The organism is Marinobacterium sedimentorum (assembly GCF_024267675.1).
In the GTDB taxonomy this organism is placed as follows: domain Bacteria; phylum Pseudomonadota; class Gammaproteobacteria; order Pseudomonadales; family Balneatricaceae; genus Marinobacterium_A; species Marinobacterium_A sedimentorum.
The window spans coordinates 1-115,343 of record NZ_JALDYX010000005.1 but is presented as its reverse complement, the minus strand read 5'-3'; the positions used below and the strand labels follow the sequence as shown (position 1 = coordinate 115,343).

At 56.9% G+C, this 115,343-nt stretch carries 100 protein-coding genes, 1 tRNA gene and 2 pseudogenes (1 of these 103 running past the window's edge); 71 read left to right on the top strand and 32 right to left on the bottom strand.

The features are described from left to right. The 5 genes from MRS74_RS07030 to MRS74_RS07010 form a co-directional block, all read left to right on the top strand. Nucleotides 1-1,024 carry the 3' portion of an ISAs1 family transposase gene (locus tag MRS74_RS07030; protein WP_254579564.1) on the top strand. Its footprint begins 104 nt before the window's first position, so only the last 1,024 of its 1,128 coding nucleotides appear in the window; its start codon lies off the left edge, out of view; the stop codon is at nt 1,022-1,024. Nucleotides 1,025-1,248: 224 nt separating this feature from the next. Continuing rightward, entirely contained in the window at nt 1,249-2,376 is a 1,128-nt protein-coding gene (locus tag MRS74_RS07025; protein WP_254579563.1) for an adenylate cyclase, read from the top strand. After that, a complete protein-coding gene (locus MRS74_RS07020) occupies nt 2,373-2,837 on the top strand; it encodes a three component ABC system middle component (protein WP_254579562.1) in 465 nt (154 codons plus the stop codon). Before MRS74_RS07025 ends, MRS74_RS07020 begins: the two co-directional genes overlap by 4 nt. After that, nucleotides 2,834-4,849: a DUF3732 domain-containing protein gene (locus MRS74_RS07015; protein WP_254579561.1), complete on the top strand. Its 2,016-nt coding sequence runs from the start codon at nt 2,834-2,836 to the stop codon at nt 4,847-4,849. Before MRS74_RS07020 ends, MRS74_RS07015 begins: the two co-directional genes overlap by 4 nt. A 192-nt stretch (nt 4,850-5,041) precedes the next feature. Beyond that, on the top strand, nt 5,042-5,896 hold the full coding sequence (locus MRS74_RS07010; RefSeq protein ID WP_254579560.1) for a TIR domain-containing protein: 855 nt from the start codon (nt 5,042-5,044) through the stop codon (nt 5,894-5,896). A 485-nt stretch (nt 5,897-6,381) separates the two neighbouring features. Here MRS74_RS07010 and MRS74_RS07005 read toward each other — a convergent pair. After that, a pseudogene (locus MRS74_RS07005) lies at nt 6,382-7,423 on the bottom strand (IS110 family RNA-guided transposase). A gap of 998 nt (nt 7,424-8,421) precedes the next feature. Here MRS74_RS07005 and MRS74_RS07000 point away from each other — a divergent pair. From MRS74_RS07000 to MRS74_RS06960, 9 genes are all read left to right on the top strand, one after another. Next, nucleotides 8,422-9,150, top strand: coding sequence for a hypothetical protein (locus tag MRS74_RS07000; protein WP_254579559.1), 729 nt, complete (start codon nt 8,422-8,424; stop codon nt 9,148-9,150). A 422-nt stretch (nt 9,151-9,572) separates the two neighbouring features. After that, the gene (locus MRS74_RS06995) at nt 9,573-10,142 is read left to right on the top strand and encodes a RebB family R body protein (RefSeq protein WP_254579558.1); all 570 of its coding nucleotides are present in this window, start codon (nt 9,573-9,575) and stop codon (nt 10,140-10,142) included. Between the two features lie 332 nt (nt 10,143-10,474). Beyond that, nucleotides 10,475-11,356 carry an alpha/beta fold hydrolase gene (locus MRS74_RS06990; RefSeq protein ID WP_254579621.1) on the top strand — a complete coding sequence of 294 codons (882 nt, stop codon included), beginning with the start codon at nt 10,475-10,477 and terminating at the stop codon, nt 11,354-11,356. Between the two features lie 439 nt (nt 11,357-11,795). Then, nucleotides 11,796-12,347 (top strand): YdeI/OmpD-associated family protein, encoded by a 552-nt coding sequence (locus MRS74_RS06985; protein WP_254579557.1) that lies wholly within the window; start codon nt 11,796-11,798, stop codon nt 12,345-12,347. A 69-nt stretch (nt 12,348-12,416) separates the two neighbouring features. Continuing rightward, nucleotides 12,417-12,611: a DUF6429 family protein gene (locus MRS74_RS06980; protein ID WP_254579556.1), complete on the top strand. Its 195-nt coding sequence runs from the start codon at nt 12,417-12,419 to the stop codon at nt 12,609-12,611. 112 nt (nt 12,612-12,723) lie between these two features. After that, nucleotides 12,724-13,254 (top strand): NADPH-dependent FMN reductase, encoded by a 531-nt coding sequence (locus MRS74_RS06975; RefSeq protein WP_254579555.1) that lies wholly within the window; start codon nt 12,724-12,726, stop codon nt 13,252-13,254. A gap of 66 nt (nt 13,255-13,320) precedes the next feature. Continuing rightward, entirely contained in the window at nt 13,321-13,767 is a 447-nt protein-coding gene (locus MRS74_RS06970) for a GNAT family N-acetyltransferase (protein ID WP_254579554.1), read from the top strand. 455 nt (nt 13,768-14,222) lie between these two features. Further along, on the top strand, nt 14,223-14,480 hold the full coding sequence (locus tag MRS74_RS23990) for an excalibur calcium-binding domain-containing protein (protein ID WP_256557833.1): 258 nt from the start codon (nt 14,223-14,225) through the stop codon (nt 14,478-14,480). Between the two features lie 711 nt (nt 14,481-15,191). After that, nucleotides 15,192-17,366 carry a glutamine synthetase III family protein gene (locus tag MRS74_RS06960; protein ID WP_254579553.1) on the top strand — a complete coding sequence of 725 codons (2,175 nt, stop codon included), beginning with the start codon at nt 15,192-15,194 and terminating at the stop codon, nt 17,364-17,366. Nucleotides 17,367-17,528: 162 nt separating this feature from the next. On the opposite strand, the gene MRS74_RS06955 is transcribed toward MRS74_RS06960, so the two are convergent. After that, entirely contained in the window at nt 17,529-18,209 is a 681-nt protein-coding gene (locus tag MRS74_RS06955) for a type 1 glutamine amidotransferase domain-containing protein (protein ID WP_254579552.1), read from the bottom strand. Between the two features lie 485 nt (nt 18,210-18,694). On the opposite strand from MRS74_RS06955, the gene MRS74_RS06950 reads away from it, so the two are divergent. From MRS74_RS06950 to nhaA, 5 genes are all read left to right on the top strand, one after another. Continuing rightward, a complete protein-coding gene (locus tag MRS74_RS06950; protein ID WP_254579551.1) occupies nt 18,695-19,693 on the top strand; it encodes an ABC transporter substrate-binding protein in 999 nt (332 codons plus the stop codon). Nucleotides 19,694-19,771: 78 nt separating this feature from the next. Then, nucleotides 19,772-20,671 carry an ABC transporter permease gene (locus MRS74_RS06945; protein ID WP_254579550.1) on the top strand — a complete coding sequence of 300 codons (900 nt, stop codon included), beginning with the start codon at nt 19,772-19,774 and terminating at the stop codon, nt 20,669-20,671. After that, nucleotides 20,664-21,842, top strand: a complete 1,179-nt coding sequence (locus tag MRS74_RS06940) for a quaternary amine ABC transporter ATP-binding protein (protein WP_254579549.1) — start codon at nt 20,664-20,666, stop codon at nt 21,840-21,842. Before MRS74_RS06945 ends, MRS74_RS06940 begins: the two co-directional genes overlap by 8 nt. A gap of 236 nt (nt 21,843-22,078) precedes the next feature. Beyond that, the gene (locus MRS74_RS06935; RefSeq protein ID WP_254579548.1) at nt 22,079-22,573 is read left to right on the top strand and encodes a heme-degrading domain-containing protein; all 495 of its coding nucleotides are present in this window, start codon (nt 22,079-22,081) and stop codon (nt 22,571-22,573) included. A gap of 189 nt (nt 22,574-22,762) precedes the next feature. Further along, the gene (gene nhaA / locus MRS74_RS06930; RefSeq protein ID WP_254579547.1) at nt 22,763-24,100 is read left to right on the top strand and encodes a Na+/H+ antiporter NhaA; all 1,338 of its coding nucleotides are present in this window, start codon (nt 22,763-22,765) and stop codon (nt 24,098-24,100) included. A gap of 290 nt (nt 24,101-24,390) precedes the next feature. Here the strand turns inward: nhaA and MRS74_RS06925 are convergent, their stop codons facing one another. Next, nucleotides 24,391-25,554, bottom strand: a complete 1,164-nt coding sequence (locus MRS74_RS06925; RefSeq protein ID WP_254579546.1) for a mechanosensitive ion channel family protein — start codon at nt 25,552-25,554, stop codon at nt 24,391-24,393. A gap of 592 nt (nt 25,555-26,146) precedes the next feature. Between MRS74_RS06925 and katG the strand changes: the two genes are divergently transcribed. After that, nucleotides 26,147-28,381: a catalase/peroxidase HPI gene (gene katG / locus MRS74_RS06920; RefSeq protein ID WP_256557832.1), complete on the top strand. Its 2,235-nt coding sequence runs from the start codon at nt 26,147-26,149 to the stop codon at nt 28,379-28,381. Between the two features lie 511 nt (nt 28,382-28,892). Here the strand turns inward: katG and MRS74_RS06915 are convergent. After that, on the bottom strand, nt 28,893-30,488 hold the full coding sequence (locus MRS74_RS06915) for an isocitrate lyase (RefSeq protein ID WP_254579545.1): 1,596 nt from the start codon (nt 30,486-30,488) through the stop codon (nt 28,893-28,895). 178 nt (nt 30,489-30,666) lie between these two features. On the opposite strand from MRS74_RS06915, the gene MRS74_RS06910 reads away from it, so the two are divergent. Together MRS74_RS06910 and MRS74_RS06905 are read left to right on the top strand one after the other, a co-directional pair. Then, nucleotides 30,667-31,608 carry a LysR family transcriptional regulator gene (locus MRS74_RS06910; protein ID WP_254579544.1) on the top strand — a complete coding sequence of 314 codons (942 nt, stop codon included), beginning with the start codon at nt 30,667-30,669 and terminating at the stop codon, nt 31,606-31,608. 63 nt (nt 31,609-31,671) lie between these two features. Next, on the top strand, nt 31,672-33,285 hold the full coding sequence (locus MRS74_RS06905; protein ID WP_254579543.1) for an MFS transporter: 1,614 nt from the start codon (nt 31,672-31,674) through the stop codon (nt 33,283-33,285). Nucleotides 33,286-33,622: 337 nt separating this feature from the next. On the opposite strand, the gene tpx is transcribed toward MRS74_RS06905, so the two are convergent. Together tpx and MRS74_RS06895 are read right to left on the bottom strand one after the other, a co-directional pair. Next, nucleotides 33,623-34,114 carry a thiol peroxidase gene (gene tpx / locus MRS74_RS06900; protein ID WP_254579542.1) on the bottom strand — a complete coding sequence of 164 codons (492 nt, stop codon included), beginning with the start codon at nt 34,112-34,114 and terminating at the stop codon, nt 33,623-33,625. Between the two features lie 194 nt (nt 34,115-34,308). Next, a complete protein-coding gene (locus tag MRS74_RS06895; protein ID WP_254579541.1) occupies nt 34,309-34,908 on the bottom strand; it encodes a 2-hydroxychromene-2-carboxylate isomerase in 600 nt (199 codons plus the stop codon). 94 nt (nt 34,909-35,002) lie between these two features. Between MRS74_RS06895 and MRS74_RS06890 the strand changes: the two genes are divergently transcribed. From MRS74_RS06890 to MRS74_RS06875, 4 genes are all read left to right on the top strand, one after another. After that, nucleotides 35,003-35,770, top strand: coding sequence for a helix-turn-helix transcriptional regulator (locus MRS74_RS06890; protein ID WP_254579540.1), 768 nt, complete (start codon nt 35,003-35,005; stop codon nt 35,768-35,770). 625 nt (nt 35,771-36,395) lie between these two features. Continuing rightward, nucleotides 36,396-37,424 carry a thymidylate synthase gene (locus MRS74_RS06885; protein WP_254579539.1) on the top strand — a complete coding sequence of 343 codons (1,029 nt, stop codon included), beginning with the start codon at nt 36,396-36,398 and terminating at the stop codon, nt 37,422-37,424. Continuing rightward, complete coding sequence (locus tag MRS74_RS06880; protein ID WP_254579538.1) at nt 37,417-38,220, top strand: hypothetical protein; 804 nt, start codon at nt 37,417-37,419, stop codon at nt 38,218-38,220. The genes MRS74_RS06885 and MRS74_RS06880 overlap by 8 nt, the downstream gene beginning before the upstream one ends. A 70-nt stretch (nt 38,221-38,290) precedes the next feature. Next, nucleotides 38,291-39,145, top strand: coding sequence for an alpha-glutamyl/putrescinyl thymine pyrophosphorylase clade 3 protein (locus tag MRS74_RS06875; RefSeq protein ID WP_256557831.1), 855 nt, complete (start codon nt 38,291-38,293; stop codon nt 39,143-39,145). A gap of 5 nt (nt 39,146-39,150) precedes the next feature. Here the strand turns inward: MRS74_RS06875 and MRS74_RS06870 are convergent, their stop codons facing one another. Both MRS74_RS06870 and MRS74_RS06865 read right to left on the bottom strand, forming a co-directional pair. Beyond that, nucleotides 39,151-40,263, bottom strand: coding sequence for an ImmA/IrrE family metallo-endopeptidase (locus MRS74_RS06870; protein WP_254579536.1), 1,113 nt, complete (start codon nt 40,261-40,263; stop codon nt 39,151-39,153). Continuing rightward, nucleotides 40,256-40,603 carry a hypothetical protein gene (locus MRS74_RS06865; RefSeq protein ID WP_254579535.1) on the bottom strand — a complete coding sequence of 116 codons (348 nt, stop codon included), beginning with the start codon at nt 40,601-40,603 and terminating at the stop codon, nt 40,256-40,258. Before MRS74_RS06865 ends, MRS74_RS06870 begins: the two co-directional genes overlap by 8 nt. A gap of 424 nt (nt 40,604-41,027) precedes the next feature. Here MRS74_RS06865 and MRS74_RS06860 point away from each other — a divergent pair, with 424 nt between their 5' ends. From MRS74_RS06860 to MRS74_RS06850, 3 genes are all read left to right on the top strand, one after another. Continuing rightward, nucleotides 41,028-41,447: a MarR family winged helix-turn-helix transcriptional regulator gene (locus MRS74_RS06860; protein ID WP_254579534.1), complete on the top strand. Its 420-nt coding sequence runs from the start codon at nt 41,028-41,030 to the stop codon at nt 41,445-41,447. A gap of 592 nt (nt 41,448-42,039) precedes the next feature. Then, on the top strand, nt 42,040-42,492 hold the full coding sequence (locus MRS74_RS06855) for a DoxX family protein (protein WP_254579533.1): 453 nt from the start codon (nt 42,040-42,042) through the stop codon (nt 42,490-42,492). Continuing rightward, entirely contained in the window at nt 42,489-43,181 is a 693-nt protein-coding gene (locus MRS74_RS06850; protein WP_254579532.1) for a pirin family protein, read from the top strand. Before MRS74_RS06855 ends, MRS74_RS06850 begins: the two co-directional genes overlap by 4 nt. Before the next feature lie 132 nt (nt 43,182-43,313). Here MRS74_RS06850 and MRS74_RS06845 read toward each other — a convergent pair whose 3' ends face one another. Further along, entirely contained in the window at nt 43,314-43,793 is a 480-nt protein-coding gene (locus MRS74_RS06845) for a CreA family protein (protein ID WP_254579531.1), read from the bottom strand. A 252-nt stretch (nt 43,794-44,045) separates the two neighbouring features. Between MRS74_RS06845 and MRS74_RS06840 the strand changes: the two genes are divergently transcribed. Beyond that, nucleotides 44,046-44,477 carry a hypothetical protein gene (locus MRS74_RS06840; RefSeq protein WP_254579530.1) on the top strand — a complete coding sequence of 144 codons (432 nt, stop codon included), beginning with the start codon at nt 44,046-44,048 and terminating at the stop codon, nt 44,475-44,477. Here MRS74_RS06840 and ccoG read toward each other — a convergent pair. Next, nucleotides 44,474-45,832 carry a cytochrome c oxidase accessory protein CcoG gene (gene ccoG / locus MRS74_RS06835; protein ID WP_254579529.1) on the bottom strand — a complete coding sequence of 453 codons (1,359 nt, stop codon included), beginning with the start codon at nt 45,830-45,832 and terminating at the stop codon, nt 44,474-44,476. The genes MRS74_RS06840 and ccoG overlap by 4 nt on opposite strands. Nucleotides 45,833-46,000: 168 nt before the next feature. On the opposite strand from ccoG, the gene MRS74_RS06830 reads away from it, so the two are divergent. The 3 genes from MRS74_RS06830 to MRS74_RS06820 all read left to right on the top strand — a co-directional run bounded on the left by MRS74_RS06830 (nt 46,001) and on the right by MRS74_RS06820 (nt 49,826). Next, on the top strand, nt 46,001-47,425 hold the full coding sequence (locus tag MRS74_RS06830; protein ID WP_254579528.1) for an aminotransferase-like domain-containing protein: 1,425 nt from the start codon (nt 46,001-46,003) through the stop codon (nt 47,423-47,425). Nucleotides 47,426-47,529: 104 nt separating this feature from the next. Beyond that, complete coding sequence (locus tag MRS74_RS06825; protein ID WP_254579527.1) at nt 47,530-49,260, top strand: nitrite/sulfite reductase; 1,731 nt, start codon at nt 47,530-47,532, stop codon at nt 49,258-49,260. Further along, a complete protein-coding gene (locus MRS74_RS06820) occupies nt 49,257-49,826 on the top strand; it encodes a DUF934 domain-containing protein (protein ID WP_254579526.1) in 570 nt (189 codons plus the stop codon). Before MRS74_RS06825 ends, MRS74_RS06820 begins: the two co-directional genes overlap by 4 nt. Before the next feature lie 53 nt (nt 49,827-49,879). Here MRS74_RS06820 and trpA read toward each other — a convergent pair whose 3' ends face one another. Both trpA and trpB read right to left on the bottom strand, forming a co-directional pair. Next, a complete protein-coding gene (gene trpA, locus MRS74_RS06815; protein WP_254579525.1) occupies nt 49,880-50,680 on the bottom strand; it encodes a tryptophan synthase subunit alpha in 801 nt (266 codons plus the stop codon). Next, complete coding sequence (trpB, locus tag MRS74_RS06810; protein ID WP_254579524.1) at nt 50,677-51,912, bottom strand: tryptophan synthase subunit beta; 1,236 nt, start codon at nt 51,910-51,912, stop codon at nt 50,677-50,679. Before trpB ends, trpA begins: the two co-directional genes overlap by 4 nt. 85 nt (nt 51,913-51,997) lie before the next feature. Here trpB and MRS74_RS06805 point away from each other — a divergent pair, with 85 nt between their 5' ends. After that, nucleotides 51,998-52,555: a TetR/AcrR family transcriptional regulator gene (locus tag MRS74_RS06805; RefSeq protein WP_254579523.1), complete on the top strand. Its 558-nt coding sequence runs from the start codon at nt 51,998-52,000 to the stop codon at nt 52,553-52,555. A 155-nt stretch (nt 52,556-52,710) separates the two neighbouring features. Next, a complete protein-coding gene (locus MRS74_RS06800) occupies nt 52,711-54,984 on the top strand; it encodes a CehA/McbA family metallohydrolase (RefSeq protein WP_254579522.1) in 2,274 nt (757 codons plus the stop codon). A gap of 261 nt (nt 54,985-55,245) precedes the next feature. Here the strand turns inward: MRS74_RS06800 and MRS74_RS06795 are convergent, their stop codons facing one another. The 4 genes from MRS74_RS06795 to pspA all read right to left on the bottom strand — a co-directional run bounded on the left by MRS74_RS06795 (nt 55,246) and on the right by pspA (nt 57,276). Continuing rightward, a complete protein-coding gene (locus tag MRS74_RS06795; RefSeq protein ID WP_254579521.1) occupies nt 55,246-55,857 on the bottom strand; it encodes an antibiotic biosynthesis monooxygenase in 612 nt (203 codons plus the stop codon). Nucleotides 55,858-55,922: 65 nt separating this feature from the next. Next, nucleotides 55,923-56,312: an envelope stress response membrane protein PspC gene (gene pspC / locus MRS74_RS06790; RefSeq protein ID WP_254579520.1), complete on the bottom strand. Its 390-nt coding sequence runs from the start codon at nt 56,310-56,312 to the stop codon at nt 55,923-55,925. 29 nt (nt 56,313-56,341) lie between these two features. Next, on the bottom strand, nt 56,342-56,599 hold the full coding sequence (gene pspB / locus MRS74_RS06785) for an envelope stress response membrane protein PspB (RefSeq protein ID WP_254579519.1): 258 nt from the start codon (nt 56,597-56,599) through the stop codon (nt 56,342-56,344). Next, nucleotides 56,599-57,276: a phage shock protein PspA gene (gene pspA / locus MRS74_RS06780; RefSeq protein ID WP_254579518.1), complete on the bottom strand. Its 678-nt coding sequence runs from the start codon at nt 57,274-57,276 to the stop codon at nt 56,599-56,601. Before pspA ends, pspB begins: the two co-directional genes overlap by 1 nt. Nucleotides 57,277-57,457: 181 nt before the next feature. Between pspA and pspF the strand changes: the two genes are divergently transcribed. Further along, a complete protein-coding gene (gene pspF / locus MRS74_RS06775; RefSeq protein WP_254579517.1) occupies nt 57,458-58,477 on the top strand; it encodes a phage shock protein operon transcriptional activator in 1,020 nt (339 codons plus the stop codon). Nucleotides 58,478-58,554: 77 nt separating this feature from the next. Here the strand turns inward: pspF and hemN are convergent, their stop codons facing one another. From hemN to MRS74_RS06750, 5 genes are all read right to left on the bottom strand, one after another. Further along, entirely contained in the window at nt 58,555-59,943 is a 1,389-nt protein-coding gene (hemN, locus tag MRS74_RS06770) for an oxygen-independent coproporphyrinogen III oxidase (RefSeq protein ID WP_254579516.1), read from the bottom strand. Nucleotides 59,944-60,290: 347 nt separating this feature from the next. Then, nucleotides 60,291-62,705 (bottom strand): patatin-like phospholipase domain-containing protein, encoded by a 2,415-nt coding sequence (locus tag MRS74_RS06765; protein WP_254579515.1) that lies wholly within the window; start codon nt 62,703-62,705, stop codon nt 60,291-60,293. A 21-nt stretch (nt 62,706-62,726) separates the two neighbouring features. After that, the gene (locus MRS74_RS06760) at nt 62,727-64,592 is read right to left on the bottom strand and encodes a GMC family oxidoreductase (protein WP_254579514.1); all 1,866 of its coding nucleotides are present in this window, start codon (nt 64,590-64,592) and stop codon (nt 62,727-62,729) included. 17 nt (nt 64,593-64,609) lie between these two features. Beyond that, nucleotides 64,610-67,114: a hypothetical protein gene (locus MRS74_RS06755; protein ID WP_254579513.1), complete on the bottom strand. Its 2,505-nt coding sequence runs from the start codon at nt 67,112-67,114 to the stop codon at nt 64,610-64,612. A gap of 915 nt (nt 67,115-68,029) precedes the next feature. Then, a complete protein-coding gene (locus MRS74_RS06750; RefSeq protein WP_254579512.1) occupies nt 68,030-68,344 on the bottom strand; it encodes a hypothetical protein in 315 nt (104 codons plus the stop codon). Between the two features lie 187 nt (nt 68,345-68,531). On the opposite strand from MRS74_RS06750, the gene MRS74_RS06745 reads away from it, so the two are divergent. The 3 genes from MRS74_RS06745 (at nt 68,532) to MRS74_RS06735 (ending at nt 70,630) form a co-directional block, all read left to right on the top strand. Further along, nucleotides 68,532-68,714 (top strand): hypothetical protein, encoded by a 183-nt coding sequence (locus MRS74_RS06745; protein ID WP_254579511.1) that lies wholly within the window; start codon nt 68,532-68,534, stop codon nt 68,712-68,714. A gap of 70 nt (nt 68,715-68,784) precedes the next feature. Continuing rightward, nucleotides 68,785-69,834, top strand: a complete 1,050-nt coding sequence (locus tag MRS74_RS06740) for an alkene reductase (protein WP_254579510.1) — start codon at nt 68,785-68,787, stop codon at nt 69,832-69,834. 241 nt (nt 69,835-70,075) lie between these two features. Further along, nucleotides 70,076-70,630 (top strand): NnrU family protein, encoded by a 555-nt coding sequence (locus MRS74_RS06735; protein ID WP_254579509.1) that lies wholly within the window; start codon nt 70,076-70,078, stop codon nt 70,628-70,630. Between the two features lie 48 nt (nt 70,631-70,678). On the opposite strand, the gene MRS74_RS06730 is transcribed toward MRS74_RS06735, so the two are convergent. The 3 genes from MRS74_RS06730 to MRS74_RS06720 all read right to left on the bottom strand — a co-directional run bounded on the left by MRS74_RS06730 (nt 70,679) and on the right by MRS74_RS06720 (nt 74,005). Beyond that, nucleotides 70,679-71,458, bottom strand: a complete 780-nt coding sequence (locus tag MRS74_RS06730; RefSeq protein ID WP_254579508.1) for an SDR family oxidoreductase — start codon at nt 71,456-71,458, stop codon at nt 70,679-70,681. Nucleotides 71,459-71,571: 113 nt separating this feature from the next. Beyond that, nucleotides 71,572-72,786 carry a CaiB/BaiF CoA transferase family protein gene (locus MRS74_RS06725; RefSeq protein ID WP_254579507.1) on the bottom strand — a complete coding sequence of 405 codons (1,215 nt, stop codon included), beginning with the start codon at nt 72,784-72,786 and terminating at the stop codon, nt 71,572-71,574. A gap of 31 nt (nt 72,787-72,817) precedes the next feature. After that, nucleotides 72,818-74,005 (bottom strand): acyl-CoA dehydrogenase, encoded by a 1,188-nt coding sequence (locus MRS74_RS06720; protein ID WP_254579506.1) that lies wholly within the window; start codon nt 74,003-74,005, stop codon nt 72,818-72,820. A 149-nt stretch (nt 74,006-74,154) separates the two neighbouring features. Here MRS74_RS06720 and MRS74_RS06715 point away from each other — a divergent pair, with 149 nt between their 5' ends. Further along, nucleotides 74,155-74,922, top strand: coding sequence for a FadR/GntR family transcriptional regulator (locus MRS74_RS06715; protein ID WP_254579505.1), 768 nt, complete (start codon nt 74,155-74,157; stop codon nt 74,920-74,922). A 95-nt stretch (nt 74,923-75,017) separates the two neighbouring features. On the opposite strand, the gene dauA is transcribed toward MRS74_RS06715, so the two are convergent. Next, nucleotides 75,018-76,742: a C4-dicarboxylic acid transporter DauA gene (dauA, locus tag MRS74_RS06710; RefSeq protein ID WP_254579504.1), complete on the bottom strand. Its 1,725-nt coding sequence runs from the start codon at nt 76,740-76,742 to the stop codon at nt 75,018-75,020. A gap of 250 nt (nt 76,743-76,992) precedes the next feature. On the opposite strand from dauA, the pseudogene MRS74_RS06705 reads away from it, so the two are divergent. Together MRS74_RS06705 and MRS74_RS06700 are read left to right on the top strand one after the other, a co-directional pair. Continuing rightward, nucleotides 76,993-77,095, top strand: a pseudogene (locus tag MRS74_RS06705) (transposase); the annotation flags it as partial. Between the two features lie 184 nt (nt 77,096-77,279). Further along, nucleotides 77,280-77,888, top strand: coding sequence for a hypothetical protein (locus MRS74_RS06700; protein WP_254579625.1), 609 nt, complete (start codon nt 77,280-77,282; stop codon nt 77,886-77,888). A gap of 74 nt (nt 77,889-77,962) precedes the next feature. Here the strand turns inward: MRS74_RS06700 and MRS74_RS06695 are convergent, their stop codons facing one another. Continuing rightward, entirely contained in the window at nt 77,963-79,171 is a 1,209-nt protein-coding gene (locus tag MRS74_RS06695) for an EAL domain-containing protein (protein WP_254579503.1), read from the bottom strand. A gap of 316 nt (nt 79,172-79,487) precedes the next feature. Between MRS74_RS06695 and MRS74_RS06690 the strand changes: the two genes are divergently transcribed. The 13 genes from MRS74_RS06690 (at nt 79,488) to gspD (ending at nt 92,449) form a co-directional block, all read left to right on the top strand. Beyond that, nucleotides 79,488-80,672, top strand: coding sequence for a GAK system CofD-like protein (locus MRS74_RS06690; RefSeq protein ID WP_254579502.1), 1,185 nt, complete (start codon nt 79,488-79,490; stop codon nt 80,670-80,672). 300 nt (nt 80,673-80,972) lie between these two features. Beyond that, nucleotides 80,973-82,697, top strand: coding sequence for a type II secretion system ATPase GspE (gene gspE / locus MRS74_RS06685; RefSeq protein ID WP_254579501.1), 1,725 nt, complete (start codon nt 80,973-80,975; stop codon nt 82,695-82,697). 3 nt (nt 82,698-82,700) lie between these two features. Then, entirely contained in the window at nt 82,701-83,921 is a 1,221-nt protein-coding gene (locus MRS74_RS06680; protein WP_254579500.1) for a type II secretion system F family protein, read from the top strand. A 39-nt stretch (nt 83,922-83,960) separates the two neighbouring features. Continuing rightward, nucleotides 83,961-84,419 carry a type II secretion system major pseudopilin GspG gene (gene gspG / locus MRS74_RS06675; RefSeq protein WP_254579618.1) on the top strand — a complete coding sequence of 153 codons (459 nt, stop codon included), beginning with the start codon at nt 83,961-83,963 and terminating at the stop codon, nt 84,417-84,419. A 15-nt stretch (nt 84,420-84,434) separates the two neighbouring features. After that, the gene (locus MRS74_RS06670; protein ID WP_254579499.1) at nt 84,435-84,947 is read left to right on the top strand and encodes a GspH/FimT family protein; all 513 of its coding nucleotides are present in this window, start codon (nt 84,435-84,437) and stop codon (nt 84,945-84,947) included. Further along, nucleotides 84,940-85,359 carry a type IV pilus modification PilV family protein gene (locus MRS74_RS06665; RefSeq protein WP_254579498.1) on the top strand — a complete coding sequence of 140 codons (420 nt, stop codon included), beginning with the start codon at nt 84,940-84,942 and terminating at the stop codon, nt 85,357-85,359. The genes MRS74_RS06670 and MRS74_RS06665 overlap by 8 nt, the downstream gene beginning before the upstream one ends. Beyond that, nucleotides 85,356-86,087, top strand: a complete 732-nt coding sequence (locus tag MRS74_RS06660; protein WP_254579497.1) for a prepilin-type N-terminal cleavage/methylation domain-containing protein — start codon at nt 85,356-85,358, stop codon at nt 86,085-86,087. The genes MRS74_RS06665 and MRS74_RS06660 overlap by 4 nt, the downstream gene beginning before the upstream one ends. Further along, nucleotides 86,065-87,006: a type II secretion system minor pseudopilin gene (locus tag MRS74_RS06655; protein ID WP_254579496.1), complete on the top strand. Its 942-nt coding sequence runs from the start codon at nt 86,065-86,067 to the stop codon at nt 87,004-87,006. The genes MRS74_RS06660 and MRS74_RS06655 overlap by 23 nt, the downstream gene beginning before the upstream one ends. A 152-nt stretch (nt 87,007-87,158) precedes the next feature. Beyond that, entirely contained in the window at nt 87,159-87,788 is a 630-nt protein-coding gene (locus tag MRS74_RS06650) for an REP-associated tyrosine transposase (protein WP_254579495.1), read from the top strand. Nucleotides 87,789-87,868: 80 nt separating this feature from the next. After that, nucleotides 87,869-89,014 (top strand): PilN domain-containing protein, encoded by a 1,146-nt coding sequence (locus tag MRS74_RS06645; RefSeq protein ID WP_254579494.1) that lies wholly within the window; start codon nt 87,869-87,871, stop codon nt 89,012-89,014. Further along, entirely contained in the window at nt 89,011-89,613 is a 603-nt protein-coding gene (gene gspM / locus MRS74_RS06640; protein WP_254579493.1) for a type II secretion system protein GspM, read from the top strand. The genes MRS74_RS06645 and gspM overlap by 4 nt, the downstream gene beginning before the upstream one ends. Beyond that, entirely contained in the window at nt 89,610-90,293 is a 684-nt protein-coding gene (locus tag MRS74_RS06635) for a hypothetical protein (RefSeq protein WP_254579492.1), read from the top strand. Before gspM ends, MRS74_RS06635 begins: the two co-directional genes overlap by 4 nt. Next, the gene (gspD, locus tag MRS74_RS06630) at nt 90,290-92,449 is read left to right on the top strand and encodes a type II secretion system secretin GspD (protein WP_254579491.1); all 2,160 of its coding nucleotides are present in this window, start codon (nt 90,290-90,292) and stop codon (nt 92,447-92,449) included. The genes MRS74_RS06635 and gspD overlap by 4 nt, the downstream gene beginning before the upstream one ends. Before the next feature lie 110 nt (nt 92,450-92,559). Here gspD and MRS74_RS06625 read toward each other — a convergent pair whose 3' ends face one another. Beyond that, nucleotides 92,560-92,784, bottom strand: a complete 225-nt coding sequence (locus MRS74_RS06625) for a hypothetical protein (RefSeq protein WP_254579490.1) — start codon at nt 92,782-92,784, stop codon at nt 92,560-92,562. A gap of 415 nt (nt 92,785-93,199) precedes the next feature. Then, a complete protein-coding gene (locus MRS74_RS06620; RefSeq protein WP_254579489.1) occupies nt 93,200-94,594 on the bottom strand; it encodes a sigma-54 dependent transcriptional regulator in 1,395 nt (464 codons plus the stop codon). A 266-nt stretch (nt 94,595-94,860) separates the two neighbouring features. Here MRS74_RS06620 and MRS74_RS06615 point away from each other — a divergent pair, with 266 nt between their 5' ends. From MRS74_RS06615 to MRS74_RS06605, 3 genes are all read left to right on the top strand, one after another. After that, nucleotides 94,861-96,771 (top strand): AAA family ATPase, encoded by a 1,911-nt coding sequence (locus MRS74_RS06615; RefSeq protein WP_254579488.1) that lies wholly within the window; start codon nt 94,861-94,863, stop codon nt 96,769-96,771. 268 nt (nt 96,772-97,039) lie between these two features. Then, nucleotides 97,040-97,786, top strand: coding sequence for a general secretion pathway protein GspB (locus MRS74_RS06610; protein ID WP_254579487.1), 747 nt, complete (start codon nt 97,040-97,042; stop codon nt 97,784-97,786). 48 nt (nt 97,787-97,834) lie between these two features. Continuing rightward, nucleotides 97,835-97,910 (top strand) — tRNA-Thr (locus MRS74_RS06605). A 55-nt stretch (nt 97,911-97,965) separates the two neighbouring features. On the opposite strand, the gene MRS74_RS06600 is transcribed toward MRS74_RS06605, so the two are convergent. Continuing rightward, complete coding sequence (locus MRS74_RS06600) at nt 97,966-98,850, bottom strand: LysR family transcriptional regulator (RefSeq protein WP_254579486.1); 885 nt, start codon at nt 98,848-98,850, stop codon at nt 97,966-97,968. A 151-nt stretch (nt 98,851-99,001) separates the two neighbouring features. Here MRS74_RS06600 and MRS74_RS06595 point away from each other — a divergent pair, with 151 nt between their 5' ends. The 3 genes from MRS74_RS06595 to MRS74_RS06585 all read left to right on the top strand — a co-directional run bounded on the left by MRS74_RS06595 (nt 99,002) and on the right by MRS74_RS06585 (nt 100,903). Then, a complete protein-coding gene (locus tag MRS74_RS06595; RefSeq protein ID WP_254579485.1) occupies nt 99,002-99,703 on the top strand; it encodes a CoA transferase subunit A in 702 nt (233 codons plus the stop codon). A 79-nt stretch (nt 99,704-99,782) separates the two neighbouring features. Further along, on the top strand, nt 99,783-100,439 hold the full coding sequence (locus tag MRS74_RS06590) for a CoA transferase subunit B (RefSeq protein WP_254579484.1): 657 nt from the start codon (nt 99,783-99,785) through the stop codon (nt 100,437-100,439). Nucleotides 100,440-100,648: 209 nt separating this feature from the next. Next, complete coding sequence (locus MRS74_RS06585) at nt 100,649-100,903, top strand: DUF1456 family protein (protein WP_254579483.1); 255 nt, start codon at nt 100,649-100,651, stop codon at nt 100,901-100,903. 92 nt (nt 100,904-100,995) lie between these two features. Here MRS74_RS06585 and MRS74_RS06580 read toward each other — a convergent pair whose 3' ends face one another. From MRS74_RS06580 to MRS74_RS06570, 3 genes are all read right to left on the bottom strand, one after another. Next, nucleotides 100,996-101,316, bottom strand: a complete 321-nt coding sequence (locus tag MRS74_RS06580) for a hypothetical protein (protein WP_368671254.1) — start codon at nt 101,314-101,316, stop codon at nt 100,996-100,998. A 110-nt stretch (nt 101,317-101,426) separates the two neighbouring features. Continuing rightward, nucleotides 101,427-102,140 (bottom strand): response regulator transcription factor, encoded by a 714-nt coding sequence (locus MRS74_RS06575; protein ID WP_254579481.1) that lies wholly within the window; start codon nt 102,138-102,140, stop codon nt 101,427-101,429. Between the two features lie 35 nt (nt 102,141-102,175). Next, nucleotides 102,176-105,067 carry a cache domain-containing protein gene (locus tag MRS74_RS06570; protein WP_254579480.1) on the bottom strand — a complete coding sequence of 964 codons (2,892 nt, stop codon included), beginning with the start codon at nt 105,065-105,067 and terminating at the stop codon, nt 102,176-102,178. A 233-nt stretch (nt 105,068-105,300) separates the two neighbouring features. Between MRS74_RS06570 and MRS74_RS06565 the strand changes: the two genes are divergently transcribed. The 10 genes from MRS74_RS06565 (at nt 105,301) to MRS74_RS06520 (ending at nt 115,140) form a co-directional block, all read left to right on the top strand. Beyond that, nucleotides 105,301-106,119, top strand: coding sequence for an ABC transporter ATP-binding protein (locus MRS74_RS06565; protein ID WP_254579479.1), 819 nt, complete (start codon nt 105,301-105,303; stop codon nt 106,117-106,119). After that, nucleotides 106,116-106,829, top strand: a complete 714-nt coding sequence (locus tag MRS74_RS06560; RefSeq protein WP_254579478.1) for an ABC transporter ATP-binding protein — start codon at nt 106,116-106,118, stop codon at nt 106,827-106,829. The genes MRS74_RS06565 and MRS74_RS06560 overlap by 4 nt, the downstream gene beginning before the upstream one ends. Before the next feature lie 270 nt (nt 106,830-107,099). Further along, nucleotides 107,100-108,314, top strand: coding sequence for an ABC transporter substrate-binding protein (locus MRS74_RS06555; protein ID WP_254579477.1), 1,215 nt, complete (start codon nt 107,100-107,102; stop codon nt 108,312-108,314). Between the two features lie 57 nt (nt 108,315-108,371). Then, nucleotides 108,372-109,259, top strand: a complete 888-nt coding sequence (locus MRS74_RS06550; RefSeq protein WP_254579476.1) for a branched-chain amino acid ABC transporter permease — start codon at nt 108,372-108,374, stop codon at nt 109,257-109,259. Nucleotides 109,260-109,283: 24 nt separating this feature from the next. Beyond that, nucleotides 109,284-110,222: a branched-chain amino acid ABC transporter permease gene (locus tag MRS74_RS06545; protein ID WP_067384384.1), complete on the top strand. Its 939-nt coding sequence runs from the start codon at nt 109,284-109,286 to the stop codon at nt 110,220-110,222. A 53-nt stretch (nt 110,223-110,275) separates the two neighbouring features. Continuing rightward, complete coding sequence (locus tag MRS74_RS06540; RefSeq protein ID WP_254579475.1) at nt 110,276-111,910, top strand: acyl-CoA synthetase; 1,635 nt, start codon at nt 110,276-110,278, stop codon at nt 111,908-111,910. A 191-nt stretch (nt 111,911-112,101) separates the two neighbouring features. Continuing rightward, entirely contained in the window at nt 112,102-112,836 is a 735-nt protein-coding gene (locus tag MRS74_RS06535; protein ID WP_254579474.1) for a 5-oxoprolinase subunit PxpA, read from the top strand. Further along, nucleotides 112,836-113,522, top strand: a complete 687-nt coding sequence (locus MRS74_RS06530) for a 5-oxoprolinase subunit B family protein (protein WP_254579473.1) — start codon at nt 112,836-112,838, stop codon at nt 113,520-113,522. Before MRS74_RS06535 ends, MRS74_RS06530 begins: the two co-directional genes overlap by 1 nt. Then, a complete protein-coding gene (locus MRS74_RS06525; protein WP_254579472.1) occupies nt 113,522-114,457 on the top strand; it encodes a 5-oxoprolinase subunit C family protein in 936 nt (311 codons plus the stop codon). Before MRS74_RS06530 ends, MRS74_RS06525 begins: the two co-directional genes overlap by 1 nt. 125 nt (nt 114,458-114,582) lie before the next feature. After that, the gene (locus MRS74_RS06520; RefSeq protein WP_254579471.1) at nt 114,583-115,140 is read left to right on the top strand and encodes an acyl-CoA thioesterase; all 558 of its coding nucleotides are present in this window, start codon (nt 114,583-114,585) and stop codon (nt 115,138-115,140) included. Nucleotides 115,141-115,343: the final 203 nt, after the last annotated feature.

The following is a 115,343-nucleotide window of genomic DNA, read 5'->3' as shown; positions in this document are numbered from 1 at the left end:
AACATGCGGGTTGCTCTGTGGAGCCGACGACTGGAACGCCATCGCACTCTTCGCTGAAGTACGCGAGGAATGGTTCAGGCAGTACCTGAAACTGCCGGGTGGCATACCCTCACATGATACCTTCAACCGCCTGTTCTCACTGCTTGATCCCGCTCAGTTCCGAGAGCTGTTCACCCGTTGGGTGCAGGATGTCCTTATCGACACGCCTCTCTCGGGCGTGGTTGCCATCGACGGTAAATCCGTGCGCGGATCCCGGTCGGGCAACCAGGGTGCGATCCATATGGTCAACGCTTGGTCGACGGAGCTGGGTGTCTCGCTCGGGCAATACAAGGTTGATCAAAAGTCCAATGAAATCAAAGCTATTCCCGAGTTGCTGGATATTCTGATGCTGCGCGGTTGCCTGGTGACGTTGGATGCAATGGGATGCCAGAAGAAGATTGCCAACAAAATTCTCTCGGCTGAAGCGGACTACCTGCTGGCGATCAAGCGCAATCAACGCAAGCTCCATGCTGAGGTGGATACCTGGTTCGATCGTTACTGGTCTGAGCACCCGGATGATGTGCCCGGTCTCTCGTTTGCAGAGGTTCACAGTAACACGCATGGGCGTCAGGAGCTGCGGCGCTGCTGGGTGCTACATGATCTGGAGAGCTGCCCGGTTGCCACATCCTGGAACGCCCGCACGATCGCAGCCGTCCAGCTGGATCGTAGCAGTGCCGGAACATCGACCAGCCTAGTGCGCTATTTTGTCTCCAGTAGGACCATGGATGCCAATGATGTACTTCAGGCAACGCGTCAGCACTGGCAAGTGGAGAATGGCCTTCACTGGGTGCTGGACGTGGCCTTCGGCGAGGATCAATCGCGTGCGCGACAGGGCTATGCCGCTGAGAATCTGGCCACGTTACGACAGATTGCGCTGAATCTGCTGAAGCAGGACACCACTGTCAAAGTCGGGATCAAGAACAAGCGCAAGGGGTGCGGCTGGAGTGACCGTTACCTGTTTCACATTCTCGGGCTGATCAAATAGTGTTCATGCGTTTGCCCTGCCTGAACAGCTCATGCTACCTGGCTTTGCGCCCGTTTTTGACGAAAACTCATGAGGAAATACTGGCCTCAGGCAAAATGGCCTCAGGGGCTACGATACAAATGTTATACGTCGAAGAGATCGTTCTACGCATTTGAATCGAAGCGAATATTAATTACTTTATTACCCCAATATTTTTCAAGAATGGATAAAAGGAACTGAGAGGCATGAGCGGAGGCCAAACAAAAAATGCAGCGTTAACAACTGCCTTAGCCTTTCACTACCAGATGCTGATTGGCTTAGACAAGTGCTTTTCGCTTGAAGAAGGTCAGTCGGTTTGGTTTGAAAAAGATGGTGATGTCAGTCTGATTTCGCCAGATGCATTGGCATCCACTCAAACTGAAGTAAAAGACTATGCAGCACCACTCACTGACCACCACGAAAACCTTTGGAAAACGCTCAAAAATTGGCTGGATCCTGAGTTTAACCATACGAAATACGGCGTTCTAGTGCTGCACACCACTCAAGTATTTGGCACGACAACACGCCTAAAGGGCTGGAATACAATAAGTTCCGAGCAACGATTGGAAGCTCTTAAAGCTATTTTTTCAGAACGTACTGATGAGCAGATTAATGCTAATAAACCATCTGACGTTATTAAACTCCAGAAAGCAGTAATGGCCTCTGACGAATTATTACTTAAAAGTGTACTTGGTAAGGTCACCTTATTTACACAAGCAGATAACGCGCAAGATCTGGAAAAACAGATTCATTCTAAACCAGTAGGTATTCCAAGAAACAACCTAAAAAGTTACCTTCATGGGCTTGTTGGTTTTGTATACGCAGAGGCAACGCAGCAATCTTGGAGCATTAAGCACCATGAGTTTGTAGCGAAATGCGAAGAATTAACAGCGCTTCTTTGCAAAAAAGAGTTCACATTTCCGGTTTTTTCAGGTCATGAGGCGTCTGAGCTTGAAGTTGAGTCGCACCAAGACAGACCGTTTGTACAAAAAATAGCTGAGATTGAGCATCACGAAATGATACCTGATGCTGTGGGTAATTGGCTTGAGTTTCAAAACTCACTGATGGAAGAGCTTCACGAATCTGCGCTCTATAAAGATAAAACGATTACTTATCAGAACCAATTGGTTAGAAAATATAAGCTTTCTCATTCAAGTGCTCAACTTGAAGCAACAGATGTAATTAAAAGTTCAAAATTGCTTTATAACAAAATCATAGGCGAACAACCTTTGAATATGGGTAACGATATACCGCCTATTGAATACAAAAATGGCCTGATACACGACGCAATGGATGATGAAGAACGTGATTTGATATGGAAGGTTGAGCCATGAGCAGTATTGTCGATGCCCTGTACGAATTAAAGTACCATCCGTTTGAGTATGGGTCCTACCTAGCTTCATTTTACACGGCTATAGATGAGTCAGAAAATAACCTTTTATTAGCCCCTTTGGTCATCCCGCTATGCAGCCATCCCATTTTCGGTAAAAAGATATTGGGTGCTGTATTTGGGGATAAAAAACAAAGCTCTATTTGGTCTATTTTCGATGATCGAACAAAACTCTATGATCTGCAAGAGCGAGTAGACGCATTTCAAACATTAACCGAACAATGCATTCAATTTTGTTTAATCAATGACTGGTTATCTGTAAGTGAACAAAATTTGTCCCTTCGCGTATGCGACGGTTCTGATTCAAACTTTACCAGTCAAAAAACTTCAGAAAAGTTAGGTCGATTATTTAGTGGTCACTCAGTGGTCGAGATTTATGCGTTTTTAGGAGTGAAACCGCGATGAAAACATTAATCCATGAAATTGGCGTTATTGACAAACAAGGAAACAGGCACCCGGTTAATTTTATAAAGGGCCTGAATGTTGTTACCGGCAAGTCATCGACGGGAAAAAGTGCGTTAATTGAAATTTTTGACTATTGCTTTGGCAGTGGCGAAAACACCATTCCCAAAGGCGTTATTACCAAAAGTGCCGCAATTTATTATGTTGCATTTGCAGTTAACGAACAAGATATGGTTGTTGCGCGGGATCCTGAGATTACGTCGAAAGCTTTTTTTCGTCGTGTCGAGACATTCAGTTCCGCCGATATCGTCCGTGATTATTTTAGTAGTACTTATTTCCGCCCATTAGTCGAGTTTAAGAAGCATCTAAGAGAATTTTTCTTAGATATAGATGATGTGGATGAATCTTTAGCTGCTCGAGCTAATCGGCGGTTTAATCAAAAAGCGGCAACACCATCTATACGCAGCTTTTCATCGTTTATGCTTCAGCATCAAAACCTTGTTGCTAATAAACATGCGTTGTTTTACCGATTCGATGAAAAGGAAAAGCGAGATCAGGCAATTGAACATACTAAGATCTTTTTAGGTCTCGTCGATCAAAAATTCTTTCACCTATCACAAGAGAAAGAACGATTAACCGCAGACATTAGGCGTTTGGAGCGCCAGAAAGAAACGAACAGGCGCACCTCTGAAAGCTATAAACAAAAGGTGGGCCCGGTTTTGAGTCAGTTGTATGCGTTGATGGGGTTTCAGGATGAACCGTTATCATTGGAAAAGGTACTTCGCCACCCACAAGATGCTAAAGACCAACTCGACGGCATTATAGTACCCGAGAAAATTAACTATAATTCCGATGCTATTACCGAACGATACAATCAGTTGAAACTGGCTCGTAACCAAAAAGCAACTGAATTAAGAAAGTTGCAGCGCCAAGCTTCGTCAATTAATAAACATATTCAAGAAGAAGAACGGTTTGTTGATAACATCAAACAGTTTAGCGCACCTAAGCATGTTCATATATCTGCTTCTATCTGTCCGTTTTGTCATACTGAAAAAGACACCTTGCGAGAAAGTGCAGAAAAACTTCAGCAAGCCATCACTAAGGTATCGGGTAACCTTGCACAAGCTCGACCGATGAAAGCAAAATTTGAATCATCATTGATCGATGTGCAACGCAATATTGAGGTCGTCAGTAGGGCATTGACAGAGTTAAACCAACAAATAACGGAAATTGAAAAAACAGAAAAGCAGTTGGCAGAACAAAAGAGCCTGTATGAAAGTGTTTTGATGCAGAAAGCTAAGCTTTTTGCACTTCTCGATACCCTTAATATGGCCGACGATGTGGATCTTGAGAAGCAAATCAAAGATCTAAGCAAACAGATAAAAGACATCAATAAAGACCTTAAAAAATACGATGTACAAAAAGGGTTAGAAAATGCTTCAGCTAAGGTAAACGGATTTATGGCCGATATTGGTGGTCACTTCGAATTTGAAGCTAGCTACAAGCCCATCAATCTTCGCTTCTCGTTTGAAACGTTCGATCTATATCATGTGACTCCTGAAAACGAAAAAATCTATTTACGGTCAATGGGTAGCGGCGCAAACTGGCTGTACTGCCACGTTACGTTATTTTTGGCTTTGCATAAATACTTTGCTGAACTGGGTGATAAATGCGCCATCCCTTCAATACTATTTTTAGATCAGCCGACACAAGTGTATTTTCCTAACTTTAACCGTGATACATCTGGGAGCTTCGAAGAGCAAAAGAGCCAAGAAGCGGAGCAGAGAACGAAAAAAGAAAGACCTGTTGATGAAGACATCAAAGCCGTTGAAAACTTATTTAGCCGACTTTCGATTTACTGCAATGAACTTGAGTTGAATGAAGGCTTTAGTCCACAAATTATCGTGACAGACCACGCGGATAATTTGACATTGTCTAATGGGGTATTATTCGAGTCTTTGGTTCATGGTAACAGGTGGCGAATGCACGGCTTGATTAATCCTATTCAAGAATAATTAGACACTATGACTAGTATGGGCCAGTTACGAGAGATGAATCAGATTGATGCAATGTCTTATCATGGCTGATTGAGATAGAAGAGTGTTGCGTATAACAAGGTGCTGCTACGGAAAATTTACTCGCTGGTGCTCCTAAATTTCCGCAGAGCACGGCGTTAGCTGTAAAACATACTGAGAGATCGAAACTATATGAAAGTGTTTATAAGCTGGTCAGGCGATACTAGCAAAAAGGTTGCAGAGGCCATCCGAGAATGGCTGCCAACCGTTTTACAAACAGTGAAGCCATATTTTACTCCCAGTGATATAGAAAAGGGGACGCGATGGTCATCTGATATTGCACAAGAGCTAGATGATTCAATGGCAGGAATTTTTTGCGTTACTAGCCAAAATCTAAGCAGTCAATGGCTCATGTTTGAGGCCGGAGCAATATCTAAGAAAGTAGATCAATCGTTAGTATGTCCAATTTTAATTGGCTTAGACAATTCGGATATTAACGGTCCTTTGACCCAGTTTCAGACAACATTGTTTGAGAAATCAGATTTTCGTAGGCTTGTATCAGACCTTAACAAAGCTAACACTTCTAACACCTTAGAAGAAAGTGTACTCCATACAGTCTTCGAAAAATTTTGGCCGGAATTAGAATCAAAAGTCCAATTTATCATAGAGTCAACTCAAACTGGAGACAGTAAATCAGCCGATTTGCGTTCAGATAGAGAAATACTAGAAGAAGTTCTTGAATTATCTAGAGCATTAGCGATTCAAAAATCCGGCGGCTTTAAGGCACATAAAGAGCTATATCAGTTAATTTCAGAATTTTTATCGGCTTACGAAGTGATTTTCGATCTCGATTGGGAGCATACCAAATCGTGCTTAGAGGATAGCAAATATTTCATTTCCTCAAATGGAACATTTATCCACCCCAGGGTTAAAGACGAAGAAAATAACTGGGGTAATAGGCCAATGCTTCTAAATTCGTATCGGAGGCTGGTTGAGTACATTGAAAAAAACAATATTGACATCAATACTAGCCTTCACAACAGCTAACACCTATGGGCCGTCCCCACGTCAATAGGCATTAAAATATTCTAGGCTTTTCGCCCATTCTTGCTCTTTAACAATTTGATCTGCTTGCTTCGTATTTCCGGTCCGTTGACCGCCGATGAATGCGGCAACAAACACCTATTGAGGGTCTCTTATGCACCTGAGGTGCTGCCACGATCGGGCGTCCTGCCACGCCTGTGGGCCACTAGAAATAACTCGGTAACCCCGATCCTCCCATTCAAGAGGGTTGGATCATCCAGGATGTACCCGTTAGTCGGCGGGTTTGACCGGGGCGCACGCATACAAATCGTTAATCTCGGAAGCGGTCCGGCAGCCCATCTAATCAAGTCGCTCGGGTTATCCGGTGGCAACGATCAGGAGGGTTTAGAGGTCTGGCCTCAATGGCGTACCCATTTTTGGGTTCCCCCGTCATTATCGCTGGCACCGATCGATCCCCGTTAGGCGTGGAGCTTGGATTGCTGGTCCGCTTAACTTAGAAACTGTGCTTCATCAAACATTCGACCTCGTTTCAGCATGAAGTAGACTGCCCGGCCCAGCTTGTGTGCCAGGGCGGATAAGGCTTTGGCTTTGCTCATCCGTTTCTGCAGGTGCTTCAGGTACTGCTGTCCCTTGGCGTTGTTCCGCAGGTACAGCACAGCCGCCTCGGAAAAGGCCCACTTCAGATGGGCGTTACCGATTTTGGCGCCGGAGGTGCCATAGGTTTTACCGGCAGATTCAGCCTTGCACTTCACCAGGCGGGCGTATGAGGCAAACTGCTGAACCCGGTTAAAGCGATGGATATCGCCGATTTGGTACAGTATGGAGAGGGCCAGAATCTGACCGATGCCGGGTACCGAGCGCAAGATGACATACGCCTGGTACTCGTGTTGTCTGGCATGCTTGTCGATAAAGCCCTCCACTGAATTCAGTTCGCGGTCGTAGAAATCGATCAGGTGCAGATCCATGTCGACACTGCGCTGTACGCTGGGATCCTCGAAGCGGCCCTGCATCAGGGCGCGGTTTTGCACGTAACGCAGGTTCAGGTCGATGGGTTCCAGGTTGTACTGACTGTTGGTGTTCTTGATATGGGTCAGCAACTCAGCCCGCTTGCGCATCAGGTGCATCCGGCGACGCAGCAGATCGCGGGTAGCGCGCATGGGTTCCGGGTAGGTATAGGCCAGGGGAAACAGGCCGCTTTTGAGGAGCTTGGCGATTTTCAGCGAGTCGATCTTGTCGTTTTTGGCCTTGCCGCCATGGATTGCCCGCATATAGAGGGCATGCCCGAACAAACGGCAGGTTGAATTGTTGGCAGAGATCGGACACCCAGTACCAGCAATGCATGCATTCGACCCCGATGACGATGTCTTCGTGAATGTAGTGCGCCAGCAGGTCGATCAGGTCCATGCTGGTCGCGGGTATATTCCTGTGCACGCGTATCTGATCTTCGGTATCGAGGATGCAGACATAGAGAACCCGGGCATGCAGATCGATACCACAGTAATACCGATGATTTTTCGTATAGAATCTCATTAGCCTTCTCCGGTTTCGGTTTTGTCACCTCCAGCATAGGCCGCGGTCTATGCTGGGCGGAGAAGGCTCAATCAGTATCATGTAAATGCAGCCGACCGCTAAAGCGTCGGCTGATTTAGGCGTTTGTGCGTCAAGCGAAGCTTGATGCATCTTGCAGGGTGAAAGTCCCTGTCGGGTAAGGTTTAACCAGCCACCCGTATCGAGTGTTGCGCCTGTGGCGGAGCAGTTTTTTTTTGAGGCTGCGAACAAGACAGGTGAAGCGTACACAGAGAATCATGTAGGCCATAGGGGATTCCGTGTCCCTGAAGTGCTGGCGTCACTCCGATAATAAATAAAGTGCTGATTGACGAGGCTTGTAACACAGTCGAAGTCCATGGGTGACCCCGTTCTTGTTCATATACTGAAAAACGGATAGCCCTTTGATCTCGCACGAGAATTTCCATAATAACGATTTGGTTGAGGCAATGAGCACGTAGAGGGATGTTTATAAAACCATCAGACCATATTGCGCCGTAGCCTCAACCACCACATGAAACCGGCTTGTGTACATAATGTAGCTGATTTTCCTCTGACCTGAGCCAACAAAGGGTTCGGGAGACGACTTAGGCCAGTGTCTCCCATGCCTTGAACTATATGGGTGACTGGTGCGAATCGTTTTGATATCGCAACTAACCAAGAGAAAATCCGGGAGCAAGTGAGTCATCGTGTAAACGAAACAGATCAAATCGAGAGCATGTCAAAACATGTCGGGGGAGGTTTGGTGCTTGACCACCGTTGGCTAATGGGTGACCCCGTTCTTCAGTTCAAATTGAACCACCACTGGTCAGCAAACGTTTGATCTTATTGGATTGGTACTAGGGCGCGTGCTTTACGCGGGCGAATATATAACTGAGGAGCCGGATGCGGTAGTTCCGCACGTCCGGATCTGTGTGTGGGCGGCTCAGGTAACTGGCCGTTCTACCACGACCGTTTCCGAGGCAAAAATCAAAGTGAGTAGTATGAACAAGGAACTAAAAAATTTATATCTTTCTAAGTGGAAGCAATTGCTAGATGAAGCCAGTCGGTTAACAGTGAAAGCAGCTTACCCACTTTTGATAAAAGTGGATCAAGCGTATGTTGAAGCTGATATTAAAGTTATGATTGTCGGTCAAGAAACCGATGGCTGGCATGGTCAGTTAAATAGTGGTGAGCTTTCAGTTGAAAAATTGATGGACGGTTATTCAGACTACTTCAACCAACGTACAAAAAATGGAAAAAATAGAGGTAAGCGAGCCTTTTGGAATAGAAAGAACTATAAATACTTCGAGGAAGAACTAACCAACTATTATCCTAATAATAGTATTTCGTTTATTTGGAATAATATTTCGAAGATTGGTAATGATGGAAGAGGAAAGCCAAAACCATTGATAAGAAGCCTAGAGCGCAATAGTTTCAATATTTTCTCAAGCGAATTTAAAATTTTGAAACCAAATATTGTAATTTTTACTACTGGTAGCAGTAGAGACTCTTATATCAAGCATCATTTCGGAAATGACGTAAAATTTAACCCTAAACTGAGTCTTAGTGACGGTGTGCTCGCGGAAGAAACGTTAAATCTAATCGCAGAAATTAAACTACCACAATTACCATCAGTAAAAGCGGTTAGGATTGAACATCCAAATAGACGAACTTTAAGTAATTCTCTCACTTTAAAAGTACTTACGGGATTGCTGGAAAGTGAAAGATAACAAAGCAGGTCCGGGGTCAAAAGCAGGTCCGGGCTCAGGTCTTGTCTTTTGCTCCGGCTTCTTATCTGAGGGCAAACAGCAAGACCTGATCAATCATCTAGCCGACTCCCCCGCACCAGTCGTATCGTTGATACGTAACCATCGACGAACAGCCTGGAGAGAGGGCCGACTAATGAAACTTTATGCCGGTATCGATTTGCATTCAAACAACAGCGTCGTAAGTATTCTCGATAAAGCGGACCACATCGGCTTTTAGAGGCGCCTCGATAACGATCTGGAGCGTATCAAGTGCGAATTGGGAATTCCGGGGACAGTATACCTAGCTCGACGAGCTGTTACTGTCATCCGGTTTTATTCGCAAGTGAACCGCCACTAACAGGGTCATCCATCCTCTCATTCACCCTCCCAGCAAGGAGCACATTATGGCCTCTCAAACCCCGGTCAACGAGCAGATCACCGACGCCGTCACCCAGACCAACACCAAGGACATTGCCGAAGCCCCGGCAATGGCGATGGGCTCGATTTACCAGGCCCTGGCCCAGGCGACCGGTATCCTGTTCGAGAACGCTGTTTCCGCCCAGCAGCAGCAGAACGTCCTGATGCAGGCCGCGGCGAACCAGGGCGTGATACAGATCTACTCGGCGGACACGCAGGCGGGCGGCGGTGCCGAACAGCTGCAGGACCAGCTCCTGCAGAGTAAGGCCGAGCTCCACGCCGCGAGTGTGGGCGGCGTCAATTCGCAGGTTGTCGACTCGGTGAAGCTGAGCCTTCGTAGCGTGCTCGACAGTGCAGGGGACTTCTCCTTCTCGGTACGCAGCGCCGCCGAGGCGATGCAGGCCATGCTCGACGGCATCAGCACTGCCAGTCATCACGATGGTATGCGCACGCTGCAACTGGCTGCGACCGCGGCCTGCCTGCGTGCGATGATTGCCGACCCCGGCCAGGCCGATGCCTATATCAAAGTGTTGAACGAGATCCGCCGTCTGACCTGAGCGCAGAGCCGGCACGCCGACATCGAGCGCGTCCCGGGGCCGTCCGTTGGGGCCCCCGGCCAGGCTGGTGGAGCCCAGCCGCTGCACCTGACCCCCTGTATACCATGACCCCATGAATACCAGTACGCCGATGGCCTGGGCATAGCGCCGAATACGGGTTGGATTGATGACTACAATGGGTAGATCAGCTTGCTTGCAGGCGAACACAACGGCATGTTCATAGCGGCCAGCAGCTTCGGTAACGCTGCGTTTGATGTTGTGTATTTTGAGCACCTGGATGATCTTGTGGATGTACTCCCTATCGTTCGGGATCTGGAAATGGAGTGAATCAAATGTTTTTCGGAAGTGACTTCGACAAAACTCAAATAAAGACCAGCAACGCCGAAATTAATTTCGTGCACGGTGGTACAGGTAGTCCTCTATTGCTGTTGCACGGATATCCGCAGACCCACGTCATTTGGCACGAGGTTGCCCCCCGCCTTGCTCGTAATTTTCATGTTATTTGTCCTGACCTGCGCGGCTATGGAGACAGCTCAAAGCCACCTAGCACGCCAGATCACTACCCCTATTCCAAGCGTGCGATGGCTCAGGATATGGTCGAAGTGATGGGGGCTCTTGGATACAGTGAGTTTTCTGTGGCGGGTCACGATCGTGGGGCCAGAGTGACACATCGGATGGCCCTTGATTATCCTGAAAAAATCAAGAAAGCCTGTGTGATGGATATAGTACCGACCTACCACATGTTTAAGACGACTGACCAACATTTTGCCACAGGCTATTACCATTGGTTTTTCCTAATCCAGCCAGACGGGTTACCTGAACGCATGATCGGCGCTGACCCCGCATATTATTTTTCTGAAAAAATTAAGCGCTGGAGCGCGCCTGGTGCGGTGTTCGCAGATGCCGCAATGTCTGAGTACATTCGCTGTTTCAGTCAACCGGACGCTATTCACGCATCCTGCGAAGATTATCGTGCTGCAGCCAGCATAGATCTAAAGCATGATGAGGAGGATATGAACAAAAAGGTTGAATGCCCGCTGTTAGTCTTGTGGGGTGCAAGAGGATTTGTGAACTCTACCTACGATGTCCTGGGTGTTTGGAGCGAGCATGCCAAAAACGTGGAAGGCAGGGCCTTGGATTGCGGACATTTTCTACCAGAAGAAGCGCCTGGGGTTGTATTCAATGATTTACTGCGTTTTTTTGGTAGCGAGTAATGCCAGATGGCATACGCGAATTTTGACGGCGGCTTGCGAAATTTTCACTGGTACAGCTACCTGGAGTGGGACAATATCAAGCATATTAACCGCCCGATTAGTTTCTTAATTACACGCGAGGGAAAATGGCGATAACAAACATTCCAAATGCCATAATTGGGGTTGAAAAATACTTAGAAAATAAAACAGTCCCTGAACCGGACATCAGGGGGGGCGGGTCAGGTCTTGTTTTTTGCTCAGGCTTCTTATCTGGGGGGGAAAAAGAAAGACCTGGCCCGATGTATAAATGACCCATGTATAAAAAGTAACCCCGTGTATATTGGTTGTGAAAAACGTAGCGCAAGGTGTAACGGATAGATGATATGAAAAACATGGATGACTCGAAACGGCTAGCGCTCATTTCTGAAGCCTGAGTCACTTTCGAACGGAGGACGAAAACATGACGCAACAAGCCACAAAATCAGAGTTTTACGCGCGACTGCTTCGCCCCAAGGAATCGGGTGGCGGCAGCGCATGGGCTTTCGTCGTTCTGCCCCACGAAGCAAGTGCAAAGCTCCCGAGGCGGGGGCGTACAAGCGTATCGGGGGCGATTAATGGGCAAGCTTTTAAGGCCTTGCTCGAGCCGGATGGTCAAAAGGGTCACTGGCTACGTATCGGTGCAGATCTGCTGCAATCTTCAGGTGCAAGAATTGGTGACGATGTTCACTTCGAGATCATGGCAGTTGAACAGGAGCCTGAACCAAAGGTCCCTGATGATCTGTCCCAGGCTTTGGATGCCGCTCCGCAGTCCCGGGCTACGTGGGATGCAACAACAACAATAGCCCGCCTCGACTGGATTCACTGGATCACTTCGGCCAAACAGGCAAAGACACGCGCGAAGCGCATCAACGATGCATGTGACATGCTCGCCGCCGGGAAGAAGAGAGTTTGTTGTTTTGATCCATCTGGGTTCTACAGCAAGGCTTTCAGTGCACCGCAGCATGATGATTAGGCGAGCCCGTTCAGGGTGTAAGATGCGCGTACTGGCGGCGTTATGGCTTTCGAATCCTGAGCATGTTGTATGACATTAGCATTGCTTGGTGTTTTTGAGTTTGAGAATGGGCGAGTATGGAAACGAATTGACTTTAGCGTCATGGATAGTCTTTTTGAAAAAGGATATATCACTGACCCTAAGGGCAAAACCGAGTCTGTTTACTTAACAGAAGAAGGTATGCGGCTTGCCAAAGAGTTAGCAGCCAAACACTTTTCATCCTAGCAAGTAAATCGCTAACGATGCCCTCAAATTGTTCGCTTCGCTCACTATAACTGGCTAAAGTCAGCCCCTTGGCTTAAACGTCCAGTTTCACCCGCAGGATATTTTGTATTATATGGAGAAATTTAAAATTCTGGCGCTGTCGGGTAGTCTCCGAAAAGCGTCGTACAATTCAGCAGCAATAAATGCGATGAAGGTATTGGCTCCCAGCAATGTTGAGATAGTGATTGGAGAAATTGGTTGCTTACCTTTATTCAATCCAGATCGTGAGAGTGAGAATATTCCATCTCTGGAAAAATTAAGGGCATCTTTAAATGAATCATCTGGTTTAATATTGGCAAGCCCCGAATACGCACACGGAATTAGTGGGCCTTTAAAAAACGCTCTTGACTGGCTCGTAAGTGGAATAGAGTTCCCGTATAAGCCAATAATGCTTATAAATACATCTCCACGCGCAACTTATGCGCAAGAACATTTAAGGGAGGTTCTGGGAACTATGTCAGGTAACATCATTGAAAGCGCCTATGTTTCTATTCCATTACTGAGCAGTGGTTTGGGCTGTGATGGAATTATCGAAGACAGAGGTATCGCTGGCGCTTTACTGGCAGGTCTTAGTCAATTTTGTAGTGAAATCGAAGATCAATAAATTTACAATCGCGTCAATTAGGACGCTAACGCCTATTATTCAGGCGATAAGTTCTTGGAGTCATCGGTGAATATTAGGGAAATTGACGAGAAAGATCTTGAAGATGTTAGCGCAATCTGCATAGCTTCGTTTTCAGTATCAGTTGCAGGTACTTTGTCTGACGAAGGCGTTTCAGCCTTTTTAAAAATTGCGGCAAGCGACGCCTTCCTCAACAGAATGAAAGAAGATAATGTGATGCTTGTTGCAGAGTGTGATGGAAGGATCGAGGGTGTAATCGAACTGAAGGAAGGCCGTCACGTTGCCATGCTTTTTGTTGATCATGAGCATCAAAAGAAGGGTATTGGAAGGATGCTACTCTCATCAGCGCTGCATTATGTGAGGGCTGATACTGTAACCGTAAGAGCTTCTCTACCTTCTGTTCCAGCGTATAGGAAATATGGTTTCGAGTGTAAGGGGGATATAGCCGAATCAGCAGGCTTGGTGTATCAGCCTATGGAAATAAAACTTAAATGATTATGGATATAGAACCGACTTTTCGATTCGCAGGTTGAAACTTGTTATCGCAAAGGCACTTGCCCCAGGCAGTCAAGGTTAGAGAAAATCGGGTAGATGGAAATAGATACCCCGTCCCTTTCAGTTCATATATTGAACAAGGGTGAGTCGTTTGAGAAAACTAAGGAACCTATGAACAAGTCCCAGTTGTCCTCTGCGGGTCCTGAAGCGTGCAGCTGCTAGGCGCAGTGTGCAGGCAATACCCTAAAGGGCACCTTGGCCTTAGTCCTTGTCAAGCGCTGCAACAACGCAGATGCATGCTTCAGGGCCCGCCCTACGGGGCTTTCAGCGCGACCCGGACTCTTTGTTGCAGCTTCTCGACAGGCCCCGGCATGCTATCGAAACTGCGCCTCGATTCCGGATCGCGCTGAAAGCCAGAAACTCATTGGGACTTATTCATAGGTTCCCTACTGGCCTTGGTCGCTTTTGCCGGATGGACGTTTTATCAGAAGCCAACGGGTATTGCGGGTTCGGCCAGTTCCACCTCATTCGGGAACCCGCCGGCGGAAGAGTATCGTTTTGAAGCCGAGTCGCGTTTTTCCTGCGATGGTCGCCAGCACTGCAGTCAGATGACGTCACGCGAGGAGGCCGTATTTTTCATCAACAATTGCCCTAATACAAAGATGGACGGCGACAATGACGGGGTGCCCTGTGAAAATGATTCGCGCTTTTAGCTCGTGAACTCGTCAACCGTATTTCCACCTTCCATCACGGGAATCATATCAATGCTCCTGAGCCTCAAACGCGCGGCTATGGTTATCGCCATTTTTGTCAGTAGTGCTGTGGCGGTGGCGGGGCTGCCCGGTGTCGCAACCTTGCAGATGGATGTGCCGGAATGCGTGCAGCCATTGAGCGTGACAATCTGGTATCCGGCGAGGCAGGGCACGGAGGAAGGAATTCCGACACGCCGAGCCTGAGCAATTTTTGGCGTTGAGGTGAACTTCCGCCGGTGGCGGCGCGATACCTTAGGCCCCTCTGCTCGATCAGAAGCGTGACCCAATAGCGTGCGCGGACAGGCGTATCATTCATCCTGATACGAAAAACGCACCGCTATGGTGCTTTGTATTTCTGTTTATGATCTATTTTGGTGCGTTTTGGGAAAGTTTGTGCGCTTATTTGATGCGCCGCTCCGGATGTTTCCTGTTTTAGTACTTAATGTTAAAAATTAATTACATTAATTTCAAAGACTTATAATAATTTATTGTTTCATGCGCGAACTTTGGATCGCATTTTGCTTATTAGAAAGTAATTGGGTTTCTGCGTCTTGATGGCACCGGGTTGAACCCGGTCCTATGCACCAAAAAGAGGCCCCAGGACAACAACACAGGCAGAGCCCCCGAGCGGGACGCCTGTCCACACACTTTCACGGCATAAAGGGTATAAGCATGAGTGGCAATGCATCCAGACTCGCGGCAATCAACGCAATCACTAATGGCAAGGCCGTCAGTGTTGAGATGCCGGAACCGCTGAGTAAAATCTGGGCCTGCGATGTTTTCAGTCTCTCGAAGATGGAAGAGTCGCTGTCCAAGAATGCCTTCAAGGCGATGAAAAACACCGTACAGACCGGCGCACCGCTGGATCCTGCCACCGCCGACGTTGTTGCCGCGGCGATGAAGGACTGGGCGCTGGGCAAGGGTGCCAAGTTTTTCTCCCACATCTTCTACCCGATGACCAACGCCACGGCGGAAAAGCACGACGGCTTTATCGTGCCTAACGCCGAGGGCAATGCCATTACTGAATTCACCGGCAGCCTGCTGATCAAGGGCGAGCCGGATGGCTCTTCCTTCCCCAACGGCAGCCTGCGCATGACCAACGCTGCCCGCGGTTATACCGCCTGGGATCCGACCAGCCCCTGCTACATCATGCACACGGCGAACGGCCCCACCCTGATGATCCCCAGTGTCTTCATGTCCTGGACCGGGGAAGCGCTGGACAAGAAGATTCCGTTGCTGCGCTCCAACTCGGCCATGAACAAGGCGGCGCACAAAGTGCTGTCCCTCATGGGTGAAACCAATATTGCAACCCTGAGCGCAAGCTGTGGTGCCGAACAGGAATACTTCCTGGTTGATGAGCATTTTTCCGCTGCCCGGCCTGACCTGCGTCTGGCAGGCCGCACACTCTTTGGTGCGCCGCCGGCCAAGGGTCAGCAGTTTGATGACCATTACTTTGGTGCCATCCCCGAGCGCGTGCAGGTCTTCATGCAGGATTTCGAAGACCGCCTGTATCGGCTGGGCATCCCTGCCAAAACACATCACAACGAAGTGGCGCCGGGGCAGTTTGAGATTGCACCTTACTTTGAGTCGGCCAATATCGCGGCGGACCATCAGCAGCTGCTGATGACCGTGCTGAAAAATACCGCCAAGAAGCATGGCCTGCATGCGCTGTTGCACGAAAAGCCCTTCGCCGGCGTCAACGGCTCTGGCAAGCACGTCAACTGGTCCGTCGGCAACTCGACCCAGGGCAACCTGCTGGACCCAGGCAGCACGCCTGAGAAGAACCTGAACTTCCTGCTGTTCTGTGGCGCCGTGATCCGTGGTGTGCACCTGCATGGTCCCTTGCTGCGGGCCGTGATTGCTTCTGCATCAAATGATCACCGTCTGGGTGCCAATGAAGCGCCTCCGGCCATTCTGTCGGTCTATCTGGGCGATCAGCTGGAGAAGGTATTCACGGATATCCAGCAGGGCAACCTGGTGCCGAGCGAATGTGGCGGCGTGATGGACCTGGGTCTGGCGGAAATTCTCACCTTTACCCGTGATCCGGGCGATCGCAACCGTACTTCGCCGTTCGCCTTTACCGGCAACCGTTTCGAGTTCCGCGCCGTTGGCTCGTCGCAGTCGGTCTCCGGGCCGCTGGTGGCGATGAACGCCATGATGGCCGATTCCCTCAACTGGATTGCCGGCAAGCTTGAAGCTGCGCTTAATTCCGGCCTGGATCAGGGTTCGGCCGTTATTGCCGTGCTCAAGGAACTGATGGATGAGCATGGCAATGTGCTGTTCGGTGGTGATGGCTATTCGTCTGAATGGCACAAGAAGGCGGTTGAAGAGCGTGGTTTGAAAAACAACCCGACGTCCGCCGAAGCCCTGCCTGCCTTGCTGGAACAGTCTGTACAGGACCTGTTCAAGAACACGGGTGTGCTGTCGCCCGTTGAGCTGCAAAGCCGCTACGAGGTGTATTCCGAGCAATACCTCCTGTCGATCGAGCTGGAAGCCAAGTTGACGATGGATATAGCGACCACCTCCATCTATCCTGCAGCGATGACCTACCTGTCTGAACTGTGCGCCTCGATTTCCGGTGCTGCCGCCATGGGTATTGGTCTGGATAAGGGTGTTGCGAAAAAAGTGGCCGCCGAAGCGGATGCCATGATGCAGACCGTCGCTGCGCTGGCCGCCGCCACGGAAAAGCACGACTTCGCATCAATCGAGGCCCATATGCAGTACTGTGCCCACGAGATTCGCCCGCTGATGGACAAGGTCCGCAGCCACGGCGATAGCCTCGAAATGACCGTATCCGATGCGGCCTGGCCGTTGCCCAAGTACTCCGAGATGCTGTTTATCAGGTAAACCAGGCTAGAAAAAGAGGGAGGCTGCGAGCGGGGTGCCGTTAAGGTACGGGCTGCAAGCCGCTGAACAAACAAAAAGGCCCCGGGCGACCTTTGCATAAAGGGCGTGCCGGGGCTTTTTTGCGTCTGGCAGGCGAACTCTCACATGCGCTGCCCAGGCGGGCTATTTGCCCAGTGCGTCGAGCAGTGCCTGAGCCGTTGCTTCGGATGAGCCCGGGTTTTGCCCGGTGATCAGCAGGCCGTCGGTTTCGACGTGGGAATGCCAGTCGTCGGCTTTGGTGTACAGGCCGCCGTTGGCACTGAGCATGTCTTCCACCAGGAAAGGTACGATCTTGGTGAGGCCGACGGCGTCTTCTTCGCTGTTGCTAAAACCGGTCACTTTTTTGCCGGCAACCAGGGGTTTGCCATCCGTGCCCCGGGGGTGGCGCAGCACCGCCGGGGCGTGGCAAACGGCGGCGATGGGTTTGGCGGCGCGGTTGAGTGCTTCTATCAGGGCGATGGAGTCCTTGTCTTCCGCCAGATCCCACAGCGGACCATGGCCGCCGGGGTAAAACACGGCGTCATAGTCGGCGGGGTTGATGGTGCCGAGCTTGAGGGTGGTGGCCAGTTGCGCCTGGGCGCCGGGGTCCTGTTCAAAGCGGCGGGTGGCGTCGGTCTGGAAGTCCGGCACATCGCTCTTGGGGTCCAGCGGTGGCTGGCCGCCGGCGGGGGAGGCCAGGGTCAGGGTCGCGCCGGCATCCTTGAGAAGATAATAGGGGGCGGCGAACTCCTCGAGCCAGAAGCCGGTTTTCTCGCCGCTGTCGCCCAGGCGATCGTGGGAGGTCAATACCATCAGTATGTTCATATCCTGATTACTCCTGAAGAAGGTGGGTGGAGGCCCGTGTTTTTACGGGTTTAGGTGTCGGAAGACCGGTGGGGTATTCATTGTCGGTGCACTGCGCCATCTCGCTGCATCTGGGACAGGATCCCCGCTGTTCAGTAAGGGTAGTGCCGCATTGCACGATATGCCTTAGAGGCGGCCATAATAATGGTGATGCGTCGGGATGGCCGGTTCCGGTAGTCGCAGTCAGGCAGGAGAGGGCCGCTGTCTGGGATCTTGGTGGCTGTATGTGTTTTGTTGCCAAATGATAGGGCGTCTGGATGCGCAGGCACCCACAGGTTGTGGTCTTCGTGGTTGTTGTCTATGGTAAGTTATTGTAATTGAATGATTTATATTAATAAAAACAGCGTATGACAATAAAGTCATGCGATGCCTTGTTGCTAACAATGTCATTGCGATGTTCAGGGCCGCCCAGCGCTGAATGCTCTTTGATGAAACAGGAGTCCGCCATGAAGAAGTCTCTCGCAGCAGCCGTTTTTATTGTGGCTGCGTCCTCGGGTTATGCCGCTGCAGACTGCGGCAAGGTCACGATCGCAGACATGAACTGGAGTTCGGCGACGCTGATTGCCAATGTTGACCGTTTCATACTTGAACATGGCTTCGGCTGTGCCGCAGAACTGGTGCCCGGCGATACCATGCCCACCGCCACCTCCATGATGGAGAAGCAAGAGCCGGATATAGCCCCGGAGCTCTGGACCAACTCATTCCAGGCCGCGCTGGACAAGGCCGTGGCCGAGGGGCAGCTGAAGGTGGCTGGCAAGGTGCTATCCGAGGGGGGCGAAGAAGCGCTCTGGGTGCCCCGATACATGGTCGACAAGGACCCGAGCCTGGCCACCATTGAAGGCGTAAAAGCCAACGTCAAGCTGTTTACCCACCCCGAAGATCCGGAGCGTTCTGCCCTGATTGGCTGTCCGGCGGGTTGGGGTTGTCAGATGGTGGTGAATAACCTGTATCGTGCCCTCAAGCTGGAAGACGCGGGTTTCGAACTGATTGATCCGGGCTCGGCGGCCGGGCTCGATGGCTCCATTGCCCGAGCGTATGAACGCCAGGAGGCCTGGCTGGGCTACTACTGGGCGCCAACGGCCATTCTCGGCAAATACGACATGGTAAAGGTTGATTTTGGCAGTGGCGTCGACAAGGAGCACTTCCTGAGCTGCACCACCAAGGAAGACTGTCTTGAACCCAAGGTGACCATGTGGCCTGAATCACCGGTGTACAGTTACACCACTTCGGAATTCGCCAAAAGCCACCCCAAGGAGTTTGAATATCTGGCCACCCGGTCTTTCAGCAACAGCGATCTGAACAAGCTGCTGGCCTGGATGGAAGACAATCAGGCCGATGGCGAGATCGCCATGGCGCACTTCCTTACAGAACGCGAAAGCACCTGGTCCGCCTGGCTGGAGCCCGAGGTCGCTGCCAGGGTCAAGGATGCGCTGGGCAAGCTGTAAAGCACTTGACCGCTAAATACCGCAGGCGCAGGGAGACAGCCTGCGGTGTGGCCTGATCCACAGCACAGGATACCCTTTATGGCCGGTGAATCTTGGCTAACCGAATTTCCCCAAATGAGCCGCGAAGGCCTGCTTGCTATCCGCAAGTCCCTCGACGCCACCTACCGTGATTTTTCCCGCGAGTACGGTGACACGATCGAGTCACTCTTTGACCCGCTGCTCAGCTTTCTTATCTGGTTTGAAAAGCTTCTGCTGAATACCCCCTGGCCGCTGATTATCATTGCGATCACGGCGCTGGCCTATGTTGCATCCCGTTCCTGGAAACTGTCCCTGGGGGTTGTGGTGTCCTTTCTGCTGATCGGCTATTTTGGCATGTGGGAAGACACCATGCGTACCCTCAGCATTATTACCGTCTGCACCTTGCTGTCGATTGCGCTGGGTATTCCGGTGGGCATTATGATGGCGCGCTCCGATCGGGTGCAGTCCACGGTCACGCCCTTGCTGGATATCATGCAGACCATGCCGGCCTTTGTGTACCTTATACCGGTGGTCATGCTGCTGGGTATCGGCCGGATTCCGGGCGTGATTGCCGTGGTGATCTATGCCATACCGCCGGTTATCCGACTCACCAACCTGGGGATTCGGCTGGTGGATCGCGAAGTGCTGGAGGCGGCGACATCCTACGGTGCCAGCCCCACTCAGCGCCTGATGGGTGTGCAGCTGCCACTGGCCATGCCGACCATCATGGCGGGTATTAACCAGACCATCATGATGTCTCTGGCCATGGTGGTTATCGCCTCCATGATCGGCGTCAAGGGGCTGGGGCAGCCGGTGCTCAAGTCCATCACCAATCAGTACTTTACCCTGGGTCTGTTTAACGGCCTGGCGATCGTTGCGCTGGCGATTATCTTCGACCGTGTTTCCCAGGCCTATGCCAGGCGCACCCAGAAGCACATGGAGGGCTCGGACCATGGCTGAGACACTGGTAAAAATTGAAAACCTGTACAAGGTGTTCGGCGCCAATCCGGCGTCGGTCATTCCGCTGGTGGAGGCCGGCCAGAGCAAGGATGAAATCCTCGCCGCCACCGGTCATACCCTGGGGCTGCAGAACATCAATCTGGATATCGGCAAGGGTGAGATCTTTGTCATCATGGGGCTGTCGGGTTCCGGCAAGTCGACGCTGATCCGGCATTTCAATCGTCTGATTGACCCCACCCAGGGCCACATTTTCGTGGATGGCGTGAATGTGATGAAATTATCGGCCCGGGAGCTGCAGGACTTCCGGCGTCACAAGATGTCCATGGTGTTTCAGCGCTTTGGTCTGCTGCCGCATCACAGCGTGCTGGAGAACGTCGGCTATGGCCTGAGCATCCAGGGTCTTGGCAAGGACAAGGTGCGGGAGAAGGCCATGCACTGGCTCGAAGCCGTGGGCCTTGGCGGTTATGAGGATCAGTATCCGTCGCAGCTCTCCGGCGGTCAGCAGCAGCGGGTGGGCCTGGCCCGGGCACTCTGTACCAATGCCGAAATCCTGCTGATGGACGAGGCCTTCTCGGCGCTGGACCCGCTGATCCGGCGCGAGATGCAGGATCAGCTGATCAGCCTGCAACATAAGCTGCACAAGACCATTATCTTCATTACCCATGATCTGGATGAAGCGCTGCGCCTGGGGGACAAGATTGCCATCCTGCGCGACGGCAAGCTGATTCAGGTGGGCAATCCCGAGGATATACTGCTGCATCCTGCGGACGACTACGTTGAGGCCTTCGTGCATGACGTGAACCGAACCAAGGTGCTGACGGCCGCCCATGTGGTGAACAAGACGCTGCTGACCCTGACCGGGCGCACTTCGCCGCAGCAGGCACTGGATAAAATCCGCGAACGCCATGGCGATTATGCCTGTGTACTCGATGGCAAGAGCCTCAAGGGCATCATCACCCTGCGGGAAGCCGGGCGGGCCCTGAACGAAGGCGCCGGCAATATTGCCGATTACGTCAGCAATGTGAGCTGTGTGCCCGACAGCGCAGAACTTGAAGCCCTGCTGCCGCGCCTGCTGGTGGGGAAAGATGACCAGCCTATAGGCGTGACCAACGCGGAAGGCGAGTTCACCGGCATGGTAAGCCGGCGCCGGATGGCGGAGTTTGTCTCTTAAAAGGAAGGTAAAAGGTAAAAGGGGCAAGGCATACGAAGCAGTGTTACAACCTGAACACAACGCTGACAGGGTGGTGCAAACGCCATGCTGTCGGCGTTTTTGTTTAGGGGCCCAAGGCTCTATTTTTACTGCAATCCAATGGCGTACACTGCGGCTGGGCGAGAGGCGAAAGCAGGAGCGCGGGAAAGCGTCGCTCAATTCCACCGTATTCAATGGACTTAAAAAAAGAGGTGAACGTGACTAATTTGATCAGCGCGCTTGAGCAGCAGGAACAGGCTCTGGTATTTGGCGGTTTCGATGAAGATACGGCCTTTGCAGTCGGTAATGCGCTGCGGGAAAAGGCGGCGGCGAGCCAGGCACCGGTGGTGATTGATATCCGTACAGCCAACCGCCGGCTGTACTTCGCGGCCCTGCCGGGCTCAGCGCCGGACAACGACGAGTGGGCGCGTCGCAAGGCTAATATGGCGCTGCGCAAGCAGTGCTCGTCCCTGCTGTGCGGCGAGCGCCTGAAGTCCTCTGGTGAGAGTGTGGGGCAGGATATGGGGCTGGATCCGCTGGACTATGCCGCCCACGGCGGCAGCTTCCCGGTGCGGGTAACGGGCGTCGGCGTTGTTGCGGTAATCACCGTATCGGGCCTGCCGTCCCGCGATGATCACGAACTGATTGTCCGTGTGCTCGCCAGGCACCTGGATGTGGACAGCATCAGTCTGGATGCGCTGATGGGGGCTTAAGCCTGGGCCTGTTCTTTGGGTGCAGCTCTGCACTATTAACCTGGCGAAAAATAGCGAGGGAACCTATTTGTCGCTCAGGTTAAGATAAAGTTTCTTGTGGCGAATATTACATGGACGTTTAGAGTCTCATTGTGATTGACATATAAGCTATTATGTATGTGGCTTAATGATAAAAATTGGTTAACTGAAATGACTGATGACACAAATAATTTATTGCAGCGTGGTCTGAATAATATTCAGCCCCCTTTTTCAAATTTTATCCGTGCTCAGACAACATCCAGTATTTTTCTTCTGGTCGCCACTATCGCAGCCCTGTGGTGGGCAAATTCAGACTATTCTTCTGTCTATCAGAACCTGACACATATAGAACTTGGTTTTTTTCTGGGCGATTTCGAACTGAAATCTTCGCTTAAACACATTATTAATGATGGCTTGATGGTCATATTTTTCTTCCTTATCGGGCTTGAAATCAAACGTGAAGTACTCGCCGGTCATCTTGCTTTGTCAGAAAAAAGACGCATGTTGATTCTTTGTGCTGTCGGTGGAATGATTTGTCCTGCTGTAATTTACGCCCTGTTCAACTGGTCACTTGATTCACAGACTGGATGGGGCATCCCGATGGCGACAGATACGGCATTTGCGTTAGGTGTACTCACCTTGGTTAGAAAACACATTCCTACTAGCCTAGTAGCGTTTATCGTGGGTCTTGCCATTGTCGACGATGTCGGCGCTATACTGGTCATTGCATTATTCTATACACAGAACATATCTGTACTATTTTTATTCATCTCATTTGCTCTGATCGCGTTCTTGGCCGTGGCTAATTATGCAGGTGTCCGCTGGCCGATTTTTTATATCTTCGTAGGAGTTGCGGCCTGGTGGATGATGCTTAAATCCGGTGTTCATCCCACTTTTGCAGGCGTCGCGATTGCTTTGACAATACCGGCGCGGCCAATGTTGGCACCTGGTGATTTACTCGATAAGGCGAAAACAAAAATTAACTCAATGCAAAAACATGAAGATGAAGTCGATGTTCTCGGTAGTCGTCAAGATCATGAGCAAGTGCTGGAAATACGTGATTTTGCGGAACGCGCCAGCACACCCCTGCGCCGTTGGGAAGATGCGCTGGATGTCCCCGTTGCATTGTTTGTCTTGCCACTCTTTGCTCTGGCCAATGCCGGCGTGGAGTTTAGCTTAAGCTCATTTATCGAAAGCCTTCAACACCCGATTGGATTGGGTATTGTAACTGGACTGGTAATCGGAAAATTTGTTGGAATTTCAGGTGCATGCTGGCTTGGCCTGCGATACAAGATTGGGTGTTTGCCGGATGGCATTAATATTCAACACGTAATAGGTGTTTCACTTATCGCCGGTATAGGCTTTACCATGTCCACATTTATAGCGACGCTGGGCTTTGATACGCAACCAGAACATCTCCATAATGCTAAAACATCGATTTTGTTCGCCTCGGTTCTCGCTGCAATTCTTGGTGTGCTATATATCCGGTTCGTTTCTACAAGAAAATAAATAATACTTGATTCGATACTAGAAACATCATGAATAAGTTGAAATGTATTTTCTAATGGCAAGGATGTAGCAGTTGATGAAGATAAATATGTATCTATAGGATTATTTTGTCACTGTGGCTATTAACCCAGGCGGACAAACAGGTTCCCTGCCTGTTTGCCCGTTATGTACACTAAGTACGGTCTCTTACTTTTTCTCCTGCAAACTAATAATGTCAGCCATCCCTGGCGGTCATGTCACTGGCGCTTTAACCCACGAGAATGGGCGCAGGTACCCGGACAGGCTGGGCTCTATGTATTGACCTGCCGGGTTAAATTGTCCTGCTCGGGCCATTGCTTGATATACAGGTCCTGCTTGGCGTAGGGGATTTCTACCGCGTGTTGATTGAACAGTTTGTAAATCGCGACATTGAGATCATGGGATATGCGGCCCCTGTCCTGGGGGTGTCGAATCCAGCACATCAGATTGAAATCAAGACTGGAGGCGCCAAAGCCGCGCAGGCGCACTCTGGGTTCCGGCGAGGTGCAGACTTCAGGGTGTTCCATGCCGGCCTGCATCAGCAGTTCGCCCACCTGATCAACATCGGAACCATAGGCGACGCCGATCACAATGCGAATACGGACATTCAAAGGCCCGCCGCTTTCATTGATGATCTTTGCGTTGGCAATTACGCCGTTGGGGATGGTGATTTCCACATCATCGCGGGTCAGCAGGCGGGTGCTGCGCAGGCCGATGGCGCAGACCTTGCCGCGCTCGCCGGTATCCAGGTTGATGTAGTCGCCGATCTTGTATGGCGCGTCGGCGACAATGAAAAAGCCGGAGAACAGGTTGGCCAGCGTATCCTTGGCGGCAAAGCCCACGGCGATACCGACTATACCGGCTGAGGCAAGCCATCCAGCCGGGTTGATACCCCATATCATCAGCAGTATGTAGCTGCCGATCATGATGATGACCAGCTTGCTCGTGAGGTCGAACAGGGGCACGGTTTTGCTATCGACGAGCTTGAAGCGGTTTTCCCCGCTCAGGGTATCGAGCAGCAGGGTGGAGATGCGGAACGCCGCAGTCATCCAGCTGATGGTGATCAGCGAAAACAGCAGATTGACGGCTACATTGCCCAGCGGCATGTTGATGACGCTGACGGCGAGTGACAAGCCAAAAAAGAAGACGGTCACAAACACCGGTTTGCGCAAATATTGCAGCGCGGTGTTGTCCACCGGTGACTTGTTCAAGCCGATGACCCGCCCGATGACATTGGTCAGCAGGGAACGAAAGCAAACCCCCAGCACATAAAACACCAGCGCGATCAGAAGCGATCCCAGTACGGGGTTTTGTGAAACCAGTTCCCAGGCTGGCAGCGCTGAATCCGGCAGGAAGTCCGTAATTTCCAGCAACAGCTCGCTGAGTGAAATTTCAGGCGCACTCGCTTGGGTTTCTGCCGCAACGTCTTCTGGCATGATCGGGTCTCTGTCTGGCGAAAATATGTATTTTTATAAAAAGATTTTTTACCGCTTTGCCGGGCTGCTTCTCTGCCGACGGCGCTGCGGATTCCATCGACTGGATTCTACAGTAGTCCTGATGCCATAAGGAGCTAACCTGAGCCATGATGACCATGAGGAATAGCCAGGTGAACCGGGTTGTCTGCCAGGCTAAGCGCGCATCACAATGCTGCAAGACGGGTCATGCAGAAAAACTATCGCATTGATCAGGATAAACAATTTAAACCAAGGGCACTGAGTTGGTATACCTTGTTAACACGCAGTGGCGATGAGTCAGTGTTACCAATGCAGCTAGCAGCCTGTCGGACTTAACACTGATCTACTGCGCAAAAGCCGCTTCTCTTGTACTAAGAGGGGGCATTTTAGGTGCTCTTTAGAGAACCACCCTGCACTAGCTACTTCGCTGTAGGGTGCCCGGTGGGCAGCTAGCGCTGTGTAAATCGGCAATCCTGCCGCCTTCTTGCGTTAAAAGAGCTCAAAGCTGCCTCAAAACGGACTTCGCCTCGCTACCATCGGTCAAGATGACAGGCTGCTAGAACAGGAGTTAGACATGAGCGCAAATAACAACGATACCGGTGCCACAGGCAAGTGCCCGGTCATGCATGGATCTCGCACCAGCTTGGGTGACAGGGGCACCGCAAACCTCCACTGGTGGCCAAACCAACTGAATCTCAGGATTCTGCACCAGAACACGTCTGACATGAGCCCGATGGGCGAGGACTTCAGTTACGCGGCCGAATTCAGGACGCTCGACCTGCAGGCGGTGAAAAAGGATCTTCATGCGCTGATGACGGACTCCCAGGACTGGTGGCCAGCCGACTACGGTCACTACGGGCCCTTCTTTATCCGGATGGCGTGGCACAGCGCGGGAACCTACCGTATCGGTGACGGCCGTGGTGGTGCAGGCTCAGGCGCACAGCGTTTCGCACCGCTCAACAGCTGGCCGGACAACGCCAACCTCGACAAGGCGCGTCGCCTGCTCTGGCCGATCAAGCAAAAGTACGGCAACGGGCTTTCATGGGCCGACCTGATAATTCTGGCGGGTAACGTTGCCCTGGAGTCCATGGGATTCAAGACCTTCGGCTTCGGCGGCGGCCGCACCGACATCTGGGAGCCGGAAGAAGATATCTACTGGGGGGCTGAGGAGGAATGGCTGGCCACGAGTGACAAGCCCAACAGTCGTTACTCCGGTGAACGCGAGCTGGAAACCCCACTCGCTGCCGTTCAGATGGGCCTGATTTACGTCAATCCGGAAGGCCCGGATGGCAACCCGGATCCGCTTGCGTCAGCCCTCGATATCCGTGAGACCTTTGCCCGGATGGCCATGAACGACTACGAGACCGTCGCACTGACGGCCGGTGGTCACACCTTCGGTAAAACCCACGGCGCGGGCGATCCGGAGGTCCACGTGGGCGCTGAGCCAGAGGCCGCTCCCATGGAAGAGATGGGTCTGGGCTGGAAAAACAGCCTGGGCACCGGCAAGGGTGAATATGCCATCACCAGTGGCCTGGAGGGCGCCTGGACCCCGACCCCGACGCAGTGGGACATGAGCTACTTCGACACCCTGTTCGGCTACGAATGGGAACTGACCCGTAGCCCGGCCGGTGCTCAGCAGTGGACCCCCACGGATGAGTCCGCAAAAGATACGGTGCCGGATGCCCACAATCCGAGCAGGCGTCATGCGCCCATGATGTCGACCGCGGACATGGCCATGCGGGAGGACCCTGAGTACCGCAGGATCTCCTTGCACTTCCAGGCGAACCCGGACGAGTTCGCAGACGCTTTTGCGCGGGCCTGGTACAAGCTGACGCACCGCGATATGGGCCCCATTGCGCGTTACCTCGGCCCGGAAGTACCGGCAGAAGTGTTGATCTGGCAAGACCCGGTTCCGGTGCCAGAGCATGATCTGATCAGCACGCAGGACATTGCTGAACTCAAGGGCAAGGTTCTGGCGTCCGGTCTGTCCGTATCGGAGCTGGTTGCAACCGCCTGGGCATCGGCGTCCACCTTCCGTGGCTCTGACAAGCGTGGCGGTGCAAACGGTGCGCGCATTCGCCTGGCGCCGCAGAAAGACTGGGACCTGAACCAGCCTGCGCAGTTGGCGAAAGTGCTTCAGACCCTGGAGGCTGTCCAGAAAGCTTTCAATGATGCCCAGTCTGGCAACACACGGGTGTCGATGGCAGACCTGATCGTGCTGGGGGGCTGCGCCGCCATAGAGAAGGCGGCAAAAGACGCAGGGCACAACCTTGAGGTTCCGTTTACCCCGGGACGTACCGACGCCTCGCAGGAGCAAACCGATGTGGAGTCCTTTGAGCCGCTCAAGCCGGATGCTGATGGTTTTCGTAACTTTCGCCGGACCAAATTCACCGTATCGGATGAGGCGATGCTGGTGGACAAGGCGCAGCTGCTGCAACTGAGTGCACCTGAAATGGCCGTTCTCGTGGGGGGTATGCGGGTGCTGGATGCCAACTATGGCAAGGCACAGGAGGGGGTGTTTACCAAGCGTGCCGAGACTCTGAGCAACGACTTCTTCGTCAACCTGCTTGATATGAATACCGAGTGGACGCCGGCCGAAGGCGATGAAGATGTGTTTGAGGGGCGTGATCGCAAGACGGGCAATGTGAAGTGGACGGCTACGCGTGTCGACCTCGTCTTCGGTTCCAACTCCCAGTTGCGGGCTCTGGCCGAAGTCTATGCACAGGACGGCGCGCAAGAGCAGTTTGGGCGTGATTTCGTCGCGGCCTGGAACAAGGTGATGAACGCGGATCGTTTCGATCTGACCTGACCCAGGCCGTTAGCAGCCTGTCGGACTTGACCGATCGTAGCGAGGGAAAGTCCGTTTTGAGGCAGTTTTTGAGCTCTTTTGAGACGAATAGTGGTTCTATTTAACACTTGGAACGCAGTGAAAAGAACCGCTTTAGCGGGGTCGCAGACCGAGGAGCGCCAGGGATGGCTTGAATGCAGTTTTTGCAGGAGCAAAAAACTGCCCCTTGTGCCCGCGGTATGACCGCCATGGATGGCGGAAATCCTGAAAACGCAGGAGCAGTTTTCAGGGGACCGCCATGGATGGCGGAAATCCTGAAAACGCAGGAGCAGTTTTCAGGGGACCACCAGGGATGGTGGGAATATTGTTATTGCAGGAGCAAATAACAATGAAGTACATCCATGTACACGCCGTTCCTGCGCATCCATGCGCCCACGGCATACCGTTCATCCTGAACATAAAAAAGGGGGCGAACTTGCGTTCGCCCCCAGGGGTTAATGTGCACTCAGGAGGTGCGGTTGGAACTCTGTGCTTAGCCGAACTGGTTCATGGTGTTGTCTTTACCACCGGCCTTGAGCGCGGCTTCACCGGCGAAGTATTCCTTGTGGTTGTCACCGATGTCGGAGCCGGCCATGTTCTGGTGCTTGACGCAGGCGATGCCCTGACGCAGTTCCTGACGCTGAACACCCTTGACGTACGCCAGCATGCCTTCGGCACCGAAGTAGCCCTTGGCCAGGTTGTCGGTAGACAGCGCGGCTGTGTGATAGGTCGGCAGCGTGATCAGGTGGTGGAAGATACCGGCTTCAGCTGCGGCGTCGCGCTGGAAGGTACGGATCTTCTCGTCGGCCACCTGGGCCAGTTCGGTTTCGTCGTACTCTACGCTCATCAGGTTGGCGCGGTCGTAGGCGCTCATGTCCTGGCCGGTTTCAGCCATGGTATCGAATACCTGCTGGCGGAAGTTCAGCGTCCAGTTGAAGGACGGGCTGTTGTTGTACACCAGCTTGGCGTTAGGCACGACTTCGCGGATACGGTTTACCATGGCTGCGATCTGGCCAACGTGGGGCTTCTCGGTTTCGATCCACAGCAGGTCGGCGCCGTTCTGCAAGGACGTGATGCAGTCCAGTACGCAGCGGTCTTCGCCAGTGCCTTTCTTGAACTGGAACAGGTTGCTCGGCAGACGCTTGGGACGCAGCAGCTTGCCGTCGCGGTTCAGTACTAGATCGCCGTTTTTCATGTCGGCAGTAGACACTTCTTCGCAATCCAGGAAAGAGTTGTACAGGTCACCCAGGTCGCCCGGCTCATTGGTTACGGCGATCTGCTTGGTCAGGCCGGCACCCAGGGAGTCGGTACGGGCAACGATAACACCGTCGTCGATACCCAGCTCAAGGAAGGCGTAGCGAACGGCGTTGATCTTGGCCAGGAAGTCGGCGTGGGGCACTGTGACCTTGCCATCCTGGTGACCGCACTGCTTCTCGTCGGAGACCTGGTTTTCCAGCTGGATGCAGCAGGCACCGGCTTCGATCATTTTCTTGGCCAGCAGGTAAGTCGCTTCCGGGTTACCGAAGCCAGCGTCTATGTCGGCGATGATAGGCACTACGTGCGTTTCGTGGTTGTCGATCTTGGCCTGTACTTCGGCTGCCAGGGCGCTGTCGCCAGCGGCGCGGGCGTCGTCCAGTGCAACGAAGAGCTGATCCAGTTCGCGGGAGTCAGCCTGGCGCAGGAAGGTGTAGAGCTCTTCGATCAGTGCGGCAACCGAGGTTTTCTCGTGCATGGACTGGTCAGGCAGCGGGCCGAACTCGGAGCGCAGAGCAGCAACCATCCAGCCAGACAGGTAAAGGTAACGCTTGCTGGTGGTGCCGTGGTGTTTCTTGATCGCAATCATTTTCTGCTGGCCGATAAAGCCATGCCAGCAACCCAGGGACTGAGTGTAAGAAGCGCTGTCGGCATCGTAGTCAGCCATGTCCTGACGCATGATGGCAGCGGTGTACTTGGCAATGTCCAGACCGGTCTTGAAGCGGTTCTGCGCTTTCATGCGGGCAGCAGATTCAGGGTTGATAGCATTCCATGTGTTGCCCTGGGCGGCACGAAGGTTGGCGATAGCGTCGATGTCTTTGTTGTAATCTGACATTTTTTATCCCTTGAAGTCCTGACAGCCCGGTTGCAAGGCTGTATGTGTTTGCTTTCGTAATCAATACTATGCGTATTGATTTTATAATTGAAATAAATGGGTTCTATTTGTAACATTCATTCAATGAATGTTCGTCCGAAACACCCATAGTTGCTGACTTTGCGCAGGTTAACTTGCCATGAACCTTGAAAGGCTCGACCTTAATCTTCTCGTTTATTTCGATGTTTTGCTGCGTGAGCGCAACGTCACCCGCGCCGCCAGCCTGCTGGGTATCACCCAGCCTGCCTTGAGCAATGGCCTGCGGCGCCTGCGCGATACCTTCAGTGATCCGCTGCTGGTGCGTACCAGCGAAGGCATGCTGCCCACCGAGCGGGCGCTGACGCTGCAGCCCATGATACGCCAGGCACTGGCCACGATAGAACGGGCAGTTGAGCCCAACGTGCAATTTGATGCCGCCAGCAGCGACCGGGTGTTTCGCATTATGACGAGCGATTATGGCGAATCGACGCTTATTCCGTTACTGCTTGAGCGTTTAAGCCAGGAAGCGCCCGGCGTGGTGCTGGATATCCTGACCCCCAGTGACATGAGTTTTCTGGATGTGGAGCAGGGCCATGTGGATCTGGTGATCAACCGCTTCGACAGCATGCCCCAGGCCTTTCACCAGGTGACCCTGTGGCGAGACAGCTTTTCCTGCCTCTTCAGTGCCGACAACCCGATCGCCGCCGACTTTACGCTGCAGACCTACCTGGAGGCCAACCATGTCTGGGTCAGCAAAACCGGCATGGGCGCCAGCCTTGGCATTACCCCGCAGGATACCAAGCGCCTGGGCTGGGTTGATGAAGCGCTTAAACGCATCGGTCATCAGCGCCATATCTCCGTCTTTACGCGCCATTACCAGTCGGCGGTGCATATGGCGCAGCAGAAGAACCTGGTGGTGACCATTCCGGCGCGCGCTGCGTTATCCAAACGCCGGGATGCGCGTCTGATCATGCGTCCGCCGCCGTTCGATATACCGATGTTCGAGTTGAAAATGGCCTGGAGCCCGCTGCTGCAGCACAACAGTGCCCACGAGTGGATACGCCGGCTGGTGGTGGATGTCGCCCAGGGCAGCAGCGCCTGATATTTTGGCTTATGAGTAAATTGTTGCCCCACGGGGGAGTCTGGTCGGGGGAGGTCTGCCGTAGTGTCTGCCAACAGCAAGAAGATAAAAGCCGATACGGGGTCGGCCTGGGCGCCACTGCGCCATCCGGTGTATCGCATGCTCTGGTGCGCCTGGCTGACGGCCAACCTGTGCATGTGGATGAACGATGTCGCCGCCGCCTGGCTGATGCTGTCGTTAACCGACAAGCCGGTGATGGTGGCGCTGGTGCAGGCGGCGGCCACCCTGCCGGTATTTCTGCTCGGTGCGCCCAGTGGAGCCCTGGCCGATATTCTTGATCGGCGCCGATACTTCATTGCCACCCAGCTATGGGTAGCCGGTGTCGCGGCGGTACTCTGCCTTGTGGCCCTGCTGGGCCTGCTGACACCCATGCTGTTGCTGCTGCTGACCTTTGCCAACGGTATTGGTCTGGCCATGCGCTGGCCGGTGTTTTCCGCCTTGCTGCCGGAGCTGGTGCCGCGGGAGGAGCTGGGCCGGGCGATGGCACTGAACGGTGTATCGATGAACGGGGCGCGGGTCATCGGGCCCATGATTGCCGGTGCCGTGATTGCCTGGGGCGGCAGCGCCTGGGTGTTTTTGCTCAATGCCGCGCTCTCGGTACTTGTGGCGCTGGCCTTGCTGCGCTGGCGGCGGGAGCGCAAGGCCAGTACCTTGCCGGCGGAGCGCTTTTTTGGCGCCATGCGGGTAGGATTCCAGTATGTGCGCCAGTCACCGGAAATGCATGCGGTGCTGTTGCGTGCCTCGACCTTCTTTATGTTCTCCATCGCCTCCATTGCGCTGCTGCCGGTGGTGGCCACACAGCTGCCGGGCGGCGATGCCGGCACCTATACCCTGTTGCTGGCGACGGTGGGTGTGGGGGCAATACTGTCGGCCTTTCTGTTGCCACGGCTGCGACAGCGTATCGGGCGCAGTGAAATGGTGAATTACGCTACCCTGGCCAATGCCCTGGCAACCCTGGCGCTGGCCTTCGCCCCCAATCTCTGGGTCGCCATGGCGGCGCTGCTGCTGTCCGGCGCCTCCTGGCTGGCCACGGCCAATTCCCTGTCGGTCAGTGTGCAGCTGGTATTGCCCGACTGGGTGCGGGCCCGGGGCATGTCGGTGTATCAGATGGCGGTAATGGGCGGCACGGCGCTGGGGGCCGCGCTCTGGGGGCAGGTGGCAACAGTTGCCGATACCCGTATCAGCCTGGCGGCGGCGGCGCTCTGTGCCATGCTGGCGCTGGTGGTGCTGGCGCGCGTGCGGGTTGAGGCGGCGGGGGCGCGGGATCTGACACCGCTGCCGTTCTGGAGCGAACCCGAACTGGCCGTGCCGCTGTTGCCCCGGCAGGGGCCGATCATGACGCAGCTGGAATACCAGATTGATGTGGCCCGGGTGGACGAGTTCATGCAGCTGATGCAGGAAAGCCGGCGCATGCGCCTGCGCAACGGGGCTCTGTCGTGGGAGCTGTTTCAGGATGCCGCCGATCTGGGGCACTTTATCGAGTACTTCGTGGATGGCTCCTGGGTGGAGCACCTGCGACAGCACGAACGGGTGACGGCTCACGACCAGGCACTCTGGGAACAAAAGCGCAGCTTTCACCTGGGGGACCATGCTCCCAAGGTCTCGCATTACGTGGCCCGGCGGGTAAAGCGCGCCTGAACTGAGAGGCGCGTGCCAGGCCTGGGTTAGATGCGCAGCACTGCAACCCTGGCCGCAAGCTTTGCGCCTGCCCCCGAATACTGGCCAGCCGTGTTTCGATAACACGGCGGATTTTTCAGCGTTCAGCGCGTCGGGGGGGCCGGTGCGAAGCTGTTGGAAGCATTGTTGAAGTAATGGCGGGAAGCCGCCAGTTGAATGCCTTGCGACTAAAAAAGGCCCTTGGCTTAACGCTAAGGGCCTTTTTTCTAGCAGCCTTTCGGGCTTTGCCGCAGTAGAGCAGTGTTAAGTCCGACAGACTGCCATGCCAGAAAGCTCCCGGGGAGCTTTGGCGCCGAAATCAGAGCGCTTTCAGGGCTGCGTCGTAGTCCGGCTCATCGGCGATTTCAGCCACCTGTTCGGTGTGCAGAACCTTGCCGTTTTCATCAATCACAACCACGGAACGGGCCAGGATACCCGCCAGCGGGCCTGTGGTGATGGTCTGGCCGTAGGCTGTGCCAAAATCCGAACGAAAGCAGGAGCCGGTGGCAACCTTGTCGATACCCTCAGCACCACAGAAGCGGGCAGCGGCGAAGGGCAGGTCGGCGGAGACGCACAGGACATTGATACCGTTGTCGGCGGCGCGCTTGTTAAAGGTACGTACAGAGGTGGCGCAGGTCGGGGTATCCACCGACGGGAAGATGTTGAGTACCAGCTTGCTGCCCCGATAGTCGGCCAGGGTGGCTTCGCTGAGATCGGTTTTCACCAGGGTAAAGTCCGGTGCCTGGCTGCCAACAGCCGGCAGGTTGCCGCTGGTTTCAACCGGATCGCCTTTAAGAGTAATGGTGGCCATGTGATACGTCCTGTGTTTTGCGTGAGGGTTCTGAAAACCCACAGAGGATACCACCTGCAGCGCAAATTAGAACAGCTGGCGCCACGATTGCCGTGGCGGCCGACTGCGTCTTTGCAGGCTGTGGCTCTTAGCCTTGATGTAGCGCCTGATGCTCTGTCTGACAGAGCGCCTGAATAGGGCGGCGGGGCAGCTCGTCAGGCCGAGGCGAGTGTCTCGGCCAGCAGCTCCAGCCGGTCCTGGCCCCAGAACTGCTCACCGTTCAATACATAGGAGGGCGCGCCCAGGATACCCAGTGCAACGGCCTGCCCGGTGTTCTGATCGTAGGTGGCAGAGGTTGCGTCGGCTTCGGCGGCGGCGAGAATGGCGTCGGCATCAAAACCGCAGGCCTCAAGGGCTTCGCGAATTACGCTGCGGTCGGCAATGTTCTTGTCGTCCACCCAGCAGGCGGCCATGACGCGACCGGCGAATTCGGCCGGATTCTGCCTGGCAGCCAGCAGCGCAATCACGCAGCAGTTGGCCAGGGCCGAGCTGGCGGGGAAAAATTTGGGTTGCAGATTCAGCGCCAGGCCGCGCTTCTTGGCCCAGCGCTTGAGTTCCACCAGACGGTAATCGCGGCGGGCCTGTGGCCGTTCGCCCAGCGGCTTGGCGCCGGAGTTTGCAAACACCGGCCCCAGCTGGATCGGCAGGAAAGTAATCTGGGCGCCGGCGGCCGCAGCGGTTTTGAGCAGCAGGTCATGGCCCAGAAAGGTAAAGGGCGATAAACAATCGAAGTAGTAATCAATTCGTGCCGTCATGGGAGCCTCGGTTTGTGCATTGATGGGTGTATGATGCGCATAGTAAAAGACTTAATAGCAAACTTATTCCGGTAATCATGATTAAAAGTCCGAAATGATAGATTTCGCTCAAAAGCCCGACCGCCTGTCGGCACTGCTAAGCCGGTTTGAACTGCAGGCCTCTGCACTGACCGATGTCACAGACCCCGCCGCCAATCTGTTGCTGCTGGCAGGGGATGATGGCCTGCAGATTAGCGAAGTGCAGTTCTGGCCTGTCGCTGCGCCCTCTGTGCGGAATATGCAGCAGCGGGTACTGCTTGCGGCCTCGGTGTCGCTGGGCGGCGGGGTTAACCCCATGGCTCGGGCACTGCCTGCACAGCTGTGCATGGCGGTGGAGCCCGGTGGCCTGGTGCATGATCTGGCGCAGCTGATTGCGCGTGAAGCCGCCGCTGCCCGTTGCGGCGGCTATTCCACCTTGCAGCGGCTGCTGGAAGTTCTGGTGATCATGCTGTTGCGCCATGCGCTGCAACAGGGTGCCAGTCAACCCGGCCTGATTGCTGGCCTGGCTGATGCCCGCATCAGCCGTGCGCTGGTGGCCATTCACGAAGCGCCGCAACAGCGCTGGCGCAGCGAAGACTTGGCGGCACTGGCGGGCCTGTCCCGCAGCCAGTTTATGGCCTGTTTTGCATCCCTGGTGGGCCAAACGCCCTTTAGCTACCTGCGCCAGTGGCGCCTGACCCTGGTGCGCCAGGATCTCGCCGCCGGCGCCCGGGTCAAGACCGTTGCCGCCCGCTATGGCTATGGTAGCCAGGAAGCGCTGAGCCATGCCTACCGTCAGCACTTCGGTCAGAGTCCAACGCAATCCCGGCAAAAATACTATTAGCCCGCCAGATTAAGGGTAGTCACGGCGGTTCTGTCCTGGTTGGTTCTGGTTTGGTAGAGGAACGCAGGGGAAGGCCGGGCGTGATTGCGCTGAATGATCGGGCAGGGTGAATGACTGCTTTAGCTGTGCTGTGGTGAATGTCCGGTAAGTGCCCAAAGCGGACATTGCTTTCTCTCGACCGAAAGCAGTCAACAGCTCTACCATCATCTATGTGGCTTCGCCTTGAGCATTGGGATCTTGACAGCGTTACTGGAAAGGTAAAATAAACTGTACGCCGCACGAGGTGGGAAGCTGGAGAGTGTATTGACAAGAAAATTCTGTGACTGTGATGTTACGGAAAACCATATCCTGTAGGGCTACGTGACCTCCAGGAATGGCGGAAATCCTGACACCGCAGCGCCTAGCGCCATTTTCTGCCAGGCATGCTAGGTCTGTTGAAAATTTCCTTCGACGAGAATCCTTTGCCCCTCCGTCTTGGGCGACTTACTTTTATTTACTCGCACAAAGAAAAACATGATAGCTGCCATCGAACAATAAAGTGCTTACAAAACTTTGAAAGCAATATACACTGTTCCAATAGGGTCAAATATATAGCATTAGGCATAGATTTCAGGGAATAGGGCTAATGTTCATACGCCAGAAAACATTGGATGACTTGCTTTTTGATGTTTTTTCAAAATTATTGAAGAGCAAAAATCCTGTAAAGGCAACTCGCGGTTCAACCTTTGAATTGTTTGGCGTTATTCTAGAATTATCCAACCCAAGAGCAAGACTTAGTCGAACAGAAACGAAAGGAACAATTTTTAGCTGTCTAGGCGAACTCCTGTGGTATATTTCTGGCTCAAATGATTTATCATTTATTAAGCACTACATAAAAAGATATGAAGATGACTCAGAGGATGGAAAAACAATATATGGCGCATATGGCCCCAGACTTCTTAAACAAGACGGCCACATAAATCAAATAAAAAACGTAATAGAAATTCTTTCATTAAAAGAAACTTCCCGAAGAGCTGTTATTCAGATATTCGATTCATCCGATATTGATAGCTATCATAAAGAGATTCCTTGCACATGTAACTTACAATTTATAGTACGCAAGGGAAAACTAAACATGCTTACACATATGCGATCAAACGATGCTTTTTTTGGATTACCACACGATATTTTTTCTTTTACAATGCTTCAAGAAATAATAGCAAGATCTTTAAATATTGAAGTTGGTATATATAAGCATAGTGTCGGTAGCCTTCATATCTATGAAAACTATGTAGAGAAAGCTAAACAATTTATTGACGAAGGTTTTCAGTCTAGTAAACCAATGCCAAGTATGCCCATAGGGGACCCCAAGAAGTCAATAGAAAAACTTTTAAAAGTTGAACAAAACATTCGATCAAAAAATATTTGTTATGATGGAAGTGAAGAATTAGAACCTTACTGGACGGACCTAGCTTTACTACTAAGTATTTTTAACATATCAAAACAAATAGATAATGATCACTCAACCGAGATCGAACGACTTAAGAATTTGATTTCGTCAGACACATATAAAATTTATATAGAAAAAAGACAACAATCATTTACTAAAGCTAAAATTCCAGTACAACTACCTCTCGACAATAGAAAAAATAATTCCAAGTGTTCACATGAATGATATTTACTCAATTCTATTGATGCGTTTAAGTAAGACAATTACTTCACATAACAGGATTATTCCTTGGGCCACTCCCGTGCCTGTTTTTGGAGATTCAGTAAGATCCAAAGTTGCAACTTTAGGACTTAATCCAAGTAATAGAGAATTTGTTGACACGAAGGGTAATGAATTACAAGGGGAATACCGAAGGTTTCATACCCTGAATTCTCTCATGTTAGATGACTGGTCGAAAGTAAATAAATCTCATCTGAATTTGATTGAAAAATCATGTGAAGAATACTTCTACAACAACCCGTATGACAATTGGTTTGCTGCTTTAAACAAACTTATTTCCGGAACTGGGTGCTCATATTACAATAGCCTTTTCGGAAAGGCATGCCATTTAGACCTCGTACCATATGCAACATCCGTTAAATGGTCATCATTAACGTCAACACAGAAAAAGAACCTATTAGAGCTTTCGTCTGACGCTTTGGTGGAGTTACTCAATAACTCATCTATTAAGCTACTAATATTAAATGGCTCTACAGTAGTGAAATCGTTTCAGGATATATTTAATATAGAGTTAAATATCAAAAAAGAAGATGAGTGGACTCTACCAAGAGACAAAGGGAAAGGTGTAACAGGATTTTCTTTTTATGGGAAAATCGATCACCTTTCAAACATTAATCTAAATCGCGAAATTGTTGTTATCGGATTTAACCACAATATTCAAAGTAGTTTTGGTGTTACAAATAATATAAAACTATCAATCCAAAACTGGATTACTGGCATATCTAATGGAATAGAACTATGAAAAAACTGATAAGAGAGAACTTGTTACAATAATTGATGACGAACTAGATCTTGCATCACAAAAACTTCTTTTGCCTGGCATTGAAAACTCGAACAAAAGAAGTACCTTAGCCAGACAAATTGTTGATAGTATTCGACGTGTGGAGTTTATCTATACAATTGCAGATAGGCCGGTCAGCCAAGAATATTCTAATCCATATAGCGACATCTTCGATCCCTTAAAAGCTGCTATCTTTCACAGAAACAGCCAAAATATAAATGAGGCTTTTTGGCTCACGTTCCTAGCGATTCATTTCGGAAAAAATTTAAAAAAAGGATGGAAGCTCGTTAGAGAATTTTATGGCTCCCTAGGAAATGATAATAATATTTGGACATGGGATAGAATCACAAAAAACCAAGATTATTTTAATAATTGGATTAACATAAACTATATTTCATTTTCCGGTTCATATGGAAATCATAGAAAATATGAAACTCTGAAACCTGAAAAAAAACGAAGCCCATCAAATGTTATTTCGACGTACATCGAATGGGCTGGAAACAATCACGAAAGATTGATACAAGATACTAGAAATAACGAAATAAATCCTAGAGTAGCATTTGAGGCTCTCTATAAATCAATGAGCAATGTAGCATCCTTTGGTAGAACAGCTAAATTCGACTATTTAACGATGATTGCGAAATTAGAACTCACCAATATAGAGCCTGGGAAAACTTTTATGACCGGAGCAACAGGACCCGTTAAAGGAGCTAGACTACTCTTTGGTAATAGTGCAAAGGCAAATATAAGTTGTGCTATTCTTGAGCATCAACTTTCCATATTAGAACAGCAGCTATCCTTAGGTAAAATGGGTATGCAAGTTTTAGAAGACTCTCTTTGCAATTGGCAGAAAAGCCCTAGCGCTTATAAACACTTTCGCGGATAAATATTTTATACAATTGTATTTTTTTCATCATTAGCCCATTTGTATCGAACCTTGAATCGATTTAGTTGAGAGTGTCCAACAATACCAAGATGCTGTAACTGCCCAACAACTATACCTGGCGCTATACCAATTTTCTTTGCAAACCTTGGTATCTGGCGCCAGTTCTTTAAACTAAGCTCTCTAAGTTCTTTTTGGTAGGATTTAGGCACTAGTAAATCTCCAGAAAAACTATTTGCTTCTTCCTCAAAATCACTTACTGAGCAAGATTCTTCAAGCCCCTCAAGAAACAAAGCTTTATCTCCATGAAGTAATAAGTGGCCAGCTTCATGGAAAACCGTAAACCAAAAATGGTCATCGGATAAGTATCTAAAGCTGAGCATCATCATAGCATATCCATCACTAGTAAAACATGTGGCTCCGCTAGCTCGACAACCGGAAGGAGTTGGAGAAACTACTATTGAAACACCGCTTTTTGCAAATAATGCTTGAAGCTTTGGAATAAAAACATTCGGATCTTTTTCGACGGTAAGCGCTCTTGCATTTATCAAGTCCCGCTTAAACTTTTCAGGATTCCACTCAGCGAAATTAGAGCTACTGCTTAGCCGCTCACCCTGTCTTAGCCAAGTAATAACAGACTCTTGTATATGATCAAAAGACGAAGATGTCCTAAACGCAGTCATTAATAACTTATCGTTATTAATTTTATACCATTCGTCAACACTATATACACCAAAAAAATCAAGACACTGCCTATATTTATCCTTCCATTTACTAGACGGACTGATCCATCGATACTTTACCATGTCTCTAGTAGGCAGTTTTTTTAGCCATCCTTTCTGTTCATCTATCACAACAGCATATCGTTCTAGACCGAGCCTATAATTTCTCTCACGATTGATCCAGAACTCTTTAGATGCGCCGAATATTGTTTCCAAACTATTTGCAACATCATTATCGATTTTGAGTTTACCATGCAATAAATCCTTCGCACTTTTCTGTGAAAAACCCATCATCTCCGAAAAATCGGAAATATTTAAAGCTCGTTCAGTTAGAATATCTTTAATAGTTTCACCAGGAGGACTTACCCAGTCTGGTTGAAAAGATGTTGCTTCACTCATCACCGCACCCAATTTTTTTAATAGAAATAATTTTTATTCTTCTAATAGATTTCCAATCGACTTCACTTGCACTAAGTATAGGTGTGTTCACATTATTCGAACAAAAGACTATAAAATAGCTATTACATAGTTTTAGAGATAAACACGAAACATCATCATAGTTTATCTTTTTAGGCACACCGGCAACCAAGTCCGTAACGACCAATGCAGAGTCCATATCAGCTAATCTATGCCGTAACATATCGGCAACTTCGCGACCTAGTTGCTTATCCGCATAAGTCTCATTTTCGCACAACTTCCGAAGTTTCTTCGTGTCGAAAGCAATTTCCAAAGCTAGCATCTACCGTTCAGGTAAAGTCTCTTGCAGGATATCACTTTGTACTTCAAGAATCTCTCTTTTAGGCACATTAAGAGTTCAAAAACACCCTATTGCGGACCCAAAAAATAGCTCCAGTAGACCTCGAGCAGACCCCGGGATCAGGTCTTGACTTTTGCCTGTCCAGCGCCAATGTCCGCTCTGTGCCGAAAGCGGTCACCGGTGTATTCCAGGCCACTAAATCCACTGTGACAGCGATAGCCAGCTACGACATAGGCTCCCTTTAGATGCCTGGAAATCACCCTGTGAAGCTCAAAAGTCCCCTGGCTCTCACTCAGCGGAGCCGGCATCTGAGCCTCCAGTTGCGTCATTGGTTTGACTAGTGCTTGACTGCACAAGCAAATCGATAAATACTTGCTGGCTCAAACATTCAGCAAGCAGGTGTGTCATGTTGAACAAAGCAGAAGGCGATCTTGTGATGGGGCTCGCCAATCTCCAGAACAAAATCCAGAAGCGGCAGGCCGCTGCACTGTCGGCACATGGAATCAGTGTGACTGAGTACATGGTGCTGCTGCAGCTGCACCGGGCCGCCAATCACAGGATGCGTCGAATCGATCTGGCTGACAATGTCGGCCTGAGTGCATCCGGCGTTACACGGCTGCTTAACCCCATGGTCAAGATCGGGTTGGTGCACAAAGAGGAAAATGTCCGGGATGCCAGGGTCAGTCTGGTCGTCCTTTCCGATGCGGGGGCGCAGATTTTTCAGGATGCCGAGGTTTCATTCAACCATGCGGCACAGGCATTGCTGGCACCTCTGGGTGCGGAGCAGCAGGGGGCTCTGGCTGGCATTATCAAAGCGCTGCTCTGACAGTAAGTGCATCTTGAAGGCCTGCGCCCGGAAAATAATCTCAGTGCGCAGTATTACGGCTTCTTCGGGCGCATTCTTCAAGGTAGAGAGCCTTTGCTTACTTTACTTCGGCCGTTCGAATAAAAGTGAGTCGCCCAAGAGGGCGAAACCGGGATTGTCCGACAACGGTAACACTTCCCGAAACTGGCAATCCTAGAATAGCGCCATGCAACCCCGCTGTTGGGTTAGGTTCCTTCGGGTCTCCACCCAACCTACAAATGCACCGGTGATGGCAGGCGTTACAGTCATCCTGCATTGTCCGCTCCGTGCGCGAAAGCGCTCACCGCCTCACGCCTTGACTGGCGAAAAAATGAGCGCGTTCTAAAGCACCACAAAGAGTGCAACAGTACACTAGCTGTTTCCATATCTATTGTTGTCGCAAAAATCAGGTTGTCCTGCAGGTCAGTTTGGCGTCTCCCCCCAACTGTTCAGTTTTACTGATCCTTTGCCTCAGAATGTTCCGGTTTTTTGCGGCTGCGCCTGTGTCTATAGTGGTTTCATCAAAGAGGGGCAGCAGCTTGCAGCTTCAAGAATTGGACCCGAGGAGATCGACATGAGCCTGATTAACCGCATTATCAATCCTGGTACACACTGGTCAGGTCTGGCGCTGCGCCTGCCGCTGGGAACGCTGTTTGTGGCCCACGGTGCGCAGAAGCTGTTTGGCTGGTTTGGCGGCTACGGCCTTGAAGGCACCGGGCAGTGGATGACATCCATCGGGCTGGAGCCCGGTGTGCTGATGGCGGCGCTGGCAGGGGGCGCCGAGTTTCTGGGGGGCGCGGCACTGATTCTTGGCCTGCTCACCCGCCCGGCGGCGCTGGTGCTGGCGGTGACCATGCTGGTGGCGATTTTCTCGGTGCACATAGGTAACGGGCTCTTTATGAGCAACAACGGCTACGAGTTTGGTCTGGCGCTGCTGGCGGGCACGGTTTCGCTGCTGCTCTCCGGTGGCGGTCGTCTGAGCCTGGATAGGGTGTTTGTGAAGTCTGACAGTGAGGGGGCAGCATGATTACTGTACGTTCCAGCGAGGCCCGAGGGCGCGGCAATCACGGCTGGCTCGATAGCCGCCACAGCTTTTCCTTTGCGGACTATTACGATCCGAAGCATATGGGCTTTTCGGCCCTGCGGGTGATCAACGAAGATAAGGTCACGCCGGGGTCGGGGTTTGGCACCCACGGTCACAAGGATATGGAGATTATCAGCTATGTGCTGGATGGCGTGATCGCCCACAAGGACAGCGAAGGCAATGTGCAGCAACTGCCCGCCGGCGAGTTTCAGCTGATGTCGGCCGGCAGCGGCATTCGGCACAGCGAGTACAATGCCTCTGAGTCCAACGGGCTGCGCTTTCTGCAGATCTGGATTCAGCCCGACCAGTTCGGCGGCAAGCCCGGCTATCAGCAGAAGAACTTTGGCCGGCGCAATGGGTTGACCCTGGTGATCAGCCCGGATGGCGAGGCGGGGAGTTTAACGCTGCGCCAGGATGCCAGGCTGTATCAGCTGCTGCTGGATTCCGAGCAGACACTGACCCAGGCGCTCAGGCCCGGCCGGCGCCAGTATGTCCACCTGATAAAAGGTTCGCTGACGATCGGCAATACACCACTGAAAGCGGGCGATGGCGCCAGTATCGAAGGCCTGGCGCAGCTTTCACTGCAGGCCGGCAAGGCACCTGTGGAGGCGCTGCTGTTTGATCTGCCCTGATCAGGGCGCGCTTTATCTTTCGCTGTAGAGCAGAGCACAACAGACACCGGCCAGGTTCAAGACCCGGCCGGTGTTTTATGTTTAGTGCTGTTTATGCAGGCGGGGGGCTGAGCCTGGATATAAAAAACCAGGCTAGTTGTGCGCAGCGTCTGGAGGCCTGTATGCCTGGGTGCCCCACAGCGGCACGGTGGAGAGGCTGTGCTTGAAGCTGCCGGAGGTTTCCTTGGTGGAGTAGGACAGGTACATCAGGGTCTGGGAGTCGGCATCGAAGATGCGGCGAATCTTCATGGTCTTGAAGAAAATGCTCTTCGATTTTTTGAACACTATGTCGCCATCGGGGGATTTGTCGATGGTGGCGATCATGGCGGCGGTGATTTCGCCGGTTTGCCTGCAGGAAATCGAAGAATCACTCGGATCGGAAAAATCCAGGTTGGCCTCAATGCTGGCCACATGACAGGTGACGCCTGGAATCAGCGGGTCGGTCAGTACGTTGAGTTTGATGTCCTTGGTGGTCAGCAGGCCGAGTGATACATCCCCTACCTCATTGCTGTCACAGCCCGTTATCAGTACAGACAGGGCGGCGAAGCCCAGTACCCAGAGTCGTTTTCTCATTTACAGAATTCCTTGCCGGGCGCATTGCCCGCTTTTTTTTCGTCGTAAAAGCATCGGTCACACAACAGCAATCGCAAAAATATCGGTCGCCAAAAAGCAGTATTGCAGATGTAGCCTGGTGAATGCACGGCGGGTATCAGGTTCGCGTGGGCGCAATGAATCCTATAAGTTAGCCATGGCAGGCTATCGATCAATAGACGCCGTCGCCGATTCGGCTGGTTTTATGGGTGTTATCCAATGAGTGATAGCAGGATGAACAGGTGCACATCAGTTAAGGCCTTGCTGGCCGGCTTGTTTGGCATTGCCGGCCTGAACGTCGCGCAGGCCGGTGAGGTCGAGATTCTCGGGGCGCAGTTTCAGCACAGCGGCGCCAACCGCTGGTCGGTCAGCGTAACGCTGCAACACAGGGATAGCGGCTGGGATCATTACGCCGACCACTGGCGAGTGGTGGATGAGGCCGGCGCCGTGCTGGGTGACAGGGTGCTGCTCCACCCCCATGTGGATGAGCAGCCCTTCACCCGTTCCCTGAGCGGCATCAGGGTGCCGGATGGCAGCAGTCGCCTGTTTATCGAGGCCCACGACAAGGTGCATGGCTGGTCGGCGAAGCGGCTTGGCGTCGATCTGGCCGAGGCCCGCGACGGGCGCGTGCAGGTCTCGGCCTCTAGCGGGCCTCCCGCCGACTAAAGCGCCCGGGTCAGGAAGGTTGTCTGCTGAGTTGTGTGGATACCCTGGTCCTCGAAGCTGAACTGCAGCGGGGTGCGGGACTGCTCTATATCCCGGCCGCAGACCCGGTACGGCAGCCAGGTTGAGTTGCTCTCGTTCAGGTCGATGCTGGCAGGCCCGAACAGCTCGAAATCTCCCGGGCCCTGTAGCGACAGCGCAATCAGCGACTGGCCCGGGGCAAAACCTTCCAGCTTGATGCGATAGCTGTTGCAGACGGTGTGGTCGTCCAGCCGGGTGAACAGGGTACCGCGGTCGCGGCGGATTTCGACCAGCAGGTCGGTGGTGCTGGTAAAACCCCAGGCGACGGCACCGATTGAGCCCAGCAGCACGGCGCCGTAGCAGGCCAGCAACGGTCGCTTGAGCGGCGAGGGCTGGCCGGCCAGCTGGGCTTCGGAGGCAAAGCGGACCAGCCCCCGTGGGCGCTTGAGCTTGTCCATCACCTCGTCACAGGCATCGATACAGGCAGCGCAGTCGATACAGGCCGCCTGCAGGCCGTCGCGGATATCGATGCCGGTGGGGCAGACCTGCACACAGAGACCGCAATCGACACAGTCACCACTGTCGGCGCCTGCGTTACGGCGGTTGGCGCGGGGCTCGCCGCGGCCCGCATCATAACTGACGGTACGGGTGTGGCGGTCGAACATCACGCCCTGAAAGCGGGAGTAGGGGCAGGCGTGCAGGCAGATTTTCTCGCGCACCAGGCCCGCATTGGCGTAGGTCAGCGCGGCCATGATCAGCAGCCAGCCCCAGAGTGCCGGCGACATTTCCAAGCCTGTGGCAGCGCCCAGTATCTCGCGGATTGGCACGAAATAGCCGGTGAAGGTGATGGCGGTGGCGCAGGCCAGCAGGATCCAGAGCAGATGCTTGGTGATACGACGCAGCAGGTAGGAAGCGCCCAGGGGCCGGTTTTGCTGGCGTGCCCGCGCACTGGCGCGCCCTTCAGTGAACTGCTCAATGCGGATAAAGAGCCAGGTCCAGATGCTTTGCGGACAGGCAAAGCCACACCAGACACGGCCCCAGGCCACGGCAAGGAAAAACAGCAGGCTGGCGCCGACGATCATCAGGCCGGCCAGCAGCGGCAAATCGTGCCAGGACAGGGCCTTGCCAAACAGGATAATACGGTGCTGCTCGAACGAGAACAGCAGCCAGGGCTGGCCGTTGACCTGTACCCACACCAGGCCGAAGAAAAGCGCGATCAGCGGCCAGGTACTGAGGCGACGCCAGTTCTGGAAGCGCCCTTCGGTGAGGCGCACGTGAAACTTTCCGTCCCGGGCTAAGGGCGGTGTGTAGTCTTGTACAACGGGGATCTGTTCCATGGCTGGCGTCCGCAGGTTTCAAATTGGCTGCAGATTACCCTTGTGTTGCGAATAGGATCAGGTATAAAAAAATTAAAGATAATAGGTACAGATTCCTGGCGCCCGGGCTTATCCTGAGGGCACCCGGTGCTGACCGGGTGCCGCCGTAACGACACTAAGGATGATGGAGTGACCCAGACGGAGTATCGCTATCAGCAGCTGGAAAACTGGCTGCTACAGGGCATTACCGAGCAACGCTGGCGTCTGGGGGAGCGTTTGCCGTCGATTCGTGCGCTGTGCGAGCAGCAGGGGTTGTCCAAGGCGACCGTGCAGCATGCTCTGCAGCGGCTTGAAGCCCAGGGGTTGATTGAGGCGCGGCCCAAGGCCGGCTACTTCGTGGCCCTGCTGCCCCATGCCGTCAGGGCGCCCCGCAGCCTGGCCCGGATAGAGGCGCCGCGTCCGGTGACGGTGAGCGAGCTGTTCCTCGATATCATGCGGCGCAGTGCGGCCTTCGATCTGTTGCCGGATCTGCATGCCGGCGATTCACCCCCGGGAATAGTGGCGCTGAACCGTGCCATCGGGCGGGCGTTGCGGCGCCAGAAAGGCGACGATCATCAGTACTATGATGCGCCGGCCGGTGATATGGCATTGCGCGAGCAACTGTCGCTGCATGCCGCCAGGCGTGGCTGGCAGGTGCTGCCTGAGCAGCTTTGCGTTACTTCGGGGTGTCAGCATGCGCTCTTTCTGGCGCTGATGGCCTGTTGTCGCAAGGGGGACGTGGTGGCGGTTGAGTCGCCGGGGTTTTATGGCGTGCTGCAGTTGCTCGAACAGCTGGAATTGCAGGTGGTTGAAGTGCCGACCTCCAGCGAGACCGGGCTCGATATCGATGCGCTGGAAGCGGTGCTCAAGCGCTGGGATATCAAGGCCTGCGTGGTATCGCCGGCCTTTGCCACGCCGGGCGGCGCATTGATGCCGCTGTCGGCACGCCAGCGACTGCTGGTGCTGGCCGAACAGTTCGATCTGGCGATTATCGAAGATGATATCTACGCCGATACGGCCTTTTCCCAGGTGCCTGATCCGTTAAAGGCACTGGATGTGAGCGACCGTGTCATTCTGTGCAGCTCCTTTTCCAAATCCCTGTCCCGTGACCTGCGTCTGGGCTGGATTGCCGGTGGCCGCTGGCATGACCGTATCCTGCACCTGAAGCTGGTGACTCAGCTGGCCAGTAGCCGTTACCTGCAGCAGGGGCTGGCGGATTTCATGCGTGACGGCAGTCTGGCCGCGCACCTGCGGCGTCAGCGCGGCGAGCTGCGCACCCGGCGGGACCGGCTGATTGCATCCCTGCATGCCTGGCCCGGCGAGATCCGGGTCAGTACGCCCCAGGGGGGCCTGGCGGTGTGGCTCGAGCTGCCGGAGTCCGTCGATACTCTCAGCGCCTATCCGGCGGCGCTGGGTCAGGCTGTGGTGATTACGCCGGGGCCGCTGTTCTCGGTCTCGGGCCAGTTTCGCAACTGCCTGCGCATCAGTTTTGCACACCCCTGGGATGCACGCCGCAGTGAAGCCCTGGGGCGCCTGCCTGAGTTGCTGTTGCCCGGGCTGCAGCCAGGTGGCTGAGCCGGAATCTGTCCCTATTAATATTTAAAAAGTTGAGCCTGCCCCTGAATGCGTGGCGTCTTTAGTCTGGTGGCTTCCCAAGCAGCCAGATCAGGTACGCCAAGGTGTATAAATACGACGAGTATGACCGCGCATTGGTACAGGCGCGGGTTGCGCAGTTCCGTGACCAGGTAGCCCGGCGCCTCAGTGGCGAGTTGAGCGAAGAAGAGTTTGTGCCGCTGCGGCTGCAGAACGGCCTTTATCTGCAGCGCCATGCCTACATGCTGCGGGTGGCGATCCCCTACGGCACCCTGTCGTCGGTGCAACTGCGTACGCTTGGCCGTATCGCCGAGCAGTACGACCGTGGCTATGGCCATTTCAGCACAAGGCAGAATATTCAGTTCAACTGGATTGAGCTGGAGCAGGTGCCCGATATTCTGCAGCTGCTGGCTGACCAGGAGATGCATGCCATTCAGACCTCCGGCAACTGCGTGCGCAATATCACCACCGAAGCCTTTGCCGGCGTCGCCCGCGACGAGCTGCTCGATCCCCGTCCGCTGGCGGAGATTCTGCGCCAGTGGTCCACCGTTAATCCCGAATTCCTGTATCTGCCGCGCAAGTTCAAGATAGCGATTTCGTCGTCTGAAACCGACCGGGCGGCACTGCGTGCCCATGATATCGGCCTTTATCTGTACCCTGGCGACGAGGGGGAAATGCTGTTGCGGGTCATGGTGGGCGGCGGGCTCGGGCGCACGCCCATTCTCAATGAGCAGGTACGCGAGGCGCTGCCCTGGCGCCATCTGCTCACCTACGTTGAGGCGGTATTGCGGGTTTATAACCGCCATGGCCGGCGCGACAACAAGTACAAGGCGCGCATCAAGATACTGGTCAAGGCGCTGGGCGTGGAGGCGTTTGCCCGGGAAGTGGAGCTTGAGTGGGAGCAAATCCGTGATAGTGCAGGCCAGCTGACATTGCACGAATATCAGCGGGTGGCACAGGGCTTCAGGGTGCCGGATTATGAGCGCCTCGATGCGCTGGATGCCGATTTTGGCGCCTGGCTGGCGCGGGATGCCGCTTTTGCGCGCTGGGTACAGACCAATACCCGGGCGCACAAGGTAGCCGGCTACAGCTCGGTGGTGCTTTCAACCAAGCCTGCCCCCACGGCTGACCAGAGTACGGCCCCAGGCGATCTTGCCGCCGCCCAGATGTACAGCGTGGCAGACCTGGCTGATCGTTACGGCTTTGGCGAGATCCGGGTAGCGCATGAACAGAACCTGGTGCTGCCGGATATCCGCAAGCGCGATCTCTATGCGCTCTGGAAAGCACTCGTCTCTATCAAGCTTGCGACACCCAATATAGGCCTGCTGACCGATGTGATTGCCTGCCCCGGCGGGGATTTCTGCAGCCTGGCCAGCACCCGTTCGCTGCCGGTGGCGCGGGCGATTCAGCAGCGTTTCGATAATCTTGATTATTTGCATGATCTGGGCGAAATCAGCCTGAATATCTCCGGCTGCGTGAATGCCTGCGGTCACCACCATATTGGCAATATCGGCATCCTGGGGGTGGACAGAAAGGGCGAGGAGTTCTTCCAGGTGACCCTTGGCGGAGCCCAGGGCAAGAACAGCAGCCTGGGTAAGGTCATCGGGCCTTCTTTCAGGGCCGAGGATATCCCGCAGGTGATCGAGCGGCTGCTGGAGACCTTCGTGCGTTACCGCGAAGTTGAAGAGCCTTTCATCGAGACCCTGGGACGAATTGGGGCGGGCCCCTTCAAGGAAAGTGTCTACTCAGGCCCTGATGAGAGCACCAACCCGGCCCAGATCCACACCCACTCCCGGAAAGGCGAGGCGATGGCATGAAGAATCTGATTACATTGCACAGCGGCGCCGCTGCGGTTGCAGTGAAGGATCCCTGGGAACTTGTCGATACCCAGGAGGGTGAGGCCGCGCCCGGCGCCAGCGGCAGCGCCTACCGAATTCTGCCGTTAAGCGACTGGCGGCAATTGTCCGAGGTTGCCGCGAAGCGATCAGAGGCCACAGCAGAGCCCATGGGTGTGCTCTTGCACCCCGATGATGACCCCGCCGACCTTGCCCCCTGGATTGATCGCATTGCGCTGATTGCGCTGGAGTTTCCGAGTTTCAGGGACGGGCGCGCCTACACCCAGGCTTTCGTACTGCGCAGCCGACTGGGGTTTCGCGGCGAGCTGCGGGCCATTGGCGACGTGCTGCGCGACCAGCTTGTGGCCATGCGCCACTGTGGCTTCAGCTCCTTTGCCGTGCGTGGGGATCGCTCGGCCGAGGACGCCCTGAAAGGGCTGGCCGGTTTCGATCTGATCTATGCCCGCTCGGTGGCCTGCCCGGAACCGCTGTTCCGGCGGCGGTTGCGTGCAGGCGAGCCAGGTGAATCGGATCAGCCAGGCACTTGAGGCCCAGGGGGCGTGAAGCGCTGTCGCTGCATTGTACCGCCGGGTGCCGGCGTTTAGCCGCGCACTGACCTGACCTGCTCCAGTGCCGCGGTACGGCCACCACGGTTAAAGGCGTCCAGCAGGCCTGAGCCCACCACGGCGATATCGGCCAGGCCGTGCAGTGCCTGTACCTGGGTGCCGGTGCGGATGCCAAAGCCAACGGCCAGCGGCAGGGCTGTGGTGGTGCGGATGGCGGCCAGGTAGTCCTCCAGTGGCTGGTCCTCGTGCTGGTTTCGATTCTGGGGGCTTGTTGCCTTGTCGGCCCCGGTAACGCCGCGCCGGCTGACGCAGTAGAGCATGCCGCTGGCGGCCGCACAGATCTGCTGCATGCGGGCGGGCGGGGTTTCCGGTGTCAGCATCCAGATGGGTTCTATCTGGGCTGCAACGCAGCTGTGGCGAAAATCATCCGCCAGCTCCAGTGGCAGGTCGGGGACGATAAAGCCGGCGATACCGGCGTTCGCGGCATCCCTGGGCAGGCGTGCCAGGCCATAGCGATACAGCGGATTGAGGTAGCTCATGAGCAGGATGCGGCTGGCGGGGAATTCGCGCCCAATCGCGGCAATGTCCGCCAGACAGCGCGCCAGGGTCGGGCGCTGCTGCAGTGCCTGGTGGCAGGCATGGAGGATGGAGGGGCCATCGGCGGAGGGATCCGTGAACGGGAACTGCACCTCCAGCAGTTCAACGCCTTCGCTGAGCAGGTCACGCATCAGCGCGAGACTCTCATCGATGGTCGGATAGCCGTAGACCACATGGGTCATCAGCAGGATGGGCTTGTCCTTGCGCTGCTGCTCGATAAAGGTCTGAAGTCTGCTCATGCCTGTAGCTCCCGTTCCAGGTAGCGTTGCAGAAAGGGGCCGAACTCGGTGTCTTTTACCGCGCTGGCGACGTTGAAAATATCCTTGTCGCCGCGTCCGGAGATATTGATCACCACCTTTTTGTCCGGCGACATGGCGGGGATATCCCGCAGCGCACCGGCTACGGCGTGGGAGGATTCCAGCGCCGGGATAATGCCCTCGCAGCGCAGCAGGGTCTGGAAGGCGTGCATGACCTCGTCATCGTTCGCCGCTGTCATCCGTACCCGGCCGGTGTCATTCAGGTGCGCCAGAATCGGTGATACGCCCACATAGTCGAGTCCTGCGGCAATGGAGTGAGTTTCCATCAGCTGGCCCTGGTCATCCTGCAAAAACATGGTGGCAAACCCCTGGGCTATGCCCGGGCTGCCAAGGTTGTCGGACAGGCGGATGGAGTGATCGCCAGGCGCAGGTCCGCGACCGCCGGCCTCAACCCCCACCAGTTCAACGCTCTGATCGTCGATAAAGGGCAGCATGATACCGGCGGCGTTGCTGCCGCCGCCGACGCAGGCGTAAATGGAGTCGGGCAGGGCACCAAACTGTTGCAGGCTCTGGGCGCGCACTTCGCGCCCGATCACCGACTGAAACTCGGCCACCATCTCCGGGTAGGGGGCGCAACCACAGGCCGTACCGATCAGGTAATGGCTGCCGGACGGATCTGCAGACCAGTCGCGCAGCGCCTCATCCAGCGCATCGCGCAGTGTCTGTCCGCCACTGGTGACCGGCACCACGGTGGCACCGAGCTGTTTCATCCAGAACACATTGGGGTACTGACGTTCGATATCCCGGGCCCCCATGTAGATGGTGCACTCCAGCCCCAGTCGGGCGGCGATAAGCGCCGAGGCCACGCCATGCTGACCGGCGCCGGTTTCAGCGATGATGCGTTTTTTGCCCATGCGCTTGACCAGCAGGCCCTGGCCAATGACGTTGTTCATCTTGTGGGCGCCGCTGTGGTTCAGGTCCTCGCGCTTGAGAAAGACCTGGGCGCCCCCGAGTTCACGGCTGAGGTTGGGGCAGGGGGTCAGCGGTGTCGGCCGGCCTGAATACTGCTGCAGCTCGCGGTCAACCTCGGCCAGAAAGTCGGCATCGACCGAGGCTTGGTTCCAGGCGTTCAGCAGCGCCTGCTGGCTGGCGTGGAGTATTTCAGGAATGTAGCTGCCACCGAAGCGGCCGAAGAAACCCTTGTCACTTTGCATGACGCACCTTAATTTATTAACTTTACCGTTTAGTTAAAATAATAGTAAAATCTGCTGCAGTCAACGAAATTTTAAGGATCTGAACATGGCCCGGGGCCGACCTTCCAAAAAGCAGCTGATTCTGGACACGGCGCAGCGTCTGTTCAGCGAGCGGGGTTACCAGGGCACGACCATCGATCTGGTGGTGCAGAGTGCAGGCGTATCCAAGCCCACCGTCTACAGTCACTTCCCCAGCAAGCAGGCGTTGTGGCAGGCGATGCTGGAACAGGCCATAGCGGCATCCGAGGCGCAGCGGGCGACCTTGGATATTGAGGCTACTGGCTGGTTTGAGCTGATTCCGGGCGGATTCGCCCAGCTGGCGACGCAGCCGCAGATGCTGGCCATCTATCGCATCATGCTGGGGGAACAGCACAAGATGGAGCCGGAGTCGCTGGCGCTGTTCAGTGCCTTTGAGGAGGGTTTCGAGCGCTGGTGTGATCGGGTGTTGAAGGCCCAGGCGCTCAGCCTGACAACAGAACAGCGCTTTATATTGCGGGCTCTGTGTCGGGAGGCTGTGCTACAGCCGGCACTGCGGCTGCAGAGCGTCCCGGCCATAGATGATCTCTCAAACCTGATTCGGCGTGCGCTGGGAAAGCTGGGTTAATAGCGTGAAAAACGCCGATCCTGGCTGACGGGATCTACACAGAGTGTCCGATGAAGTGCGCATTGACGGTTAACAGGAGGGGCCTATACACTCGTTGTTGTTAACTGAATGATCAATTAAAAAAGAATTTCATCAGGCACGAAAGGTCCAAAATAATGATAAAAGCATTTCGTAAGCAATCGATTTCCAAGGCGATTATTCTAATATCGATACTTGGCGCGGCCGCCCAGAGCCATGCAAGCGTCTCCATCAGCCACGGCAAGACCATTATTCCGGCGGGCACCGCGCTGTCCGACCAGGACCTGACCATCCAAAACGACAAGCTGGCGTTCTCGCTGGCAGTGGGCACGCCACCGCCATGGGGCGTGGCGCGTGGCTGCATCATTGATATGGCGAACGTCAAAGCCGACGGCTCGCTGAGCAACGACCGGGTCGCCTTCGCCGACTTTATTCCCAACAACTGGTCAAGCTGGCCGAACACCTATCAGCAGGTGGATATTGTCAAAGACAGCCCCGAGGAAGCCGTGGTCAAAGTCACGCGGGACTTTGGCAAGGTGGTGATCAGCACTGAATACAGCCTCGCGTCGGGCTCCGATCGTATCCGTGTCAAAACCACCATGACCAACCAGGGCGAAGACCTGGTCGATCTGGAGTCGGGCTTTACGCTGTGGCCCGAAGGTGGCTACAAGTTCGCGGTACCGGGCTATGCGGGCGAGGAAGAGGCGACCGTCGACAAGCCGATCGCTGATCGCTTCGTTGGCTACGACGAGGACTGGGCGATCGCCCTGCACGCGCCCTATTTTACCGAGCTGAAATACAAATCCCGCGACCTGTACCTCAAGCACAGCCTGAAGAAGTCGCAGTCGGTCTCGTTTGAGGGCGAATACCAGGTGCTGGGCAGCGGCGATATTGCACCTGTGGTAAAGGCTGAAATCGAACGCAAACATCTGGACGCGGGTTCGCTGTCCGGCAGCGTAAAAACCCAGGATGGAAAAGCCGTCGAGGCACCGGCGGTCGTGATCTTGAAGGATGGCGTGCCCTACATCTGGGCGATCGGCAAGGATGGCAGCTACAATCTTGATCTGCCTGTCGGCGACTATCAGGCCTATGCAACGGCCAAGGGCTATTCCGAAAGCAAGAAACAAGCGATTCGCATCGAGAACAAGCAAGCCCTGAGCCTGTCGTTCGATGATCTACTCGCCCCCGGCGAGGTGAACATTCAGGTGACGGACGCCCAGAGCAAGACGCCGCTGGACGCGAAAATCCAGATTGAAAGCGGCAACAAGCCTCTGATCGAGTTTCTCGGTGCCAAGACCTTCTTCACCGGCCTGGACGATATAGGTCAGGCGCGTTTTACCCTCGCCCCCGGCGACTATCAGTTTAAAGTCTCGGCCGGCGCCAACTTTGTGTCCAAGCCGGTGCTGGTGGACGCGCGCATTGCGCCGAACAAGACAACCCAGGTGGCCGGCGAAGTGCCGATCAGCACTTATCCGACCCGGCACGGCTGGTACGCCGGCGATCTGCACCATCACTCCGATGTGCTGGAAGGCTCGACCCCGCCGCAGGACCTGGTTATTTCGCAGCTGGCCGCGGGCCTTAACGTCACCTTCGTCAGCGACCACGACTCGACGAAAAACCACGCCGAGATCAAGGCGCTCTCGGACAAGCGCGCGGTGCCCTTCGTGCCGTCCATCGAGTTTTCGCCGTCCTGGGGGCACTTCAATCCCTTCCCCGTGAACATAGGTGCAGAACTCTCCGTCGATCCAGGCGTTGACGATATCCATACCCTGCTCAAGGACATGCGGCGCATGGGGGCGACAGTCGTCGCCTCCAACCACCCTTACATCCCCTACGGCTATATGAGCAGCCTGGAAAAGAGCACCGTGCCCGGCGGCTTTGATCCTGCGATCGACCTGATCGAGATCAACGCGGTGGTCGACTATCAAAAGGCTGTCGAAAAGGCCCGCCAGTTGTGGACAGATGGCCTGCCGTATTACTACACCGCAGGCTCAGACACCCATGATGTGTGGAACGAAACCACCGGCCTGGATCGGGTGTTCGTGTACACCGGCAGTAAACCGGACGCCAATGCCTTTGCCCAGGCGATGAAAAACGGCCGCGCCTATGTATCTTTTGGCCCGGTGATTTATCCGAAAAACGTGATGTTCGGCGACACACTGAAACTGGCGAAAGATCAGCCGCAGACCCTCAGCTTCGACCTGCTCTCGGTCAATGGCCTCAAGTCCGTGCAGTTGATTGGCAAGCAGGGCGTGATTAGCGAACAGGCGCTTGGCGGAGAGACAGCCTCGGTGCAATTCGACGTGCCCCAGGAGTCCGGCTGGGTTGGCCTGGTGGTCGAGGACAGTCAGGAGAACAAGGCGTTCACCAACCCTGTATGGCTGAAGTTGGTGGAGCAAGAACAGTTCTGATCAGGCCCCTTGTTTTGTGACTAACCGAGGCCCTGGCCTCGGTTTTTTTGTGCGCCTGGCATGGCTCAGTTCAATGACATTGGTAACACTTTGCTGGAAACCAGTATGTCTTGGAACTTGGATCTGCAATGCTGGTGGGCACTTTGAGGGTGTTTGACAGTCTGTATTTCGCCTGTGGGTGACATACTTTCTTTGCTCGTGCAAAGAAAGTAACTCAAATCGGTCTTTCCCTCGCTAGGGCCGGCCAGGCCCGGCAGGCGGTTAGCGCTGATCCCGGTCCCGTTTGGGGAAAAGCCAGAAGGCCAGCAGCCGGGTCAGCGCCGGCATCAGTACATAGGTCATCAGCAGGGTTATCGGGATGGTCATCAGCAGGGTGCGCGGCAGCAGCGGAATATGACTAAGTTCGGCGCCAAGCAGCCAGCTGACAAGGGTGATCAGCGGAAAAATTGCCAGCCAGGCCACCACCGCCATCTTGTACTTGGGGGGCGGTTTCACCGGATTCTGGCCCGGCAGGGAAAACCAGGCCACAAGCCCCGACAGTACCTCGGTACTGTCGGGCGCATCCAGACAGTCTTCGATCGCATCCAGGTACTGGGTACGCTGCGGGGAGTGCTGCCAGCGCTCCAGGTCTTCCCGGCTGCGGAACTTGAATACGATGCGGTACTCGGGGTCTGCGCTGCTGGCGGGGCGAAACAGGGTTGAACCCAGAAAGCCGGTAAAGTGTACGGCTTCCCGGCTGATGGCGCTGTTGAGCTGTTCGAACTCTTTTTCCTTGCCGGGCTTGATGCGCCTTGAGATCACCACCGTGACGGCATCGCCGGCGGCCGTGGTGGTGTTGATGCTGGTGTCGGACGGTTGCGGTGTCTGGTCCATGCCGGCTGTTCCTTCGGACTGGGAAGGGCTCCATGATACCCGAAGGTGCGAGTCGGCGTGCAGGGCTAGAGGTCCTTGAATTCCTTGTTGAAGCGGTAGCGGCTCGAGGTGACGTAGCGTTCCATCGACTGCAGCCGGCGATCCACCGCCTGCATGCGTTCGTTCAGCTGACGCAGGCGCGTACTCATGGGTCTGCCGTAGTCGAACGCCGGCTTGTGGGCATTTTCGCGCACGGCGGGGCCCTGGCGGCGATCCAGCAGAAAAATGCCCGCCAGATAGAGCAGCACGGCCAGGCTGCCGCTGAACAGGAGCAGGGTCAGGAAAATAATGCGCGCCAGCCAGACAGGCTGACCATAGCTTTCGGCCAGGCCCGCGCAGACGCCGCCGAGCCAGCCCTTGTCGGCACTGCGGTAGAGATTGCGGTTATAGCCATTGCGCTTGGTTGGGTGATTCATGCGGGGCTCCTTGTTCGAAGAGTGGGTGCTCAATGCGGGCGCGGCCGGTCATCGTCCCGGCTGGTACGCCAGCCGGCGTGTTCGCTGTCCAGGATGGTTTCCAGCGTCTGCACCCGTTTTTCCAGACGCTCGGCCAGGGCGAGGGTTTCTTCCAGTTGCTGGTGTTCATCGCCCGACAGGCCCTTGTTGAGGCGGGCGCGGGTCCAGTAGTGCAGCATGAGCCACATAGGCACCACGACGGCGAGGAAAATCACCGTTGGCACGAAGAAAAACACCATGGTGGACATCAGTCATGGCTCCGCTCGGTGGATTTCATGCGGGCCTTGAGCGCGGCCAGGGCATCCTCGACCTGATCATTGCGTTCCAGGTCCTCGAACTGCTCGTTGAGGCCGGGGTTACGGCCCAGATCCTGGGACTCAATTTCCGCTTCCATGTTATCCATGCGCCGCTCATAGGCTTCGAATTTGCGAAAGGCATCTTCCAGCTTGTCGCGGTTGCTGGCGCGGCGCATATCCAGGCGCGAGCGGCTGGTTTGTTCGCGTACCTGCAGGGATTTCTGCTTGGCTTTGGCGTCGTCTAGCTTTTGCTGCAGCTGGCCAATTTCCTCGTGCAGCACGGTCAGTTGCTCCTCTATCGCCGTCAGCTCCTGTTGCGCCTGCTTCAGGGCCTCCTCAATGGCCTGTTGCTCACCCAGTGCCGCCCGGGCCAGATCTTCCCGGCCCTTGTTGATGGCCAGGCGGGCCTTGCGTTCCCACTCGGCGGCTTCGTCAGCAAGGCGCTCGAGGCGGCGCTGCAGGGATTTGCGATCGGCAATAACCCGGGCGGAGGTGGTACGTACTTCCACCAGGGTGTCTTCCATTTCCTGGATCATCATGCGGATCATCTTGGCCGGGTCTTCGGCGCGATCAAGCAGGGCGGTAATGTTGGCGTTAACGATGTCACCAAAGCGTGAAAAGATACCCATGATATGTGGCTCCCGGTGGTTGGTTTCGATTGGTATAAAGCGATTGCTGTGCCAGCAAAGGCTATATGGCTGAAAGTAAAAGCTTTTGTGCTCCAATGCGGTGGCTCGGAAGAAAATATGGCTTGTTATTGTGGTTAATTTGGCTAAGTTATAGCTAAATTAACCAGAAATGATGGTGTATATGGCCGAGTCAGTGCCGGCGCTAATCGGCAGTTCCGAATCGTTCCATCGGGTATTGAATCAGGTGTCCGGGCTTGCGCCACTGAACAGACCCGTACTGGTGATCGGTGAGCGCGGCACCGGCAAGGAGCTGATCGCCGCACGGCTGCATTATCTGTCCGGGCGCTGGCAGCAGCCTTATCTGCAGGTGAACTGCGCCGCCATGAGTGAATCACTGCTGGAATCCGAGCTCTTTGGTCATGAGGCGGGCGCCTTTACCGGCGCCACCCGCGCCCGCGCCGGGCTGTTCGAGCGGGCGGAAGGTGGCACCCTGTTTCTCGATGAGCTCTCGACGGCCTCGGTGCGGGTGCAGGAGAAACTGCTGCGCATTATCGAGTACGGTCGCTTTGAGCGCCTGGGGGGCAGTCGGCCCTTGCAGGTGGATGTGCGGGTGGTGGCGGCCACCAACGAGGACCTGCTCCAGGCGGTCGCGGCGGGGCGCTTTCGTGCCGACCTGCTCGATCGGCTGGCGTTTGATGTGGTGAACCTGCCGCCGCTGCGTGTTCGAAAAGACGATATAGCGGAGCTCGCCGAACACTTTGCCAGGCGCATGTGCCGCGAGCTGGGGTATGACTGGTTCGCGGGTTTTGATGCGGATGCGCAGGCGCAACTGCTGCAGTACGACTGGCCGGGCAATGTGCGCGAGCTGAAAAACGTGGTGGAGCGCAGTATCTACCGCAGTGGCAACCCGGCAGAACCGGTACGGCAAATCGTGCTGGATCCCTTTTCCACACCCTGGCGCGTTCTGTCGGGTTCAGTGCCGGCGCCCGAGCCAGCAGTGCCGCTGTTGCCCGCCGATGAAGGCGATCTTGCCGCTGCCGGTCTGCGTGCCCGGGTTGCCGAATTTGAACAGCAGCTGATACGCCAGGCTCTGGAAGCTGCGCAGTTCAACCAGCGCCGCGCCGCGGATGCCCTGGGGTTAACCTATCACCAGTTGCGGGCGGCGCTGCGCAAGTATCCCGCGCTGCTTTGCGCAGAGTGAATTTGTAGCAGTGGCGCTGCAACAGAGCTCCGCTCAGATGATTTTTAGCCGTATTACACAAGGGCCCGTGGAGTCGGTCAGATAATCCGCGAGTAGCTTTGCCTGAGCGTATCCTGGTTGATGTAGTGGTCGAAGTTCATGCAGATACTGCGTATCAGCAGCCTTCCGCGTGGGGTGACCTGCAGTTGGTTGCGGTCTATCTGTACCAGACCGTCGCGCTGGTGCTGCTGCAGCTGTGCCAGTTCGCGGGCAAAATAGTCGGCAAAGTTGATGCCGTGTTGTGCGCTGAAGGCGTTGCCATCCAGTTTGAAGTGGCAGATCAGCTGGTTGATGACCGCGCGGCGAATCAGGTCATCCCGGCCAAGCTGCAGGCCCTTTGTCACCGCCAGCTGTCCGCCCTGGATGGCATCCTGATAGTCATTGATCTTGTGCGCGTTCTGGCAATAAGTGTCGCCCACCTGGCTGATGGAGGACACGCCCATGGCCACCAGGTCGCAATCTGCGTGGGTGCTGTAGCCCTGAAAGTTGCGATGCATGACGCCCGCTTGTTGAGCCTGCGCCAGGGGATCATTGGGCTTGGCGAAATGGTCCATGCCGATATACACGTAACCGGCGCCAATCAGGTAGGCGATGGTGATTTCCAGGATCTTCAGCTTCTCGGCCGGTGACGGAAGATCCTGTTCCTGGATCAGGCGCTGGGACTTGAGCCGTTCCGGCAGGTGCGCGTAATTGAAAACTGACAGCCGGTCAGGATTCATCGCTATGACCTGGTCCAGTGTCTGGGCAAAGGTGTCCACCGTTTGCAGCGGCAGGCCGTAAATCAGGTCGATATTGGTGGAGCGAAACCCCAGCTCGCGCACCTTGGCCAGCACATCGGCGGTCAGCTCAGGTGACTGTACTCGGTTGACCGCCCGTTGCACGGCGGGATTGAAATCCTGCACGCCCAGACTGATGCGGTTAAAGCCGATGGCACGCAGCGTTTCCAGTGTCTTGTGGTCGGCTTCGCGGGGGTCGATCTCGATGGAATAATCGCCGCTGTCGTCATCCAGCAGTTTGAAGTGCCGGCCCGTTGTCTCCATCAGTTCGTACATCTGCTGCGGACTGATAAAGGTCGGTGTACCGCCGCCCCAGTGCAGCTGCTGCACGGTGCGCTGATCGGTATCCAGCAGTTCGGCCTGCAGCCTGATCTCCTCCTGGAGGCTATTCAGGTAGGCCTGCGCCTTGGCGCGGTCCTGGGTGATGATCTTGTTGCAGCCGCAGTAGTAGCAAAGGCTGGCACAGAAGGGGATATGGAAATACAGCGACAAGGGTTTGCCGGCGGCATTGCTGTTCAGGGCTTCGCGGCTGTAGTCTTGCGGCCCGAATTTTTCAGAGAACTGCAGTGCGGTGGGATAAGAGGTATAACGCGGCCCAGACAGGTCGTAACGGCGGATCAGCTCGTTATCCCAGGCGATTTCATTCTGCATGGCCTGATAGTCGTCCAACTCGATAGTGAGTCCGGCATTTTAAGTCAATCTACCGGACCCACTCATGACCTGCGTCAAGGATCGGGGCTTGGCCCCGTAACGGGAGCATGAGTCTGGGCTGGCCCCCACCGGGCCTCCGGGCAGCAGCTTCATGGTGTTCTTGTCGTCGATCATCTGGCGGGTCAGCGGGTAGCCAGGTTTCCGGCGTTAGTGTTCGAACGGGCGTTCGTCGTAGAACCCCTCAGGGCAGCAGTTCCATGGCCTTGTCATTGGCGATCATCTGGCGGGTAAGCGGGTAGCCAAGTTCTCGGCGTTAGTGTTCGAACTGGCGTTCGTCGTAGAACCCTTCAGGGCAGCAGCTTCATGGCGTCCTTGTCGTCGATCATCTGGCGAGTGAGCTGGTAGCCGAGCTCCCGGTAGGCTTCGAACTGGCGTTCGTCGAAGAACTGATCGACGGTGGGTTGATTCGGATAGCTGGGGTTCTCCAGTTTATAGGCGTAAAGGTCGCCTGGCAGATTGCGCGTCAGACAGGCCTTGATAAAGACAAAACGACCGACGAAGGCTTTTTCACCGACAGCGTCGGGATAGACAACGTCGCCAATCGCGAAGCCGCGGTCAGCCAGATGGTATTTTTCGTCATACATGCGGGCGCGGCTTTCACTGGATGCAGCGCGGCTGCCCGGTAGCATTCCGGACAGATCAAAATCGGCATCGTGAAAGCGAATGGATACGCCGAAATCCACCCGGATGCGTTCTATGGCGTTACCAAAGTCATCAAAGGTGGCGTCGGGGTCGGCACCCCCGTCCGACAGGATGATCACCGGTGTGCGGCGGCGCACCAGTTCGTACAGGCCGGTATTGTCAAAATGGCCACCATCGGACAGTTCGACTAATACGCTGTCTTCGGCGTGACCGTAGTCGAGCAAGCTGCGCAGTCCGGGCCAGAAGTAATTGGGGCGCATTATTTTATGCAGCAATTTGCTCGTGCTGGAGGGGTTGTATGCCCAGTAGCCAAGTCGCAGCCCCAGAAAGGTCAGGATGAACGACATTAAGGGAGTGGTGGAATCACCCGCGCCCGACACGCCGGAATGGGGGTTTTCAGCCGCACCGGAAATAGACATGGCTGTCGCCAGTGTCATGCCGCCACTGGCAAAACTGGCGGTTGTGGTGTACTGCGTGGCATCGCTGCCACAGTAGCGCGGAGACAGCAGGAAACTGTCGCCCAAGCGGCCCCGATAGCGTGGCGTTTTGGCGTTGTTGAGGATGACGTTGCAGTTAATCAGGTGATAGGGCGACCAGTGATCCGAGGCGGCGATATCGACAAGGGTGGTTGTGTTGGCCTCGGCCCCGCGCTGGCACAAGGGTGCGGTTGGCTCTATGTCAGGTGTCTTGAGAAAGGTTTCCATCAGTCGATCGCGATACATCTTGTGGGGCGATACCTGGTTGATACTGACAAAAAAGGGCACGATGAGGGCGCAAAGAACAAACAGCAGCGGCCAGTAGGAGTAGGTGTCGCTGCGCAGTTGCTGGTGCACGCTTTCAGCCAGAATATAGGCGGCAATGAAGATAAAGAAGATGAATAGCAGCGTGATGACCAGGGTGACCAGGCGCGACAGCCAGCCCGGGATATTGCGCTTCTCATTGCCGGCCTCGGTGTTCATGCGAAATTGCCGTATGGACAGCAGGATACCGGCAACACCGGAGGCCATGGAGCTGAAAAATCCCGGATCCGTCACTTTGAATTCGGCACCAAATACCAGCAGCGCCGCGAGGGGAATCGCCGCGAAGAACAGCGAAAACGCAATGCCTTTTAACAGCAGACCCAGCGTGCGCTGTATCTGCACCCGATAGCAGTATGACTGTGAAAAAAATTTCTGAAAAAAGCTGCTCAGACCGTAGATAAAAATGGTAAACAATAGAGTGCCGATCATGGCAATCGTAGCGGTCAGAAAGAACACCGAAAACGCGATTCTGTGTGGGCTGAGAAACTCGTCCTCCTGCTGCAGGGTAGCGACACCGCGTGGCACCTGTACCAGCAGTGACTCAAGGTTGGCTGTATTGGCGATCGTAAGGTTCATCAACGGGTCGAGCACACCGGTCGTAATGAGCAGTGACAGCAGAAACAGGACCAGACTGATCAGCAGGGTGTAGGCCACCACCGAATGGATGACGCTGAGCAGTACGGCGCCGGCCAGAGAGGCGATGCCCAGCTGGGCCGGCGTGAGGTATTTGCCGTGCTGGCGGATGTAGCTGAGTATCCGGTTCCCCGGCGCCGTGCTGTGTTTGCTGCCGGCATAACTGTCGATATCGCCAAAGGGAAAGATATTGAACAGTTTCTGATACCAGCTCAGGGCTGCACCGGTATAACCGCCGCCCGATACCGTAGACAGATAGGCCAGTTTTTCGAACGGTGTTGGTTTGCCGCTTTCTACCAGAAAGCGGTTGCGCAATGCCTGAATCACGCCGATGGCAAAGGCGGCGGAACGGATACCGCCACCGGACAGCGCCAGCCCGTACCAGGGGCGTTTCTTGTGCGGGTAGTCGCCGGGGTCCATATACGTATAATGCTCGCGGACATACTCCGGGTAAGTCGTTTCCACAAAGTGGCGGTAATCCTCTTCGAGATAGCCGCGGTGCTTCTCGTCAAAGGCTTCGGACAGCTTTGCCTCGATATGGATTTTTTCATCGGCTATCACCGCTTCGGCTCCGAGCGGATCGGGTCCGAAGCCAAATTTGGCGAGCAGTTTTTTCAGAAAGTTCATCTAGAGGCGTCCCCGCTGGCGTTAACGACCTAAAATCACATCGGCGGCCTTCTCCGCCGCGGTGTAGATCGCGGTGACGATGAAAAAGCCGGGAATGCGCGGAAACACCGATGCATCGACCACCCGCAGGCCAGTTACACCCCGTACGCGAAACTGGCTATCCAGCACGGCCATGGGATCGTCGTCGGCGCCAATCGGGCAGGTGCATGAGGCGTGGTGGCCCCAGGCCTGGTTGCGGATAAAGTCGCGTATCTCCTCATCGGTTTGCACACTGTCGCCGGGCATTTCCTCCGCGGCGATCAGCCCCTTGTCTTTCAGAGGCTGGGTGAGGCAGCGGATGAACTTGACGCCCTGGACCACGGATTCCAGATCTTCGCCACTGGCGTCGTTGCCCTCGTCGAAGTAACGAAAATTGATATGGGGCTTGTCTCTGGGGTCACTGGAACGCAGTGTCACTGAACCTGCGGTATTGTTGGTATGGGCCTTGAGAATGGCCCAGGTCAGGTAGTTAAGATGTTCGGCCAGCAGCCTGGAGTAGGTGGGGAAATAGCCCTTGAACAGGCCGAGCAGGGCGAAGCAGAACAGATCCGGCAGCGGGCGCTGGGGCATGGAACGTTTGATCACCGCCAGCACGGCACCATTGCTGGTGTAGACACCCGAGCGTTTCTCGTCCCATTCCTTGTACTGGGGGTCGCCCTTGGCATACTTGGCGCCCTTGAGCACTTCCCAGTGATCGAAGTTCATGCGATTGACCACACCCACTTCGTAGCGGTCCTGCAGGTTCTGGCCGACGCCCGGCAGGTTGTGCCGTACCTCTATGCCGTGTTTCTCCAGCTCGTCCTTCGGGCCTATGCCGGACAGCATCAGCAGTTGCGGTGTATTGAAGGCGCCACCGGCCAGGATGACCTCCTTGCTGGCATGGGCCTGGCGCTTGTCGGTGCTCTCGCCGTGGGGCTGGCAGTGGGCCCGGTAGAGGCGGGCGCCCTTGAGGTATTCGACGCCGGTGGCGCGGTTGTTGTCATCGAACAGGACACGGGTCACCAGCGCATCCAGCTCGATGTGCAGGTTGTCGGGATGGGCCCGCTGCACATCCAGCAGACGTTCGCGTGACCCCATGCGCTGGTGGTTCTTGGTCGCCAGGGGCGGGTAACGCAGCCCGGTGGCATTGTCCTTCACCAGGCGCCAGTCGTTGGGATCGCCGCTGCCCTGGCGCAGCCATTCACCCTGCTGGTGCGGCTCGCCCAGCTTCGAGAGCGCCGTTTCCACCGAGCTGACCAGCGTTTTCACCAGATCGCCGTCCCCCAGGGCGCTTTTGGGTATGGCTTTCTCGGTGTGCAGCCAGCCTTTCCAGCCGTGCTTGCTGGGGTTCGACAGGGGGCTGAACAGACGTTGATCGGGGCGGTGATGGCAGTTTTCGAGTTTCTGGAAATAGCCTCGCATCGTGCGGGCGTTCCATGAGGCGTCGCCGGTGAGGCGGCCTATATGTTCCCAGTCGTCGTTGTGGGGGCAGACGGTGATCATGGCGTTGTGGGTGGTGCAGCCGCCCAGGCAACCGGCGCGGGGGTAAAGCACGCCATCGACATCTTCGCCTTCGTAGTTGGCGGTGTATTTGGGGTCCTTCTTCTGCTGGGTGTCGTCGCCATAGTGACGCACGAAGTAGTCCCATTTCATGGCGCGGTTTTCACTGGCAATGGCGTGAAATACCGGCACGTCGTAGTCCTCCGGCAGGCGGTTGCTGTCGGTCAGGGCATCGCCGCCCTGCAGGTTTCTGGGATCGCCACCGGCTTCTAAAACCAGAACCTTGCAACCATTCTCTGCCAGTCGGGCGGCCACGGTGCCGCCGCCGGCACCGGACCCCACCACTATATAGTCATATTCAGTACTCATGGTTCGCCTCTCCGGGGTCAGAAGGTTTTCAAAAAGGCGATCAGTGCCTGTTTGTCGCTGTCATCGAGGCCCTGTTCATCCACCAGGTAGTCGGTGCCGAAGTAGTGGCCCTTGTTGACGACGTAATCAGGGCACTTGCTGACGTCCAGCAGCGGATCAACCAGGTTGGCAAAGACGCGGCGCGCATCTTCGTCGGTGGCGTTTTCCGGCAGTGCCTTGAGGTCCTTCTTGGCCTTGAGCAGAACCTTGAGCACCTTGCCGCGCTGCTCCATGTCGATATTGGACAGCAGGTTGATCGGCGTGCCGGCCGGAATCGGCCCGATCTCCACGCCAGATTCACCAAACAGCCAGGGCAGCCTGCGGCTCAGCGGGCCCTGCAGGGTTTGCAGGAAGTCCGGCAGGTAGCCGGTGTCCACCCGCAGATAACTGGAGACCGGCGTTCTGTCGATCATCCCGGGGTGTGTCTTGCCGGAGCGGGTGACAACGCTGAAGTCGCCCTCACGTTTTTCCGGCCACAGCAGCTTCTCGATGGCATCGTCAAAGGAGGCCATGCGATCATCTACCGATCCTGTCCACTTGAACTTGCCCAGGCTGTTGTTAAGCAGGAAGGGCGCACTGGACCAGGCACTGACCAGGGAGGCGGGACGGGTATAGCCGCGACCACCGTCTGGCATCACATAGTCGCGCACCTCGCCGCTGTAGGGGTGCTGTACCCGCAGGGTGCCGACGGCGGGCAGGCCCTTGTAGGACTCGGAGGTGAAGTTGTCCCAGATATTGCCCCCCAGGCCGTTGGTGGCCAGCGGGCTGCAGGCGTTGGTCTCAAGCTGCGTGACCGGTACCCGCATTTCGCTGGACAGGAAGTTGTTGTCCAGGAAGTCGTCGGACTGCACGATGGGGCGCATCATCGACTTGAACTCGCTGCTCTGGGTCCAGGTCCAGTAGCGGCTCCAGCACTGCAGGTAGTTGCTGCTGACACAGCCCTTGTCGGGGAAGAACTCGGAGGTTTTCTCCGGCAGTTTGCTGGAGTGACAGCGCGCGCAGGTATCGGCAAACACGGTTTTGCCCCGATCCAGCTGATTCGCATCCTTGCTCATATGGTCCGCGCCACCGGGGGCATTGGCCAGATAGTCGGGCCGGGCCGAGGCTAGGAAGAACAGCGCCACATCCGGCGTCTGGGCTTCATTGGCGTTCCAGTAGCTTGAGTTCTTGCGGGCCACTTCGATTTCGAACGGGGTTATTTTCTTGCCGCCGAGCAGGGCTCGGAAGTGCTGCAGCCATTCCTCGCTGAACAGGCCGATATTGATATAGACCCGGTTCAGGGCGCCCAGCGCCCCTACCGAGTCGGCGCCGTCCTTCAGGACGCGGGGTGTCAGCACCTGATCCGGCGCCTGGTAAAACTGTTGCAGCGGGCTGGACGGTGGCACCACTGCCAGATCGTTGAACTGGCGATTGTTGAGTCCGCCGCCGGCGAGCTTTTCATGGCCGTAGCGGCTGGCCACATCCATGCGCGCGCCCAAGTTGTAGATGGCGTTCATGGTGCGCGGGTTGTTGATGTAGTCCGATGAAATCAGCGAGGTATCCAGAGCACCGGGGCGTGAGGTGTGGAACAGCTGATAGGCAAAGCTGCTGGGGTCCGCATCCCACATGAAGATGCGATCGACCCAGAAATACTGCGCGCCTGGGTTGGAGTTAAGGTTCTCCCATTTCGGATGTTCCGGGTCAGCCGGTGGGTTGGAGGGGTTGGGGCCTACGTGGCAGAAGCCGCAGGACATGCCGACGCGATAGGGTTTCACCAGATCCTTGCTGGCGTAGTAGCTGCGGTCGTTGTAGTAGCGTTCCGGATCCCACTTGGCCTCGGCCTGGGCGTCAAAGTCGGGGTTGGGGAACAGGCGCAGGCCGACAATACCGGTGCCATAGCCATAGTAGGAGCCGGCGGGGATGTTGTCGCCGCGGGCACCAATCTTGACGCCGGGGTACTTGTCTTCGTTTTCAAAGGGATCGGGTCCGCAGGATGGGTCGCGCCGATCGAGCCAGAGGCCGTAGCGATCCTGGCGTGGTGCGTCGCCCTTGATGTAGCAGGGTTCGTTCACCACACCCAGATACTGCCAGCGGTTATCGCGGCTGAACTTCAGGCTGGGGTGGTTGGATACGGTTTTGAGAAAATCCAGATTGCCGACGCTGATACGGGATATCTCGTCCCAGAGAGCATCGTTGCCTGCGGTCCAGACCACCCAGTTGTTGCGCCCGCGCACTATGGCCTGCTGCGCTTCTTCAGGGGAAATACCGGGTACATAGGGATCGAGCCGCCGGGCGACTTCCACCGGATCCTTGCTGATGCCGTAATCCATGTCGGCGTAGTAGTCTTCTGCCGAGCCCTGCAGGGAACTGGCCGGGCGGCCGGCACAGAGTGCTTCATCCCGCACCTTGCCGGCGCCTTCGCCACAGAGGGTTTGCTGGGTTGAACAAGACGATACCAGCAGCGCCAGCAGGCCAAAAACAAAGGGTGTTTTGATCAACTTCATGTTAGAAACTCCGTGTTGATACGGGTAATGCAGCACAAGGGCAGATCGCACGGCGACGGGGCCTATTCGGTGCAAGCGGGGCAGGGGATGCCCTGGCCGGTGCTAAACCGGCGCACAGGTATTTGAATAAATTGCAGAATATGGGCTGACTAGCGGGATGCATCCCTGCCTCCGAGACCTTGGTTCATTTGAACAATGGGGCAAGTATAGTTGCAAAATATAGGGCTAAAACGACCTTTGGCGGGAACAGGCTCCGCTTGATTGTAAAAGTTCAATAAAAATCATCTATAGGTAAAGCAACTTGTGCTGATAATGATTTAAACGGCTGTTTTAAATGGGTTTTGTGATTATTGAATGCAGTGTGTGATGCTGAATTAAAATTAGATAAATTCATGGAAAATATTCGGTTTCTGGAGGATGTGATAGCTGGGTATGACCACGGATTGATTTTAACTTGTTGTTTTGTAGTAATAAAAATATTTATATCAATCAGGCTTGTGAATGACGCTCTAGTGGTTTAGATGAGTTTTATATCCGGTCATGTACAGCTCTAAACGTACCTTTCGGTCTGGACATCATTAATTTCAGGGCTAAGAGTGAGCGAGATATCGGCATCTGTTGTAGTTTTGGGTGCGAAGGAAAATGTCTGAATTTTCCATTTTTAGATTATCTCTCATCGCGCAGGCGTCTAAAGGACAGGATGAATTCTATGTATGTATCTAAATGGAGACAGGTATTCTTGGGTCGGGCCGATTTATGACGAAAGACAGACCGGGGGGCTGAGATAAAGGGCAGCGGAAGCGCTGGAAAATTAAAATATGATGACCACCGGGTAATGTGGCCCACAGCAGTACCTTGGCCGCAGCTGTATAGCTTGTCGCGGGAGCCCCTTAAGCCGGTTAGCGTCTGGCGCCTTCACACACTTTCGGCGATATGGATATCAAACGGCAGCAGATGCTGTGCCGCTTGTTCGTTGCGAGCGCCTCCAGAAGATCGACCCTTCAGCGCATCGATGATGGCCTGCACGGCCGCAATGGCCAGGCGTTCGCGGGGGTGAGAGATCACCAGGTCGATGATGCCGTCCACCAGTGCGGATGCTCCTGTGACACTTTTACGGTCCTTCCCTTTGCGGGGCAAGGCCGTTTTTTTGTCTTGCTCCTTTTGTCTCGGTGCTGCGCTGAGTTTTGAGTGCAAGGTGCAGGCGCCGCGGTGGTGTTTCAACCTGGCCATGCGTTTTATGTCCCCTGGTATTGACCACATACCAACCGGTATGGTTAAATTCCTTTCAACATACCGACCGGTTTGTTTCGGTTTGGCCGGCACAGATACACCGGCCGGGCGACAGTATGACCAGCACTGGCCCGCGAGGGCTCCAGCGAACAAAGGTCACCTAACACGTATAGCGGAGGCAAGACCCATGAAACTCATCCCCGGCATTCAGAAACTTTTCCGCACCCTGCACCAGGGCTGCGCTGCAGCGGTGTCCATTGATCGTCATACGCTGCGTGATATAGGTGCAGACCCCATGCGTATTCATTATCCGGTCAGTCGTACTGATCGTGCTGCCAAGGCTCAGGATCTCTGGCGCCAGGCCTGCTGAGCCAGATTAACCCGCTTTAACCCGCCGCCGCGAACGTGCAGTTAGTTAAATTTCATGGAGATTTCCTGTTATGGCCTCATTATTTGATCCGGTAAAAATTGGAGCGATCGAACTAAACAGCCGTGTTGTCATGGCACCCTTGACCCGGTGCCGGGCAGAAGAGGGCCGGGTCCCCGGTGAACTGATGCTGGAGTATTACAGCCAGCGTGCCAGCGCAGGTCTTATCATTACCGAAGCCACCGCCGTGACCCCCATGGGTGTGGGTTATCCCGATACGCCAGGGATCTGGAACCAGGCCCAGATTGGCGGCTGGCGGCGCATCACAGACGCGGTGCACGCCAAAGGCGGCAAGATCGTCTTGCAGTTATGGCATGTGGGGCGTGTGTCTGACCCCATGTATCTGGATGGCGCCTTGCCGGTAGCGCCGAGCGCCATAGCGCCGGCCGGGCATGTCAGTCTGGTACGGCCCGAGCGTCCCTTTACGACGCCGCGGGCGCTGGAAACCGAAGAGATTGCAGATATCGTGGAAGCCTTCCGACAGGGGGCTGAGAATGCCCAGGCGGCCGGCTTTGATGGTGTGGAAATCCATGCCGCCAACGGCTATCTGATCGATCAGTTCCTGCAGGACAGCAGCAACAAGCGTACCGATGCCTACGGCGGCCCGGTGGAGAACCGCGTCCGGCTGTTGCTGGAGATTACTGATGCGGTGCTCAGCGTCTGGGACGCAGGCCGGGTGGGCGTACATCTGTCGCCCCGTGGCGATGCCCATGATATGGGCGATTCGGATCCGGCGGCGGTGTTTGGCCATGTTGCCACGGCACTGTCGGCGCGGGGTATCGCCTTTATCTGCGCCCGCGAGGCAGAAGGTGAAGACAGCCTGGTACCGACACTGAAGACGCTGTTCAGCGGCGCTTTTATTGCCAACGAGCGTTTTACCGGCGAGAGCGCCAATGCCTGGATCGAGGATGGCCGGGTAGATGCGGTGGCTTTTGGCGTGCCCTTTATTGCCAACCCGGATTTGCCGCTGCGCCTGCGCCAGCAGGCACCCTTGAATACAGCGGACAGCAGCACCTTTTATGGCTCGGGTGCCGAGGGTTATACCAGCTATCCGGCCATCTAACAGCCTGCCAAGGCTTCGCCGGCAGCGGCAGCCTGTCGGACTTGACCGGTCGTAGCGAGGGAATGGCCGTTTTAAGTCAGTTTTTGGGCTTTTTTAAGGCGAATAGTGGTTCTATTTAACGAAAAAGAGTACGAAAAATGGCCAAAATCGGCGTTTCCGCAGTGGATCAGTGTTAAGTCCGACAGGCTGCTAGCAGCACCTATACTCACTGACAGGCGTAATAGTCAGGTCGGGAGTGTCCATGGACGCAATGGTGCTGGGATTGACGTTGTTTTTCGGCGTGCATGCGCTGCCGCTGTTGGCCGGTGTGCGGCAGCAGCTGATCGGGGTGTTTGGGCGTTGGTTCTACCTGGGGCTCTTTTCGCTCGGTTCGCTGACCGGGTTAAGCCTGATGTTGCAGGGGTATCAGCAGATCGAGGGAAAAATCCTCTGGCCGGCGGTGGGATTTGGCCACCCCCTGGCCGTTGCGCTGATGCCCCTGGCACTGATTCTGATCATCGCGGCCTATCTGCCGACCTTCATCAAACGCAAAGTACGCCACCCGATGCTGATTGGTGTGGCGCTCTGGGCCGCAGTACACCTGCTGGCCAATGGCGACCTGGCATCGACTCTGTTGTTCGCTCCCTTCCTGGCCTATTCGCTAGTCGACATGCTGCTGACCAAAGCGCGCAAGACACTGATACCGGTGCGCAAACCGCAGCTGTACTACGACATTCTTGCGGTAATCTTCGGCCTGATGGCCTACGGCGCGCTACTGCTCAGCCACGGCCACCTGTTCGGTGCTGCGCTGCTTTGACCTGCGGCGGGCGACCCCTGGCGACTTAGCCAAGAGTCACCCATGGTGTTACAGCGTGCCCGGAAAGGCACCACCATCGAGCAGAATATTCTGGCCGACGATAAAGCCCGCCTGGGCGCTGCACAGAAAAGCACAGGCGGCGCCGAATTCCTCCGGATTGCCAAAGCGCTTGCTGGGGTTATTGTCCTTGCGGGCCTGGCGCACCTGTTCCAGCGACTGGCCGCTGGCCTTGACGGCACCGGCCAGGGTGGCATTGAGGCGGTCGGTTTCAAACGGGCCTGGTAGCAGGTTGTTGATGGTGACATTGTGCTCGGCCACCTGACGCGACAGGCCGGCGACAAAGCCGGTGAGGCCGGTACGGGCGCCGTTTGAGAGCCCAAGCGCCGGAATCGGCGCCTTGACCGCGCCCGAGGTGATATTGACGATACGGCCGAAGCCGCGCTCGATCATGCCGTCGATCACCGCCTTGATCAGCTGAATCGGAGTCACCATGTTGTTTTGCAGCGCCTGATGCCAGTCGCCGTCGCCCCAGGTGCGAAAGTCACCCGGCGGCGGGCCGCCGGCGTTGTTCACCAGAATATCCGGCGCGGGGCAGGCGGCCAGCACGGCATCGCGGCCTTCGGTGGTGGTAATGTCACCGGCGATGGCCGTGACCTGCACGCCGTAACGGCTGCGAATATCGGCGGCGGTCTGTTCCAGTACTTCGCTGGTGCGGGCATTGATCACCAGATGAACACCTTCCGCGGCGAGGGCTTCGGCGCAGGCGCGGCCAAGGCCTTTGGATGCGGCGCAGACGATGGCGGTACGACCGGCAATATGCAGATCCATAGATTCCCCTTCTGAGTGTTAACGCCGGCAGACGGCTCCGGCTCCTAGGCCATCATAAACCGCTGGTGCGGCATCCGCGAGACTGAAAAGTCGCGTCCCTCTACGGCATGGCTTCAGCCGATCAGGCCCTGGTCGCGCAAACGGCGACAGTCCTGCGGCGACAGTCCGAGCTGCTGTTCCAGTACCTGATCGGTGTGCTGCCCCAGCAGCGGCGGTGCGCTGCTGGCGTTCAGGGGCTGGCCGTTAAAGCGGATGGGGTTGCCAACCATAGGCACGGCGCCACCGGACGCGTGGGGCAGGTCGAACTTCAGGCTGCGATGCTGCACCTGAGGATCGTCGAACACCTGTTGCAGATTGTTGATCGGGCCGCAGGGCACGCCGGCGGCCTCCAGCGCACTCAGCCAGTCGGCCGTGCTGCGTGTGGCCATGCGAGCCTGCAGCAGTGGCACAAGGCTGTCACGGTGCTCAACCCGGGTCTGGTTGCAGGCAAAGCGCGGGTCTGCGGTTAACTCCTGGCAGCCTGCGGTAGCGCAGAAACGGCCAAACTGGGCATCATTGCCCACCGCCAGAATCAGGTGGCCATCAAGGGTGGCAAAGGCCTGGTAGGGCACGATGTTGGGATGGGCATTGCCCAGGCGTGTCGGCGGCTGGCCGGAACAGAGGTAATTCATTGACTGGTTGGCCAGCACCGCGACCTGCACATCGAGCAGGGCCAGGTCGATATGGGTGCCTGTGCCGCTCTGCTGGCGCGCAAAGAGAGCTGCCATGATGGCATTGGCGGCGTACATGCCGGTGAAAATATCGGCGAAGGCGACCCCCACCTTGACGGGTCCGCCACCGGGCTCGCTGTCCGGCAGGCCGGTGAGGCTCATAAGCCCGCCCATGCCCTGAATCATGAAATCGTAACCGGCCCTGTGGGCGTAGGGCCCGTCCTGACCAAAACCGGTGATCGAGCAGTAGATCAGATCCGGCCTGTCGGCCTTGAGGCTGTCGTAGTCCAGGCCATAGCGTTTCAGGCCGCCGACCTTGAAGTTCTCCAGCAACATATCGCAGTCCTGCAGCAGCTGTTTGACCAGCTGCTGACCTTCGGGCCTGGCGATATCGATGGCAACCGACGACTTGCCGCGATTGGCGCTGAGGTAATAGGCCGCCTCGGTGCTGCCTTCAAGCCAGGGCGGCCCCCAGGCGCGGGTGTCATCGCCGCGCCCGGGGCGCTCGATCTTGATCACTTCAGCTCCCAGGTCTGCCAGCTGCTGGCTGCACCAGGGGCCGGCCAGAACACGGGACAGATCCAGCACACGGATGCCTTTGAGGGGCTTTGGGCTCATGGATGCGGCTCCTTGTTCGCAGGGCGGTGGATTAGCAGAACGCCTGAATGCCGGTCTGGGCACGGCCCAGGATCAGTGCATGCACATCGTGGGTGCCCTCGTAGGTGTTCACCGACTCCAGGTTGACCATGTGGCGGATAACGCCAAACTCGTCCGATACACCATTGCCGCCGTGCATGTCCCGCGACACCCGGGCGATATCCAGTGCCTTGCCACAGTTGTTGCGCTTGATCAGGGATACCATTTCCGGTGCGCCCTGACCTGTATCCAGCAGACGGCCGACCTGCAGTGCCGCCTGCAGCCCCAGGGTGATTTCGGTCTGCATGTTGGCGAGTTTCAGCTGAATCAGCTGGTTGGCCGCCAGGGGCCGGCCGAACTGGGTGCGATCCAGGCAGTACTGGCGCGCGGCATGCCAGCAGAATTCCGCCGCCCCCATGACACCCCAGGCGATACCGTAGCGCGCCTTGTTCAGGCAGCCGAAGGGGCCGCTGAGACCGCTGGCGTCGGGCAGCAGGTTTTCGTCCGGTACAAAGGCCTCATCCAGCACGATTTCGCCGGTGACAGAGGCCCGCAGGCTGACCTTGCCCTCGATCTTGGGCGTGCTGAAGCCCTCGGTTTCACGCTCGACGATAAAGCCCTTGATCTTGCCGTCGTGGGCGTCGGACTTGGCCCAGACCACGGCCAGGTCGGCGATGGGGCTGTTGGTAATCCACATCTTCTGGCCGCTGAGACGATAGCCGCCCTCGACCTTTTTGGCCCGCGTAATCATCGAGCCCGGGTCCGAGCCATGGTTGGGCTCGGTCAGGCCGAAGCAGCCGACCCATTCGCCACTGGCAAGTTTTGGCAGGTATTTCTGCTTCTGCGCCTCAGATCCATAGGTTTCGATGGGGTACATCACCAGGGAGGACTGCACGCTCATGGCCGAGCGGTAGCCGGAATCGACACGCTCTACCTCGCGGGCGATAAGGCCGTAGCCCACCTGGCTCAGGCCGCTGCCGCCGTACTGCGGATCGACACAGGCGCCGAGCAGCCCCAGGGCTCCCATCTCCCGCATGATTTCACGCTCGAAGTGCTCATGGCGAAAGGCTTGCAGTACCCGCGGCTGCAGCTGCTCCTGACAGTAGTCATGGGCCATGTCGCGGATCTGGCGCTCTTCTTCGTTAAGCTGCTGGTCGATCAGCAGAGGGTCCTGCCAGTTGAAGCTGCTGTGCTGTGCCATGGTATCGCTCTCCTGGGTCAAGTATCGGGCTGGTTGAGTAGCATAAAACTATAATAGTCTATTTATTGCAATAAATAGGTTAATTAAACTTTTATGCCCAAGCTGGGGCGTCCGTGGCAGAATAGACGACCACCCACAAAGACACCTTTATGAACAACGATAGTGCAGCTTTCACCCCCAGCCGACGAATCAAGCGTGCCGACCAGATCGTCGATTCGATCAAGCGCTGGGTCGTGGTCAATGGCAAGCAGCCCGGCGAGCGCCTGCCCAACGAACGGGAGCTTATGGCCCAGTTTGACTGTGCCAAGGGCACGGTGCGCGAAGCGCTGAAGTCACTGGAAGTGCAGGGCCTGATCAGTATCCGCACCGGGCCCAACGGTGGCGCGGTGCTGGTGTCGGTACCCTATGATCTGGCCAGCCAGCTGCTGCGCAATTTCCTGCATTTCGAACAGCCCAGCGGGCCGGATATCTATGCGCTGCGCACCCTGGTGGAGCCGGAAATCGCCGCCCAGGTGACGCCTCTGCTGAGCGAGGATGACCTCGACCGGCTGGATTCACTGGTGGAGCGCTGTGCACAGCCTGCGGCGGACTTTGAGGAGCGTATCGAGCAGCGTATCGCCGAGCTTGAATTTCATGTGGTGCTGGCCGAGCGCTGTACCAACCCGCTGCTGGCCTTTATTGGCCGCTTTCTGAATGACCTGATCCGGGATCTGGTGATTTTCAAGAAGGCGCGCCTGCCGGAGCAGCGCGAGTTCTCCTGCGCCAACCTGGATTATCATCGCCAGCTGATGGACGCCTTTCGCGCCCGCGATGCCGAAAAGGCGAGAGCGCTGATGCTGACGCACATGCGCTCGGCCGAGCACTTCAATATTGAGCTGCAGGGCCAGCTTGAACAACGCATGCTGATGATGGAGTGAGTAGGGCGGGCTGAAGTACGGCCCTAATGACATCGATGGGGCCGTCGACGGGGCCTTCAGGCGCTCATCGACGCACAGGATTGGTGATTATCACGTCACTTGTTCCTCACCAGTTCCAGCGCTTCGACCAGCGTGGGGCTGAAACTCAGCTGGCCCTCGATCGGGCGGATGCCCGCTCGGGCCAGGGCTTTAAGCGGCTGAAACTGCAGATCGGCGATTAGCAATTCAATGTTGCTCGAGTGGCAGCTGGCGATAAATTTTTCCAGCGCCGCCAGTCCGCCGGCATCCAGCATGGGTACGCCATCCAGATACAGCAGTACCCCCCGGTTATAGCGGCTCAGCAGTTCCAGTTCGGAAAAGACCCGGTCTGCGGCCGCGAAGAACAGGGGGCCATTGATTTTGTACAGTGACCAGTTCTGGGGCAAGGGTTCCGGCACCAGCCGGCGATTGCCGCTGATCTCGCTGACCTTTGTCATGGCGGCAAGGTCACGTACAAACAGCAGCGAGGCCAGCACGATGCCGGTACCGATCGCAATCACCATATCGAACAGCACGGTGAGGGACAGGCAGACCGCCAGTACCAGAATATCGCCCATCGGCGCCTTGCGTATCAGTGCCACCACTTTGTGGGCCTCGCTCATGTTCCAGGCCACCATCAACAACATTGCGGCCATTGATGCCATCGGTAGCCAGGACAGCAGCGGGGCGAAGGCCAGCAGGGTCGCCATGACCACCAGTGCATGAATCATTGCAGCTACAGGACTCTGGGCCCCGGCTCGGTAGTTGGCCGCTGAGCGTGCGATTGCCGCCGTGGCGGTAATACCCCCAAAGAACGGCGCGATCAGGTTGCCGATACCCTGTCCCAGTAACTCGGAATTGGCGTTATGGCGCCGGCCGGTCATGCCATCCAGCACCACGGCACAGAGCAGTGATTCGATGGCGCCGAGCATGGCGATGGTGAAGGCCGCCGGCAGCAGTGTCCGTATGACGTCGAAGGACCATTCAAGTGGCGCTCCTGCAGGGCCCGGTCGCAACCAGGGCCATTCGAACGAAGGCAGGACCGGTGGAATGCCCTGGCCACTGGTGCCGTCGGCAAGCAGATAACTGAAGCGCGTACCTATGGTGTCGACCTCAAAGCCAAAGGCACCGAGCAGCAATGACAGCGCAACGCCGAGCACCAGCGCCGGCAGATGTCCTGGTACGGGTAACCGCAGACGGGGCCAGAGAATCATCAGGCCGAGGGTCGAGGCCCCGACCAGCAGACTGGCAGGATCCAGCTGGGGTAATGACAACAGCAGGGTTTCAACCTTGGCAAGCCAGGACTCTGGCAACACATCAAGATCGAGTCCGAAGAAATCCCTGATCTGCAGCGTGGCGATAACGATGGCAATACCGGAGGTGAAACCCAGGGTTACCGGTTCCGGAATGTACTCGATCAGGCGTCCGAGGCGCGCCAGCGCCAGTGCCACCATGATCAGTCCGGCCATCAGGGTGGCGACGAGCAGGCCACTGAGACCGAACTGCTGGGTGATCGGGTAAAGGATCACGACGAAAGCGGCCGTCGGTCCCGAAATGCTGTACCTTGAGCCGCCGGTCAGGGCGATGAAAAAGCCGGCCACCATGGCTGAGTAGAGGCCATATTGCGGGGCGACGCCGCTGGCGATTGCCAGTGCCATCGCCAGCGGTATGGCGATGATGCCCAGGGTGATACCGGCAATGACATCCTTGGAAAAACGTTGTGTTGAATAGGATTCTGCAAAACAACTTTCGCGCAGGGCGTTGCAGATCCGCAGCGAGAACAGGTGAGCGCGATGTGGCATATGCTGGCACATCCTTTTATAGCAAAGGTTAAAGACACACAGTGTAAGGGGAATAAGCCGTCCGCTACAATCGCGGCGATAGTATAGGTACGGGTGATTTAGCGGTTGGGCAGGAGCATATTCCATGCAGCAGCCCCGCCGGGCTTGCACTTTTCCTGCAGCGCATTTCAATCCTGCACCCTTTGCAGGCGGCATTCCGGCAGAGCGATGCCGAAAAGGCCCTGCGGCTGGTGGCGGAGCAGATACCCCTGAAGGTCACCTGATGCCGGATCATATCCACATGTGTATCAGCATCCCGCCGAAGTACTCAGTATCCAATGTGGCTGGCTACCTCAAGGGCAAAAGTGCAATCGCCATCGCCAGGCAGTTCAAAGGTCGCCAGCGAAATGTCAATGGCGAGAACTTAAGCCTGCGGCGATGCCGGACGTACCTTAACTGTATCGGGCGTCGCCAGGAGGCGGCGAACACCCGGGGTGCGAGACGCTGTTACAATGAGTGCGAAGCTTTACGCATGTTATTGCCCGCAGGGAGAAATGCATGGCAGGGGACATTCCCAATCCTGTTCGTTACGATCCGCGCCTTGATGTGTTCTGTTGCGAACAGCGCCTTTTTGGGCTGCGTTACTGCAAGCGTTTCGTTTCGGCCGAGGATGCCTTGCTGTATGTGCGGGAAAATACGGCGTCCTGTCCGATGCTGCAGCCACATCTGCTGACACTGAACGATTACCACTATGGTCGCTGGGCCCGTCAGCTGGAGGCCGTGGAGCGCCATCCGGTGACGTTGCGTGCCAGCAAGGCGGTCTGGCTATTGCATCTGCTGGCGATCTTGCTGTGCGTACCTCTGGTGCGTTCCATGACCGGCACGACAACCTGGCAGGTGCCGGATCTGCTGTTGAACCCCCTGCGTTACCTGGTGGATCTGCTGTCGGTCTCCTGGCACTGGAAGGCGCAACTGTCGCTGTTCTGGCTGCTGCTGATCCCCATGATGCTGCTGGCGTTTTCGCTGTCCCGCGTTCTGGTGCATCGCCTCCGGGAGGCGGATCTGCGCCTTGAGCTGCGCATTATTCTGCTGTGGTCGCTACCGCTGCTGTACCTGTTGCTTTACCTGATGGCCTACATAGTCGCGGGGCTGCTGCAGGGGCGCTGATTCGATCGCCGCTGAGTCGCCTTCAGTTGCGCGTCACATCGGGTCTGCGCATTACATTCAGGGTGGCATCCCATTCAGGCAGAGCCCGCCATGGGCGGCATCAGGTCGCTGTAGCAGGCGCCGTTGAGCGGATCCGATACCTTGACGTCAACCAGCAGCACCTGCCCGGCATCCAGTGCCAGGCTCAGGGTGACGCAGCGCTGACCGCTACCGATATCGAGGTAGGGTGTCGAGCGCAGGATGCGGCTCTGGTAATCGGTCGACCCGATCAGCTGATAAAAGTATGGCCGCCAGCTCCAGTTGTTGCCGATGACGCTGGCATCGGCTTGCCAGGTACCATCGTCAAAATAGTAATTGGGCGAGGTCTGATCGCCGTTGCGGTTACAGATATAGAAGCGCTGCAGGTTGGGCGCGGGATGATAGTTCTTCAGTGCGCTGGCGCCCTTGCCGGTGACGAGCAGGTCGCGCAGCGCCAGCAGGCTGCTGTGCAAGCTCTTTTCCTGCCATTGCCAGCGCGCCGTATGCTCGACGGTCATATCCAGATGTTGATTCAGCAACCGCTTGACCTTGTCCACGGTGGCGTTAGTGTCGATAAAGTCGGGCAGCGCCGGTTCAAACAGGTAGCCCTGCACGTAGCTCGCATTGCAATGCAGCGCCAGGTAAAAATCATCTGCCGTTTCAACCCCTTCGCAAATGATCTTGCTGCCCAGCTGAGTGCCCATCTGCCCGACCATCTGCAGAATTGCACCCTTATGGATGCCGCATGCACCGCTATGGAACATGCGCAGGTCCAGCTTGATCAGGTCGGGGGTGAAGGCCAGCAGGCGGTCGATCTGTTGAAAACCGGTGCCGAAGTCGTCGTATGCCACGCGTACACCGGCATTACGATAGTGTTCCGCGCGCTGGCGTATGAGGTCGATATTGCCGTTATGTTCGGTGATCTCCAGTACCACCCGGGTAGGCGAGAGCCCCGCCTCATTGATCATGGTCAGGGTGGGTTGGTCGTCCAGGGTATTAAGGCTGTCGATCCATTCCGGTGACAGGTTGAGGCTCAGAAACTGTGTATCTGCAAGCGCGCTGAAGCGTTTTAGCGCCTGGCGGCGCACGCTGCGATCGACCTCCAGCCGCTCCTGCGCCGAGCGGCCGGGGTCGCTGAATATGTCGGCGGCCGACTCAACCTGACCTGTGGGGCCGGTGCGCCGCGCCAGAGCCTCGAAGCCGGCTACCCTGCCACTGGCGATCTCGATAATGGGCTGAAACCAGGGAAATACCGTCTGACTCATAACGACCTCTCAATACTGTGTGCACTGTTTAGGCAATCACTGTGCCAAGGTGAGCGGTAATCGCACCAAGGTGGTTCCTGAGGGCATCATCCACTGGTTAGTATGGCACCGTTTTGGGTCGGTTCAGGCCAGGCTGCGGCGCCTCAGCGTGCGTGCCGTATCCTGTTGCGGCAGCGATCGCGAGGCGCTTTGGGCGGCGGCGGGAAAAATGACATCTTCGCTTTGGCTGGGCCTGGGGATAGGTAATAATGACGGCTGTTTTTAGCGTAATGAGTCCGTACTGAAAATGCTTTCAGGGAACAAAGCCAAGGTCGCCATGGATACCGTTCAACCCCGGGGGATACCGGATTCCGGCCGTCTGGAACGGTACGCGCTGGAGCCCGCGAGGGGGCCCGAGCTGCTTTTTTTTACCGGCGGCTCCGCGCTCGATAGCACCAGCCGGGCACTGAAACGCTATACCCATAATTCGACACACCTTGTGACCCCCTATGATTCGGGGGGCAGCTCGGCCATATTGCGCAAGGCGTTTTCGATGCCGGCCATTGGTGATTTGCGCAGTCGGCTGATGTCGCTGGCCGACGAGCGGGTGACGGGGCATCCGGAAGGCGTGCGGTTGTTTGCACACCGCCTGTCCAAGAATGCCGGTGCCCCGCAGCTGCGGGCGGAGCTGGACAGCATTATCGCCGGTGAGCATCCGCTGGCGGCGGTTGTCGATGAGCAGACCCGGGACCTGATCTGCATCCAGCTTCAAGCCTGCCGCGAGGCCATGGCCGAGGATTTTGACCTGCGTGGCGCCAGCATTGGCAACCTGGTGCTGGCGGGCACCTATCTGCGCAATGCCAAGAATCTGGATGCAGCCATCGCCGAGTTTGCCCGCCATGCCCAGGTGCTGGGCGAAGTGCATACCGTGACCAACGACAACTACCATCTGGTGGCGCATCTGGACGACGGCTCCCGGGTGATAGGCGAACATCTGATCACGGGCCTGGATCTGGCGGCCAGGAATGCGGTGATCGAGCAGCTGAGCCTGAGTCACTCGCAGGATGAATGGCAGCCGGTGCAGTCGGTGCTGCCCGAGTCCCGCCAGCGCATGATTGCCGCCGCCGAGCTGATCTGTTTTCCGCCCGGCAGTTTTTATACCAGCGTGCTGGCCAACCTGCTGCCCCGCGGCGCCGGCCGCGCAATTGCCGCCAGTGCAGCGCCCAAGGTCTATGTGCCGAGCCTGGGGACTGACCCGGAACAGCACGGCATCAGCCTGACGGAGTCCGTGCGGCGCCTGCTGGCGATGCTGTGCCAGGATTGTGAGCCGCCGGTGCCGGTGTCGCAACTGTTGAACTATGTGCTGATCGACAGCCGTAATGGGCACTATAACGGTGGTATTGATGTCCCGGCGCTGCAGGCCCTGGGCGTACAGGTGCTGGATCTGCCGCTGGTGTCGGCGCAGAGCGCACCCCTGGCCGATGCGCAGCTGCTGAGCGAAGCGCTGCTGTCCTTGAGCTGAATCGCCCGATGGGCACATGCCGGCATCGGTTGGATCAAGGAATAGAGTCAAGGGATAGGGATGCAGCCCGGTGATGGGCAACAGTGCGCTTGATTAAATGTCCTCCTTTGTCGCTAGCTCATCAAGGCCGAGTGGCCTCAGGGGCCGCCGTAGCTGACGCACAACTGAAATCCTACAACAGCCTGTAGCGTCACGCCATTGAGCCCGCCGGGCTTTGTCACGTTTTAGTTCGGCTATAGTTGAGCTATTAAATCGAGCTGCCAAGCCCGGCAAAACACAGCCACCAAGAGGAGAAGTCCGATGCCCGTTGTAGCCGAGTCGGCCATGGAGCAACTGGACGACAGTGCGCTGGGCCAGGCGCTGGTCAGGGCCGGGCGTTTGTCGGAAGCTGACTTGCTGAGAGTCGAGCGCATGCGCGGCAGTCAGCCGGAGGCGGCGCCACTGTCAGCCTTGCTGGTGAAGCTCGGGCTGGTGTCCGAACGCAATATGGCGGCCAGCCTGGCCGAATTGCTGCACCTGCCGCTGGCGCAGGCGGCGGACTATCCAGAGGTTGCGGTGCTGGACGCTGGCCTGTCGTACCGCTTTATGAAGGAGTCGCAGTTGATCCCGCTGCGCCGGGAGGAGGATGACACCCTGGTGATGGCCATGGTTTGTCCGCAGGATACATTTGCCCGGGATGCGGTGGCACTGGCGGTGGATGCGCCCATTAGCGTGGTGGTGGGTGTCGGATCCGAGATCGATGCGGCACTGGAGCGGCTGCACGGTGAGGGCCAGAGCCAGATGGGGGGCATTCTGTCCGAGGTGGCCCCCAGCGAGGATGCCGAGGAAAGTGTCGAGCTGCTGATGGACATGGCCAGCGGCGCCCCTGTGATACGGCTGGTCAATCTGATTATTCAGCGGGCCGTCGAGGCGCGGGCGTCGGATATTCATATCGAACCCTTCGAAAACAGCCTCAAGGTGCGTTTTCGCATCGATGGAGTGCTCAAGGAGGGCGAAGCGCCGCCGGTAAAAATGTCCCCGGCGGTCATCTCACGTATCAAGATCATGGCGCGGCTGAATATCGCCGAGCGGCGTCTGCCCCAGGACGGTCGCATAGAACTGCGGGTGCAGGGGCAGGACCTGGATGTGCGTGTCTCCACTGTCCCCACCATGCACGGGGAGAGCGTGGTGATGCGTCTGCTGAACCGCGAAAGTGTGTCGCTGGATTTTGTCGAGCTGGGGTTTTCCGAGGACATCCGCAGGGACCTGGAGCAGCTGCTGAAAATTCCCAACGGCATGATCCTGGTGACGGGCCCCACCGGCAGCGGCAAAACCACCACCCTCTATACCGCCATGCACCGCCTGAATACGCCGGAACGCAAGCTGATCACGGTGGAAGATCCGGTGGAGTACCAGCTCGAGGGTATTAACCAGATCCAGGTGAAATCGTCCATTGGTCTGAATTTCGCCAGCGCACTGCGTTCCATAGTGCGGCAGGACCCCGATGTCATCATGGTAGGCGAGATGCGCGACCTGGAAACCGCCCGTATCTGTATTCAGTCGGCCCTTACCGGTCATCTGGTGCTGTCCACGCTGCACACCAACGATGCCGCCAGCAGCGTGACCCGCTTGCTGGAAATGGGCGTAGAGGACTACCTGCTGACCTCGACCCTGAATGCAATTGTCGGCCAGCGTCTGGTGCGATTGCTGTGCACGCACTGCAAGGAGGCCTACGAACCCCTGGCTGAAGTGACCCGGGAGCTGAAACTCGAGGCCCTGAATGGAGGCCGACCGGTGCGGCTGTACAGGGCCCGGGGGTGCGAGCACTGCCAGGGCACAGGTTTCCATGGCCGGCTGGTGATCCATGAGCTGCTGATGATGAATGATGAAGTGCGCCGTCTGGCGCTGCAGCATGCGGATTCGGGGCGGATTCTGCAGGCCGCCCGGGCCGCCGGCATGCGCACCCTGTACGAGGATGGCTGCCTGAAAGCGCTGGCGGGCCTGACCAATCTCGAAGAAGTGATTCGCGTCACCCAGGAGTCCTGAGTCATGCCGCAGTTTCAGTACCGGGCGGTTACGGCAGAAGGCGAGGAGCGTAGCGGTGCGCTGGAAGCCGCCGATCAGACCCTGGCGGTGCAGCAGCTGCAGCGCGGCGGCCTGATCCCCATCTCGGTGGAAGAGGCGGGCAGCGGTACAGGCTTTGCATCGCTGCTGCAGTTGAAACTGACGCTGGGGGCGTCGTCACAGCGCCAGGTGCTGCAGTTCAGTCTGGATCTCGCGACCCTGATGCGTGCAGGCGTCACCCTGGACCGGGCGCTGGATATCATGCGCCGCGTTACCGGTGACGAGCAGTCGCTGGCGCTGCTGGTGCGGATTCAGGACGGGGTGCGCAAGGGGCAGGCGTTGTCGGTGGTGCTGAAAGAGCAGGGGGGGCGTTTCTCGCGCTTTTATATCAGCATGGTGCATGCGGCCGAGATGTCCGGCAATCTGGCGGATGGCCTGGGCGACCTGGCGCTCTATCTTGAGCGCAGCCGCGAATTGCGCGAAAAGACCCTGTCGGCGCTGCTGTATCCGCTGATCCTGCTGTGCGTGGCCGGGCTCTCGCTGCTGGTGATTCTGACCTATGTGATCCCGCAGTTTCAGCAATTGTTCGATGATATGGGCAAGGCGCTGCCGCTGTCGACCCAGATCGTGATCGGCCTGGCCGAGCTGGTGCGCGATGGCGGGCCCTGGGTGCTGTTATTGCTGATCCTGTTTGCGCTCTGGTTTCGCCGTCGCTTGCAGAATGCCCAGGTGCGTCTGCGCTGGGATGCCTGGCTGTTGCGCCTGCCGCTGGCAGGTAGCTTGCTGCAGCGTCTGGATACGGCCCGTTTCAGTCGCAGCCTGGGGACCCTGGTGCGCGGCGGCGTGCCCTTGCTGACGGCGCTGCAGATTGCACGGGAAACGCTTTCAAACAGCATGATGGTGCAGGGCGCTGATACCGCCGCGGTGAGCCTGAAGGAGGGCCGCCGTCTTGCCGAGCCGCTGCAGGCCACCGGCGTGTTTCCGACCCTGGCGCTGCAGATGATCCAGGTGGGTGAGGAAACAGGCCAACTCGATGACATGCTGCTCAAGGTGGCGGATGTCTATGATCGCGAGGTGGCCAATGCCCTGCAGCGCATGCTGACCATTCTGGAGCCCGTACTGATCGTGGGGCTCGGGCTGATGATCGCTGGTATTATCCTGTCGATCCTGGTTGCGATCATGTCGATCAATGAGTTGCCGCTCTGACCCCTGCCACTTGATATCTGAGGACTGCTAATCGTGAGTATGATTGTCATCCAAGCAAAGTCCCCCACTGTCTCTGCCGTCGCCCGGCGTGGGGTCGCGGGTTTTACGCTGCTTGAACTGCTGGTGGTGCTGGTGATCCTCGGGTTACTGGCGAGCCTGGTCGGCCCGCAGGTGCTGAAGCATCTGGGCACCTCGAAAACCAAAACAGCGGCGTTGCAGATCGAAGAACTGGGGGCTGCACTGGATCTGTACCGGCTTGAAGTGGGCCGTTACCCCACCGGTAGCGAGGGGCTGGATGCGCTGATCCAGAAACCCTCCAGTGCGCCGAACTGGAATGGCCCCTATCTGAAGAAAACCGTGGTGCGCAAGGATCCCTGGGGCTATGACTATGTCTATGTCTTTCCGGGTCAGCACGGCGAATTTGATCTTTACTCTCTGGGTGCTGATAACCGCGATGGCGGTGATGGGGAGAATCAGGATGTGCGCAGCTGGGAATAACGCCTGGGTGCCTGCGTGAAAGCCGCCGCCCAGGCCGGTTTTACGCTGCTGGAACTGCTGGTGGTGCTGGTGCTGGCCACCCTGATGCTGAGTCTGGTGGTGCCGCGCTTTGCCGCCGTGGTGCCTGGGGTTGAGCTTAAAAGCACGGCCCAGAAAACGGCGTCCCTGCTGCGCCATGCCCGCAGCCGGGCGATGGCGGAAAGCCGCCTGATCGCCATTGAGCTCGATGCGCAGGTTCACGCGCTGCGCCTGAGCCATAGTGATGCTCCCGTTGTTCTGCCAGACAGCATAGAACTGACCCTCAGTGATACCGGCAGTCTGGCGCTGGGGTCAGAAATTCTGTCTCCACTGAGCCTGGACGCCTCGGTGCCTGGACCCAGCATACGGTTTTATCCCGATGGCAGTTCAAGCGGCGGCAGTCTGGTGCTGAGCGGCCCGTCCGGGCACTACCGGATCGACGTCGACTGGCTGACCGGCCGGGTGCATATTGATGATGGGATCCCGGTGGAGGCAGCACCCCATGGCTAGTTCCTTTAACGCTCGATTCGGTGGCCGGGGCGCTGGCAGCCAGGGCGGCTTTACGCTGCTGGAAGTGCTGGTCGCCTTTGTGGTACTGGCGTTGTCGCTGGGTGTCATTCTGCAGATTTTCTCTCTGACCATGCGCACCACCGACAGCGCCAGTGCACAGCAGCAGGCGCTGTTGCTGGCCGAGTCACGTCTGGCGGAACTTTCGAGCCTGAACGAGCTGCGTTCCGGGCGCGATCAGGGGCGTATCGATGATCGCTTCGACTGGACCTCGAAGGTCGAACGCTTTGAGTTTCCTGACCAAGATCCGGCGCTGGAGTCCCTCTGGGTGCCCTATAAAGTCGATGTGACGGTGCACTGGGATGGCAATCAGGAGCTCACCCTGACCACCCTGCGCCTGGTCAACGAGCAATGAAGGCCCCCAGAGTGTACGGGCGTCAAAACCGGGGTTTCACGCTGGTGGAGCTGCTGATCGCATTGCTGCTGACCGGGCTGGTGGCGATGCTGGTGTTTGGCGCCTTTCGCATCGCCACAGGCAGCTGGGAACGGGTGATCCGGAAGCAGGAGCGGGCGCACGAAAGCTATCTGGTGCAGAGCTTTGTGCGTCGTCTGCTGGAGCAGGCGCAGCCCTTGCGCGTGCGGGATATCGAAACGCGGCTGTCGGTTGCCATGTACGGTGACGAACAGCAGCTGACCTTCGTTACCGAACTGCCAACGCCCCGGGGCCTGGCGCAACTTTACTGGTGTCAGCTGCGGGTGAAGGATCCGGATAACGGCGAGCCCCGCCAGTTGATCATGACAACGCGGGCCTACACCGAAGGTGAGGTGATCGACTGGCGGAACCCGCTTGAGTCCACCGGCGAGGGTATCAACGGCGGGCAGATTGCCCTTAGCGAACCTGAAGAGAGAGTGTTGTTACAGGGCGTCGCCGAGATTGAACTGGAGTATCTCTATTACGATGAGAGTGATCAGCCCGAGTGGCGCCGGGAGTGGCAGGAGCAATCAGTATTACCTTATCTGGTGCGTCTGCGTGTATTGCCTGAGGATGCCGATGGCCTGGTGGGCGAGGCTGTTACCGCGTTCTGGCCGCAGCTGACGGTGTCACCGACGGAGTACCGCTATGGCGGCAAAACCCTGTTGTAACCAGTCCGGACCTGTTTGGGCTGGCAGTTATCAGCGGGGCCTGGCGCTGGTCGCCGTGCTCTGGGTGCTGGTGCTGCTGTCGCTGCTGGCGGCCAACCTGTCCCAGGGCAGTCGCAGCAATGCCCAGCTGGCGCAGAACCTGGTGGCGGCGACTCAGGGCAAGTATGCCAGTGAGGCCGGCATGCAGTGGGCGCTGTGGAATTTGCAGCAGCCGCCAGAGGAACGGTGGCTGGCCGATGGCAGTGTCCAGCTGCTGTTGCTGGATGATATCCCGGTACGGGTGGCGCTGCAGGATGAGAGCGGCAAGATCGATCTGAATGCAGCTCCGGTCGAATTGCTGGGCGGGCTCTTCCTTGCCGCAGAGCTGGATAATGCCACGGCGGATGCATTGGCCGATGCGATTATGGATTGGCGTGACGATGACGACCTGCGTCGCCTCAACGGTGCTGAGGACGATGACTATCTGGCCGCGGGCCGGGAGTATGGGGCCAAGGATGCAGCCTTTGAAAGGGTCGAGGAGCTGCAACGGGTGCTGGGCATGACGGCGGACATCTACCGCCGCGTCAAGGGCAGCCTGACCGTTTTCAATGGCCTGCCGGCCATCAATCCACTGTACGCGCCGCGACTGGCATTGCTGGCATTACCCGGTGCGGATGAGGGCACGGTGGAGCAGTATATCGAGCAGCGGCGGCGCAACCGCGTCGATGGGCTCGAAGCGCCGGAACCGCCGTTGCCAGAGTCGCCTTATCTATCAGTTGGGCGCGAGGGCGCCAACTACACTGTGCTGGCCGAAGCCGAGGTTGGCCCGGTGGTGCGGGCGCGTTTCAGTGCCCAGATTCAGCGTCGCGGCCGTTCGGCTCAGGGGCTGAGCCGAATACAGCGCGAAACGGAACCGCTGTTTGAAGAGGACGGCATGTAAAAAGCCCCTTGTGGGAGCCCCCCGGGAGAATGGCGCTGATATAAAACCCTGCACCAGGGAGCATTCGCCCACAGAGTAGGCTCCCACAGGGAAAAGCGAAATCGTGGGAGCCCCCCGGGCGAATCAATTAATTTACCAGGGCAAGGATCGCCATGGCACAGTCTGATCGATTACGCATTGGGCGCTATTCGGTACCGGGGCAGGTTTATCTCATCACAGCGGTCTGCTGGCAGCGGCGTGAGGTCTTTGCTGAATTCCTTTCGGCACGTGAGGTGGTGAATGCGCTACGAGATGTCGAGCCGTCAGCCTCGACGCTTTGTTTTGTTGTCATGGCAGACCATTTGCACTGGCTGATGCAGCTGGAGCCGCAGGCAGAACTTTCGGCGACGGTGCGACTAGTGAAAAACCTGACAACGAGGCGTATTCGTATTCGGTTGGGAGAGACTGCACCGATATGGCAACGAGGCTTTTACGACAGGCAAATGCGTCGGGAGGAGGACCTGGCAGCAATGGCACGATACGTAGTGGCGAATCCGGTGCGCGCGGGCTTGGTTCGTTCGGTGCGCGAGTACAGCTTTTGGGATGCGGTATGGTTTGAGTATTGGTTGTACTGGGGCTGTAAACTTGTGGGAGCCCGGTCCCCGGGCGAATCTTGCGATGTAGCGAGCATTCGCCCACAGAGTGGGCTCCTACAGGGGACAAAAGTTGTGGCGGAGCATTGCTGTGGGAGCCCGGTCTCCGGGCGAATCTCTCGATGCAGAGGGCGAAAAGGAGTCTTCTAAATATCGCCCACCGAGCGGGCCTCTACGCCTAATATGAACTAGGCTCAACAAATAATTATTTTAGTAATAAGGAGGTATCGGTGATCGATACAACCGGTAGCCGATTTCAGCGTTGGCAAGAGGGGCTTTTTCAGCCTCTGTCCGGTTTTTGGTATTGGTGGAGCGCCGAGCTGCGTGGGCTGCTGCCGGCCAGCTGGCGCCGGCGTTTCAGTGTTACGGCACTGGTGCTGCGTATCGAGCAGCCGGACAATCCGCAGCTGGTGGTGCTGGATAATGACGAAGAAGTCTATCGCGTGCCGCTGGATGCTGCCCCTGCGCCGCAACTGCGACAGCAACTGATGCAGATGGCGAGCGATGCCGGGCATACCCTGCTGCAGCTGGATACCCGCAGCATCTTGCACAAGGTGTTGACCCTGCCGGCGGTGACCGAATCGCGCCTTGAGTCGGTGCTGGGATTCGAGATGGATCGCCACACGCCCTTTAGCGCCGATGAGGTTTACTACGGTTACCGGGTCGCTCGGCGCGACAGCGCGAATCAGCGCATCCTGGTGGATCTGTATCTGTTGCCGCGTAGCCGCCTGGATAGGCTGCTGCAGCAGCTGCAAAACTTTGGCATCCTACCCACCGCAGTCTTCCCCCTTGATGTCGTTACGCCCAGCGCATTGGAAAGCCAGACCCTTAACCTGCTGCCCAGGCAGCAGCGCTCCAGCGCCGGTCAGCAGCGTCAGCGTTCACTGCGTAATCGTATTCTGGTGTCGGTTGTTTTGCTGGCGCTGCTGGCGGGCTTTCCGTTGTATGAGCGCTCGGAGCGGGTGGCCCGCCTCGAGGCTGCGCTGGAGCAGCCCCGCAGCCAGGCACAGCGTGCTCAGCAGGTGCGCGCAGAAATCGATACGCTGGTCGATGGGCGGCAATTTCTGGGGCGTAAAAAGGCGGCTCAGGTGCCGGCATTGCTTATCCTTGATGAGCTGACGCGCCTGCTGCCGGACAATACCTGGCTGAGTCGCTTTGAGCTGAATGGCCAGGTTCTGCGAATTCAGGGCGAGTCGGGCAGTGCTTCATCGCTTATCGGGTTGCTGGAAGGTTCCGAGTTGTTCATGACGGTGGATTTCACCTCCCCGGTGACCATCAATCCGCGCAGCCGTCGCGAGCGCTTCAGTATTGAGGCGCGTCTGGAAACCGGTGCCGGCGCAAATCCAGCCGGGCCTGAAACGGGGGCCGCGCTATGACTCGCCTGAGCCCGCAACGCAGTCGCCTGCTGGCGGTGGGGCTGCTGCTGATACTGGCGCTGCTTTTGATCCTGCTTGTCAAACCGGTGCTGGGCAGTTATTTGAGCTACGGTGAGCGCATCGAGTCGCTGGAAAATCAGCTGTCGATCTATCAGCGTCTGGCGGCGGGGCTCGCCGATGACGAGGCGCGCCTGGCAACCTTGCGGGCGACGGAACCGGTCACCGACCTTTATCTGCCACAGAACAAGCCGGCGCTGGCGGCGGCGCATTTGCAGCAGTATCTGCACAGCCAGGTCGGCCGTGGTGGCGGCCAGGTTATCAGTACCCAGATTCTGACATCGGGCGAGGCGGGGCCTTTGCAAACTATCGCCATTCAGGTTCACATGCGCGGCGAGCTCGATGATCTGGTCAACCTGTTTTATAGCCTGGAATCCGGCAAGCCGGCGCTGTTCGCCGAGAACATCACCATACTGGCCAATCCGCGCCGACAAAGCCGGGTGGCACGCAGAAATAACCGCCGGGTTGAAGTACAGGCCGTGCCGGCACTGGATATTCGCTTTGACCTGACTGGCTTTGCAGCGCGGGAAAAAACACCATGATCATGTGGCGCAGTTACCTTAATGCTCTGGCCCTGGCACTGTTGGTACTGCTGGTATCGACGTCGCTGATGGCCGCGCAGGAGACAGATAAGGCACTGCCGACTGCGGTACCGCAGCCTCAGCAGTCAGAGGCCGATGCGTCTGAATCCATGCCGCTTGAAAATGACCAGGCGGAAAACGGGCAGGCAGAGCCCGAGGTGCTGGAAGGCGACACCGGTGCACTGCCGCCGTTTCCGCCGCGCAGTCAGTTTGACGAAATGCTGGAGCGCCCCCTGTTTACCTCGAGTCGCAGGCCCCAGGCCGGCGAGTCCAGCGGCGGCTCGGCCCAGGAACTACGGGAAACCTGGAAACTGACCGGCATCGTGCTGGTGGGTGACGAGGTGCGTGCGCTGTTCAAGGAGCGCAATGGCGAACGCCGTCTGCGGCTGGGTACCGGCATGCCACTGGATGCCAACTGGGTGCTGGAAGAAATTAATCGGGAAACGGTCGTCATGGGCTCGGGGGACGAGCAGGTGACGCTGGAACTGCTGGAACCCAGAGACAGCACACCGGTGGCCGTGCCCGAACAGGCGACGCCGGCCCGTGCTGATAGCGAGGCCGCGCCGCTGGATGACCGCACCCGTGAAGCCTCGCGCCAGCTGGAACAGGAAGCCGAATCCGTGAAGGAGACTACTCAATGAGTAATGCCATCAAAACCGCGCTGCTGCTGGTCTCCTGCCTGGCACTGAGTGCCTGCGCCCTGCAAGACATGCAGAATCCGGATGCGCTCGATAATCCCTGGCGCAATCCGGATGCCCAGGGCCCCGCCGGGCCCAGCGGGGCCAGTGCGGTGAGCCGCAAGGTGCTGGATACTTCGGCAGAACCGACGCGTTTTGCCGCCGAGGCCGGTGTCCCACAGGGCCAGGATGCACCGCGCACCGAGCTGTACGGCGGCAATGGCGTGTTTTTCGATATCGGCAGTGACGACAAGGGGGCGCCGGCAGAGGGGGATATCACCTTCAACTTTCAGGGTGCCGAGATCAGCGAGGTGGTGAAAACCATTCTGGGGGATATCCTGCAGGCCAATTACATTCTGGATGATCAGGTGCGCGGCGTGGTCAACATGCAGACCAGCCGGCCGATCAGCCGCGATGCGCTGGTGCCGACGCTCGAAAAGCTGCTGCAGGTGAACGGTGCGGCGCTAATCGATCGAAACGGCTTTTACGAAGTGGTGCCCATCGACAGCCTTAACGGTGGCGCCATTAGCCTGCGGGGCAATCTGAGCGCGGATCGTGGCTACCAGATACTGGTGGTGCCGCTGCGCTATATCGGCGCCCAGGAAATGCTCAAGATACTGGAGCCGCTAAAGCCACGCCAGGGCATGATGGAAGCCGATGAGCGGCGCAATCTGCTGGTGCTGGGCGGTACTCAGGGCGAGCTGGTGAGCCTGCGCGACACTATTAAAACCTTCGATGTGGATCAGCTGCAGGGCATGTCGGTGGGCCTGTTCCGGCTGCAGTCGGTGGATGCCGAGGTGCTGGTGGCGGAGCTTGGTGCCATCTTTGGCGATGCGGCCGACGGGCCCCTGGCAGGCATGGTGCGTTTCATGCCTATCGAACGGCTCAATGCGCTGCTGGTGATTACCGCACAGCGCAAATATCTGTCGGATGCCAAAACCTGGATCACCCGGCTGGACCGCAGCGAAGGCGCTCAGGGGCTGGGCATGTATGTCTATTACGTGCAGAACGGCCGGGCAGAAAACATGGCCGATATGCTCGGGCAGCTGTTTGATGGTCAGCGGCGCAATCGTCAGGCCCGCGAGGCGGATGCCGCCCGCAGGCCTGACGCCGCCACAGCCGCGGCGCCGGATGCCGATGCAGATGGAACCGTTACAAGGGCTGAAGCCAGCGCAGGCCCCGCCAACATCGATGTGGGTGAGGTGAGCATTATCGCCGACAACGAAAACAACGCGCTGCTGATCATGTCGTCCCCCGGCGATTACGACAAGGTGTACAAGGCCATACAGAAGCTGGATGTGCTGCCGCTGCAGGTGCTGGTTGAGGCCACCATTGTTGAGGTCTCGCTGGAAGATGAACTGCAATACGGCCTGCAATGGTTCTTCAAAAACCATCTGGGCAACGGTACCAGAGGAGTCGGTACTGTCGGGCAAAGTCCGATTTCCTCGGCGGCCAATGTGATCGGCAGCGGCAGCTACGAAGTGATCAGCGGCGCCAGCACCCGGGCCTTGCTGAATGTACTGGCGACGGATTCACGCCTCAATGTGGTGTCTTCGCCCACCCTGATGGTGCTGGACAACCACACCGCCGAGATCAAGGTGGGTGATCAGGTGCCGATTCAGACCTCATCCACCACCAACACCAGCAGTGACCTTGGGAATACCACCAGCACAATTCAGTACCGTGATACCGGCGTACTGCTGGAAGTGACACCGCGGGTGAATGCCGGTGGCATGGTGGTGCTGGATATCACCCAGGAAGTGAACGATGTTGATCGCACCACCAGTTCGGGTATTGACTCGCCCACCATTATTCAGCGCCGCGTGAATACCAGCGTTGCCGTGCAAAGCGGCGAAACCCTGGTGCTCGGCGGCCTGATCAAGGAAAACCGCACCTACAGCGGAGAAGGCATCCCCTATCTGCGGCATGTACCACTGCTGGGCTGGGCCTTCGGCAGCCGCGGCAAGAGCACCCAGCGCACCGAACTGGTGGTCATGATTACGCCCACGGCTGTCACTGATACGGCAGATGCGCGGGAGGTCACGCGCGAATACCGCAACAAGCTGCGTGGTCTTGAGTTGAATTCCAGACCCATGGATAGAGGCGAACGCGCCTATTAACCGGGAGGAGGTCTCTTTGTCGCGGTTCAATGAACCACTACAGTGATTCATTGACTGGGCAGATACATGAAGGGAAATGAGGAGCAGGGGGCGCTCAACTAAGGACAGGCTCAGGCATTCTCGTCCCAGAGTACAACCCTGGGGTAGCGGCCCTGTTCGCTGAGGGCGTCGCCGTCGGATGGGGGCGGAGCGTTGAAATAGTCGGGCAGAGCAAAGGCGTCGTCGGCATTTGCCCGCCCTGCTGCGGCAGGCGTTGTGGCCTGGGCGCCTTCGTCCTTGCGAATCCGTTCCCTTAGCAGTCGACTGCGGTAGTAGTGGCTTTTGGAACGGCTCATGTTAGGGCTCATGTTGGTCAGGTTGCGACTCGTGCAGCCTGAGGTGTCAGATCTGGATAACGGTTGATCCGGCGCCGACTTATCCTGTTTAACTTTTTGTTCGATTCCAGTTGTCCGGAAAAAATCCCGAACGGGTCTTGTGATTAACACAACGGGGCGCAGAATTCAGACCCTAAGATAAGTAGGCACATTTCACGCCAATTTTTTAACCGATTGATCAGTATTGGTTTTTTATTGTGACCATATTTTTAAAGTGATAAATCTGTAAAGAAGCCGAAACACTAGGCCGAATGGCTGTTTCGTTTGAGTAACATTAATGCCAAGGCTCGCCGCGTCCGTGCGTTGGATTTACCGCGGCTGTGGATTTGTTACGATGTTAGAGGGTATTTTTCAGTGGCCCAGTCGCGAGGCGCTGTTATCGCATCTGATATTTTTCCATCAGGCGATAGAGGGTGACGCGGGAGACGCCGAGCATGCGGGCTGCCTTGGATACATTGTTGTGACTCAGTTCCAGGTTTTGCCGAATGGCCTGTGTTTCTGCCCGATTGCGTGCATCTTCCAGCGTGATTTGCTGACCGTTGTTGCAGACACTGTCGTCCAGCCCCAGGTCGGCCGGTGTCACCAGGCGGTTGTCGCTCATGACCATGGCACGGCGAATGCGGTTAATCAGTTCGCGCACATTGCCGGGCCATTCATAGGCATTGAGGGCGGACAGCGCTTGCTGGGTAAATCCACGGACATGGCAGCCCTGTTCGTTGCGAAATTTCTGAAAGAAAAACCGTGCCAGCAGTTCGATATCGCCGTTGCGCTCGCGCAGCGGCGGTACCTTTACCGTGAGCACATTAAGCCGATAGTACAGGTCCTCACGAAAGTCGCTGGCTGCAACGGCCTGCTCCAAATCGATATGGGTGGCGGCGATTACCCGTGCGTTAACACGGATACTATCGTTGCTGCCCAGGCGTTCCAGTGTCTGTTCCTGCAGAAATCGCAACAGGTGCACCTGCATGTCGAGCGGCAGGTCGCCGATTTCATCCAGAAAGACGGTGCCGTCGGCAGCGGCTTCAAGCCGCCCGATCTTGCGTTTGTAGGCACCGGTAAAGGCACCCTTTTCATAGCCGAAGAGTTCCGAGTGCACCAGGGTATCGGGCAGCGAACCGCAGTTGACGGCGACAAAGGGGCCCTTGCGGCGTGACGAGCGCTGGTGAATGGCGCGGGCAATGAGCTCCTTGCCGGTGCCGCTTTCACCTGTGATCAGCACCGGCGCCTCGGCCGTGGCGACCTTGCGGATCTGCTTGAATATTTCCATGATGGCGGGGCTGGCCCCCACCATGTGAAATTCATCCAGCAAGGATAGCTGCTTGTCTTCCAGCTTGCGCAGCCGGCTTATGCCATAGGCATGGCCCAGGGTGGCCTGCAGGTAGCTCTGGTTTGCATCCAGTGGCAGGGTGAAGTAATCGTAGAAATTTTCAAACAGCATGCGCCTGAAGGCGTGATCACGCATGACTTCGGGTGTCGTCAGGGCAATCCAGTTGGTGTACTGATCTTGATGAAAAAAGTCTTCTATTTCATCCCGATCATTGATGGAGGGCCAGTCGAGCTTGACCAGACCCACGTAGTAGTTGTGCTCACGCAGGGATTCGCGGGCATTGTCGATGTTGGTCACGCGCTCAAGCGTCCAGCCATTAAGGTTGAGATTCAGGCTGGAAGTGCGATTACCGTCGCAAATATCCAGAAACAGTGCCGTGCGGGCGACCGTGCCCTTTGCTGCAAGGTGTCGTCCCTGACCCTCTGTGACAGTTGATAGGGTCATCATTTTTCACAGGGTAAGTGAGTTATGTCGCGGGCTCAGTGCAATTCTGTTTCGCATTTGAAACAAGTATAGGATGGGCCACCTTGGGGTAACTGGAAATTGATGCATAGACATTAGGGATTGAATGTTTTCTTTTCATGTAGAGAGGCGATTGATGGCGTCTGTTCTGCATTTTTTTTGCGGCGGCAATTTTGGGCAGTGGCAGCCGGTAAAAGGTACAGGCAACATCTATAGTTACTCCATGTCAGGCCGGAATGGTAACGCGGATGTACAACAACTATTTTGGTTTGAGTGAGTCGCCGTTCTCGATAGCGCCCAATCCGCGTTATCTTTTTCTCAGTGAACAGTATCAGGAAGCGCTTGCCCATCTGCTCTACGGCATTGGTAGCAACGGCGGTTTTGTTCTGCTCACCGGAGAGGTCGGCACCGGCAAAACCACGGTGTGTCGGCGCCTGCTGGAGCAGATGCCGGAAAACACCGATGTCGCGATGATTCTGAACCCCAAGGCCAGTGTCGAGGAGTTGCTGGCGGCGCTTTGTGATGAACTGGGGATTGTCTATCCGCCGGGCGATCAGGTGCGCAGTAAAACCTATATCGACCTTATCAATCGTCATCTGCTCGATACCCATGCCCAGGGGCGCAGTACCGTACTGATTATCGACGAGGCGCAAAATCTGGGTGTCGTGCTGCTGGAACAGATTCGCCTGCTCACCAACCTTGAGACCAACGAATGCAAGCTGCTGCAGATTGTGCTGGTGGGCCAGCCGGAACTGCTGGAGCTGCTGGCCCGTCCGGAACTGCGCCAGCTGTCGCAGCGTATTACGGCTCGCTTTCACCTGGGTGCGCTGTCGCTGAAAGATCTGGAGGCCTATATCGTTCATCGTCTGGCGGTTGCGGGTCTGAACCGGCCGATCTTTCCCGCCGCAACGCTGAAACGCCTGTATCGACTCTCCGGCGGTATTCCGCGGGTGGTGAATATTCTCTGTGATAGAGCCTTGCTCGGCAGCTTCGTACAGCGGGACAACCGTGTCGAAGTGGCGACCCTGGTCAAGGCGTCCCGAGAGGTCTTCGGTGATGAGGCAGCGTTGCAGCTCTCGTCGAAAGACAGCTGGCGCTGGTTGCTGGCGCTTGTCGTTACTGCGGTGCTGGCTGCCTGGCTGGTGGGCTTTGCGGTGGCCGCCTGGGTCGCCGATGGCGCCAGGGTGTCGGTGTTCGAGCAGCCATTGCTGGAGCGGTTTTCGAGCTTCAGTCTGTTTGACTCGCCGCCCGGCGAGACCGCTGTTAGCGAGCTGAACGCCATGGCTGCTAACGCTGACAGCCAGGTTATGTCTAGACCTGCCTCAGTGGCAAAGGGGCCCGCAACGCAGCCCGGTTCATCGCTGATGGCAACAGCTGCTGCCGCCATGACATCAGAGTCTTCACCGAATATGCAGACGCTCGCCCAGCCCCTTTCCGATGCGCAGCCCGATGTGCAGCCGGCTGAACCGCTTACCGCACCCATTGCTGTGCCGCTTGCTGGACAGGAAGAGGGCGGAGCGCCGGATCGGGCATCGGCACAGGGCTTTCGCTGGCAGGCCCAGCCGGATGCGGATCTGGCGTTGGTACAGGCCTATCGGGCGCTCTTTGCGGCCTGGAAGCTGGATTATGACCCGCGTCAGAATCCGGTGGTATGCCGCTATGCCGAGACCCAGGGGCTGGGTTGCCTGGTGAGCGGCGGCGATCTGATTTCGCTGCAGCAACTTAATCGCCCGGCTGTGGTAAGCCTGAAAACCGATGCCGGGCTCGTGCACGCAACGGTGCTGGAGCTGAATGATGAGGCTGCGCGCCTGATAGTATCGGGCAAGGTCATGGATGTGCCCTATGATGAGTTGGAACGGCGCTGGCCCGGCAGTTATACGCTGCTGTGGCGTGTACCGGCGCAGTACCGCGTACCCCTATGGCCCGGTGCCAGTGGGGGCAGTGTGGAGTGGCTGAGTCAGCAAATGGCGCGCCTCAACGGCGGTGTTCAGCTGGTGGCCGCTGATCGCTATGACGAAAAGCTGGTGGAGCAGGTACGGCTGTTTCAGATGCGACAGGGCCTTAGCGTCGATGCCGTGGTGGGGCCCAAGACCGCGATTCATCTGAATACTCATACCCGCACGGACCTTCCCCTGCTTGAACCCAGGCGGGAGCGTTAGGCTCTGTTGATGTTTGCGAATGCGACCTGTTGTTCTGCAAAACGTCTCAGATAATGAAGTGGACGCCGCTCAGGGTGGTTCCCTGTGCAAGTTCGCTGAAGCCGTATGAGGCGTTTTGCAGAGCAACCCTGACGGGCCGGGGCTGTTTTCGCACAATACGGCGTTGCTCGTCGCTTATTTGGAACAACCAAACCGCGCAACTCGCGCCTTGCCTTGAGCGAAAACAGGCCCGGCAGGGCATATCCGCAAACGTCAACAGAGCCTAGCCATGTCCTATATCCTGGATGCACTGAAACAGTCTGAAGGCCAGCGCAAGCAGGATGCGCCACCCCAGGCGCAGCCCGCGCTGGCGTTCGCGACCCGCAAGGTCAAGCCCCGGCGTTCCGGTCGCTTGCCGCTGGCGATCGTACTGCTGGTCGGTGTGGCCGTGCTGGGCTGGTGGACCCTCGACAGAGGGGACAGCGCCGTGGGAACGGTTGCATCGCCGGTTGCAATGACTCCGGTACCTGCTGAAACGCCGGGTGTTTCAGGCGGCGCTGCCTCCACCAAAGCTGCGCCTGAAATGCACACAGGGGTTGCTGAAATGATAGTCGCGGCCATCGGCAACGATGATCTGAAGGGCGTGCGCATCCAGCTGCAAGAGCCTGCGGCTGCAGTCAGCCCGCGTTCCCGCTCGGGAACAGCCCGCCCGGACGCTGCCAGAGAGTCCGCGGATACAGGCCGCGCAGCGCAGAGCCAGCCAGGTGCAAGCGCGAGCATGCAGAACGATGTTGATCCCTACGCGGCTGTGCCATACCGGCGCCAGTTGCCGGTGGATGTACAGCGCAGCCTGCCGGAGCTGGCATTCAGTGTGCACATCTATTCAAAGGACCCCGCATCGCGCCGGGTCAAGATTGGCGAGCGCATGATGCGCGAAGGTCAGAGTATTACTGCGCAGGTGCGACTGGAGGAAATTATTCCCAAGGGCGTGATCCTCAGCTACGAGGATTACCGCTTTCGGATGAGCGCACTCTGAGGTCTTAACAGGCTATCGTATTAATCACAGATCGGTTTTCAGGTTCAGGCCGCAGTAACTCAGTCGGTAGAGTAGCTGATTCGTAATCAGCAAGCCGGAGGTTCGATTCCTCTCTGCGGCACCATTTCTGTTTTGCCAGTTCTTTCCACCGTTGCTGCATTCCACCTTGGGGAGTGCGGCTATTTCCGGAAGGTTTCGCTCAGCACCTCTATCAGCGCCCTCGCAGCGACGGACAGCTGGTGGTTGCTGCGGGTCAGAATGCCGACGCGGCGCGATATCGTGGGTTCGTCCAGGGATACGCAGCAGGCGCCGAGTTCCTGCATCTGCTGGCGGCACAGGGCGGGCACGGCGCTGACACCCAGGCCCGTTGCGACCATGCGGCCCACGGTGGCCAGCTGGTGTGCTTCGAAGGCCACACGCGGTGCCATACCCTGTTCGGCCAGCTGGCGCTCCATCAGCAGGCGCAGGCTCGATGGGCGCTGCAGGGTGATGAAGTCGTGCTGCAGCAGCTGCTGCCAGGGCAGCGGGTTGCGCTTCGCGTCCGGGTGACCTGGGGGCAGCACGGCAATGAATTCATCGCTGAACAGCGGGCGAAACAGCAGATCGTCGCTGGCGCCGGGGTCGAAAGTGACGCCAACCTCGACCCGATTCTGGCGCACCATGTCCACGACCTGTTCGGCGATGACATCGTGTACTTCAATATTGATGCGCGGATAGAGTTCGCGATAGCGCAGCAGGGCCTGGGGCAGCAGTGAACTGGCAAATGACGGCATGGCGGCAACGGCGATCTTGCCCAGCTGCAGGGCAAAACGCTGGTGCAGTTCTTCTTCTACATTGTCCCATTCGGCCATCAGGCGCTCGGCGATGGGCAGTAGCGCGTCGCCTTCGGGGGTTAGCGCGATGGTGCGGGTGGTACGGTTGAACAGGCGGCCGCCCAGGGACTCTTCCAGTTTCTTGATCGCCAGGCTCAGGGCCGGTTGCGACAGGTGGACGCGAACGCTGGCCTCTGCAAAGCTGAGGGTGCGGGCGACGGCGATAAAGGCACGCAGTTGCTTAATGGTCATGTTGTTAGCATCATCGGTACAGGACTATATGTTTAAAAAACAAATCAATAAATAAAAAATTCAAACTATATAAATATATAGAGTTGCTGCACAATTTCCAACCAGTGAGACGACAGCCGCACAGTGGCTAACAATAATCAGGAGTGGCGAGATGGCCGGTTTCGATAAAGTTGTAAATACCTATGAAGAGGCACTGGCGGGCCTCGAAAGCGGAATGACTGTGATTGCCGGCGGCTTTGGCCTGTGCGGTATTCCGGAAAACCTGATTGCGCGCATCAAGCAGATGGGCGTAAAGGATCTGACCGTTGTGTCGAACAACTGCGGCGTGGATGGCTTTGGTCTCGGCGTGCTGCTGGAAGACCGCCAGATTCGCAAGATGATCTCGTCCTATGTGGGTGAAAACGCCCTGTTTGAAAAGCAGCTGCTGGCCGGTGAGCTGGAAGTCGAACTGACGCCCCAGGGAACCCTGGCTGAGAAAATGCGCGCCGGCGGTGCCGGTATCCCGGCGTTCTTTACGGCCACGGGCTTTGGTACACCTGTTGCCGAAGGCAAGGAAGTACGCGAGTTCAATGGCCGCTCCTACATCATGGAAGAGTCGGTTACCGGTGATTTCGCCATCGTCAAAGGCTGGAAGGCGGACCGCTACGGCAACGTCATGTACCGCCACACCGCGCAGAACTTCAATCCCATGGCGGCGACGGCCGGCAAGATCACGGTGGTGGAAGTGGAAGAAATTGTTGAACCGGGCGAGCTGGAGCCCAGCCAGATACATACGCCGGGCATCTACGTTCAGCGCGTGATCAAGGGCACTTTCGAGAAGCGAATCGAACAGCGCACCCTGCGCCAGGCGTAAACGCCCAAGGTTTTCATCAATAACAAATTCAGTGAGCCCCAGGCCCCAGGCGGGTGGCTCCAGCGCAAGAGGCAGAACAATGGCACTTTCTCGCGAACAGATTGCAATGCGCGTAGCGCGCGAACTTCAAGATGGTTTCTACGTTAACCTGGGGATTGGCATCCCGACCCTGGTGGCCAACTATGTACCCGAAGGCATGGAAGTGATGCTGCAGTCCGAAAACGGTCTGCTGGGCATGGGCGCTTTTCCCACCGAGGACGAGCTGGATGCAGACATGATCAATGCCGGCAAGCAGACCGTGACCGCGATTGCTGGTGCCTCCATTTTCTCGTCGGCTGAATCCTTCGCCATGATCCGCGGCGGCCATGTTGACCTGACCGTACTGGGGGCCTTTGAAGTGGACGTGCAGGGCAACATTGCCTCCTGGATGATTCCTGGCAAGCTGATCAAGGGCATGGGCGGCGCCATGGATCTGGTGGCCGGTGCCGATAACATTATCGTGACCATGACCCACGCCTCCAAGCACGGCGAATCCAAGCTGCTGGACAGCTGCTCCCTGCCGCTGACCGGTGCCGGCTGTATCAAGAAAGTGCTGACGGATCTTGCCTGGCTGGAGATCGAAGATGGCGCTTTCATCCTGCGTGAGCGTGCGCCCGGCGTATCGGTTGAGGAAATTGTGTCCAAGACCGCTGGCAAGCTGATAGTGCCGGATCATGTACCTGAAATGACGTTTTAAGGGTTCTTCAACGTTTTACCCTTTGATGCTGTCGATCCCTTGGGCCCGGCTGGAGTTTCGACTCCCGCCGGGCTTTTTTTCGTCCGGGACGCGTGATTATCTTTACCGCGCGCAGCAGGCGCGGGGGGCGTTTTGCTGTAGAGTAGGGCGCCTGAGTGCCTGTGCCGTTTTTGGCGGCTCTTTATCGATATTGACTGACCGGATTGACGATGACGAACAACGATGTACTGAAAAAGCTGCGTATTGCTCTGGACCTTAAAGAAGCGGACCTGTTCGCGGTCTTTGCGCTCACCGAACACAGCGTCAACAAGGCTGAGCTGTCGGGTTATTTCCGCAAGCCAGGCCACAAGAACTACAAGGAATGCAGCGACGACGTGCTGGAAGCCTTTCTGGATGGTTACATCCTGTTCCGCCGCGGACCCAAGGATGCACCGGCGGACCTCGAAGCGGCAGACGCTGAGTAAGGCAGGTCCCAAGGGGCAGCAGGGCAAGAAGCCAGGCGTCACTTAGTCACTTGCTGCCAGAAAGTCGCTTTGGCGAGTGAGGCTAACCTTGCTTAGTTGTCCACCCAGACGACGCGCAACGGTTCGCCAAAGTCGTCGTAGATGACCTGTCGGCGCGGTGCGCGCGGGCGGGTTTTCTGTGCCGGCACCGCGGATTGCCTGCGGCGCGAGTCGATGGCAACCAGGACTTCAGGCACCGCAGTGCGGGTCTGTTTGGGCTGGCTGATACTGAACTGGTGCTTGTTGTAGGTACCGTTGGTCAGGCCGCTGGCGCCCTGTTCTACAGACGTAATGCGGCCGCCCTTTTGCAGGTAGTCAGCCATCTGCTTTTCCATTTCGTGGCGCAGGTCAGATTTTGTCGGGCGTTTAATCATCGGCATATTGTGCCTGAAAACTGGACGAAAAGTAACCGCCAGAATGCCAAACTCCACTGGGCCAGGGCTTGTGGCCCCGGTGCCTGCCGCAGTATCTGGCAGGGCTGTCTTCAGCCTTGCTGCCAGCGCACTTCCGTCATCAGCATGTAGCCTGCACCGTAGATGGTCTTGATGATGGCCGGGTTCTTCGGGTCGGCTTCGATCTTCTTGCGGATGCGCGACATGCGCACATCAATGCTTCGATCAAAGGGGTCGGCTCGATCGCCGAGCAACTGTTCGCGGGACAATATTTGTCGCGGTGCGCGCAGCAGCACATTGAGCAGCTGTGCCTCGGCGCTGCTCAGTACTTCCGAATGGCCTCGCTGATTGCTGAGCGTCAGGCTGGCGGGGTCGAAGGTCCAGCTGCCAAAGGCGGCGCGGCGCGGGCGGCTATCCGCTGCCGGGGCATCGATCTGCTCGAGCCTGCGCAGCAGGCTGTTGGCGCGGGCGACCAGTTCACGCGGCTCGAAGGGTTTGGTGATGTAGTCATCAGCGCCGAGCTCAAGTCCCATTACCCGGTCGGGCGTGCTGTCGCGCCCCGACAGTATCATGATGCCGACGCCCTGCAGCTCTCCGAGCTGGCGCACCAGCGCCATGCCATCCATGTCGGGCAGGCCCAGATCAATGATGCACAGATCTGGCCGGCGCTGGCGAATGGCCTGGGCGGCCTGGGCGCCGGTTCTGCAGATGCGGGTTTCATAGCCGAAGCGTTCCAGCTCCTCGCTGACCAGGGTACAGATATCGGCTTCGTCATCAACGATGTAAATCAGGCGGTTCTGTTTCACGGTGTTGGTGTGTCCTTTCTTATTATTAACTTTAGTTAAGTGTCGCAGGGGCCTGCGGCTGATTGTGTCTGCTTGGCGAGCGATTCGCGTCGCAGGGCGTCCTGCAGGGCGTCCTGCTCAAAGGGCTTGGGCAGCATGGTGAAAAAATAATCGCTGCTGTCACCGGGATCCTGTTCATAGCTGTAGCCGCTCATCAGCACTATGTGGCTGCACGGCTGCCTGTCATACAGCCGGCGGGCCAGCTCAAAGCCATTCAGGGAACCCGGCATGATGATGTCGCACAGCATTCCGTGGAGATTGTCCAGGGAGTCAATCAGCTGGCAGGCTTCGTCGGCATCCCGGGCTTCGATCACATTAAATGCCAGGCTGACCAGCTGTTCGCGCACGACCTGGCGCAGATCGGGGTTGTCTTCTACCAGCAGAATCAGTTTGCCGTGACTGTCATCGGGGCTCTGGGCCGGGGGGGCTGTGCTCTGCGTTGCCTGCAACTCTGGCATCGCCTGGGACGCCGGCAGCAGCAGCGAGATAACAGAGCCCTGATCGAGTGCGCTCTGGATCTGGATGTAGCCTCTGGACTGCTTGACGAAGCCGTACACCATGCTGAGCCCCAGGCCCGATCCTGCGCCGCCGGTTTTGGTGGTGAAGAAGGGCTCGAAGGCCAGGCTCGCAGCCTGGGATGAAAAGCCGTGGCCGGTGTCGCGCACGCGGATTTCGACGTAGTCGCCGGGTAGCACCGGTTCGTCACAGGTCAGGGGTTCACTGACATGGCGCCTGTTAATTTCAAAACTGAGGGTGCCGCCGTCCGGCATGGCGTCGCGGGCATTGAGGGCCAGGTTCACCAGGGCATCCTCCAGCTGGCCGGCGTCGACAAAGGGCCGCGGGGCATCGGGGGCGCATTGATACTCGATACTGATACCGTTGGGCAGCGGGCCTGCCAGCAGCTCGACCACCTCGGCAATCAGCCGGTCGAGGTCGACACTGGTGGGTTTGAGCGGTTGGCGGCGCGAGAATGCCAGTAACCGGCTGGTGATATCGGCGCCGCGGCGGGTGGCGCGGATCGCCGGATTGAGGTAACGCAGCAGTGTCTGGTTCAGCGCCGGGTTGTCGCGCATGGCGATCAGATTGCCGAGCAGGATCGACAGCAGGTTATTGAAGTCGTGGGCCAGGCCGCCGGCCAGCTGGCCCACCGCGCTCATGCGCTGGGCTTCGCCGAGGCGGCGTTCGGCCTCCTTCTCGGCAGTGACGTCCAGCGACAGGTTCAGCAGGCCATTGACCGCTTCATCGGAGGAGTGGAACGGGATCAGAATACGCTTGGTGATAATCTCCCGGTCTTCCTGTTGCAGGCGGTATTCGTAGACGGTCTTCTCGCCGGCCAGGGTGCGCTCGATCTGGTTATGGATGTCGGCATACATCTGATCGCCCAGGATTTCGGATGGATGCCGACCGACAATCTCCTCCTTGCTGCGATTGAAGACATCGGCGTAGCCCTGGTTGACGAAGACATAGCGCTGGCGGCTGTCGAGGTAGGCAATCTGCGCCGGCAGCGCATCGAGAATCAGGCGCTGACGTTCCTCATGCAGGCGCAGTTCCTGCTGTGCCTGCTGCATCGAGGCGACGGCACCGAGCAGCTGACTGTTGGTTTCCTCCAGGTCACGGGTACGGGCCTTAACCTTGGCATCGAGGGTGTGGATATTGCCCCTGAGCTGGTCGAGCATCTGGTCGAAGGTGCGGGCCAGCACTCCCAGCTCGTCGTCGCGCCGGATACCGCTCTTGGCGTCGAGCTCGCCGCGGCTGACCCGCTCGGCGGTTTCGGACAGGCGTCGCACCGGGCGGGTGATCCAGTGCACGAAGATGAAAGTCAGCACTATGGCGGCGAGCAGCGCCACGATCGCCATCGTCAGGATGCGGTCGGTGAGCACCTTGGAACTGCTCTTGAGCTCGTCGACATAGACCGATGAGCCGATATACCAGTCGAACCCGGGCAGGTAGCGCACCAGCGCCAGCTTGTCGTAGACGTAGTTGCCGGGATCCGATGGCTGGTCCCACTTGTAGAACAGTTCCCCGCCGGTATCGGCGACTTCCATCAGTTCGGTGGCGATGGAGCGTCCGGTCACCGGGTCGAGCAGGCCGAGGAAATTGGTACCGTCCAGATTCGGGTTCGGATGCACCAGCATGTTGCCGTCGCCGTCGAAAATGTACATGTAGCCGGTTTCGGCTAAGCGCAGTTCCAGCAGGCCGTTGCGCAGTTCCTGGATCGCGCTGGCGGTCTGGGCCTTTACCTCGGCGTCGATATCGTCGAGGTAGACGCCGGAGCCGATGACGAAGCCCCACTGCGGGAAATTCTTGACGTAGGAAAACTTGTCGATCGGTTCCCGCTCGCCCAGGCGATGCCACTTGTAGCGGTAGAAGCCTTCGCCCTCGCGGACCGCCATCTCGACGATCGGCGGGATGACGGGGTTGCCGTCACCGTCCTGCACGTCCGAGGCATCCTGGCCGTGCAGAGCCGGGTCCGGGTGGGACAGCAGCCTGGCGTTGTAGTCGGAGATCCAGATGTAATCGCCACGACCATAGCTGAAGTTGCGCAGGCCCTCGAACAGGCGGGCCCGGGCCTCTTCGGGGGATATATGCTGGCGGCTGGCCTGCGCGAGGCTTTCATCGATGTGCATGGCCGTCAGTGCAACCACGGCCTTCAGGCGTTGCTTGTGCGAATCCAGGGTGCGGCTGCGGTAGTCCTCCACGCTGACATACATCTGACTGGCCAGCTCGAAGACGTTGTTCAGCGTGGTGCGGCTGTTGTTGCGCTCGATCTCGAACACCTTCTGCTGAATCAGCGGCACCGAGTAGGAATAGAAGGCCACAAAGATCGCCGCAATGATCAGGGCAATCACGGTGAAGAAGCGACGGGTGAGTTTGGAGCCTGGCAGCATAAGGTGTTCCGCTCTGGAGTTGCCCTATCTTAACCAAGTTACCTAGGGAAATCCCTTATATTGCGACCAAAGAACCTGACGCCAGGGCGAGGCTGTTACATTTCGTTAGATTTGCGACAAACTCGCGCAATGGTCCTGACCTAGATTGAGTGCAACCGGGGGCTTTGGCCCCGATCCCGAATACAACAATAAGGCTGTGCAGGCTTCAGGTCTTGGCAGCGGGGACGTGTTGCATGAGTCAGGATCTTATTCTTGAAACGAAAAATCTCATCAAGGCATTCAAGGGTTTTACCGCCGTGGATGATGTCAATCTGCAGATCGAGCGTGGCGCCATCCATGCCCTGATCGGCCCCAACGGCGCCGGCAAGACGACAGTTTTCAACCTGTTGACCAAATACCTTACCCCCACCAGCGGTGCGCTCTTGTTCAACGGCAAGGATATTACCGCCCGCAAGTCAGCGGATATCGCCCGGCTTGGCATAGTGCGCTCGTTCCAGATATCGGCGGTGTTCCCTAATCTCAGCGTGCTGGAAAACGTGCGCGTGGCGCTGCAACGCAAGGAAGGCAACAGCTTTCATTTCTGGAAGCACGAGCGGGTGCTGAATCGTCTTAACGACAAGGCCCTGGCATTGCTGGATGACGTCGGCTTGAGCGAGTTCGCCCACAGCAAGACGCTGGATCTGCCCTATGGCCGCAAGCGGGCGCTGGAAATTGCCACTACCCTGGCGCTGGATCCGGAACTGATGCTGCTGGATGAGCCGACCCAGGGCATGGGTCACGAGGATGTTGAAGTGGTGGCCAATCTGATCAAGCGGGTGTCGGCCGGGCGCACCATTCTGATGGTGGAGCACAACCTGCATGTAGTCGCCAAGCTGGCCGATCGCATCACTGTTCTGCAGCGCGGCGCCATCCTGACCGAAGGCGACTATGCCTGCGTGTCGGCGGACCCCAGGGTCCGCGAAGCCTATCTGGGGGTTGCCGATGACGAGCCTGCGGCGCCCGTTGCAGCGGTTGGGGTTCATTCCAGTGTTATTGCAGGAGTCGGGGCATGAGCACTTCCGGGCGTGAAAAAATCCGTATCAGCGATCTGCATGCCTTCTATGGCGAGTCACATATTCTGCACGGCATCGATCTGAGTATTCATCAGGGCGAACTGGTGACGCTGCTGGGCCGCAACGGCTCGGGGCGCAGCACCACGCTGCGCGCGATCATGGGCATGGTGGGGCGGCGCAGCGGCAGCATCATGGTGAACGGCAGCGAAACCCTGAATCTGGCACCGCATCGTATTGCCCATCTGGGGCTGGGGTACTGCCCGGAAGAACGCGGCATTTTCTCGAGCCTGAATGTCGAGGAAAACCTGATGCTGCCCCCCGCGGTGCGCTCCGACGGCATGAGCGTGGAAGAGCTGTACGAGATGTTTCCCAACCTCTACGAGCGCCGCTTTAGCCAGGGCACTCGGTTGTCCGGCGGCGAACAGCAGATGCTGGCGCTGGCCCGTATTCTGCGCACCGGCGCCAATATCCTGCTGCTGGATGAGATTACCGAGGGGCTGGCACCGGTCATAGTGCAAAAGCTGGCCCAGGTGCTGCTCAAGCTCAAGGAACGGGGCCTGACCATCCTGCTGGTGGAGCAGAATTTCCGCTTCGCCGCCCCCATTGCCGACCGGCATTACGTCATGGAACACGGTCATATCGTCGAAGAAGTCCACGCCCATGAGCTGGAAGCCAAAACTGATCTGCTGAACACCTACCTGGGCGTCTAGGCCATGGATGGCCTTTGTGCGGAAAACGCAGGAGCAGTTTTCCGTCTAGGCCATGGATGGCTGCTCTTTAAAACAAGAGGGCGGAAAACGCAGGAGCAGTTTTCCGTCTAGGCCATCCCTGGTCTAGCAGCCTGCAAGTCGCGTAGGAGCCGCGCCTCGCGGCGAACCCATCCGGCACGGGGCCAATTCGCACCGCGGGAGTGACCTTTGGGTACGGCACTCCTGCGCAAGATATCACGCAACAACAAAAACAAATCTGGAGTGAACGAAATGAAAGCAATGAACAAGACTCTGCTGGCGGTAGCCGTAGCTGCGACCACGACCCTGGCCGGATTTGCTCAGGCGGGGCCTGTCAGCGATGACAAGGTCAAGATTGGCGTACTGGCCGATATGGGCGGTGTCTATGCCGATATCTGCGGTCCCGGCTGTGTGACCGCCGTTGAAATGGCGGTGGAAGACTTTGGCGGCACAGTGCTGGGCATGCCCATCGAGGTGGTCAGCGCCGATGATCAGCTCAAGCCGGACGTGGGATCTGCCAAGGTGCGCCAGTGGGTTGAAAATGAGCAGGTCGATGCCGTGGGCGGACTGGTATCGTCCGCCGTGGTGGGTGCGGCGACCAAGGTGCTGACCGACAACAAGAAGATCGCGCTGATTTCCACCGCCGCCTCCAACGCCTTTACCACCAGTGCCTGCTCGCCGTACAACGTGCACTGGACTTATAACGTGGCGGCGATGGCAAACGGCACCGTGAAGCCGATCGTGCAGTCGGGCAAGAAGAAGTGGTTCTTCATCACCGCTGACTATGCCTTTGGTCATGCGCTTGAGGGGGTTGCTACCGAAGTGATCGTCGAAAACGGCGGCGAAGTCGTCGGCGGCGTGCGCGCGCCGCTGGGTACCACGGACTTCTCGTCCTATGTACTGCAGGCGCAGGCCTCGGGCGCCGATGTGGTGGCGCTGGCCAATGCCGGCGGTGATACCGTTAACGCCCTGAAAACAGCGGCCGAATTCGGCCTGACCCAGACCGCCGATGTGGCCGGCCTGCTGGTCTTCACCCCCAATGCCCAGGCCATGGATCCCGCCACAGCAGGCGGCATGACGCTGACCACCGGCTTTTACTGGGACTACGATGATGCCACCCGCGCTTGGAGCAAGCGCTTCAAGGAGCGTCACGGCGCCATTCCCGCCATGGGCCATGCCGGTGCCTACTCCATGACCATGCATTATCTGAAGGCCATCGAAGCGGCCGGGACCGATGAGTCCGACGCCGTGATGGCGAAGATGAAGGAAATGAAGCCGGACGACTTCTTCGCCCGCAATGCCACCCTGCGTGCGGATGGACGCATGGTGCATGACATGTACTACGTGCAGATAAAAAAGGCTGATGAACGTCGCGACGCCGACGATATCTTCAAGGTGATCGACGTGATTCCGGGCGATACGGCCTTCGCGCCTATGCTGCCGGAATGCAACTTCGTCAAATCATGATAACAGGCCCCGCGCCGGATTCGTCCGGGGCGGGGCAGGCGTAAGCCGGGGTACCTTATGGCCACGTTTCTTGGCATTAATCTGTTCGGGCTCTTTGGTCAGCTGCTGGTGGGCCTGATCAATGGCTCCTTCTATGCATTGCTGAGCCTGGGGCTGGCGATTATTTTCGGTCTGCTGAAAATTATCAATTTCGCCCAGGGTGCAATGTACATGCTGGGCGCCTTCGCCGCCTGGATGGCGCTCAACTATCTGGGCATCAATTACTGGCTGGCACTGATCCTTGTGCCGCTGGCCGTGGGGGCCGCGGGCATTCTGATGGAACGGCTGCTGATCCGTCCCATTGCAAAGGAAGATCACCTCTACAGCCTGCTGCTCACCTTTGGCATCGCGCTGATGCTGCAGGGCATGTTTACCCATGTTTTCGGCTCATCCGGCATGGCCTACGCCATTCCCGAAGCGCTGCAGGGCGGTATCAAGCTGCCCTTCATGTACCTGCCGACCTACCGGGCCTGGATCGTTGTAGCCTCCATCCTGGTGTGCGGTGCCACCTGGTGGATGATCGAAAAGACCCGCCTGGGGGCCTATCTGCGCGCCGGCACCGAGAATGCCCAGCTGATGCAGGCCTTTGGCATCAACGTGCCGCTGATGGTCACCCTGACCTTCGGCTTTGGCGTGGGGCTGGCGGGTTTTGCCGGTGTGATGGCTGCGCCTGTGTATTCGGTGTCGCCGGACATGGGGTCCAACCTGCTGATTATTGTCTTTGCCATAGTCGTTATCGGTGGCATGGGCTCGATCGGCGGCGCCATTCTGACGGGCCTTGGCATGGGCATTGTGGAAGGTCTGACCAAATACTTTTACCCGGAGGCCTCCAGTACGGTGATCTTCCTGGTGATGGTTATCGTCTTGCTGCTCAAGCCTGCGGGCCTGTTCGGCAAGGAAGCCTGAGCCGGCATCGCGGAGGACGCGTCTATGAATACGTCAATCTTTACCCATTCAAAGTTGAACCTGGTGTTACTGCTGCTGGCACTGGTGGCACCCTTTGTGCTCTATCCGGTGTTTCTGATGAAGGTGCTGTGCTTTGCACTTTTCGCCTGCGCCTTTAACCTGCTGCTGGGCTTTGCCGGGCTCTTGTCTTTTGGGCATGCGGTGTTTCTGGGAACCGGGGGTTATGTCACCGGTTACCTGATGATCAACACCGGCATCACGCCGGAGCTGGGCATTCTGGCAGGCACTGTGGCGGCGGGCCTGATTGGCGCGCTCTACGGCAAGCTGGCGGTGCGCCGCGAAGGCATTTACTTCGCCATGGTGACCCTGGCGCTGGCTCAGCTGGCGTTCTTCTTCTACCTGCAGGCACCCTTTACCGGCGGGGAAGACGGTTTGCAAGGCGTGCCGCGCGGGCATCTGTTCGGCGTGATTGATCTGTCCGACAATCTGCAGATGTACTTCTTTGTGCTGGCCATCTTCCTGTTCGGTTTCTGGCTGATTCAGCGCACCGTGCACTCGCCCTTTGGTCAGGTGCTCAAGGCGATTCGTGAAAACGAGCCCCGCGCCATTTCCCTTGGCTACAATGTCAACGACTACAAGTGGGTGGCCTTTATTATCTCGGCGGCACTGGCAGGGCTGGCGGGGTCCACCAAGACGCTGGTGTTCCAGCTGGCATCCCTGACCGATGTGCACTGGCACATGTCCGGCGAAGTGGTATTGATGACACTGGTGGGGGGCATGGGAACCCTGTTCGGGCCCCTGGTGGGTGCGGCTGCTATCGTTACGATACAGAACTATCTGTCCGGCGGAGAGCTTGGGAATTATATCCATATCATTATGGGGGCGATTTTCGTGATCTGCGTACTGGCGTTTCGCAACGGCATTGTCGGACAGTTCCGCAAGGTGCTGAAGCAGAATTTCTGAGCCCGCCGGGGGCAGCCCCGGCGGCTATCATCTTTTCTTGCGGAGGTGTTCGCATGCAGGGACAAGAACAACAGCCATATGAACAGGGTCTTGAGCAGACGTCGGCCAACTACAGCCCGTTGACGCCCCTGAGCTTTCTTGAGCGCGCAGCCTTTATCTACCCCGACCGCACGGCGGTGGTACACGGCGCGCTGCGTCGCACCTGGAAGGACACTTATGAGCGCTGCCTGAAGCTGGCCAGTGCGTTGCGCCGGCGTGGCGTGCAGCCAGGGGACACGGTGGCGATTATCGCGCCGAACCTGCCAGAGCACTTTGAGGCGCACTTCGGTGTACCCATGAGCGGGGCCGTGCTCAATTCGATCAATACCCGGCTCGATGCCGAGGCCATCAGCTTTATCCTGCAGCATGCCGAGGCCAGGGTGCTGATCACCGAACGGGAGTTTTCCACTGTTGTGGCGCAGGCGCTGCAGGGCCTGTCTCATCCGCCGCTGGTGATCGATATCGATGATCCGAGCTGGCCGGACGGTGAACTCATCGGCGCACTGACCTATGAACAGCTGCTGGACGAGGGGGACGTCAGTGAGGCCTGGCGGGTGCCAGACAATGAGTGGCAGGCCATTTCGCTGAATTATACTTCCGGCACCACCGGAGACCCCAAGGGAGTGGTATACCACCATCGCGGCGCTTACCTGAATGCCGTCAGTAACCTGGTGTCCTGGAACATGGGGGACAGTCCGGTGTACCTGTGGACGCTGCCGATGTTTCACTGCAATGGCTGGTGCTTTCCCTGGACCCTGGCACTGGCGGCCGGCACTGCTGTGTGTCTGCGCCATGTACGGGCCGAGCCCATCTTTGATGCCATTCGTGCGGAGAAGGTCAATCACTTCTGTGGAGCACCCATCGTGCTCAATATGCTCAATGGCGCACCGGACTCGTTGAAGCAGGGCATTGACCATGAGGTCAAGGTCATGACCGCCGGGGCCGCGCCGCCGGCGGCGGTGATCCAGGGCATGGAGGAGCTGGGCTTCAAGGTCACCCATGTCTATGGCCTGACCGAAACCTACGGCCCGTCGGTCATCTGCGCCTGGCATGAGGGCTGGAATGAGCGCCCGCTGGCCGAGCAGGCGCGCCTGAAGTCACGTCAGGGCGTGCGTGCTCCCATGCTGGACGGGCTTATGGTGGCGGACCCGCAGACGCTGCAACCGGTGCCAATGGATGGTCAGACCATCGGCGAGATCATGATGCGCGGCAATCTGGTGATGAAGGGCTATCTGAAAAATCCCGCCACCACCCGGGAGAGCCTGGCCGGCGGCTGGTTTCATTCCGGCGACCTGGCTGTGTGGCATCCGGATGGCTATATCGAGATCAAGGATCGCTCCAAGGATGTGATCATCTCGGGCGGTGAGAACATCTCCAGCATCGAGGTGGAGGATGTCTTGTACCGTCACCCTGCTGTTGCCGAAGCTGCCGTGGTGGCGCGCCCGGACGAGAAGTGGGGTGAAACGCCCTGCGCCTTCGTGTCACTCAAGGCCGGTGCTGTCGTGTCACAGGATGAGATAGTGGCGTTCTGCCGCGAGCATATGGCGCGCTTCAAGGTGCCGAAAAGCGTGGTTTTTTGCGAACTGCCTAAAACATCGACCGGCAAAATTCAGAAATTCGTGCTGCGGGCGCAGGCCAAAGCGTTGTAGTAACAGCAGTTTTGAATCCAGTACTCTGAGTGCTTTCCGGGCTTCCTGCGGGAGGCCTTTTTTGTGCCTGCCGTTTGAAAAGCAACCGGGATGGGGGTATCGGATTGCGGCAGGGGAGGCTGCCAAAGCCGCGATAAAAGGCTCAGATTTTGTTTATCATAAGTGATCAGGTGTTTTCGTGAGGTCACTCAGTGAAGTTCAATTGTGATATGGGTGAGAGTTTTGGCAGCTGGGCCAAGGGTAACGATGAGGCGGTCATGCCCTTTGTGGACATGGCCAATATCGCCTGCGGCATGCACGCGTCCGACCCGACGACGATGGCGCGTACCGTGCAGCTGGCCTGTCGCTTTGACGTCAGCATAGGCGCGCACCCGGGCTACCCGGACCTGCTGGGATTTGGGCGGCGGGAATTGACGCTGGAGGCCGAGGAACTGGAGGCCTGTGTGCTGTACCAGATAGGCGCACTGGATGGGATCTGCCGCGCCCAGGGGCGCCGTGTCGAGTATGTTAAACCCCATGGCGCGCTCTACAACCGGATGATGCGCGACCAGGCAACTCTGGACAGCATGATCGCGGCTGTGCGGCGCTACGATGCCGGTCTGCCGTTGGTTGTGCTGGGGGCGGGCGAAAGTGCCAATGCTGCGTTGCGCGAGCGGGCGGCGGGCCAGGGGGTGGAGCTCTGGTTCGAGGCCTTTGCGGATCGCGCCTATGATGCCCGCGGGCGACTGGTGCCGCGTTCTGAGCCCGGTGCCGTACATACCGATGTCGACCGGGTGTTGCGTCAGGTGAAGGAGATCGCAGAGCAGGGGCAGGTGAGCACCCTGGATGGCGGCACCATCCCGTTGCAGGCCGATACCCTCTGCCTGCATGGTGACAACGAGCAGTTGCTTGCCGCGGTCGGGCGCATACGCGCGGCCCTGTCGTAATGCGGATCGAACCCGTCGGCGAGTCTGGCTGCATGCTGTACCTGGGCGAGCAGATCGAGCCTGCTGTCTGTGCCAGGGTCTGTTGTGCCGCCGAGCTGATTCGGCGGCGTCTGGCGCCCTATATCACCGATCTGGTGCCATCCTACGCCAGTATTTTTATAAGCCTGGATCTGTCCCGCGGTGGAGTGATGGCATTTTGCGCGTTGCTGCGCGACGCGCTGCATGACCTGGACAGCGTTGCGTCTGAGAGCCTGGTCAGCGGCGACGTTATGTCTGTCGGCGTATATTACGGCCCCGAGGTGGCACCGGATATGGATGAGGTAATGCAGCTTGCAGGGTTGTCCAGCGAAGAGGTTATCGCCCTGCACTGCGGCCAGGAGTATCTGGTGTATGCCATCGGTTTCAGTCCCGGCTTCTGCTTTATGGGTAATACGGATGCGCGCCTGAAGGTGCCGCGCAAGGCGTCGCCCCGCACCCGGGTACCGGCCGGCAGTGTGGCGCTGGCGGATCGCCAGACCGCGGTATATCCCTGCGTATCGCCGGGTGGCTGGCAGATTATCGGGCGCACGGCGGTGGATATGCTGGCGCTGTGTCAGCGCAGTGAGAGCCCGCTGCAGGTCGGTAGCCGGCTGCGGTTCGAGCCGGTAAGCCTTGAATGCTTTGTACAGGCCGGAGGCCGGGTCTGATGACATTCGAGGTTATCAAGCCCGGTTTCCTGACGCTGCTGCAGGACTATGGCCGCTACGGCATGCAGCATCTTGGCATGGCCACCGGTGGGCCGCTGGATGAGCATGCCTTTCTCTGGGCCAATCGTCTGCTGGATAATCATTACAACTGTGCGGCGCTGGAGATTACCCTGGGGCCGGTGCGCCTGCGCGCGCTCCAGGCCGTCCAGATCGCCATTGCCGGGGCTGATTTTGCGGCCCGTATCAATCAGCAGCCGATTGAGCCCTGGCGCAGTTACTGGATCGAGGCCGGAGATGAGTTGAGTTTTGCCGCGGCGCGCTGCGGAGTGCGGGCCTACCTGGCGGTCGGCGGCGGTTTCGAGGCAAAGCTGCAGCACGGCAGCTGTGCCACTGTGATGCGTGAGCGCTGTGGTGGCCTGCAGGGTGACGGGCGGCGTCTGGAGGCGGGTGATCGGCTTGAATGCCGCCCGGCGTCACCTGGACAGACGCAGCAGGTGCCGCCGCGCTATGTACCCGATTACGGCGCGCCGCTGCGTCTGCGGTTGCTGCCGTCTTATCAGTACGATCAGTTCGATGCGGCTCAAGTCAGGCGTTTTTTCAGTAGCGACTATCAGGTATCGCCGCACAGCGATCGCATGGGTTATCGGCTGTCGGGGCCTGAAATCCGCGCGAGTCTGGACGGTATCATTTCCGAGGGCATTGCCTATGGCGCTGTTCAGGTACCGGGGGATGGTCAGCCCATAGTGCTGCTGCGGGATCGCCAGACCATCGGTGGCTATCCGAAAATTGGCTGTGTCGCGTCACTTGATGCCGCGCAGCTGGCCCAGCGCGGGCCGGGCGCGGTGATTCGATTTACGCCTGGCGATTTTGCAGAGGTTGAAACCGAGCGTCTGGACTTTAACCGGTTTTTTGGCATAGGTGTGTCCCGGCGGTGACGGAAAATCAGTCGCGGGGGCTTTGGCGCTAGTGCTATCTTAGGCGCCCGGGTGCTAATCCCGGCAAGCATGTTGAGGCCGCAAGGCCTTGCGCATTTATTTCAGTGTCAGTAAGGACTCGGCAGATGTCAGAAAACGAATTCAGAACGGTCAAGGCATCCCAGCAGGTGCTCAAGGAACTGATGGTGCCTTCCTATGCAAACTTCGGTGGCAAGGTGCACGGCGGTATCATCCTGTCGCTGATGGACAAGATTGCCTACACCTGTGCTGCGACCCATGCGCGTTGTTATTGCGTTACGGCGTCGATCGATTCGGTGGATTTTCTTAACCCGGTGGAAGTGGGGGAGCTGCTGACGCTCTATGCGTCAGTCAATTATGTCGGGAAATCGTCAATGGAAATCGGCATCAAGGTCGTGTCGGAGGACTTTCACAAGGGCATCGTGAAGCCAACCAATACCTCCTACTTCACCATGGTGGCGGTGGATGAGGAAACTCGCCTGCCGGTGCAGGTGCCGGGCCTGGTGCTCGAGGATGATGTTGAGATCAAGCGCTTCATGGAAGGGATTACGCGGCGCAAGTTCAAGCGCACCTACAAGGACGAGCTGCGCCAGGCTCGCCGGGCGCTGGATGTGGAAATCGATCTGGGGCGCCTTGAAGGGGAGAACTGTCGCCTGCAGCGCTAACAGGCTGTTGAAGGCCTTTCTTGGGGTTTAGAGGTTGGGGTTAAGAAGCTTGGCGTTGAGTGGCTTGGCTAGAGGATGACGGCACTTTGTGAGGCGTTTCCCGGAATCGTCTCGGCGGCGCAAGCTCCAGCGGCTACCCCAATACCCGGGACGAGCTGCGCCAGGCTCGCCGGGCGCTGGATGTGGAAATCGATCTGGGGCGC

What these genes read in the sequence shown, in the direction of transcription:
- MRS74_RS07025 (WP_254579563.1), top strand. Translation starts at nt 1,249, where the DNA reads ATGAGCGGAGGCCAAACAAAAAATGCAGCGTTAACAACTGCCTTAGCC.
- MRS74_RS07020 (WP_254579562.1), top strand. Translation starts at nt 2,373, where the DNA reads ATGAGCAGTATTGTCGATGCCCTGTACGAATTAAAGTACCATCCGTTT.
- MRS74_RS07015 (WP_254579561.1), top strand. Translation starts at nt 2,834, where the DNA reads ATGAAAACATTAATCCATGAAATTGGCGTTATTGACAAACAAGGAAAC.
- MRS74_RS07010 (WP_254579560.1), top strand. Translation starts at nt 5,042, where the DNA reads ATGAAAGTGTTTATAAGCTGGTCAGGCGATACTAGCAAAAAGGTTGCA.
- MRS74_RS07000 (WP_254579559.1), top strand. Translation starts at nt 8,422, where the DNA reads ATGAACAAGGAACTAAAAAATTTATATCTTTCTAAGTGGAAGCAATTG.
- MRS74_RS06995 (WP_254579558.1), top strand. Translation starts at nt 9,573, where the DNA reads ATGGCCTCTCAAACCCCGGTCAACGAGCAGATCACCGACGCCGTCACC.
- MRS74_RS06990 (WP_254579621.1), top strand. Translation starts at nt 10,475, where the DNA reads ATGTTTTTCGGAAGTGACTTCGACAAAACTCAAATAAAGACCAGCAAC.
- MRS74_RS06985 (WP_254579557.1), top strand. Translation starts at nt 11,796, where the DNA reads ATGACGCAACAAGCCACAAAATCAGAGTTTTACGCGCGACTGCTTCGC.
- MRS74_RS06980 (WP_254579556.1), top strand. Translation starts at nt 12,417, where the DNA reads ATGACATTAGCATTGCTTGGTGTTTTTGAGTTTGAGAATGGGCGAGTA.
- MRS74_RS06975 (WP_254579555.1), top strand. Translation starts at nt 12,724, where the DNA reads ATGGAGAAATTTAAAATTCTGGCGCTGTCGGGTAGTCTCCGAAAAGCG.
- MRS74_RS06960 (WP_254579553.1), top strand. Translation starts at nt 15,192, where the DNA reads ATGAGTGGCAATGCATCCAGACTCGCGGCAATCAACGCAATCACTAAT.
- MRS74_RS06955 (WP_254579552.1), bottom strand. Translation starts at nt 18,209, where the DNA reads ATGAACATACTGATGGTATTGACCTCCCACGATCGCCTGGGCGACAGC.
- MRS74_RS06950 (WP_254579551.1), top strand. Translation starts at nt 18,695, where the DNA reads ATGAAGAAGTCTCTCGCAGCAGCCGTTTTTATTGTGGCTGCGTCCTCG.
- MRS74_RS06945 (WP_254579550.1), top strand. Translation starts at nt 19,772, where the DNA reads ATGGCCGGTGAATCTTGGCTAACCGAATTTCCCCAAATGAGCCGCGAA.
- MRS74_RS06940 (WP_254579549.1), top strand. Translation starts at nt 20,664, where the DNA reads ATGGCTGAGACACTGGTAAAAATTGAAAACCTGTACAAGGTGTTCGGC.
- nhaA (WP_254579547.1), top strand. Translation starts at nt 22,763, where the DNA reads ATGACTGATGACACAAATAATTTATTGCAGCGTGGTCTGAATAATATT.
- MRS74_RS06925 (WP_254579546.1), bottom strand. Translation starts at nt 25,554, where the DNA reads ATGCCAGAAGACGTTGCGGCAGAAACCCAAGCGAGTGCGCCTGAAATT.
- katG (WP_256557832.1), top strand. Translation starts at nt 26,147, where the DNA reads ATGAGCGCAAATAACAACGATACCGGTGCCACAGGCAAGTGCCCGGTC.
- MRS74_RS06915 (WP_254579545.1), bottom strand. Translation starts at nt 30,488, where the DNA reads ATGTCAGATTACAACAAAGACATCGACGCTATCGCCAACCTTCGTGCC.
- MRS74_RS06910 (WP_254579544.1), top strand. Translation starts at nt 30,667, where the DNA reads ATGAACCTTGAAAGGCTCGACCTTAATCTTCTCGTTTATTTCGATGTT.
- tpx (WP_254579542.1), bottom strand. Translation starts at nt 34,114, where the DNA reads ATGGCCACCATTACTCTTAAAGGCGATCCGGTTGAAACCAGCGGCAAC.
- MRS74_RS06895 (WP_254579541.1), bottom strand. Translation starts at nt 34,908, where the DNA reads ATGACGGCACGAATTGATTACTACTTCGATTGTTTATCGCCCTTTACC.
- MRS74_RS06890 (WP_254579540.1), top strand. Translation starts at nt 35,003, where the DNA reads ATGATAGATTTCGCTCAAAAGCCCGACCGCCTGTCGGCACTGCTAAGC.
- MRS74_RS06885 (WP_254579539.1), top strand. Translation starts at nt 36,396, where the DNA reads ATGTTCATACGCCAGAAAACATTGGATGACTTGCTTTTTGATGTTTTT.
- MRS74_RS06880 (WP_254579538.1), top strand. Translation starts at nt 37,417, where the DNA reads ATGAATGATATTTACTCAATTCTATTGATGCGTTTAAGTAAGACAATT.
- MRS74_RS06870 (WP_254579536.1), bottom strand. Translation starts at nt 40,263, where the DNA reads ATGAGTGAAGCAACATCTTTTCAACCAGACTGGGTAAGTCCTCCTGGT.
- MRS74_RS06865 (WP_254579535.1), bottom strand. Translation starts at nt 40,603, where the DNA reads ATGCTAGCTTTGGAAATTGCTTTCGACACGAAGAAACTTCGGAAGTTG.
- MRS74_RS06860 (WP_254579534.1), top strand. Translation starts at nt 41,028, where the DNA reads ATGTTGAACAAAGCAGAAGGCGATCTTGTGATGGGGCTCGCCAATCTC.
- MRS74_RS06855 (WP_254579533.1), top strand. Translation starts at nt 42,040, where the DNA reads ATGAGCCTGATTAACCGCATTATCAATCCTGGTACACACTGGTCAGGT.
- MRS74_RS06850 (WP_254579532.1), top strand. Translation starts at nt 42,489, where the DNA reads ATGATTACTGTACGTTCCAGCGAGGCCCGAGGGCGCGGCAATCACGGC.
- MRS74_RS06845 (WP_254579531.1), bottom strand. Translation starts at nt 43,793, where the DNA reads ATGAGAAAACGACTCTGGGTACTGGGCTTCGCCGCCCTGTCTGTACTG.
- MRS74_RS06840 (WP_254579530.1), top strand. Translation starts at nt 44,046, where the DNA reads ATGAACAGGTGCACATCAGTTAAGGCCTTGCTGGCCGGCTTGTTTGGC.
- ccoG (WP_254579529.1), bottom strand. Translation starts at nt 45,832, where the DNA reads ATGGAACAGATCCCCGTTGTACAAGACTACACACCGCCCTTAGCCCGG.
- MRS74_RS06820 (WP_254579526.1), top strand. Translation starts at nt 49,257, where the DNA reads ATGAAGAATCTGATTACATTGCACAGCGGCGCCGCTGCGGTTGCAGTG.
- trpA (WP_254579525.1), bottom strand. Translation starts at nt 50,680, where the DNA reads ATGAGCAGACTTCAGACCTTTATCGAGCAGCAGCGCAAGGACAAGCCC.
- trpB (WP_254579524.1), bottom strand. Translation starts at nt 51,912, where the DNA reads ATGCAAAGTGACAAGGGTTTCTTCGGCCGCTTCGGTGGCAGCTACATT.
- MRS74_RS06805 (WP_254579523.1), top strand. Translation starts at nt 51,998, where the DNA reads ATGGCCCGGGGCCGACCTTCCAAAAAGCAGCTGATTCTGGACACGGCG.
- MRS74_RS06800 (WP_254579522.1), top strand. Translation starts at nt 52,711, where the DNA reads ATGATAAAAGCATTTCGTAAGCAATCGATTTCCAAGGCGATTATTCTA.
- MRS74_RS06795 (WP_254579521.1), bottom strand. Translation starts at nt 55,857, where the DNA reads ATGGACCAGACACCGCAACCGTCCGACACCAGCATCAACACCACCACG.
- pspC (WP_254579520.1), bottom strand. Translation starts at nt 56,312, where the DNA reads ATGAATCACCCAACCAAGCGCAATGGCTATAACCGCAATCTCTACCGC.
- pspB (WP_254579519.1), bottom strand. Translation starts at nt 56,599, where the DNA reads ATGTCCACCATGGTGTTTTTCTTCGTGCCAACGGTGATTTTCCTCGCC.
- pspA (WP_254579518.1), bottom strand. Translation starts at nt 57,276, where the DNA reads ATGGGTATCTTTTCACGCTTTGGTGACATCGTTAACGCCAACATTACC.
- pspF (WP_254579517.1), top strand. Translation starts at nt 57,458, where the DNA reads ATGGCCGAGTCAGTGCCGGCGCTAATCGGCAGTTCCGAATCGTTCCAT.
- hemN (WP_254579516.1), bottom strand. Translation starts at nt 59,943, where the DNA reads ATGCAGAATGAAATCGCCTGGGATAACGAGCTGATCCGCCGTTACGAC.
- MRS74_RS06765 (WP_254579515.1), bottom strand. Translation starts at nt 62,705, where the DNA reads ATGAACTTTCTGAAAAAACTGCTCGCCAAATTTGGCTTCGGACCCGAT.
- MRS74_RS06760 (WP_254579514.1), bottom strand. Translation starts at nt 64,592, where the DNA reads ATGAGTACTGAATATGACTATATAGTGGTGGGGTCCGGTGCCGGCGGC.
- MRS74_RS06755 (WP_254579513.1), bottom strand. Translation starts at nt 67,114, where the DNA reads ATGAAGTTGATCAAAACACCCTTTGTTTTTGGCCTGCTGGCGCTGCTG.
- MRS74_RS06750 (WP_254579512.1), bottom strand. Translation starts at nt 68,344, where the DNA reads ATGGCCAGGTTGAAACACCACCGCGGCGCCTGCACCTTGCACTCAAAA.
- MRS74_RS06745 (WP_254579511.1), top strand. Translation starts at nt 68,532, where the DNA reads ATGAAACTCATCCCCGGCATTCAGAAACTTTTCCGCACCCTGCACCAG.
- MRS74_RS06740 (WP_254579510.1), top strand. Translation starts at nt 68,785, where the DNA reads ATGGCCTCATTATTTGATCCGGTAAAAATTGGAGCGATCGAACTAAAC.
- MRS74_RS06735 (WP_254579509.1), top strand. Translation starts at nt 70,076, where the DNA reads ATGGACGCAATGGTGCTGGGATTGACGTTGTTTTTCGGCGTGCATGCG.
- MRS74_RS06730 (WP_254579508.1), bottom strand. Translation starts at nt 71,458, where the DNA reads ATGGATCTGCATATTGCCGGTCGTACCGCCATCGTCTGCGCCGCATCC.
- MRS74_RS06725 (WP_254579507.1), bottom strand. Translation starts at nt 72,786, where the DNA reads ATGAGCCCAAAGCCCCTCAAAGGCATCCGTGTGCTGGATCTGTCCCGT.
- MRS74_RS06720 (WP_254579506.1), bottom strand. Translation starts at nt 74,005, where the DNA reads ATGGCACAGCACAGCAGCTTCAACTGGCAGGACCCTCTGCTGATCGAC.
- MRS74_RS06715 (WP_254579505.1), top strand. Translation starts at nt 74,155, where the DNA reads ATGAACAACGATAGTGCAGCTTTCACCCCCAGCCGACGAATCAAGCGT.
- dauA (WP_254579504.1), bottom strand. Translation starts at nt 76,742, where the DNA reads ATGCCACATCGCGCTCACCTGTTCTCGCTGCGGATCTGCAACGCCCTG.
- MRS74_RS06700 (WP_254579625.1), top strand. Translation starts at nt 77,280, where the DNA reads ATGGCAGGGGACATTCCCAATCCTGTTCGTTACGATCCGCGCCTTGAT.
- MRS74_RS06695 (WP_254579503.1), bottom strand. Translation starts at nt 79,171, where the DNA reads ATGAGTCAGACGGTATTTCCCTGGTTTCAGCCCATTATCGAGATCGCC.
- MRS74_RS06690 (WP_254579502.1), top strand. Translation starts at nt 79,488, where the DNA reads ATGGATACCGTTCAACCCCGGGGGATACCGGATTCCGGCCGTCTGGAA.
- gspE (WP_254579501.1), top strand. Translation starts at nt 80,973, where the DNA reads ATGCCCGTTGTAGCCGAGTCGGCCATGGAGCAACTGGACGACAGTGCG.
- MRS74_RS06680 (WP_254579500.1), top strand. Translation starts at nt 82,701, where the DNA reads ATGCCGCAGTTTCAGTACCGGGCGGTTACGGCAGAAGGCGAGGAGCGT.
- gspG (WP_254579618.1), top strand. Translation starts at nt 83,961, where the DNA reads ATGATTGTCATCCAAGCAAAGTCCCCCACTGTCTCTGCCGTCGCCCGG.
- MRS74_RS06665 (WP_254579498.1), top strand. Translation starts at nt 84,940, where the DNA reads ATGGCTAGTTCCTTTAACGCTCGATTCGGTGGCCGGGGCGCTGGCAGC.
- MRS74_RS06660 (WP_254579497.1), top strand. Translation starts at nt 85,356, where the DNA reads ATGAAGGCCCCCAGAGTGTACGGGCGTCAAAACCGGGGTTTCACGCTG.
- MRS74_RS06655 (WP_254579496.1), top strand. Translation starts at nt 86,065, where the DNA reads ATGGCGGCAAAACCCTGTTGTAACCAGTCCGGACCTGTTTGGGCTGGC.
- MRS74_RS06650 (WP_254579495.1), top strand. Translation starts at nt 87,159, where the DNA reads ATGGCACAGTCTGATCGATTACGCATTGGGCGCTATTCGGTACCGGGG.
- gspM (WP_254579493.1), top strand. Translation starts at nt 89,011, where the DNA reads ATGACTCGCCTGAGCCCGCAACGCAGTCGCCTGCTGGCGGTGGGGCTG.
- MRS74_RS06635 (WP_254579492.1), top strand. Translation starts at nt 89,610, where the DNA reads ATGATCATGTGGCGCAGTTACCTTAATGCTCTGGCCCTGGCACTGTTG.
- gspD (WP_254579491.1), top strand. Translation starts at nt 90,290, where the DNA reads ATGAGTAATGCCATCAAAACCGCGCTGCTGCTGGTCTCCTGCCTGGCA.
- MRS74_RS06625 (WP_254579490.1), bottom strand. Translation starts at nt 92,784, where the DNA reads ATGAGCCGTTCCAAAAGCCACTACTACCGCAGTCGACTGCTAAGGGAA.
- MRS74_RS06620 (WP_254579489.1), bottom strand. Translation starts at nt 94,594, where the DNA reads ATGACCCTATCAACTGTCACAGAGGGTCAGGGACGACACCTTGCAGCA.
- MRS74_RS06615 (WP_254579488.1), top strand. Translation starts at nt 94,861, where the DNA reads ATGTACAACAACTATTTTGGTTTGAGTGAGTCGCCGTTCTCGATAGCG.
- MRS74_RS06610 (WP_254579487.1), top strand. Translation starts at nt 97,040, where the DNA reads ATGTCCTATATCCTGGATGCACTGAAACAGTCTGAAGGCCAGCGCAAG.
- MRS74_RS06600 (WP_254579486.1), bottom strand. Translation starts at nt 98,850, where the DNA reads ATGACCATTAAGCAACTGCGTGCCTTTATCGCCGTCGCCCGCACCCTC.
- MRS74_RS06595 (WP_254579485.1), top strand. Translation starts at nt 99,002, where the DNA reads ATGGCCGGTTTCGATAAAGTTGTAAATACCTATGAAGAGGCACTGGCG.
- MRS74_RS06590 (WP_254579484.1), top strand. Translation starts at nt 99,783, where the DNA reads ATGGCACTTTCTCGCGAACAGATTGCAATGCGCGTAGCGCGCGAACTT.
- MRS74_RS06585 (WP_254579483.1), top strand. Translation starts at nt 100,649, where the DNA reads ATGACGAACAACGATGTACTGAAAAAGCTGCGTATTGCTCTGGACCTT.
- MRS74_RS06580 (WP_368671254.1), bottom strand. Translation starts at nt 101,316, where the DNA reads ATGATTAAACGCCCGACAAAATCTGACCTGCGCCACGAAATGGAAAAG.
- MRS74_RS06570 (WP_254579480.1), bottom strand. Translation starts at nt 105,067, where the DNA reads ATGCTGCCAGGCTCCAAACTCACCCGTCGCTTCTTCACCGTGATTGCC.
- MRS74_RS06565 (WP_254579479.1), top strand. Translation starts at nt 105,301, where the DNA reads ATGAGTCAGGATCTTATTCTTGAAACGAAAAATCTCATCAAGGCATTC.
- MRS74_RS06560 (WP_254579478.1), top strand. Translation starts at nt 106,116, where the DNA reads ATGAGCACTTCCGGGCGTGAAAAAATCCGTATCAGCGATCTGCATGCC.
- MRS74_RS06555 (WP_254579477.1), top strand. Translation starts at nt 107,100, where the DNA reads ATGAAAGCAATGAACAAGACTCTGCTGGCGGTAGCCGTAGCTGCGACC.
- MRS74_RS06550 (WP_254579476.1), top strand. Translation starts at nt 108,372, where the DNA reads ATGGCCACGTTTCTTGGCATTAATCTGTTCGGGCTCTTTGGTCAGCTG.
- MRS74_RS06545 (WP_067384384.1), top strand. Translation starts at nt 109,284, where the DNA reads ATGAATACGTCAATCTTTACCCATTCAAAGTTGAACCTGGTGTTACTG.
- MRS74_RS06540 (WP_254579475.1), top strand. Translation starts at nt 110,276, where the DNA reads ATGCAGGGACAAGAACAACAGCCATATGAACAGGGTCTTGAGCAGACG.
- MRS74_RS06530 (WP_254579473.1), top strand. Translation starts at nt 112,836, where the DNA reads ATGCGGATCGAACCCGTCGGCGAGTCTGGCTGCATGCTGTACCTGGGC.
- MRS74_RS06525 (WP_254579472.1), top strand. Translation starts at nt 113,522, where the DNA reads ATGACATTCGAGGTTATCAAGCCCGGTTTCCTGACGCTGCTGCAGGAC.
- MRS74_RS06520 (WP_254579471.1), top strand. Translation starts at nt 114,583, where the DNA reads ATGTCAGAAAACGAATTCAGAACGGTCAAGGCATCCCAGCAGGTGCTC.